General features: G+C 35.6%; 92 protein-coding genes, 4 tRNA genes and 2 riboswitches (2 of these 98 cut by a window edge). Of the genes, 45 read left to right on the top strand and 51 right to left on the bottom strand.

Going from position 1 to position 115,343, the window contains the following annotated elements; translation table 11 throughout:
* A protein-coding gene (locus EG339_RS07670) for a hypothetical protein (RefSeq protein ID WP_123869695.1) crosses the window boundary here: on the bottom strand, nt 1-828 show its 5' portion. 615 nt of this gene lie to the left of the window's left edge; 828 of the gene's 1,443 nt are visible here — the first part of the coding sequence; its start codon is at nt 826-828; its stop codon lies beyond the left edge, outside the window.
* A gap of 354 nt (nt 829-1,182) precedes the next feature.
* Here EG339_RS07670 and EG339_RS07665 point away from each other — a divergent pair, with 354 nt between their 5' ends.
* The 3 genes from EG339_RS07665 (at nt 1,183) to EG339_RS07655 (ending at nt 3,524) form a co-directional block, all read left to right on the top strand.
* Complete coding sequence (locus EG339_RS07665) at nt 1,183-1,659, top strand: Dps family protein (RefSeq protein WP_066695912.1); 477 nt, start codon at nt 1,183-1,185, stop codon at nt 1,657-1,659.
* Between the two features lie 93 nt (nt 1,660-1,752).
* The gene (gene pncB, locus EG339_RS07660; protein ID WP_123869694.1) at nt 1,753-2,931 is read left to right on the top strand and encodes a nicotinate phosphoribosyltransferase; all 1,179 of its coding nucleotides are present in this window, start codon (nt 1,753-1,755) and stop codon (nt 2,929-2,931) included.
* A gap of 122 nt (nt 2,932-3,053) precedes the next feature.
* Nucleotides 3,054-3,524, top strand: coding sequence for a YciI family protein (locus EG339_RS07655; RefSeq protein WP_123869693.1), 471 nt, complete (start codon nt 3,054-3,056; stop codon nt 3,522-3,524).
* Between the two features lie 315 nt (nt 3,525-3,839).
* Here the strand turns inward: EG339_RS07655 and EG339_RS07650 are convergent, their stop codons facing one another.
* Nucleotides 3,840-5,240: an MAC/perforin domain-containing protein gene (locus EG339_RS07650; RefSeq protein ID WP_123869692.1), complete on the bottom strand. Its 1,401-nt coding sequence runs from the start codon at nt 5,238-5,240 to the stop codon at nt 3,840-3,842.
* A gap of 146 nt (nt 5,241-5,386) precedes the next feature.
* Between EG339_RS07650 and EG339_RS07645 the strand changes: the two genes are divergently transcribed.
* A complete protein-coding gene (locus EG339_RS07645) occupies nt 5,387-6,142 on the top strand; it encodes a DUF5995 family protein (RefSeq protein WP_123869691.1) in 756 nt (251 codons plus the stop codon).
* A gap of 64 nt (nt 6,143-6,206) precedes the next feature.
* On the opposite strand, the gene EG339_RS07640 is transcribed toward EG339_RS07645, so the two are convergent.
* From EG339_RS07640 to EG339_RS07620, 5 genes are all read right to left on the bottom strand, one after another.
* Nucleotides 6,207-9,305 (bottom strand): efflux RND transporter permease subunit, encoded by a 3,099-nt coding sequence (locus EG339_RS07640; protein WP_123869690.1) that lies wholly within the window; start codon nt 9,303-9,305, stop codon nt 6,207-6,209.
* Nucleotides 9,305-10,420: an efflux RND transporter periplasmic adaptor subunit gene (locus EG339_RS07635; protein WP_123869689.1), complete on the bottom strand. Its 1,116-nt coding sequence runs from the start codon at nt 10,418-10,420 to the stop codon at nt 9,305-9,307. Before EG339_RS07635 ends, EG339_RS07640 begins: the two co-directional genes overlap by 1 nt.
* A gap of 43 nt (nt 10,421-10,463) precedes the next feature.
* On the bottom strand, nt 10,464-11,738 hold the full coding sequence (locus tag EG339_RS07630; RefSeq protein ID WP_123869688.1) for a TolC family protein: 1,275 nt from the start codon (nt 11,736-11,738) through the stop codon (nt 10,464-10,466).
* Between the two features lie 316 nt (nt 11,739-12,054).
* Complete coding sequence (locus EG339_RS07625; protein WP_123869687.1) at nt 12,055-13,416, bottom strand: HAMP domain-containing sensor histidine kinase; 1,362 nt, start codon at nt 13,414-13,416, stop codon at nt 12,055-12,057.
* Nucleotide 13,417: 1 nt separating this feature from the next.
* Nucleotides 13,418-14,092: a response regulator transcription factor gene (locus tag EG339_RS07620; RefSeq protein ID WP_123872634.1), complete on the bottom strand. Its 675-nt coding sequence runs from the start codon at nt 14,090-14,092 to the stop codon at nt 13,418-13,420.
* 269 nt (nt 14,093-14,361) lie between these two features.
* Between EG339_RS07620 and rmuC the strand changes: the two genes are divergently transcribed.
* The 5 genes from rmuC (at nt 14,362) to EG339_RS07595 (ending at nt 18,810) form a co-directional block, all read left to right on the top strand.
* On the top strand, nt 14,362-15,849 hold the full coding sequence (gene rmuC, locus EG339_RS07615) for a DNA recombination protein RmuC (RefSeq protein ID WP_123872633.1): 1,488 nt from the start codon (nt 14,362-14,364) through the stop codon (nt 15,847-15,849).
* Between the two features lie 13 nt (nt 15,850-15,862).
* A complete protein-coding gene (locus tag EG339_RS07610; protein ID WP_123869686.1) occupies nt 15,863-16,285 on the top strand; it encodes a hypothetical protein in 423 nt (140 codons plus the stop codon).
* 15 nt (nt 16,286-16,300) lie between these two features.
* Nucleotides 16,301-17,140: a LytTR family DNA-binding domain-containing protein gene (locus EG339_RS07605; RefSeq protein ID WP_123869685.1), complete on the top strand. Its 840-nt coding sequence runs from the start codon at nt 16,301-16,303 to the stop codon at nt 17,138-17,140.
* 90 nt (nt 17,141-17,230) lie between these two features.
* The gene (locus EG339_RS07600; RefSeq protein WP_123869684.1) at nt 17,231-18,022 is read left to right on the top strand and encodes a CPBP family intramembrane glutamic endopeptidase; all 792 of its coding nucleotides are present in this window, start codon (nt 17,231-17,233) and stop codon (nt 18,020-18,022) included.
* Nucleotides 18,023-18,042: 20 nt separating this feature from the next.
* Nucleotides 18,043-18,810: a TrmH family RNA methyltransferase gene (locus EG339_RS07595; RefSeq protein WP_123869683.1), complete on the top strand. Its 768-nt coding sequence runs from the start codon at nt 18,043-18,045 to the stop codon at nt 18,808-18,810.
* Between the two features lie 181 nt (nt 18,811-18,991).
* On the opposite strand, the gene EG339_RS07590 is transcribed toward EG339_RS07595, so the two are convergent.
* Nucleotides 18,992-19,333 carry a hypothetical protein gene (locus EG339_RS07590; protein ID WP_123869682.1) on the bottom strand — a complete coding sequence of 114 codons (342 nt, stop codon included), beginning with the start codon at nt 19,331-19,333 and terminating at the stop codon, nt 18,992-18,994.
* A gap of 183 nt (nt 19,334-19,516) precedes the next feature.
* Between EG339_RS07590 and EG339_RS07585 the strand changes: the two genes are divergently transcribed.
* Nucleotides 19,517-20,692, top strand: a complete 1,176-nt coding sequence (locus tag EG339_RS07585; RefSeq protein WP_123869681.1) for a hypothetical protein — start codon at nt 19,517-19,519, stop codon at nt 20,690-20,692.
* Entirely contained in the window at nt 20,676-21,254 is a 579-nt protein-coding gene (locus tag EG339_RS07580; protein WP_123869680.1) for a hypothetical protein, read from the top strand. Before EG339_RS07585 ends, EG339_RS07580 begins: the two co-directional genes overlap by 17 nt.
* Here the strand turns inward: EG339_RS07580 and EG339_RS07575 are convergent.
* Genes EG339_RS07575 through trhO form a run of 4 tightly spaced genes read right to left on the bottom strand, consistent with a single transcriptional unit; the run spans nt 21,203 to nt 24,678 of the window.
* Entirely contained in the window at nt 21,203-21,778 is a 576-nt protein-coding gene (locus EG339_RS07575; RefSeq protein WP_123869679.1) for a 5-formyltetrahydrofolate cyclo-ligase, read from the bottom strand. The genes EG339_RS07580 and EG339_RS07575 overlap by 52 nt on opposite strands.
* A 5-nt stretch (nt 21,779-21,783) precedes the next feature.
* Nucleotides 21,784-22,014 (bottom strand): ferredoxin, encoded by a 231-nt coding sequence (locus tag EG339_RS07570; protein ID WP_123869678.1) that lies wholly within the window; start codon nt 22,012-22,014, stop codon nt 21,784-21,786.
* Nucleotides 22,014-23,258 (bottom strand): peptidase U32 family protein, encoded by a 1,245-nt coding sequence (locus tag EG339_RS07565; protein ID WP_123869677.1) that lies wholly within the window; start codon nt 23,256-23,258, stop codon nt 22,014-22,016. Before EG339_RS07565 ends, EG339_RS07570 begins: the two co-directional genes overlap by 1 nt.
* Nucleotides 23,259-23,316: 58 nt before the next feature.
* Complete coding sequence (gene trhO, locus EG339_RS07560; protein ID WP_123869676.1) at nt 23,317-24,678, bottom strand: oxygen-dependent tRNA uridine(34) hydroxylase TrhO; 1,362 nt, start codon at nt 24,676-24,678, stop codon at nt 23,317-23,319.
* A 364-nt stretch (nt 24,679-25,042) separates the two neighbouring features.
* Between trhO and EG339_RS07555 the strand changes: the two genes are divergently transcribed.
* Nucleotides 25,043-26,572 carry a trypsin-like peptidase domain-containing protein gene (locus tag EG339_RS07555; RefSeq protein ID WP_123869675.1) on the top strand — a complete coding sequence of 510 codons (1,530 nt, stop codon included), beginning with the start codon at nt 25,043-25,045 and terminating at the stop codon, nt 26,570-26,572.
* Between the two features lie 74 nt (nt 26,573-26,646).
* On the opposite strand, the gene EG339_RS07550 is transcribed toward EG339_RS07555, so the two are convergent.
* From EG339_RS07550 to EG339_RS07540, 3 genes are all read right to left on the bottom strand, one after another.
* On the bottom strand, nt 26,647-27,102 hold the full coding sequence (locus EG339_RS07550) for a hypothetical protein (RefSeq protein WP_123869674.1): 456 nt from the start codon (nt 27,100-27,102) through the stop codon (nt 26,647-26,649).
* Nucleotides 27,102-27,482, bottom strand: a complete 381-nt coding sequence (locus tag EG339_RS07545; RefSeq protein ID WP_123869673.1) for a RidA family protein — start codon at nt 27,480-27,482, stop codon at nt 27,102-27,104. Before EG339_RS07545 ends, EG339_RS07550 begins: the two co-directional genes overlap by 1 nt.
* A gap of 131 nt (nt 27,483-27,613) precedes the next feature.
* A complete protein-coding gene (locus EG339_RS07540; protein WP_123869672.1) occupies nt 27,614-30,199 on the bottom strand; it encodes a putative LPS assembly protein LptD in 2,586 nt (861 codons plus the stop codon).
* A 53-nt stretch (nt 30,200-30,252) separates the two neighbouring features.
* On the opposite strand from EG339_RS07540, the gene EG339_RS07535 reads away from it, so the two are divergent.
* The 7 genes from EG339_RS07535 (at nt 30,253) to EG339_RS07505 (ending at nt 33,171) form a co-directional block, all read left to right on the top strand.
* Nucleotides 30,253-31,539, top strand: coding sequence for an N-acetylmuramoyl-L-alanine amidase family protein (locus EG339_RS07535; RefSeq protein ID WP_123869671.1), 1,287 nt, complete (start codon nt 30,253-30,255; stop codon nt 31,537-31,539).
* 57 nt (nt 31,540-31,596) lie between these two features.
* Nucleotides 31,597-31,668 (top strand) — tRNA-Glu (locus tag EG339_RS07530).
* Nucleotides 31,669-32,160: 492 nt separating this feature from the next.
* Nucleotides 32,161-32,481 (top strand): hypothetical protein, encoded by a 321-nt coding sequence (locus EG339_RS07525; RefSeq protein ID WP_123869670.1) that lies wholly within the window; start codon nt 32,161-32,163, stop codon nt 32,479-32,481.
* A 66-nt stretch (nt 32,482-32,547) separates the two neighbouring features.
* Nucleotides 32,548-32,802: a 30S ribosomal protein S20 gene (gene rpsT, locus EG339_RS07520; RefSeq protein WP_002983073.1), complete on the top strand. Its 255-nt coding sequence runs from the start codon at nt 32,548-32,550 to the stop codon at nt 32,800-32,802.
* Nucleotides 32,803-32,811: 9 nt separating this feature from the next.
* Nucleotides 32,812-32,883, top strand: a tRNA-Glu gene (locus tag EG339_RS07515).
* An 80-nt stretch (nt 32,884-32,963) separates the two neighbouring features.
* Nucleotides 32,964-33,035 (top strand) — tRNA-Glu (locus EG339_RS07510).
* A 61-nt stretch (nt 33,036-33,096) separates the two neighbouring features.
* Nucleotides 33,097-33,171 (top strand) — tRNA-Glu (locus EG339_RS07505).
* Nucleotides 33,172-33,315: 144 nt separating this feature from the next.
* Here EG339_RS07505 and EG339_RS07500 read toward each other — a convergent pair.
* Both EG339_RS07500 and EG339_RS07495 read right to left on the bottom strand, forming a co-directional pair.
* Nucleotides 33,316-34,236: an ISAon1 family transposase gene (locus EG339_RS07500; protein WP_228459750.1), complete on the bottom strand. Its 921-nt coding sequence runs from the start codon at nt 34,234-34,236 to the stop codon at nt 33,316-33,318.
* A gap of 37 nt (nt 34,237-34,273) precedes the next feature.
* Complete coding sequence (locus EG339_RS07495) at nt 34,274-34,627, bottom strand: ISAon1 family transposase N-terminal region protein (RefSeq protein ID WP_123869105.1); 354 nt, start codon at nt 34,625-34,627, stop codon at nt 34,274-34,276.
* Nucleotides 34,628-34,967: 340 nt separating this feature from the next.
* Between EG339_RS07495 and EG339_RS07490 the strand changes: the two genes are divergently transcribed.
* Together EG339_RS07490 and EG339_RS07485 are read left to right on the top strand one after the other, a co-directional pair.
* On the top strand, nt 34,968-35,738 hold the full coding sequence (locus EG339_RS07490; protein ID WP_123869669.1) for a T9SS type A sorting domain-containing protein: 771 nt from the start codon (nt 34,968-34,970) through the stop codon (nt 35,736-35,738).
* 189 nt (nt 35,739-35,927) lie between these two features.
* Nucleotides 35,928-36,707, top strand: coding sequence for a T9SS type A sorting domain-containing protein (locus tag EG339_RS07485; protein WP_123869668.1), 780 nt, complete (start codon nt 35,928-35,930; stop codon nt 36,705-36,707).
* Between the two features lie 306 nt (nt 36,708-37,013).
* Here EG339_RS07485 and EG339_RS07480 read toward each other — a convergent pair whose 3' ends face one another.
* From EG339_RS07480 to EG339_RS07380, 21 genes are all read right to left on the bottom strand, one after another.
* Nucleotides 37,014-38,375, bottom strand: a complete 1,362-nt coding sequence (locus EG339_RS07480; RefSeq protein ID WP_123869667.1) for a hypothetical protein — start codon at nt 38,373-38,375, stop codon at nt 37,014-37,016.
* A 307-nt stretch (nt 38,376-38,682) separates the two neighbouring features.
* The gene (locus EG339_RS07475) at nt 38,683-40,923 is read right to left on the bottom strand and encodes a DUF5074 domain-containing protein (RefSeq protein ID WP_123869666.1); all 2,241 of its coding nucleotides are present in this window, start codon (nt 40,921-40,923) and stop codon (nt 38,683-38,685) included.
* 25 nt (nt 40,924-40,948) lie between these two features.
* Nucleotides 40,949-42,166 (bottom strand): cell surface protein, encoded by a 1,218-nt coding sequence (locus EG339_RS07470; protein ID WP_123869665.1) that lies wholly within the window; start codon nt 42,164-42,166, stop codon nt 40,949-40,951.
* 15 nt (nt 42,167-42,181) lie between these two features.
* Nucleotides 42,182-43,318, bottom strand: coding sequence for a YncE family protein (locus tag EG339_RS07465; protein ID WP_123869664.1), 1,137 nt, complete (start codon nt 43,316-43,318; stop codon nt 42,182-42,184).
* A complete protein-coding gene (locus EG339_RS07460; RefSeq protein ID WP_123869663.1) occupies nt 43,315-45,357 on the bottom strand; it encodes a TonB-dependent receptor plug domain-containing protein in 2,043 nt (680 codons plus the stop codon). Before EG339_RS07460 ends, EG339_RS07465 begins: the two co-directional genes overlap by 4 nt.
* Nucleotides 45,358-45,469: 112 nt before the next feature.
* A riboswitch (cobalamin riboswitch) is annotated at nt 45,470-45,656 on the bottom strand.
* A 125-nt stretch (nt 45,657-45,781) separates the two neighbouring features.
* Nucleotides 45,782-46,801, bottom strand: coding sequence for a cytochrome-c peroxidase (locus EG339_RS07455; RefSeq protein WP_123869662.1), 1,020 nt, complete (start codon nt 46,799-46,801; stop codon nt 45,782-45,784).
* Nucleotides 46,802-46,817: 16 nt separating this feature from the next.
* The gene (locus tag EG339_RS07450; protein ID WP_123869661.1) at nt 46,818-47,684 is read right to left on the bottom strand and encodes an MbnP family protein; all 867 of its coding nucleotides are present in this window, start codon (nt 47,682-47,684) and stop codon (nt 46,818-46,820) included.
* Nucleotides 47,685-47,724: 40 nt separating this feature from the next.
* The gene (locus EG339_RS07445; RefSeq protein WP_123869660.1) at nt 47,725-49,704 is read right to left on the bottom strand and encodes a TonB-dependent receptor plug domain-containing protein; all 1,980 of its coding nucleotides are present in this window, start codon (nt 49,702-49,704) and stop codon (nt 47,725-47,727) included.
* A gap of 4 nt (nt 49,705-49,708) precedes the next feature.
* Nucleotides 49,709-50,632 carry a hypothetical protein gene (locus tag EG339_RS07440; RefSeq protein WP_123869659.1) on the bottom strand — a complete coding sequence of 308 codons (924 nt, stop codon included), beginning with the start codon at nt 50,630-50,632 and terminating at the stop codon, nt 49,709-49,711.
* Between the two features lie 251 nt (nt 50,633-50,883).
* The gene (locus EG339_RS07435) at nt 50,884-51,255 is read right to left on the bottom strand and encodes a hypothetical protein (protein ID WP_123869658.1); all 372 of its coding nucleotides are present in this window, start codon (nt 51,253-51,255) and stop codon (nt 50,884-50,886) included.
* Nucleotides 51,256-51,258: 3 nt separating this feature from the next.
* The gene (locus EG339_RS07430) at nt 51,259-51,933 is read right to left on the bottom strand and encodes a superoxide dismutase (RefSeq protein WP_123869657.1); all 675 of its coding nucleotides are present in this window, start codon (nt 51,931-51,933) and stop codon (nt 51,259-51,261) included.
* A gap of 123 nt (nt 51,934-52,056) precedes the next feature.
* Complete coding sequence (locus EG339_RS07425) at nt 52,057-52,734, bottom strand: SCO family protein (protein ID WP_123869656.1); 678 nt, start codon at nt 52,732-52,734, stop codon at nt 52,057-52,059.
* Nucleotides 52,721-52,993, bottom strand: coding sequence for a YHS domain-containing protein (locus EG339_RS07420; protein WP_123869655.1), 273 nt, complete (start codon nt 52,991-52,993; stop codon nt 52,721-52,723). The genes EG339_RS07425 and EG339_RS07420 overlap by 14 nt, the downstream gene beginning before the upstream one ends.
* A 182-nt stretch (nt 52,994-53,175) precedes the next feature.
* Complete coding sequence (locus tag EG339_RS07415) at nt 53,176-53,532, bottom strand: hypothetical protein (RefSeq protein WP_228459722.1); 357 nt, start codon at nt 53,530-53,532, stop codon at nt 53,176-53,178.
* Between the two features lie 505 nt (nt 53,533-54,037).
* Nucleotides 54,038-56,029 carry a heavy metal translocating P-type ATPase gene (locus tag EG339_RS07410; protein WP_123869653.1) on the bottom strand — a complete coding sequence of 664 codons (1,992 nt, stop codon included), beginning with the start codon at nt 56,027-56,029 and terminating at the stop codon, nt 54,038-54,040.
* A 44-nt stretch (nt 56,030-56,073) separates the two neighbouring features.
* Complete coding sequence (locus EG339_RS07405; protein ID WP_123869652.1) at nt 56,074-56,493, bottom strand: Fur family transcriptional regulator; 420 nt, start codon at nt 56,491-56,493, stop codon at nt 56,074-56,076.
* 17 nt (nt 56,494-56,510) lie between these two features.
* Complete coding sequence (locus EG339_RS07400; RefSeq protein WP_123869651.1) at nt 56,511-57,413, bottom strand: cation diffusion facilitator family transporter; 903 nt, start codon at nt 57,411-57,413, stop codon at nt 56,511-56,513.
* A 14-nt stretch (nt 57,414-57,427) separates the two neighbouring features.
* The gene (locus tag EG339_RS07395) at nt 57,428-58,306 is read right to left on the bottom strand and encodes a bestrophin family protein (protein ID WP_123869650.1); all 879 of its coding nucleotides are present in this window, start codon (nt 58,304-58,306) and stop codon (nt 57,428-57,430) included.
* Between the two features lie 137 nt (nt 58,307-58,443).
* Nucleotides 58,444-59,676 carry an efflux RND transporter periplasmic adaptor subunit gene (locus EG339_RS07390; protein ID WP_123872632.1) on the bottom strand — a complete coding sequence of 411 codons (1,233 nt, stop codon included), beginning with the start codon at nt 59,674-59,676 and terminating at the stop codon, nt 58,444-58,446.
* A gap of 46 nt (nt 59,677-59,722) precedes the next feature.
* A complete protein-coding gene (locus tag EG339_RS07385; protein ID WP_123869649.1) occupies nt 59,723-64,084 on the bottom strand; it encodes a CusA/CzcA family heavy metal efflux RND transporter in 4,362 nt (1,453 codons plus the stop codon).
* Between the two features lie 135 nt (nt 64,085-64,219).
* Entirely contained in the window at nt 64,220-64,543 is a 324-nt protein-coding gene (locus EG339_RS07380) for a DUF6660 family protein (RefSeq protein WP_123869648.1), read from the bottom strand.
* A gap of 442 nt (nt 64,544-64,985) precedes the next feature.
* On the opposite strand from EG339_RS07380, the gene EG339_RS07375 reads away from it, so the two are divergent.
* The 7 genes from EG339_RS07375 to EG339_RS07345 all read left to right on the top strand — a co-directional run bounded on the left by EG339_RS07375 (nt 64,986) and on the right by EG339_RS07345 (nt 75,325).
* A complete protein-coding gene (locus EG339_RS07375; protein WP_123869647.1) occupies nt 64,986-65,810 on the top strand; it encodes an FkbM family methyltransferase in 825 nt (274 codons plus the stop codon).
* A gap of 11 nt (nt 65,811-65,821) precedes the next feature.
* A complete protein-coding gene (locus tag EG339_RS24480) occupies nt 65,822-66,649 on the top strand; it encodes a hypothetical protein (protein ID WP_228459721.1) in 828 nt (275 codons plus the stop codon).
* A 2-nt stretch (nt 66,650-66,651) separates the two neighbouring features.
* Nucleotides 66,652-67,128: a hypothetical protein gene (locus EG339_RS07365; RefSeq protein ID WP_123869646.1), complete on the top strand. Its 477-nt coding sequence runs from the start codon at nt 66,652-66,654 to the stop codon at nt 67,126-67,128.
* Nucleotides 67,129-67,217: 89 nt separating this feature from the next.
* Nucleotides 67,218-73,988, top strand: coding sequence for an RHS repeat-associated core domain-containing protein (locus tag EG339_RS07355; RefSeq protein WP_228459720.1), 6,771 nt, complete (start codon nt 67,218-67,220; stop codon nt 73,986-73,988).
* The gene (locus EG339_RS07350; protein WP_123869645.1) at nt 73,978-74,538 is read left to right on the top strand and encodes a hypothetical protein; all 561 of its coding nucleotides are present in this window, start codon (nt 73,978-73,980) and stop codon (nt 74,536-74,538) included. Before EG339_RS07355 ends, EG339_RS07350 begins: the two co-directional genes overlap by 11 nt.
* A gap of 189 nt (nt 74,539-74,727) precedes the next feature.
* Nucleotides 74,728-74,859, top strand: a complete 132-nt coding sequence (locus tag EG339_RS24625; RefSeq protein ID WP_262706906.1) for a hypothetical protein — start codon at nt 74,728-74,730, stop codon at nt 74,857-74,859.
* Nucleotides 74,860-75,076: 217 nt separating this feature from the next.
* Nucleotides 75,077-75,325 (top strand): CPCC family cysteine-rich protein, encoded by a 249-nt coding sequence (locus EG339_RS07345; protein ID WP_228459719.1) that lies wholly within the window; start codon nt 75,077-75,079, stop codon nt 75,323-75,325.
* A 418-nt stretch (nt 75,326-75,743) separates the two neighbouring features.
* On the opposite strand, the gene EG339_RS07340 is transcribed toward EG339_RS07345, so the two are convergent.
* Both EG339_RS07340 and EG339_RS07335 read right to left on the bottom strand, forming a co-directional pair.
* Nucleotides 75,744-77,237 (bottom strand): RagB/SusD family nutrient uptake outer membrane protein, encoded by a 1,494-nt coding sequence (locus EG339_RS07340; protein WP_123869644.1) that lies wholly within the window; start codon nt 77,235-77,237, stop codon nt 75,744-75,746.
* Nucleotides 77,238-77,256: 19 nt separating this feature from the next.
* Nucleotides 77,257-80,193 carry a SusC/RagA family TonB-linked outer membrane protein gene (locus EG339_RS07335; RefSeq protein ID WP_123869643.1) on the bottom strand — a complete coding sequence of 979 codons (2,937 nt, stop codon included), beginning with the start codon at nt 80,191-80,193 and terminating at the stop codon, nt 77,257-77,259.
* 83 nt (nt 80,194-80,276) lie between these two features.
* A riboswitch (SAM riboswitch) is annotated at nt 80,277-80,373 on the bottom strand.
* Nucleotides 80,374-80,617: 244 nt separating this feature from the next.
* Here EG339_RS07335 and EG339_RS07330 point away from each other — a divergent pair.
* Nucleotides 80,618-81,025 (top strand): type II 3-dehydroquinate dehydratase, encoded by a 408-nt coding sequence (locus EG339_RS07330; protein ID WP_123869642.1) that lies wholly within the window; start codon nt 80,618-80,620, stop codon nt 81,023-81,025.
* Nucleotides 81,026-81,214: 189 nt separating this feature from the next.
* Here EG339_RS07330 and pckA read toward each other — a convergent pair whose 3' ends face one another.
* The 11 genes from pckA to rimP all read right to left on the bottom strand — a co-directional run bounded on the left by pckA (nt 81,215) and on the right by rimP (nt 100,349).
* Nucleotides 81,215-82,831 (bottom strand): phosphoenolpyruvate carboxykinase (ATP), encoded by a 1,617-nt coding sequence (pckA, locus tag EG339_RS07325; protein ID WP_123869641.1) that lies wholly within the window; start codon nt 82,829-82,831, stop codon nt 81,215-81,217.
* 127 nt (nt 82,832-82,958) lie between these two features.
* Nucleotides 82,959-83,864 carry a GYDIA family GHMP kinase gene (locus EG339_RS07320; RefSeq protein ID WP_123869640.1) on the bottom strand — a complete coding sequence of 302 codons (906 nt, stop codon included), beginning with the start codon at nt 83,862-83,864 and terminating at the stop codon, nt 82,959-82,961.
* Between the two features lie 10 nt (nt 83,865-83,874).
* On the bottom strand, nt 83,875-84,750 hold the full coding sequence (gene fabD / locus EG339_RS07315) for an ACP S-malonyltransferase (RefSeq protein ID WP_123869639.1): 876 nt from the start codon (nt 84,748-84,750) through the stop codon (nt 83,875-83,877).
* 70 nt (nt 84,751-84,820) lie between these two features.
* Nucleotides 84,821-86,761 carry a LysM peptidoglycan-binding domain-containing protein gene (locus EG339_RS07310; protein WP_228459718.1) on the bottom strand — a complete coding sequence of 647 codons (1,941 nt, stop codon included), beginning with the start codon at nt 86,759-86,761 and terminating at the stop codon, nt 84,821-84,823.
* A 38-nt stretch (nt 86,762-86,799) separates the two neighbouring features.
* Nucleotides 86,800-88,386, bottom strand: a complete 1,587-nt coding sequence (gene bshC, locus EG339_RS07305; protein ID WP_123869638.1) for a bacillithiol biosynthesis cysteine-adding enzyme BshC — start codon at nt 88,384-88,386, stop codon at nt 86,800-86,802.
* A 12-nt stretch (nt 88,387-88,398) separates the two neighbouring features.
* Nucleotides 88,399-90,336, bottom strand: coding sequence for a putative porin (locus EG339_RS07300; protein WP_123869637.1), 1,938 nt, complete (start codon nt 90,334-90,336; stop codon nt 88,399-88,401).
* A 358-nt stretch (nt 90,337-90,694) separates the two neighbouring features.
* The gene (locus EG339_RS07295) at nt 90,695-92,110 is read right to left on the bottom strand and encodes a RagB/SusD family nutrient uptake outer membrane protein (RefSeq protein ID WP_123869636.1); all 1,416 of its coding nucleotides are present in this window, start codon (nt 92,108-92,110) and stop codon (nt 90,695-90,697) included.
* Between the two features lie 21 nt (nt 92,111-92,131).
* Nucleotides 92,132-95,071 carry a SusC/RagA family TonB-linked outer membrane protein gene (locus tag EG339_RS07290; protein ID WP_123869635.1) on the bottom strand — a complete coding sequence of 980 codons (2,940 nt, stop codon included), beginning with the start codon at nt 95,069-95,071 and terminating at the stop codon, nt 92,132-92,134.
* A gap of 531 nt (nt 95,072-95,602) precedes the next feature.
* Nucleotides 95,603-98,551: a translation initiation factor IF-2 gene (gene infB, locus EG339_RS07285; RefSeq protein WP_123869634.1), complete on the bottom strand. Its 2,949-nt coding sequence runs from the start codon at nt 98,549-98,551 to the stop codon at nt 95,603-95,605.
* A 77-nt stretch (nt 98,552-98,628) separates the two neighbouring features.
* The gene (gene nusA / locus EG339_RS07280; RefSeq protein ID WP_002982960.1) at nt 98,629-99,864 is read right to left on the bottom strand and encodes a transcription termination factor NusA; all 1,236 of its coding nucleotides are present in this window, start codon (nt 99,862-99,864) and stop codon (nt 98,629-98,631) included.
* 17 nt (nt 99,865-99,881) lie between these two features.
* Nucleotides 99,882-100,349 carry a ribosome assembly cofactor RimP gene (gene rimP / locus EG339_RS07275; RefSeq protein WP_123869633.1) on the bottom strand — a complete coding sequence of 156 codons (468 nt, stop codon included), beginning with the start codon at nt 100,347-100,349 and terminating at the stop codon, nt 99,882-99,884.
* Between the two features lie 215 nt (nt 100,350-100,564).
* Between rimP and EG339_RS07270 the strand changes: the two genes are divergently transcribed.
* From EG339_RS07270 to EG339_RS07195, 16 genes are all read left to right on the top strand, one after another.
* On the top strand, nt 100,565-101,878 hold the full coding sequence (locus EG339_RS07270) for a UDP-glucose dehydrogenase family protein (RefSeq protein ID WP_123869632.1): 1,314 nt from the start codon (nt 100,565-100,567) through the stop codon (nt 101,876-101,878).
* A 9-nt stretch (nt 101,879-101,887) separates the two neighbouring features.
* Entirely contained in the window at nt 101,888-102,967 is a 1,080-nt protein-coding gene (gene rfbB, locus EG339_RS07265; RefSeq protein WP_123869631.1) for a dTDP-glucose 4,6-dehydratase, read from the top strand.
* Nucleotides 102,967-103,416: a hypothetical protein gene (locus tag EG339_RS07260; protein ID WP_123869630.1), complete on the top strand. Its 450-nt coding sequence runs from the start codon at nt 102,967-102,969 to the stop codon at nt 103,414-103,416. The genes rfbB and EG339_RS07260 overlap by 1 nt, the downstream gene beginning before the upstream one ends.
* An 8-nt stretch (nt 103,417-103,424) precedes the next feature.
* On the top strand, nt 103,425-104,288 hold the full coding sequence (gene rfbA, locus EG339_RS07255; RefSeq protein ID WP_123869629.1) for a glucose-1-phosphate thymidylyltransferase RfbA: 864 nt from the start codon (nt 103,425-103,427) through the stop codon (nt 104,286-104,288).
* Nucleotides 104,289-104,458: 170 nt separating this feature from the next.
* A complete protein-coding gene (locus EG339_RS07250; RefSeq protein ID WP_123869628.1) occupies nt 104,459-105,307 on the top strand; it encodes an ABC transporter permease in 849 nt (282 codons plus the stop codon).
* A gap of 42 nt (nt 105,308-105,349) precedes the next feature.
* Nucleotides 105,350-106,600, top strand: a complete 1,251-nt coding sequence (locus EG339_RS07245; RefSeq protein ID WP_123869627.1) for an ABC transporter ATP-binding protein — start codon at nt 105,350-105,352, stop codon at nt 106,598-106,600.
* A gap of 10 nt (nt 106,601-106,610) precedes the next feature.
* The gene (locus EG339_RS07240) at nt 106,611-107,387 is read left to right on the top strand and encodes an FkbM family methyltransferase (RefSeq protein WP_123869626.1); all 777 of its coding nucleotides are present in this window, start codon (nt 106,611-106,613) and stop codon (nt 107,385-107,387) included.
* Between the two features lie 2 nt (nt 107,388-107,389).
* Nucleotides 107,390-108,472 carry a DegT/DnrJ/EryC1/StrS family aminotransferase gene (locus EG339_RS07235; RefSeq protein ID WP_123869625.1) on the top strand — a complete coding sequence of 361 codons (1,083 nt, stop codon included), beginning with the start codon at nt 107,390-107,392 and terminating at the stop codon, nt 108,470-108,472.
* Nucleotide 108,473: 1 nt separating this feature from the next.
* Entirely contained in the window at nt 108,474-109,187 is a 714-nt protein-coding gene (locus tag EG339_RS07230) for a WbqC family protein (RefSeq protein WP_123869624.1), read from the top strand.
* Nucleotides 109,184-110,146, top strand: a complete 963-nt coding sequence (locus EG339_RS07225; protein WP_123869623.1) for a hypothetical protein — start codon at nt 109,184-109,186, stop codon at nt 110,144-110,146. The genes EG339_RS07230 and EG339_RS07225 overlap by 4 nt, the downstream gene beginning before the upstream one ends.
* Complete coding sequence (locus EG339_RS07220) at nt 110,131-111,462, top strand: GNAT family N-acetyltransferase (RefSeq protein ID WP_123869622.1); 1,332 nt, start codon at nt 110,131-110,133, stop codon at nt 111,460-111,462. The genes EG339_RS07225 and EG339_RS07220 overlap by 16 nt, the downstream gene beginning before the upstream one ends.
* Nucleotides 111,463-111,512: 50 nt before the next feature.
* Entirely contained in the window at nt 111,513-112,445 is a 933-nt protein-coding gene (locus tag EG339_RS07215; protein ID WP_123869621.1) for a glycosyltransferase family 2 protein, read from the top strand.
* A complete protein-coding gene (locus EG339_RS07210; RefSeq protein WP_123869620.1) occupies nt 112,421-113,236 on the top strand; it encodes a glycosyltransferase family 2 protein in 816 nt (271 codons plus the stop codon). The genes EG339_RS07215 and EG339_RS07210 overlap by 25 nt, the downstream gene beginning before the upstream one ends.
* A complete protein-coding gene (locus EG339_RS07205; RefSeq protein WP_123869619.1) occupies nt 113,236-114,117 on the top strand; it encodes a glycosyltransferase in 882 nt (293 codons plus the stop codon). The genes EG339_RS07210 and EG339_RS07205 overlap by 1 nt, the downstream gene beginning before the upstream one ends.
* A gap of 278 nt (nt 114,118-114,395) precedes the next feature.
* Nucleotides 114,396-115,064, top strand: coding sequence for a Rossmann-fold NAD(P)-binding domain-containing protein (locus tag EG339_RS07200; RefSeq protein WP_123869618.1), 669 nt, complete (start codon nt 114,396-114,398; stop codon nt 115,062-115,064).
* A 1-nt stretch (nt 115,065) separates the two neighbouring features.
* Nucleotides 115,066-115,343 carry the beginning of a glycosyltransferase family 2 protein gene (locus EG339_RS07195; RefSeq protein WP_123869617.1) on the top strand. 673 nt of this gene lie beyond the right edge of the window, so only the first 278 of its 951 coding nucleotides appear in the window; it begins with the start codon at nt 115,066-115,068; its stop codon lies beyond the right edge, outside the window.

The following is a 115,343-nucleotide window of genomic DNA, read 5'->3' as shown; positions in this document are numbered from 1 at the left end:
TTCATAACGTAAGGAACCTTTTAAATCAGCAAACATGGCGTGGCAGATCATCACCAGTGAGAATACAATTAATAAAAAGTCATCCTTTAATACTTCTTTTAACGTTTTCGTTTTAAAGTCTCTGTAAATAAATACTGCACATAAAAAAAGCGGAAAAAAACCAATTTTATAAAAACTGATATTCAGTAAAAGATTATCGAGTAAAATTACCTTAAGCTGTGCCAATATATTAGCATCAAAACTTAGTTTTGTTCCTTTAACCACAACTGAATTAGGGAAGAAATAACCGTCCTGCTGATAGTTGTAAGCACAAAATGCTATAATAGGAATGAAACCCAATAATAAAACCAATAGGGTTTCTTTCCACTTTCTGACAAGGGCAAACATAAAAGCCAGAATAACAAAATAAAACATACTTTCAAAACGGATTAACCCCATCAGCAACAGAGTGATATAAAAACCGGATATTGCGAGTTTACTCTGGTTATACCGATAAAAACAGAGAATGTTAACAACAAACAAAAATACCTGGAAAACATGTTCCATCCCTGAAAGAATATTTAAAGGAAGTACAATAAAGAAGGCCGTAAAAAGGACTGCTAAAACCGTTTTTTTAATTTCTTGAAAAATCCCGGCATAATATACTGTGAGAATGTAAAGAATTCCGATGCCAAAAAAAATATTAAAATACAGCGGGAGTTGGTCATTGTTTCCAAAAATTTTAATCAATACACTCAACAGGTAAGTAAACAAGGGAGAAGAGGAAGTAGAGGAAAACTGATATTTTGTCATTCCCCATACTTCGTACAATGCAAAGTTTTTTGCCATTGCAAGATGAATATACGCATCATCCAGCGGGTAAATATAATATCCATCAGTTTTCAGTACAGAATTGATGTAATACAGCAGACAAACTGAGAAAAAAAAGGTAAAAGACAGCAAAAAACTGCGTAAAACTATATTTCGGACTATTCCCATTTTAAATAATTATAAATATATATAACTGATACCTCAGCCTGTAAATCAGCTTTCCTTTTCATAATTTACCGGTAAGTCTCCTTCATTTGCAATATTAATACTTCCAAACTATTTTAAAAAATTTTCTTATAGTTATCATCTATTGATATCCGGGGCTATTCGGCACGATATTTCGTAACTTTGAGATATATAAAAGATAAACTTATGAAAAACGCAAGTATTATAGGACTTAAAGAAGCCGACTGCAAAAAAATAGCAGAAAAATTAAATGTACTTTTAGCCAATTACTCTGTATTCTATCAGAACACAAGAGGTTCCCACTGGAACATTAAAGGAGATCAGTTTTTCACACTTCACCCGAAATTTGAAGAACTTTACAATAGCTTAGTTTTAAAAATTGATGAAATTGCAGAAAGAATCCTGACATTGGGAGCCACTCCTGCGCACAACTACTCTGATTATTTAAAAGTAGCCACCATTAAAGAAAGCAAGGAGGTAACTGACGGAACTAAAAGTGTTGAGCAAATCCTTAGCTCGTTCAAAGTAGTAATTGATCTTCAGAGAGAGCTTTTAGATATTACAGACCAGGCTGGTGACGAAGGTACCAATTCTCAGATGAGCGACTATATTACTGAGCAGGAGAAAGAAGTTTGGATGTACAATTCTTATTTGGGGAAATAAACGGCAGGACCATCAAAATAATTCAAAAAAATCGCCTTACATTTAGGCGATTTTATTTTTAATTTTTATATTTGCGTTAAAATTACACATATTATGAATGACGTAAGACTCAACTCTATCCTGGATAACGATTTCTATAAAATAACCATGCAAAATGCAGTGGTAAAACTATTCCCAAGTTCTATTGTTAAATATGAATTTATTAACAGAGGAAAACACCATTTTCCTGAAGGTTTTGATGTGGCCTTAAGGGAAGCTGTTAATAAAATGGCTGAACTGAAACTTACTAAGGATGAAAAGAAATTCATGGCAAGAACATGTCCTTATATTGATCTTCCTTATCTGGATTTCCTGGAGGGCTACCATTATGATCCTTCTGAAGTGAAAATCCGCCAGGAAGGCGGAGACCTTTCCGTAATTGTTGAAGGGCTGTGGTACAGAACCATTCTTTGGGAAGTTCCATTACTGGCATTAATCAGTGAATTGCACTATGACATGAACCATATGGAAAGAGATTCCAATGAAGTGGTAATGAGCAAAACTATTGAGAAGGCAGATTCGTTAGGCAGGCTTGGAGTAACATTTGCTGAGTTCGGAACCAGAAGAAGACATTCCTATAAGGTACAGAATCTGGTAATGGAAGCCTTAACGCAGAAAAAGGACTCAACTTTTATCGGAAGCTCCAATGTTCATTTTGCGATGAAGTACGGGGTAAAACCTATCGGAACTCATGCTCATGAATGGTTTATGTTCCATGCTGCTGAATATGGTTTCAAAATGGCTAATGAACTGGCTTTGGAGCATTGGGTGGATGTATACAGAGGTGATCTGGGGGTAGCTCTTTCCGACACGTATACTACGGATGTTTTCTTCCAGCAGTTCGATAAAAAATTCGCAAAATTATTTGACGGTGTACGTCATGACAGTGGTGATGCGTTGGAGTTTGCTGATAAAACCATTGCCCACTATCAAAAAAACGGCATTAACCCTATGTTTAAATATATCATTTTCTCTGATGCATTAAATCTTGAAAAAGTAGAGGAAATCACTAACTACTGCAGAGGAAAAATAGGGATCTCCTTTGGAATAGGAACCAACCTAACAAATGATGTGGGATTAAAACCAATGAACATTGTAATGAAACTTATCGGAGTACAGGCTCCTAATAAGGAATGGATCCCTACTGTAAAACTTTCTGATGAACATGGAAAATATACAGGAGATCCAAAAATGATAGAGCTGGCTAAGGAGTTTTTGAGAATAAAAGATTAACATATCCACACAATTAGATATAACCTCGGTGCTATCGAGGTTTTTTTGTGTCACATGGTATTTGAAATTCCAATTCTCTGAAATCTGTAAGGTTTTTATTATATTTATATAAATAAACCAAGATGAAATCAAGAATATTATTACCCTCAGTCTTCCTTATAGCAGCACTATCTTCTGCCCAGGAAAAGAAAGCAGAAAAACCTGAATATAATCAGGAACTGGCCGCTTCATTAGGAGCAGACCAATATGGTATGAAGCCTTATACTATTGTTATGCTGACAACCGGTACTGCAAAAATTGAAGATAAAACCCAAATGAGTTCTTTAATGAAAGGACATATGGAAAACATAGGCAAACTGGCTAAAGAAGGAAAAATTGTGGTGGCAGGCCCTTTCCTGGAAAAGAATAAGGAAAACTACCGTGGAATGTTTATTTTCAACACCAAATCTAAAGAAGAAGCTGAGCAGTGGGTAAAAACAGATCCTGCAGTTCAGGCAGGAGTTTTCAGCTATGAAGTTTTCCCCTGGTATGGATCAGCAGCTCTGCCTCTTTATCTTAAACACCATGATGAAATTGCAAAGGAGAAGCCTTAATATTTTATCCCTTAAAAAAATACATATATAAGGTTTTCTTACCTGTACACAGCAATACGGGTTGCTGCAGAAAGTATACCCTGGCTTGCAAACTCATATTCTAATGAAACTTCACAATTGGTGTACTCACCACCATTGATAGACTTTACTATTTTCTGTTTAAAGCTTTTGCGTTCGAAATCCTGAAAAAACCGGATGAAATTATTATCTGGTGTAAAGGAAAACTAAAAGCCCTACAGGATATTTAGTCAATTAAATATAAACAGGGACTGTCTTTTGTGACAATCCCTGTTTTAACATTATTTCTTTAAAAAATTATTGAATATTGCTTCCTATTACATAGCCGCTTGTACCATATATCTTTTTAACAGCGCTATTATTAAATCTATATTTATTATATACAGCAAGATTTGGAATATATCTTAAAACATTGCCTTCTCTCATATATATCTTATTAGTATAGATATCCTGTTTAAGATCATTATCCGGCGTTAAATCAGCTCCGCGTTCTACTGTTGACAAATGACTAGGGCTAATTGTTGCAATTTCACCAGAAGTTATATTAAACAATCCGTAAAGAGTCATAGGACTTTGAATATATCTCAGCTTGTTTTCAAACATAAAAAAGATCTGATTAGTAACCGGATTTCTAACAAAGTTACCGTTAACAAGGTTTGCACTATTTGTATATGTTAATCTTACCTGATTATCAATTAAATATTTGTCTATATAAGCTTTCATTTCAGCCTTTTTCACTGGATCTTTAATGAATTCATAAAGAGGAATCAAACCATTACTCCCAAATTCTACCAATACTGCATTAGCTGGTGTTGAACTATTCTGCCAATTGGTAATATTAATCTTAGGATTGGCTATCTCAAGATCTAAAGTTCCTACCAGTCCCTTTGAAGGATCACCGCCTCTGGTTTTAAAAGTTAATTTTCTGGAATAATTTTTATCTGATTCTGACGTATCTACGTTGTTCTGAACATCTACATCAAGAATTTTCTTTACCCCAACTTTAACTCCAACTCTAGCTGCTTTTTCACGGTTTTCATTGGTTGTTTCGGATTGAAACATAACGTCTAACTTAGCTCCTGTAAATATATCTATTGCAACGTGAGTTCCATAATCGTTTACAATCTGCTCAGGTTTATTAGACTGTAAATCATTAATAAACTCCGGAGTCAAATAATCAGACAGTAAAGTAGGAGTAGCATTAAATCTAAATCTCCTTTGTTTAATTAATAAATTATAACTGCCATAAATGTATTTAGCATCAAATTTATTGCTGGTATTATTAACAACTGAAGAGCTAAAAGAAACTGAAATGAGTTTTTTAAATAAAGAGAATCCAGCCGTAGCTCCCACTTTAGTAGACACCATTTTTGAATAAGCTTCTGCATGTTCTCCATATTCTTCAAGAAATTCCTGAGAAAATACATTATCAGTAATCAATCTTCCAGCCTGTTCGTTCTTGAATCTTTCAATATCAATGACCTGATATCCGGCAGAGTTTGAATTAGCATATTCACCTGTTGCGTTATAACCATAGCCCAAGACATCATAAGCACCATCTCCGGCAAACTTTGCCGAGCTTCTTCCTGATCCATTGTTTAAATCTCCACCTGAAGCAGAATTCTCGAATTCTTCCATTGAACAGGAAGTTGCAAACAGTAAAATAATACTGCTGAAAAGTAAACTGAGTTTTTTCATGATTTTAATTTTAAGTTTATAAAACTAATTCTTTGTAGCCAAAATCAAAATGACATAAATCATTTTTTGGGGAATTAATAGCTACCAAACAAAATATTTTCTTAACCGATTATTTATGAATATCTTTAAAATAAATAAAAGTTATCATGAAAACCATTGAAGAAGTCCTGAAAAAATTGGATAAAATTATCATATGGTGTAAGGAAAACAAAAGTCCTGCAGGCTATTTCGCCTGTACTTACCGGATTATGACTGCCCAGGTTTTAAAAGGAATTGAACAAAAGAAGTTTGAAGATAATCCCCGAATGACCATACTTGATATTGCCTTTGCACAGCGATACCTTGAAGCATGGGAAAATTACAGCAATGGTAAAAAATGCACCAACTCCTGGTATATTGCTTTTGAAGCCACAAAAAATAAAGACCTTCTTATATTACAGCATATTTTTCTGGGCATGAATGCCCATATTAATCTGGATCTGGGAATTTCCGCGGCTTCCATTGTGCCTTACAGGAAAATCAATCCTTTAAAAAAGGATTTTGACAATATTAATAATGTGATTGCTTCCATTAATCAGAAAGTACAGGACTCTCTGAATAAAATATGCTATCCGGTACAACTCATTGACCAGCTTTCCAATGGAAAAGACAATGCCATACTGGATTTTGCCATTTCAAAAGCGAGAGATACTTCATGGACAACTGCTGTTATTGCATCCAATACCCCAAATTTTCTAAGACAACAGGTTATTAATATTGTAGATTATGCTGCAGCAAAGGTTGCTACACAGATCTTAAACCCTAAAATCATTACTCCTTCCCTACTTAAAGAATTTAAGAAATGTGAAAGCATTGATATTGTAAAGAATATTGAAATCCTGGAATCAACAAAAACCATTTAACTTAAAACAAAAGCCGGGATCTTCCTCACGGATCCCGGCAAAATAATGAACAAATAAAAAGAAACTATATGGTTTCCTTATACTTTTTACGATAGGCATAATAGAACACAATCGGCAATATGGTAAATGACAGCAGCATACAGATAATCAATCCGCCTACAATCATAATGGCCAGAGGTTTTTGAATTTCAGAACCCATTCCGTTAGACATGGCTGCCGGAAGAAGCCCCATAGATCCCATCAGTGCAATCATTACTACCGGACGGATCCTGCTTTTCACTCCTTCTGAAATAGCTTCTTTGAGTGATAGCCTGTTCTGAAGGTTTTCTTTCATGACCCCAATCAGAACAATACCGTCAATAGTAGCCACTCCGAACAGAATAATAAAACCGATTCCTGCTGAGATTCCGAAGATGGTTCCCGTAAACCAGAGGGATAAAAACCCGCCAATAAATGCAAAAGCCAATGTAATGGAAGAAATCAAAGTATCTTTTACATTCCCGAAGTTGAAATACAACAGCATCAGAATAAGCACAAGTGAAATAGGAACTACCATGGCCAACTGTTTTGCAGCTCTTTCTTTACTTTCAAATTCACCAGCCCAGGTCATTTTATGGTTTTTCGGCAGCTTCACCTCTTTATCAACTTTTTCTTTAGCTTCCTTAATTGTACTTCCAAGATCACGTCCCTCAATATTGAATCCTACTCCAATGTATCTGCTGTTTCCTTCGCGGTAAATAAATGAAGGCCCTGTATGATAATCAATGGTTGCTATTTCCTTTAACGGTACTTTTTTATTATCCTGGGTCGGAATGAGAATATTACCCATTTTTTCAGGAGTGTCCCGGTATTCTTTTTCGAATCTCAGCATCACATCAAACATCCTTTCTTCTTCATAGAATTTGGTAGCAGCCTGCCCGCCAATGGTCATTTCAATAACTGCCTGGGCATCTGCCGTGGAAACTCCATATTTAGCCATTTTGGAATCATGAAGCTGTATCCTGAGTTCCGGAAGCCCTATATTTTTAAAGACATTCACATCGGAAATTCCCGGAACAGTCCTGATGGAATTGGCAACCTGGTTAGCATAATTTTCAAGCTGAAATAAATCATTCCCGAATATTTTAATAACCAACGGTGCCTTTACTCCAGCTACATATTCTTCTACATTATCCTGAATCGGCTGGCTGAACCCGAAATTGATTCCCGGATATTTTTCAAGAGAACCCCTCATTTGGTCAAGAAGTTCTTCCTTAGAAATTTTCTTCTTCCATTCATTTTCCGGTTTCAGCTGGATATTAAATTCAATATTAAAGAATCCAGTAGGATCTGTTCCATCATTAGGACGTCCGGTTTGGGTCATTACGAATTTCACTTCATCATACTTCATCAAAATCTCCTTCATCTCTTTGGTTAACCGAACGGATTCATCCAGATTCACACTATTCGGGAGTGTGGCACGTACATAGATAGCCCCTTCATTCAGTTTAGGTAAAAATTCTGAACCGTAATTTGAAAACCTCCATCCGCATAAGGCAAGCAATGCTACAAAACCAATCATGAAACCTTTTTTATGACGAACACTGAATTCATAGACTCTATAGATGTTCACTCTGAAGAATCTTGAAATAAAGTTTTCTTTTTCTTCAATATTTTTGGTTAATAAAAGTTTACACATGGCCGGAACATAGGTCAAACTCAAGATCAAAGAACCAAGCAGGGCATATCCCAACGTAAAGGCCAAAGGTGAGAACATTTTTCCTTCTACTTTCTGGAAAGAGAAAATTGGCATTAAAGCTACAATCAGTATTAATAAAGCAAAGAAAATATAGCTTGCCACACTTCCTGCGCTTTTCTTGATAATCCCAAGCTTGGAAATTTTATTAAATCTTCGGAGTCCGATTTTCCTGGCCTTCAGTTCGAGGGCGACAAATACATGTTCTACGATGACGAGTGTTCCCTCCAGCAAAAGTCCAAAATCTAATGCTCCCATAGAAATCAGATTGGCCGGAAGCCCCTGGATTTTCAACATAATAATAGCAAAAAGAAAAGCCAACGGAATTACTGATGCCACAATAAATGTAGTTCTCCAGTTGTAAAGGAAGATGAATACAATAATGGAAACCAGGATCACTCCTTCAACAAGGTTTTTGGAAACGGTATGAACGGTTGTATTCACCAGTTCTGTACGGTCAATGATCGGAACAATCTGAACATCTCCCGGCAACTCTCCGCCATTCAATTCTTCTATTCTTTCTTTCAGTCTCGCAATAACCTCACTTGGATTTTCTCCACGGAGCATAATGACAATACCTTCTACTACATCATTTTCTTTATTGTACCCTACCTGCCCTAACCTCGGTTTTGCAGACACCTTAACTTCAGCAACGTGTTTTACCAGAATAGGCGTAGAGCCTTTTACTTCAATCTGAATATTTTCAATATCCTCTTTCTTTTCCAAAAGACCTATCCCTCGCACTACATAAGCCTGATCTCCTTTTGCCACTACATCTCCGCCTACATTAATATTACTCTTCGAAACTGCTTCATACACATCCAGGGGGGAAAGGTCGTAATTGTGTAATTCTGTAGGATTAATTTTTATTTCGTATGTTTTTTCTTCACCACCAAAGCTTACTACATCAGCAACTCCGGGAACAGCAAGCAATTCTCTTTCAACCACCCAGTCCTGGATAGCTGTTACTTCTTTAATTGGCAGCTTACTTTTAATAATATACCGGTAAATTTCTCCGGTGGCGCCTGATGGTGGCTCAATGCTGTATTCTGCTCCGGCAGGAAGATCTACATTGCCAAGTTTATTGGAAGCATACTGCTGTGCATAAAAGTCATTCACATGATCATCAAAGATCACTGTAACTACCGATAATCCAAACAGGGAAATAGACCTTACCGAAGTTTTATTCGGGATAGCATTCATCTCCTTGGAAATGGGCAGCGTAACAAACTTCTCTATCTCTTCTGCACTTCTTCCCGGCCATTGGGTAATAACTCTTACCCTAGTGTTGGTAACATCCGGAAATGCTTCAATTGGGGTGTGTATATAAGAATAGATTCCCCCTGCTAATAACAGGAAAGTTCCTAAAAGAACGATCAGCGAGTTCTTTAAAGAGAAGGAAACTATATTCTGTACAAATTTTCGCATTACTTCTTAGAATTATTTAATTGGTTTTTCAGGTTTTCATAGATCAGCAATCCATTGGAAGCAATTACATTTTCCCCTTGTTTTAAGTTTCCTTCTACATAAATATACCGGCTGTTTGATGCAATTTCCGTTACAGGTCTAATTTCCAGTTCGCAGTCTTTTTTATATACTACTACATAGCTCTGGTTATTATCGAAGATCATAGCTTTTGCAGGAATAGCTAAGGCAGATTTATTTTGCGGATTTACAGGCAGCACAACATCTGCAGACATTCCCGGTCTTAACTTCATACCGTTATTATCCATGATGATCTTAGCCTTCAATACTCTTTCGTTTTCATTAAAAACCTGGGAAATATTGTTGATCTTTCCTGAAAAGCTGTCATCCGGATATGCTAAAGTCTTTACCACTACGGGCTGATCTACGTATACATGTCTCATGTTGGTAGCATATACATTGGCCATTACCCAGACCTTATCCAGATTGGAAATGGTAAAAAGCTGATCTCCACCCGCCGTTACAGGCATCCCTTTGGAAATATTCTTGCTGATTACATAGCCATCTGCCGGGGCTTTAATCTGTAGTGTGCTCCCGCCCGCAGAATACAGCTGCATATTTTTTTGGGTTTTAGAAATATTAGACTGAAGGATCGTTACTTCAGCTCTTGCTTCCTGAAGGTCTTTCTGAGAGGCAATATCATCTTTGTACATCGCTTCTACAGAAGCCAGTTTTCTTTTAGCCACAGCAAGCTGAGCCTGCAACGTCTGGGTATCATCCTGCATTTCATTAACTGCCGTACTTTTTACTGAAGCCAAAACTTGTCCTTTTTTCACATAATCGCCCAAAGAAAAGTAAGTATCAGTAACCACTCCATCCACAAGACTTACAAAGGGAACCGTCTTATCTGAATTACTTTCCACTTCTCCGGTAAGGGTAATGGTTTCTTCAACAGGAAGTATTTCTGCCTTGGCCAGTTGAATGTCTTTCTTAAGTTCCTGGCTGATGCAATAGCTTTTTTCTGCATCATTAGCTGGCTTCTCTTCTTTACAGCCTGTAAGTACTACCAAGGCGGACAGATACATTACAGCAATATATTTAGTAGTATTCATGTTCATAAATAGATGTTCATATTTTTTTAAAGTGACGCTTAATAATTATTTACAAATCCTGCCCGACAACGTATTGCAGATTCTCATAATACTGATTAAGCTCTTTTTTGGTATCCAGAATAATCATTTTATTGCCAATGTAGGTATCAAGAAAATCCATGTATTCCAGCATGCTGATGTTTCTGAGTCTGAAGTTTTTTTCATGGCTTACCAATAATCCGTCTAATGTAGATTCATAGGCTTCATCCATTTCTTCTGAAACCTGTTGGGTACGGATATAATTTCTGAAAACGGAAACAATTTCATTCTCAGACTTCAGCTGATTTTTACGCGTTTCATTTTTACTTTTCTCTATTTCAAGCTTAGCTTCCTGAATATTTCCTTTATTCCTGTCGAAAATGGGAAGATCCACTGAAACTCCTAATCCGATGAAGTCTTTCATAATATTTCCGCCACGATCATAGCCGATGCTAACAGCAATATCAGGAGTCTTCAATGCGTTTTGAATTTCAAGATTTTTAGCAGCGTGTTTCTCTTTATTTTTAGCAATAAGGATATCAGGGCGGTTTTCTTTTGCCTTTTCCAGCCACTGTGTAAGTTCAATTTCTGAAAGCTGTTTTTCCGGCATGGTAAAAGAATCCGAAATCACAAGATAAGAATGGGATGGAATCATCAGTAAAGCTTTCAGTTCTGTCTGCTGATCTTCTATTTCCTGCTTTAATGACACAAGTTTTTTCTTGAATTCAATTTCCTGCGCTTTCAAGCGGATATACTCAGCTTTACTGATATTTCCAAGGTTTAATTGGTTGTTATAAGACTTTGTTAATTTCTCAATGGAGTCAATCTGACCCTGATAAATCTTTTGTTGCTCCTGATTGTACAGAATTTCAGTAATTGAATTTCTTAAAGTCTTTTTAAGTTCACGCAATACTTCCTGTAATTCATATTTTTCACCTTCTACTTCAATTTTCTGCAGTTCAATATTTTTCCTTCGCTTTCCTGCAGTCTGAATCACCTGCTCAATTTCCGCAGAGATCTGAGTATTCTTTCCCCAGTTTCCGATTAATGCCGGCTGCTCTTCAATACCATAAGTTCTCCAGAGGTTTACTTCACTGATGCTTAGCTTAGGATTAGGCCAGTATTTCGCCTGGAGGGCTCTTGCTTCTGCCTGGGAAATCTCCAGTTTTTGAGCAATAAGGTCAAGGTTATTGGCAAGGAAGATGGTTTCAGCCTCTTTTCTGCTGAGCTTCAAAGTATCTGAAACCTGCGCTGAAAAGAAACTGAAACAATGAATATAAAATAGTGTAAAAAAAATCTTCTTCAAGGTCTCTTATTTTAAGACCACAAAGCTATTCTCCAAATATTAGAGCCAATTTCGAATGAAATTAAAATTCAGTTAGGGCAACATTAGAGTTTGATTAGAACAGGTTGGGATTATTTTAAGGATCCCGAAGATCTTGAAGGTTAAGCAGATTCTCAACACAGCTATCACTATTGTACACCCCCGGAAAGTATCCACAATATCTGTGAAAATCCGTAAATCTGTGGGAAATAACATTAATAGAAATAGATTTTAATCCGTCTACCTATAAATAGAATCCCATTGGCTTTAGCCCAACCTGGAAATAAACATTATATTTTTAAAAATCAGAAGGAAAAATAAGCACAACATTCGTCCCAACATCCACTTGAGAATCAATTTTCATAATAACATGATGATGATCAAAAATACTTTTAGATAAAGATAACCCGATACCACTTCCTTTGATCTGTTCTACATTTTTTCCCCTGTAAAACGTATCGGTAATTTTAGCAAGATCTTCAGCAGGAATTCCTTTTCCCTGATCTTTTACTTCAATATTCAATTGATTATTGTTTTCAGATAAGATGATCTCTACAGGATAACCGTAAGAATACTTGATTGCATTTTCTACAATATTATATAATGCCAGATATAGAAGAGTTTCATTACCTGGGAACTCTAACAAGGATGGTTTTGTAACCTGCAGCTGAATTTTAATTCCTGATTTATTTTCTTTGGCTTTAGGATCCAGCTTTTCATAAATCTTCCAGACAAGTTCATCCACTCTTACCTGTTTATGGGAAGAGTCCAGCTTGGTCATTCCTGACATCAGAAGAAGATTGTTGAGTATATTCTCGATCTCATAAACATTATCCAGAGATTCTCTGGCCACTTTTTTATATTCCTCGGGAGTTCTGTCCTTCTGGGCAAATACTTCCAGGTTTCCTGAAATGGCGGCTAACGGAGTCTTAAATTCGTGAGAAACATAATTGATAAAATTCTGTTGCAGTAATACACTTTCAGAGATTCTTCCCAATAGTTTATTGTAAGATTTAATAAGGTCCTCAATTTCATCATTGGTATTGGTTGAAGTAATGGCCGTAGAAATATTATTATAATCCACCTTATTAATTCTTTCCACCACATTAGAGATAGGTTTATACACCACCTTTGAAAGATACCGGCTCAAGAAATAAATGGCCAATAACCCGATAATTAGCACAGAAAGCATAATAATAGCGAGCCTCCAGATCTGTGATTGAAAAGAATCATTCGGAGATTTTACAAAAACAACAAAATCTCCCTGATTATCCGGATAAAAGATTCCGTAGTAAAACTGATTATCAGACATAAACTGAGTTCCCTTGTTATTTCTGGCCGCCTGCAAATGAGAAAGTCTGATATTCTTATCATCCAGATTCTGGCCAAATGTCACTTCATTATTCTGATTATAAACGGCTACCTGATTATTCTGAATAAGGCGTTTATATTCCTGTTTAATCTGGGCATGTCTGTCTTTGGGCAATTCATCTTTTTCAAGATAATAAATGGCAGAAATCAGAGCTGTATTTCTAAGCTTTTCAAAATAAAAAATCTTTGTACTATCATAATAGGCAAAAAATATCACCGCAGATGTGATGATAGAAACAATACCGAATGAAAGGCTTGAAATAAGTGTAAATCTGCTCCTAAGCGTCATTTTAATCTTTAATTAAGTATCCTGTTCCCTTCACAGTATGAATAATTTTCTGCCCGGATTCATCAATTTTATTGCGGACATAGGAAATATACACATCCACCACATTCGTTGAACTGTCAAAATCAATTCCCCATACGTTATGCAGAATCTGGGTTCTGCTCAATACTTTATTTTTATTTTCCATCAGAAAAGTAAAAAGTTTGTATTCTGTAGGTGAAAACTCAATCTCTTTATCATTTTGGGTGACTTTATGAAGATCTGTATCAATTATAATGTTTCCACATGACAGATGATTATCTTCTTTTTTATAGCTCAATTTATTTCTCCTTGTCAGTGCTTTGATCCTTGAGATCAGTTCTTCAAAATGAAAAGGTTTGGATAAATAATCATCTGCGCCAAGATCCAGCATTTTAATTTTATCATCCGGACTGTTCAAAGCACTTAAAACCAGGATCGGAGTATAATTTCCTTTAAACCTTATGATTTGTGTGAGCTGCATCCCATCCAGTCCGGGAAGCATAATATCCATCAGTATAATATCAAAATCATAGGTATGAAGGATTTCTCTGGCTTTTTCACCAGAGTCTGCGAGCGTTATCATATAGCCGGCTTCAGAAAGTCCTTTCAACAGGAAGCTGCTAATTCTCTGATCGTCCTCTACCAATAAGATATTCATAATATTTCTGAAATTTCCCATAAATATAGGGATTCTGTCTGAAGAAAGGAGAAGGAAGCTTAAGTACTTTTAATAATATTGGTTGTTCATTACCCAGCAATCAAATACTTTAAAAAAAAGGAAAAACAGCTATAGTTTAACTTTTATCACCTCAAAACCAAATCAAACCAGAACTTTTTGCTAAGGCTATTTATGGGTTGAAATTCTAACTGCGAATTCAATATCCGGGATCAACTTCCAGCCTTTTTTCCTAATTTTGAAGAATGGAGATGACCTATTTAATTATTGGATGTATTGTTGGCGCAGCCCTGGGAGCCATTATTTCATATTTTGCCTTGAAATCGTCTACGGTTTCAAGAAGTATTTATGATGAGTTAAATTTCCTGCACATTAAAAACAAATCAGATCTTGAAAATTCAACTGCAAAAATTCAGGAACTGAACCAGCATCTCAATAAAGAAAAAGAACTCAATATACAACAGCAGGATCTTCTTAACGATCTGAAAAATGAATTTGCCAAACTCTCAGCTCAGCATTCTTCACTGAACATCCAGTTTCAGGAACAAAAACAATCAGCATTAAAGCAGGATTTCCAGATAGAAGCTCTGCTTACCGAAAAACAGGATCTTTTTGCTAAAAACGCTGAACTTTCTGCTCAGAATGAAAATCTGCAAAAATTATTAAATACCCAAAAAGAAGAAATCACCAAAATACAGGAAGAATCCAAACTCCAGTTTGAAAATCTTGCCAATAAAATCTTAGAAGAGAAAACCGAAAAGTTCACTACTTTAAATCAGAATAATCTGAAAAACATCCTTGAACCTTTCCAGGAGAAAATTACAGATTTGAAAAACAGGGTGAATGAAGCTTATGAAAAAGAGAATAAAGAACGTTTCTCTCTTGCAGAAAAAGTTAAAGAACTTGCAGAACTGAACCAGCAGATCTCTGAAGATGCCAAAAAATTAACCAGAGCGCTGAAGGGTGAAAGTAAAACCCAGGGAAACTGGGGCGAAATGATCCTTGAAAGTATTCTTGAAAAATCAGGATTGGTAAAAGGCAGAGAATATTTTCTTGAACATGAACTTCGTGATGAAGATAACAAAGCCCTTTTCTCTGAATTTTCAGGAAAAAAAATGCGTCCTGATGCCGTAGTTAAGTACCCTGATGAAAGAAATGTCATCATTGACTCCAAAGTTTCCCTTACAGCTTTTACAGAACTGGTGGATGAAACAGATCAGGATGTGTATATCATGAAACTTAACCAGCATTTGAGTTCCATCAAAAACCATATTATGCAGCTTAGCCAGAAAGCTTATGATGATTATGGTAAATCTTTGGATTTTGTCATGATGTTCATCCCAAGCGAACCTGCTTATATTGCAGCTATGCAGGCAGATCAGAATCTATGGAACTATGCCTATGAAAGAAGAATTCTGCTATTAAATCCGAGTAATCTTATCACTTCCTTAAAACTGATTGCTGATCTGTGGAAACGTGAATATCAGAATAGAAATTCTCTGGAAATTGCAGAAAGAGGAGCCAAACTCTATGATAAATTTGTGGGTTTTGTAGATAACCTTGAAAAAATAGGACGCAATATAGACCTGGCCAAAAACGTTTATAATGATGCCTATAAGCAGCTTTACACGGGAAATGACAATCTTGTTATCCAAACGCAAAAACTGAAATCATTAGGAATTAAAAATAAAAAAGATCTTCCTCAGAGCCTTATTGACAACAGTAATTTAACAGAATAAAAATAATAACGCCATGAAAAAATCAAATCTCATCCTATTAATATCTCTTCTTCTTTATTTGGCTTCACTTCCTTTCACGGCAGTATATACAAAGGATCATGAAATGAGCGGACTGGCTTGTGCCTTATTAGGCTGGGCAGAAATGGAAGGCGGCGGAATAGCATGGCTGGCCAATCCTCTGCTCTTTATAGGAGCTTTTTTTTTGTTATTAAAGCAGGTAAAAATATCAGCAGTGATAAGCCTTATTGCATTTGGACTTACTTTCTGCTATCTGTCTGTTGGAGAAATTACAGTAAATGAAGCCGGTCATAAATTTCCTATTACAGGATACGGGCCGGGATACTTTCTTTGGATGGCAAGTTGTTTTGCTCTGCTGCTCGGAAGTATTTTTCTTATGATTACCTCTAAGAAAGCCAAGGATCAAAATCCTGCATAAATTACAGACTAATACATGATAAAATCTTTAGGTATGCTTTCTTTTACTTCTTATTCATATCCTAAATCCCAATCGGTTAAAGAGATCATGTTGTCCTCTATGGCAGCAGGAACTCTGGTATACCTTTTCCTGATTGTCTTCCAGCCTTTTGGTACGGAAAATTTTCATCATCCTTATAAATACCTTATTCTCTTTCCTTACACTCTTATTTTCGGATCTGCATTTTTTGCATCCAGTCTTTGCACTACCCGATTCAAAGATTGGAATATTGCATCAGAGCTCTTAAAGGTATTTCTAATTCTCTTTCTGGGATCTGTTCTTTCTTATTTTTATAATTCACTCTTCATAAGTCACGTAACACTCAGTTTTGAAAATTATGGTTATATGTTTCTGTATTCTCTGGCTGTTGGCATTCCTACTTCGTCCATTTATATTTTATCAAGATATATCTATTTAAAAAAATATTATGGGAATAAGGCTGAAAATATGACTCTGCAAACCATTGAAGTTCCCATTCTTACTATTTCAGTAAATAATACTGAATTAATGATTCCTGAAAGTGATTTCCTATGTATTCAGTCTATGGAAAATTACTGTGCCTTATATTATTTAGATAAGGATGTTGTAAAAAAAATGTGGCTCAGAATAAGTTTATCCAATATATTGAAACAGGTACAGACACAAACAATCAAAAGATGCCACCGCTCCTATATTGTTAACCTTGATAAAGTAAGAAACCTGAAAGGCAATGCTCAGGGTTACAAGTTGATTCTTTCGGAAATAGATTTTGATATTGCTGTATCGAGAAGCTTTATACCCGTTATCATTCCAACATTAGAACATCTTAAAAAATAACAGCTTGTCATTGGTCACTATTTCTTGATGCTCATCACATTAAATTGATCCTTTTCCGTGAAAGCCACATTTTTGCTCAAAATAATTAACATGAGTAAAAATATCCGTTTCTTTTCAATCTTTATCTTAGGATTTGTAATCTATTATTTCTTTGATCTGTTTTACTTTAAAAGCATCCAGCATTTTACTGAAGAGTTGTTTCATAGTAAAGCTATAGCCCACGCATTAGCCTATACGGTTACCTTGATTCCTATAATTACGACCCTGAAAGTATTATTTCCCAAAAAGAAAATATTGGATCTGCTTTCTTTACATCAATCTGCTGCTAAAGGCTATATGATCCCTTTTATCGGAACCTTACCCATGTTAATTGGGTACGCAGTGCATTTCAAAACCATCAAAACAATTAATTTTGATTCATTATTCATCAATACCGTCTCATCTGCATTTTTTGAAGAACTGATATTCAGAGCCTTTCTCATTGGAACTTTATATAGATTCACCAGACTCGGGTTCTTTTCATCCATTTTATTGGGGTCATTATTATTTGCACAGGTTCATTTATATCAGAGCCAGAATACAATAGAACTTTTTGAGATATTTACCATTACATTTTTAGGCTCTATATTTTTCACCTGGGTATATTTTGAACAGGATTTTAATATCTGGACAGCTGTATTTCTTCATTTTTTTATGAATCTATATTGGGAGATATTCAATGTCTCAGAAAATGTTTCCGGGAATCTCTATGGAAATCTTTATAAAGTTTTGTCAATAATTCTGATAATAAGTCTCATTGTATATGATAAAAAGAAGAAGAAAAGACCATTTGTGATCACTGGGAAAAGCCTTTTTATAAAAAGCAAAGAAGTACACTCATAAATTTTGCATAATTTTGCGGAATGTTGATAGAAAGTTTTCAAAACGAAAAAATAAAAAATGTCACTAAGCTTCTTACTGACAACAGGTTCCGTAAAAAGTCAAAGGTTTTTGTTGTGGAAGGACAACAGGAAAATGCAAGAGCTATACAATATGATTTTGAACCTGTAGAATTCTTTATCTGTGAAGATATTTTTAAAGAACAGCTTCCTGAAGGACGAATTCACTATGTAAGTGATAAAGTTTACGAAAAGATAGCTTACAGAGGTAGCTCAGAGGGTATTATCGGAGTATACAAAGCAAAGGAAGTTCCTCTTTCTTCTTACATTCCAAAAGCTAATGCTACAGTTATTATTGTAGAGGGGGTAGAAAAGCCAGGTAATTTGGGAGCTATTCTGAGAAGCTGTGAAGCATTTGGTATTGATGCTCTTATTGTTGCTGACGGAAAAACTGATTTCTATAATCCAAATGTGATCAGATCCAGTGTTGGCTGTCTTTTCGGTATGGAATTTTACCAGGCTGAAAATGAGGAAACCCTGGAATTCCTTCAGAAAAACAGTTTCAATATCTATACAACATTGATGGATGAAACAGCTGAAGATCTTTACAAAAAAGATTTCACACAGCGTTCAGCCGTATTATTCGGGACAGAACATTCCGGATTAAGTGATTTCTGGATTGGGAAGGGTAAGAATACATTGATTCCTATGGCCGGAAGCATAGATTCGTTAAATTTAAGTAATGCTGTAGCAATTACCTGTTACGAATCATTAAGACAAAAGAAAGGATAAAGTAATACTTAATTTTGATTTGATTATTTTCTTACAGGTCAGAGTTCTTCTTATTGATCTGTAATGAGATTGCTTTTCACTTCTGCTTGCTATGACATATCTAAGGAGAACGTTTCAGGATAAACATAAAAAAACCGTTTCACTGGGTGAAACGGTTCCTTTATTGTAAGCTAAGCTAAAATTATTTTTTAGCAGCGTCTTTTGCAGCATCTTTAGCAGCATCAGCAGCACCTTTAGCAGCATCAGCAGCACCTTTAGCAGCGTCAGCAGCACCTTTAGCAGCATCTTTAGCAACTTCAGCTCCAGCAGCAGTAGTAGCAGCAGCAGCATCTTTAGTAGCATCTACAGCAGTAGTAGCAGCAGAATCAACAACTTTAGCAGCAGAATCAGTTACAGTAGCAGCAGAATCAGCTACAGTAGCAGCAGCAGAATCAGTTGTACCTTCAGTAGCTGTAGCGTCAGTTTTTTTACAAGCAACTAGAGAGATTGCAGCGATAGCAGCTACGAATAATGACTTTTTCATAATAAATTAAATTTAATTTTGTTAATATTGTTTTATAAAATTTTCTTCTGTTCTGTTATTTGAACAAGACAAAGGTATAGCAGTTAGAAAATTTGTCTATGAAAAATAATTGTAATACCTTTGTAAAATAGTTTTACAAAAAAACATAACTGATAATCAACAATTTAATTATTTTAAAAAAAATTGACAGATTTAGATCTATTACACTTTGAACAGCTTAAAAAGGATGTCCAGGGTCAATATTTAAAAGAATACACCCCTTCACAGGATGATATATCTAAGTGGAAGGGTATAGATATCATATATTTTCAGGAAGACCTGCGCAAAAAAGCAAAAGGAAACATCAGTGAAAAGTCATTTTATACCTACTTCAAAACTTCACCAGTTACTAAATTACCCAGAATAGACATGCTCAATTTATTGAGCATTTATGCGGGGTACGACTCATGGTATGAATTCAAGAAGCAGCATCTTTTTGCCGGAGAATTATTACAGGAGAATGAAAATCTGGAAGAAGAAGAGATCAATGAACTTGAAAAAACGGTTTCTGCAGCACTGGAACTTCCAAAAACTGAGATTCAGCCTAAAAAAATTGAAATTCAGCCAATAGAAAATACTGATTTACAAAAAACAATCACTGAAAATCAAAAAGTTAATAAAAAACAAAATACATCCGGTGAAGTTGAAATCTCTGCAGTTCCAGTTAAGAAAAACTTCTTCAAAAAGAATGCATGGGCACTTATCACTTCTGTTCTAATTGCCATAACAGGTTTACTGGGATTTAAAGACGTACTTTTTTCAAAAACTTATACTTATTGCTTTATTGATAAAGACAGAGGTGTTTCTGTGATTAACACCTTAGACATCATGGTTATGAAGGAAAACGAATCTCCTTTGATGTACAAGATAAAACCTGGAGAATGTTTTTCTTATTCAACGAAGGATAAAAACCTGAAAATGAAAATAAGTGCAGCATTCTATGAACCTCTGGAAGTAAACAGAAATCTTGAAAATGCCCCTGAAGAAGAAAAAATAGAGCTTAAGCCGGACGATTATAAAATGGCAGCTTATTATTTCTCAAGAAAAGATATTACAGGAAATTCAGAAGAGCAGGTAGCTCTTATTAAGCAGAAAAGAAACCAGCTTGAAAATCTCATCAGCAATAATGCTGTTATCTACCAGGTATATGACAATAACACCTATGGCATTGAAAGACTAGACAAACAAAAGTATATCACCCTCGTTACTACTCCTACTACATCTCTGAAAAATCTGAATGTAATAGAAATGAAAAAAGACAACGGTAAGATCGTATCCATTAAATTCAAAATTGCGACTACAGATGAAAAGAATAAATAATTTTTTAATCCTCACCATACTTCTGACTTTATTTGCTTCCTGTAATAAAAAAACAGAAGCCAGCGACCTTGATAAACTGAGAAACAGCAACAACACGAAAAGTTACCCGGCTGTACAAATGGACAGTATGCAGGCTATCAACTCCATTACCAAACAAAAAGTTCAGGAACTTCTTGATCTTTCTACACTTTATATTAGTGGTAACAGGAATACTGAAGTAGACAGTTTTATTTATTCACAGATGGAAAGTTATTTCCACAAACCGGATTCCCTGACCTTCAAAAGAATGTTTAAGGAACTTGACAGCCTCAAAGTAAAAACCGCTAAGGTAAATGAGCTGAACGTTTATAAAGAATTTTATAAGAAAGACACTTTAGACTTTGCTAAATTCAATGTAGAGTATTTTGATGATAAGAATAAGTCCTTGGGAAGCTTTGAAAAGAATGCCCAATATATTTTATTATCAACCTCCAAGATGAAAAAGGAGTTTAAATTTTACTTTTTAGATTTCTATTCCCAACCGCTAAAGAAAGACAGTACTTCGGTAGGCGTAACTAAATAGTCAAGGGAAATATCATTTTCCCAGACATCATCTATAATCTCATCGGGGGCAAAGTAATTGACCCCGATTTTTTTTGTCTCTGATGATATATTCCGGAAAAAGCCGTCATAAAACCCTTTTCCATATCCTACTCTATTCCCTTTCCCGTCACAATACAAAAGAGGGGTAATTACATAACTGAAATGGTCTTCTACTGAATCATTATTAGAAACCGGCTCAGAGATTCCCCAGTTATTAACTTTGAAAACAGTGTCCTCAAAGATCTCAATATTGATTAATTTATCTTCAGCAATCTTAGGCACAAAAACACGGATATTATGACTTAAAAAATAATGGATGAAGATTTGGGTATCAATTTCTTTTTTGACAGGAATCGGAATGAAAATATGCACTTTTTCCAATTCTTTTGGCTGAAAATAACTGATAAAATTTTCAAAAATCTTTTCGGATAACAGGAAAGCCTCATCAGAAGACAAGGCTTTTCTTTTCAGTGTATATTTTTTTCTAAGTTCAGCTTTCAGCATAATTATTAAGTTAATCTGACAGAAATAATTTTTACAGGGCAGGCTTTTGCTGCACGGTCCAGAGGCTCAAACGCTTCCGTATCAGTTGTTTTTAAGGTATAAAACCCTTTTTTATCCGTAGTCTTCAGCAATACTGACTTGCCGTCTTTTTTAGACATCCTGAAATATTCCGGAGCAAATTCAGCGCAGTAATTGCAGCCAATGCATTTCTCCCTTTGAAGTGTAACAATTACCATTAAGATTTAACAATTTTGTATAATTTATCACTGGGCCTTACCCTGAATTCTGTAGGAAAGGTAATTATATCAGATTTTGTCGCTTTATCAGCTCCAGCCTTCTCATCCACCATCATTGTTTCAATCACCATTTCCTGTGAACCTGTAGTAGGTCCCTGTATAAGGATACTGTCTCCTACAGAAATATCATAAGCTTCAACTAAGAATTCTGCAATATTGGATTTTGGATAGAAGTGTCGTCCTTTACCGATATATACTTTCTTTTGGGTTGCACTGGATCCTGAGTTCGAAGACCATTCTCCAAGCTCCTGGCCAAGATAATATCCGCTCCAGAACCCTCTGTTGTATACAGTTTCCAGCTGTTTCATCCATTCAGCAACCTTTTCCTGTGAAAATGTTCCTTCAGCAATTGAGTCGATAGCTTCCCTATAACATTTCGTAACCGTAGCTACATATTCAGGAGCCCTTCCACGGCCTTCAATCTTCAGTACTTTCACTCCTGCATCAACAATCTGATCCAGAAAACCAATTGTACAAAGATCTTTAGGAGACATCATATACTCATTATCAAGCTCTATTTCAAAGCCTGATTCCTGATCAATCACCGTATATTTTTTCCGGCAATTTTGCTTACAAGCCCCTCTGTTTGCTGAAGAATTGTGGGAATGCAGACTTAAATAGCACTTCCCTGAAACAGCCATGCATAAAGCACCATGCCCGAAAATTTCTACTTCAACAAGGTTCCCGGAAGGGCCCTTTATCTGCTCTTTTTCAATTTGTGCACAGATTTTTCTGATCTGAGTGATGCTTAATTCCCTGCTCATCACCATAGTATCCGCAAAAAGAGCATAAAATTTTACTGTTTCAATATTGGTTATGTTGATCTGGGTTGAAATATGTACCTCCATGCCAATTTGCCTTGCATAAGAGATAACAGCCTGATCCATGGCAATTACTGCTGTAAGACCGGCCTCTTTGGCCTTATCCAATAATGTTTTGATGATAGACAGATCATGATCGTATATAATGGTGTTAAGAGTAAGATAAGTCCTTACTCCTTTTTCATTACATCTTCTGGAAATTTCCGGCAGATCATCAATGGTAAAGTTCATTGTTGCTCTTGCACGCATGTTGAGCTGCTCAACTCCAAAATAAACGGAGTCTGCTCCGTTATCTATAGCTGCCTGAAGCGAAGTGAAATCGCCTGCAGGAGACATTAGTTCTATTTTTCCGCTTGTTGTCATTTCCTAAACAGGAATTATAAGGTATTAAATGAAATAATTTTTACTGAAAAGCTTTAAATTAAGCGTTTTCCAAAATTCTGTACAACTTATCAGATAAACGAACTCTAAACGGAACTTCAAAAGTAATCTGATCTCCCTGTTTTGCTGTCTCGCAAGGTCCTCCGTTAGCATAAATCTGAGTAATTGTAAATTCCTGCTCACCAGTAGTAGGGCCGGAAATCAGCACTTTATCTCCTACTGATACCTCATTATTTTCAACTAAAAACTGTCCTATTTTTGATTTTGAGAAATAGTGTTCTGCTTTTCCGATCAAAACCTTTTTAACAGCTATTTTCTGGCGGATATTTTTGGTTTCAGCTTTTGCCAGAGGAGCTTTAGGCATATCACCGGAGTTTTTAAACTTTAATGCATCTGATTTTCCTTTTCTGAAAACCTTATTTCCAACCTGCAATCCTTTTCTTAGCTTCACCTGTTCTTCCCAAGGTAAATGTATGGTATCAAGACATTCTGCAGAACAGCAGTTTTCCATTGCCGCTTTACAGTCATCACACTGAATAAATAACAGGTGGCAGGCATCGTTAGCGCAATTGGTATGATTATCACATGGTTTCCCACACTGGTGGCACTGTGCAATAATATCATCAGTAATTCTTTCTCCTAAACGGTGATCGAATACAAAGTTTTTACCAATAAATTTACTTTTTATTCCTTCCTCCTTGATCTGACGGGTATATTCAATAATTCCGCCTTCCAGTTGGAATACATTTTTAAACCCTTGATGTTTGAAGTATGCACTGGCTTTTTCACAACGGATACCTCCGGTACAATACATCAATAGGTTTTTATCTTCTTTAAAGTCCTGTAACTGCTCGTTGATGATCGGTAAACTTTCTCTGAAGTTTTCTACATCGGGAGTAATGGCGCCTTCAAAGTGCCCCACTTCACTTTCGTAGTGATTTCTAAAGTCAACTACAATTGTGTTAGGATCTTCAAGCATATTATTAAACTCCTGAGCTTTTAAGTGAATTCCTTTATTCGTTACATCAAAAGTATCATCATTAAGCCCGTCTGCAACAATTTTGTGCCTTACTTTAATGGTAAGCTTTAAAAAGGAATGATTGTCCTGTTCAACGGCTACATTCAAACGGATTCCTTTCATAAAGTCATATACTTCTAACGTATCGCGGAAAGCCTCAAACTGATCTGCAGGAACACTCATCTGAGCATTAATTCCCTCGTGGGCAACATAAATACGGCCAAGAGCATCAAGGGCATTCCAGGCTATGAATAAGTCGTCACGAAATTTTTTGGGATCTTCAATTTTAGCGTACGCATAGAAAGATAAAGTAAGACGTTCCTTACCAGCTTCATCAATAAGTTTAGCTCTTTCTTCTGCGCTTAAGGTGTTATACAGTTGCATGCTATAAACGTTTTAAGTGAGAAAAATATTTTTGCAAAGATAAATATTTTCTAATTAATGGTTTTTCATCAACTCAATAATAATTGACAGCTCAGAACTGACAACATATTCATGAGTAATGAAAAAAACTTTTTATATTGTATACTTATTATAAAAACATTTTGTCACATTTCAGTTAATTTTTTTTTAAGTTTTGTTAACTCAGGGCTTAACAATTATGACATAATGTATAAAATGATATAATAGCAGTTAAATTTTAGTTAAAATTGAAACATAGCATACTAATTGCTTACTTATTTAACATTAAATTTGTTTACTCAAAAACATAAATAAGAAATTAATTAATAAACAAGAAAGATATACAATGAAGAGTACTTTAAAAAAACTATTACCATTTGCAGTAGTTGGAGTCATTTCCGGAGCTACTACCGTTGGAGCTATACAATATTTCGGACACGGCTCCAATAATGGAGATCAATCATTTTTTACAACATCTGCCCCTAACACAACATTCGCAGGAATGAATACGGGTGCAGTGGGTGATGACTTTGTAAAGGCAGCTAAGACAACCGTTCCGGCTGTAGTAACCATTAAGAACTATCAAAGCAGAACGGCCAGCAGAGCTACTGAGCAGGATCTGTTTGATTATTTCTTCGGAGATCCGTTCGGAGGAAGGGGACAACAAAGACAAAAACAACAGCAGGCGCCGGATAATATGCCTTCAGGAATGGGTTCCGGTGTAATTATTTCTCCTGATGGTTATATCATCTCGAACAACCACGTAGTAGCAGGTGCCAACAAACTTGAAGTGGTACTAAGCAACAAAAAATCATATATCGCAACTTTAGTGGGTACGGACCCTAATACAGATATCTCTTTATTAAAAATAGAAGAGAAAGGGCTTCCTTACTTAAACTTTGCAAACTCTGACAATATTGATGTTGGGCAATGGGTATTGGCAGTAGGAAACCCACTGGGATTAAATTCTACTGTAACGGCAGGTATTGTTTCTGCAAAAGGAAGAGGAATCGGTATTTTAGGAAGCCAGGGAAAAGCAAGCAATCCAATTGAAAGTTTTATTCAGACAGATGCCGCAATCAACCCGGGTAACTCAGGGGGTGCCCTGGTAAATACTAACGGAGAACTTATCGGGATTAACTCTGCGATTCAGTCTACAACAGGATATTATCAGGGATACGGATTTGCCGTACCATCTAACCTTGCAAGAAAAATTGTTGAGGACATCAAGAAGTTTGGTATTGTACAGAGAGGATTCTTAGGAGTTTCATCACTAGACCTTTCCAATGACCAGCAGGTTCAGGCTTATAACAAGCAATTCAAAACCAATATTAAGGCTGGCAGCGGAGTGTATGTAACAGGATTCGGTGATAACAGCGGTGCAGAAGATGCAGGACTGAAAAAAGGAGATATCATTACAAAAGTTGATAATTACGATATCACTGATTTTGCTGACCTTTCTATGTCAATAGGAAGCAAGCGCCCTGGTGACAAGGTAGTGGTAACCTATTCAAGAAACGGTAAAGAAGCTACCGCAAATGTAACTTTAAGAGACCAGAAGGGAGGAACTTCTACCAGAACAAAAGCTGACCTTAGCGTAACTGAAAAGATCGGAGCTGAATTTGACCCTCTTAACGAAAGGTTCAAAACAGAATATGGACTGAATAGCGGTGTAGTTACTAAAAATGTATCTGAAGGAGGCGAAATGGCTAAAATCGGAATTGTAGACAACTATATCATCATTGAAGTAAATGGCAAACCGGTAAACTCACAAAAAGACATAGAAAACATCCTGAATAAATATCAGGGAAATGTACAGGTGAAATTTGTGGATGACTACGGAAGAATGTACACAAAAGGATTTAAAATGCCTTAATCAACAACTAAACAATAGTTATTTTCATATCAACAAAAAATCGCTGCAAAGATTTGCAGCGATTTTTTTATTGTTTACTTGGGTTTATTCATTTTCTCGGTAATCCTTTTCTTTTTATTCCGCTCATAAATAACTTCTACAATCTTACCTCCAATCCAGGAAAACGGGAAAAAGGTAAGGAAGATAGAAATCTTATAAAATGTAGGATGGTAAGGAAATATAATAACATCCAGCATTGCGATGAAAAGCATGATAAAACCTATCAGGATAGCATAGGCAACTTTAGCATATTTAACGATGATTGCTGTTGCTACTCCACCAATGGTAGTTCCTAGTCCGGAAATAAAAAGAAGAAAGCCAAAAAAGGCCTTATCATCTTTCATGCTGAAAAGAAATCTCTGCCAATGCTCAAACGGAGCAAAAGCTTCGAAAGTAACCCATTGCGGGAAAGCCCTTATACCAAGAGTAATTATAAGACCTGTAATACCAAGCCCTATCAATACCGCAAATGTATTTCTTATAAAGTTCATTAATCCTGATGTGCGATCATAGAAATTTCAATATCCACATTTTTAGGCAGACAAGAAACCTGTACTGTTTCACGTGCCGGATAGCTTCCAGCATCTAAATATGAAGCATAAATATCGTTCATTACGGCAAAATCATCCATGCTTTTAAGGAAGATTGTTGCTTTTACAACATTTTTAAAAGTCATTCCAGCTTCTGTAAGGATCGCTTCAAGGTTTTTCATTACCTGATGCGTTTCCTTTTCAATTCCTTCTACCAGTTTACCAGTTGCAGGATCTACAGGGATCTGTCCTGAGATATACAGAACTCCGTTAGTCATATTAGCTTGTGAATAAGGACCAATAGCTGCAGGTGCATTAACTGTGTTGATAATTTGTTTCATATACGGATATTTATTTTTTTGTAAAATCATCTTTCATTGCCAACCATTAAGTTAAGCAATTTCAGGATAATCTTGATAGATTTATTTTGGTTGCAAATATAAAATTTATATTGTCAAATGCCAATCTGATATTAGAAAGGTGCATTTGGCTGTGTAAAGCTTCTGTCTTTATACTTCAACGCATCACTTAAGATATTGGCTTTGATCCCGATAAAGAAATCATATACTTTATATTGTCCGAAGGGCACCCAGTTAAAATTAATGGTGAAACTTCGCTGATCTCTTGAAAAACCGATTCTTGTATAGGCCAGTTCCTTAGTCACCAAGTCATAATGGGTACTTCCGGTAACATTCCAGTAAGGAGTAAGCTTAATACTTCCGTCAAGACCTATGGATGCAATTTTACTTCCGAATCTGTTGGTTCCTTTAGAATAAGCATAATTAGCATTAATATTCAGGGTCCAGGCCTGATCAAAACGCGCATAATGATCATCATCAAAATAGTAATTTTCATTTCGGATTTCTCCTTTTGAACTATATTTCTTTGCGTAATCCGTTTTTTCACCAAAGATCTCGCTGCTTAAAGGATAAGATACCTGAATATTGAATCCCTGTACACTGAAGCCTCCAAATTTTTCTGTTCTGATCCCCTGATCCTGCCCTGGAATAAATTCGATTTTATAAGGATCAAGAGAAAGGCTGGTATTAACTGTAAGCTTATTGTTAAAGAAAGAAGACTGCCCGTTGATACTGAAGATAGACCAAGGGTGGTCTTTAGCTGCAAAGTTATAGCTTCCTGTAAGGTTTAAAGATTCAAAAATCTTTATTTTTTTCACTCCGGTAGAATCACTTTTAGATTTCACCTTCATTTCAATATTATTCCCTATACTGAAACCTAATGCTCCCACCAAACTGTTTGACGGGCTTCCTATAATTCCTTTTTCAAAGATAGAATAAGGAGTAAGAGCACCGGCTGCATTATAATAGTTTTTGTAATACCCGAAACCAGGGCTTGAGAAATCAGGAGAATAGGTAAATCCGATACTTGGAGTCATCATATGTCTCACAGCTTCTATAACAGATCCTTTTTTAAATTTCATCATTCCATACAAAGTAGTCTGAAGACTGGCAGTGGTAGAGAATGAAGAATATCCTGCAAACTTTTTATTGATCTCATCCACGGTCACATTATTTACAGGATCATAATACCTGTTTAAAGTTTTTGTCGTTAAAGCATTATCAATATTAGCACTTAAACTGAAAGTAAAATATTTAGCCAGAGTGGTATTGGTGGCTAAAGCGATATTGTTCTTAAGGCCTGTCTGCATTTTGTCCCACATTTCTTTTTTGAACAATTCATTTTCCTGCGTGTTCACAAAGTTGGTCAGGTTAAAACCAGTATTTACTGTAATATTTTCAAGAAGTCCCTGTCTTACTCCTGATTTCGACTTAAACAGGTAAAACTGATTGACCGCTACATTCATCTGTGGAAGACGAAGATCTGCCAAGCCTGTTGCAAAGTTCTGCGAGTAAGATGCCGTTCCCGTAATAGTCATAGGAAGTTTCAGAAATCTTTTGGTAAGCGTTACCGTTGAGTTCTGCTGGGTGTTCAATATATTCTGATTGAAAATATAATTATTGTTAAGTGTATTATTATAAAACTTAGTACTTACAATATCAACCGAAGCACTGAATGTAAGAAAAGGATTGGCTTTAGAATCCTGAGAATGCGTCCAGCTGATTCTATATGTACTGTTTTTATTATAATCATCCAATCCTTTGATCCCTCTTACCATAGTTCCGATGTCTGCATTGAAGCTTCCCGAATAACGGTACTTTTTCTGGTAATTCATCTGTGGACGCAGGTTCCAGCTTCCTTTGGTATAGATATCTGCGAGTACCTTAAGATCAAAGTGTTCCCCAATCGGCTGATAATATCCGATTCCGTTCAGGAAGAATCCAACATCTTCTCTTTCCCCGAAACTTGGGATCAAAATACCGGCAGCTCTTTTATCTGAGAACGGCAGTATTGCAAAAGGCATAACAAGAGGTGTAGGCACCTGTTCTATATACATTTGGATAGGTCCCGTAACAATTTGAGATTTACTTTTTGTTTTTATCAGTTTGATATTGGAAGCTCTCATAAAATAATCTGCTGCCGTATCTTTTTTCTTCACAAAATACTCATCGGTGGTATAATCTGCTTTTCTCATAGCGAACACCGAATCGTTATATTTTTTTGTTTTCTGGGCTATAATTACCCCCTCACTCTCCTCTGTTCTTGCATTGAAAGCAATAGCCTGTTTGGTTTTTGTATTATAGCTGAATTCGTTGGTTTCATATTTTTTCCCAGCCTGAGTAGTTACTACAGGCTCTATGATTTTTCCTAAAGAATCCAGTTTTCCTCTGGCGTAGATCAGATTTTTATTATCATCAATAGAAATATAATCTGCATCAATCTGCATATCCTGATACTTCACCTGGGCATTCTTGTTAAGGAATGTCATTTTTTTAGGAATATCCCTGCGCTGATCATCTGCCTTTGTTTGAAGTACATCATCTAAAGCTTCTTTTTTTGCAACAATGGTATCCTTTTTGGAAATAGTATCTTTAACCGTATTTTTAGGCAATTTTTCAGGGGTTTTCTGTGCTAAAAAATTGTTAAAAATTAGGATAATTAAAATTTGTAATATATTTTTGAGGACGGTTTTGGCCAATTTTATTCTATATAATTAAGGCCCAAAATTAATATAATTTTTATAACTGTAAGATGCACAAACAAAATTTTAAAATAATTTTATCATTTCTCCTTCTCCTAACCAGCAACTTTATTTTCTCCCAAAAGAAGTTCACACTAGTTCTTGATGCGGGACACGGAGGAAGTGATCATGGAGCCAACAGGACTTATTCAGACATTGGAAGAATTGCAGAAAAAGATATTACTCTTGCTATTACTTTAAAGGTTGGAGCCATGCTTGAAAAAAACAGAGACTTCAAAGTAATTTATACCAGAAAGATTGATGAATACCCTTCCTTGTCTGACAGAACGAACCTGGCTAACAGAAGTAAGGCAGATCTGTTTATATCCATCCACTGTAATTCTTCTGCAAGACCTACCGCTTATGGTACGGAAACTTATGTACAGGGGCCTAACCAGAACAATGAGAACCTGGAGGTTGCCAAAAGGGAAAATGATGTGATTTATCTGGATGAAAAAGATAAACAGATCTTTGGATCTTATAACCCTGATTCTCCTGAATCTTTAATTGCATTAAAGTTACAACAGAGTAAATACCTTGAATCCAGTCTTCTTTTAGGCGGATTGGTAGAAGACAACTTTGTAAATAAAGACAAAAGATCTTCAAGGGGTGTTTTCCAGAAAAACCTTCACGTTCTTCGTATGAATGCCATGCCTTCTGTACTGATAGAAACAGGCTTCATTAATCACCCCGAAGAAAGCCATTATATAGCCTCTGAAAAAGGTCAGACTGAAATTGCAGAAAGTATCTATAATGCCATCATTGATTACAAAAAAGCAATTGACAGAAAAGCAGGCGGGTCTTTCACCACTAAAAAACAGGAACCTGAAAAACCAGCAGAAACTCCGCTAAAGAATGATTTCAGAATACTACTGATGAGTTCTCCTACCAAATATAATGAGAATGATCCAGCACTGAAAGGCCTTAATTACATCCTTACCCTTAAAGAGAACGGACAGTACAAATACTATTACGCAGTAACCAATATGGCTTCTGTGAGAGATATAAATCTTAAAACCGCTAAGGATGCAGGATTCAGGAATGCATTTGCAGTAGGATTCATGCCTAACCAGAGAATTAGTATGGGCTATTATACACTTGAAGTATATACCGGAGAAAAACTGAACGGAAATTCATACATCCTTCAAAACCTTAAGGATGTGGAAAGAGAGAAGGAAAATGGCGTTTTCTATTATACTTACGGAAAGGCCTACACCCTGGAAGATGCTGTAAAACTTCAGAAAGAGGTTGAAGCCAAAGGCATTAAGAATACCGTGATTCAAAAAGTTTATAAATAACCAAAAAATAATTTTGAAGTTTAAAAAGGTTTTTCTACTTTTGCAACCTCAAAATTTGGCCTATTCGTCTAGTGGTCAGGACTCAAGATTTTCATTCTTGCAACAGGGGTTCGATTCCCCTATAGGCTACAAAAAAGAGAAACGATACGTATCGTTTCTCTTTTTTATTTTAATATACAGCCCAATTCATCTGAAACAGATTAAACCTGTAATTACATCTTTTCCCACTACAATAAGTCGTCAGGAAAATCAGCCTCAGGAACTATCATTCATTAACAACACTTTAATAAACTTTCTTCTTCATTCCATACTATAATCATCAGATAGTACTTCATGTCATTTATTATATGATATTTCTAATAAAGCTCTAAAACCGACATCAAAATATTCCAATCTCAGTTTACTGGGAATGAAACACTTATTCTCATTACAATAAAAAAATCACAACTTTTTGTCTAAAAAGCGTATCTATTGATGTTATATCTCACAAAAGCCTTATATTTGCAAAAATTTTTTAATAATTTTAACCATAATTGCTAAGACAAATATGGTTACACTGATGAAAAATGTTATTGATAACCCCCAGTTTGTAGACAACTACAAATTATCAAATTTTATATCATGCCGGATTTAAAAATACAAGAAGCGAAATTGCTTTTTAAGAAAATCCACTCTAACCCAAAAAGTTATGATTTACAAATCAATGAAGGCGGGATTACAGGCAAGGATGATAAAATAAGTTTCAGACTTTACAGGACAGGAGAAAGGGTTGCTTTTGAAGTAACAATAGACGGACTTACTTTCACCAATACGACTGGAGAATGGAACAATGCACTGATCATGTTAGGAAATACGATCAAAAAAATAGAGAAAGAACAGGAAAATTTAAAAATAGAACAGGCAATAGATAAGCTTAGAAAGTACCTTACAGAAGAAAATTAATTTTTTTCAAAATAAATTTGGTAGTTTAAAAAAAAGTTTATAGTTTTGCACTCACATTTGAACGATATGGCAAATCATAAATCAGCATTAAAAAGAATCAGACAGAACGAAACTAGAAGACTTCGTAATAGATATTACCACAAGACTGCTAGAACAGCATTGAAAGCCTTAAGAAATGAGGAAAATAAAGCTGCTGCAACAGAGCAACTGCCAAAAGTTATCGCTTTATTGGATAAATTAGCTAAGAAAAATATTATCCACAAAAACAAAGCGGCTAACTTAAAAAGCAAATTAACAAAACACGTTAATAAATTAGCGTAAAAGTATAGCGGCCCGTTCGTCTATCGGTTAGGACCTCAGATTTTCATTCTGGTAAGAGGGGTTCGATTCCCCTACGGGCTACTTAATTTTTAAAAACCACTGAAATCTTACAGTGGTTTTTAAAAACAAAGTAGGAAGCTAATACTTAAAATAATCTAACCGGCCCGTTCGTCTATCGGTTAGGACCTCAGATTTTCATTCTGGTAAGAGGGGTTCGATTCCCCTACGGGCTACATTAAGAGTTGATACTTACAAAAACAAAACTAACACATTACTTGGTAATGGAAGATAGAGGGCCCGTTCGTCTATCGGTTAGGACCTCAGATTTTCATTCTGGTAAGAGGGGTTCGATTCCCCTACGGGCTACCAAAAGGACTTTTTCGAAAGTCCTTTTTTTGTTTCTATACTTATATCTTTAATTCCACTTATCAGATAGTTTTAAAAGTCAGAAAATATTAAATTTTACGTAAAGATTTTACAAACAATTATGGGATCAAGCGCAAAAGTTGGGGACTAGGCAAAAAGTTTAGCTAATCTGAAGATAAAAAAGGTTCTGTCTTTTACTCCTCTGAGCTGCATTCTGAAGTTTTTTATTTTCGCATTGAAAGATTCAGCAGCAGCATTGGTGCTTCTTTGATCAAAGTAGTTGAGAATATTTCTATAATGATTCATTATTGTTTTTCTTAAGGTAGAAAAAGATTTAAACTCTGCTTCTTCCACATTTCTAAACCAATGGGCCAGTTTAGTCATGGCTACAGATTTCGAAATATTCTGGTTATAAATTTTTCTAAGTCCATCAGTCAATTCATATGCCTGTTCCAGATCAGGATACTGGGTAAAAAGGATCGAAGCTCTTTGTTTCTGGGACAGAGTCCATTTCTCACGGCTTTTATATAGTAAATACCTGCTTCTTACCAAGAGCTGTTTCCGGGTATCTCCATTTGCAAAAACTTCTGTTTCAGCTGAGTGACTGTTAAAAGGATTGTTTTCCATTTCAATGGCTTCCCAGCGATGCCTGATCCTGATCTCCTGAAGGGCCTCTATGGACAGCTTCTGAACATGAAAACGATCAATAACCTGTACTGCATCAGGAAAGCAGCGTTGGGCAATACGCTTCATGGAACCCGCCATATCCAATGTAATTTCGTTTACCTTCATCCGAAGTTTTCTGCTGATCTTCAAAAGATGTGTGATGACAAAATCACTCTGGGTACCTTTTATCATAGCAACAATACTTCCTTTTCTCCCTTTTGCTTTTTTGGAGGTAAGAACGGTATAAAGTTCTCCATCAGATAATGCTACTTCGTCTAAAGATAAGGAGGCTGAGACATTTTCAGGGTAAATGATCCAGTCCTCTGCGTGCGGTTTTTGTTCCCAGCTATGATATTCGCTGAGATTATTCTTGTATTGCCTCTGGAAGGTCTTGCCTTTGATCCCGAAAAATTCTGCTATAACTTTTAGGGGAAGAGCTTTAGTGTCTGCTAATTTTTTTTAAGAAGACTGCCAAATCCTTTGTCATCCGTGTGCCTTTCGCTACAAGCTGCCAGTCTCTCTGAAGGATCTCACCGGAGGATTTATCTGTCCATCTCCTTCTTTTAACATGGAGCTTTACGATTTTACCCCGTAATGGATAATCATCTACAATGATTTCAGGTAAAAAGCCCTTGGATTCAAGTCTCCTTTCTTTAAATTCATGGGGAATACTGTTTCTTTCTTCAAAATAAATATGAAGTTCTGCATCATGAGTTTCTGCTTTGAGGATATCAAAGTGCTCTACTAAAAATTCCGGAAGTAATAATTTAAGAAGGTCGTGATCGCTTAACATGATGCAAAGATAAAACTACTTAACATTCCCCCCAACTTTTGAGACTGAGCCCAATTATGCATATTCCAAGGAATCTGAATATATGAATAACAACATGTATTTATCAGCAATTCATTACAATTCCTACTTACTTTTATATGTTCAGCTTTTACCCACAATCTTATTTATTTCAATAGTTTTTAAATATCATTATTATTCTTATTGAAACAGGAGCATCTGTTATTATCATTTTGAGGAATATTAAATTTCATTAAAAATATCACCAAAAATGGAAATACTACTTTCTGCTTCCTCTTTTAATCCTTAAATTTGATAAAACATTCATCAAAAAAATAATAACATGAAATTTAATTTACTTCTGAGAGATAAATCCTCTTTTAAAGCAGCATTAGTTGCATTATGCTTATTTTCTACTCAGTTTCTATTTGGGCAGAACAGAATCTATGCTCATGCACAGAGCTCTGGCGTGTTTGGTGTAGCTTGTCTTGGTTGCCGTGTAGATAATCCATTAAATGCGGTGGGAGGCAATGAGGATGATTATTCTACAATGGTATTGGGAACAGCTTTATTAGGTGGCATTCAACAGACTTTAATTTTTCCAGATCTTAGAGCTGACACAAGACTTGTTGTAGGAATCGGAACAGATAATATCCCTTTATCTGTACAGTTATTAAGCGGTGTAACTCTTGAAACAATGAACGGTGGTACTTCTAATGAAGACCGCAGGACAATAGACATAAGTCTCTTAAAACTGGGAGCCACACCTAACAGGGGTACAGTAGAGTTTAAACCTACGAAACCATATGACGGAATAAGAATTGGATTAACCGGAGGTGTATTGAGCCTTGGAGGCGGATTCAGAATCTATTATGCTTATCAGGATCCGTTAATTCAACTGCTGGCCCACAGTCAAAATGGACAGGTAACCCTTAGTGGAAATGTGAGTGTAGAAGGTTCTGAAGTTTCATTAATGAATACTTTGGGGAAAGAGGTTTACCGCTCTAAGCTAAGAAGCAATACATTTACCCCTAACCAGCCTGGTGGAATTTACATTATGAACCTTCAGACTAAGGAAGGAAAAACATATTCCAAGAAAATCATTATTCAATAAATAGTACATCGCAAGCGGCAATCTTTATAAAGACTGCCGTTTTTTATAAATAAAAGCATTGATTAATAGTTAAAAATAATAATTTATTAAAGCGAATTTCAATTAAATCACAAAAAACTGAAATAAATTATTTAACATAATTATTTTATTTATAAATTTACAAAAAACTAAAAATCAAAATTTTTATATATGAAAACTAATTTATTATTGAGTTCACGCAGTATTAAGACGGCTGTTTTTGCTTCTTTATTATTTCTGGCAAGCAACATGTCATTTGCACAAATTGTAAAATATTATGCAAATGCTCAAGCGAATCAGGTTTATGGCGTATGTATAGGCTGCGGAGTGTTAAATCCAATGAACGCAGTTGGTCCTAACGAGAGTGATTACTCTGTTCTACAGGTATCCATCGGTTTACTGGCCCGTACTGAACAGACATTAATTTTCCCTAACAGTGCTTACACTAACAAATTGGTTATCGGGATTGGTTCTAACGGAACTCCTCTAAGTGCTCAGGTATTAGGAGGTGTGTCTATTGAGACCTTCAACGGAGATGTTTCCAACAACGATTACCAAAATCTAAACAATGACATTTTAAAGCTTGGGGCTGGTGATCCAAGCAAAGGTGAAATTGAGCTTACCATGAATAAACCTTACGACCGTATTAAAATTAATGTAAACGGTGGATTACTAAGTTTAGGAGGTGAGTTTAGAGTATATTACGGATACCAGTACAGAGATCCTTTCATCAGTTTTATGGCCTACGGTCAAAATGGTCAGGTTACTCTGGATAAAAATCTAAAGGTGGAAGGATCAGAGGTTACTCTTATCAACACTTCAGGAAAAGAGGTATTCCGTACCAAATTAAATTCCAATACATTTGAAACCAACCAGCCTGAAGGGCTTTACATTATAAAACTTCGGACGAAGGATGGGAAAACGCATTCAAGTAAGGTTTTACTTAAATAAATAATTAAACATGCCAGAGGGCGGCAGGCTTTTTAAGCCTGCCGCTTTTTTTTATCATTCTATTTAAAATAACCACCAAAGCTCAACACATGAAAACACATTGATTAGCAGGCCGAAGCTCTACATAAATATTTATATAGAGTTGTAAAAAGTCTATTGAAAAACAATACAAAAATAAGGCAGGTAATAAAACCCGCCTTATCTGCACTTGTATACAAATTTAAAATAGACTTGTAATGTTAAACCAAAACTGTTTTAAGATTTCCAGTGCTCCAAACAAATATTAATAGGAATGTTAATCTTTATTTACTGCATCATCCAAGCTATGGCATTGGCATATAAAATACTGTTGTACACAGCTGATGAAGATGATGTACCGATACCGAAATTAGTTTTTGGAATAGGTTTGCCGGAAGCATCTATCCCTGCCGGATAGGATACTGTAGAGGTATTATTTACTGCTCCAAGAGGAAATCCGCCATCACCCCAGAAGAATAGCTTATAGGTTTTATGGACAAAACCCACAACTTGCCCATTATTTGTAGATAAAATATCGACATTAGAACTGTTGATATTCGCATTGGTATAAGAGCTGGAATCATCATTATCATCTCCTACCAGCTTTCCTCTTGCATCTCCAAATGGACCATTAAGGACAGGATGGCTGAGATTGGCTATCGGCTTTACAAGGCCGGTTCCGGTAGCAGCATTATTGGTAGTGGTTCCCCCAAATATCTGATTCAATAATTGGTTAGGTTGTGCCTGCTGTAAGAAAATCATTGCTCTTCCACCTTTATCCAAATAATTTTTGAGAGCTACCGCATCTGCCGCATTAGAAGAATAATCCCATGTGAAAATAATTATGTATGGATTGTATGTGGCTATATTTGTAGCAAGATTTCCAGCTGCTGTGCCTACAGTTTTAATGTCAAATCCCTGTGATGGAACAGTTCCCGTAGGACCAAAATTTGCTGATGACTGTAATATTGTTGTAGGTGCTGTTGTATTTCCAGGATTAGGAGTATACATTCCACCTCCTAAAGATAAGATGACTCTTTTAGGAATCACGCCTGCATTTACATTGACAGAAAAACTACAGGACTGACCTGCGATATTGATTGTAAATGACGCAATCCCTGAAGAAGCTGGATTTCCTGAGATACTAAGAGAGATGCTTCCACTTCCGTTAGCCAGGATTCCCGCAGAAGATGAAGCTATAAGCCCTGAAACTCCTGAAGAGGCAACTGATATGGCAGAATAAGACTGTCCTGTTGCATTAGTATAATTAATGATTTTCGTACCGTTTGCTTGGGTTCCTGCGGTGAAAGTACCGCTAAGAGTCCCACTGGAACAGTCTAAAGTAAAAACAGGATTGGGTGTCGGGCCACATTGATCACAGAGACAATTGGACCATCCTGTAGGTTTGAACACTCTCACACAGCTTAATGTGGAATCATACATAATAGTTCCTATGGCAACATCGCCACCTTTGGGGTTAATCATGTTTTTAGGATCTGCATTGGTAGGAAGAACCAACCCCATATTGTTGATGGTTTCTTTATTGATGTCTAACGCACCTCTGGGGTTGGCCGTACCTATACCTACCTGAGAGAACAAAATATTCACAAAGAATATCAAGGGTAATAAATAATTTTTTCTGTATTTCATTTGGTTTGATTTTGTAGCAAAAGTATATTTTCAGCATCCCGAATTCCAAAAAAACAGGTACATCTTAGATACAACAGTTATAGTATTCATCGCCCTTCAGGCACTCTACATGCATTCTACAGCCTCAATACCGAAACGGGTTCAAGTCTTGATTTTTTATCACAAATACTCTATAAGCTTTTGAATAAAAGACATAAAATTTTTATCATTTTTTCTGATAGTACAAAAAAACGTTCGGTTTTGCCACAAAAAACCCGGCCAATTTCTGGGCCGGATCAGAGTGAAACAAAAATTAGCTATGCTAAAATTAATTTTTAATCAGTTTTTGCTGGTATACAGCTTTATCGGTTGTTGCTTTTAGAATGTACATTCCTTTTGGCAGCATACTTACATTTACCTGCCCGTTGTTGTACTGGATATTAAGAAGTTTACCTGAAACATCATAAAGAGCTACATTTACCACTTTTTCCTGTGTTTTGATATACAGAAGATCTGTAACAGGGTTTGGATAAATGCTGAATTCTATCTTTTTTACCTCTGCTGTTGCTAATGTAGAAGTAATACTGGTCACTTTAAGTGCTCTTTCCACCACTTTTCCATTTGAGTTGAAACTGATTACAATATCAGCTGTTCCAGAACCTACCGGAGTAAGTACCAGTTCTTCATTAACGTTGATATCAGCATAAACAACGGACGGGTTGCTATTTGATTTAATAGTCTTTACAATAGAAGATCCAAAACTGTCTTCGTCAGAAACCAATGTTTTCAGGTCAATAGCAGTAATACCGGATGCTGTAACCTGTGACGGGAATGTATTGCTTATTACCGGGGCTGTATTATCCGGGAAAACTGCTACTGAAGGAAACCAATAATAATCATTCAGGACCTTGGTATCAATAAGAGTACCGCTTGCATTAAAGGTGTGAATCCAGTTTTTCTGGAAATGAGCGCCAAATCCGCTTTCTGTAGTATTGGCAACAAGATTTCCATTAGCCGGATTTACACGTAATGCCGCGCCGTAAGGAATTTGTTTATAAGTTCCCGTCTGTCCCGGTAGTGTAATAAATGTTTCATTAAATACTTTTCCGGTAACATCAAATTTTGCGATCTGATTTCCTGCTTTCATCCAATACAATGTATTCTCTGTATTACTTGCTGTGAAGCTTCCTGCATTCCAGGCTCCCCATGAACCTGAATAGGTTGAAGTTGGAATGTTATAGTATTGAACTGCAAAAGTTGCAGGATCAATATTGGCCAGTTTCTGGCTCTGAATAGCCCAGATACTTCCGTCTTTAGCCTGAACAATAGAATGGAAAGAACCTGCAATAGTATTAATAATTGCATCCGTATTGGGATCTATAATCTGAATTCCTGCCGTTTGATTTACTGCAAAAACATATTTTGAAGTACGGATCATATTTCCAATCTGTGCTGTACCTGTTCCGTTGATCAATCCTCCTATCTGCAGATTATCAATATCAAATAAATAGATTCCTTTAGAGGTTCCGATATATCCTTTATGTTCATTAACCCCAAGGAATGATCTTCCGTCTGCAGTTCCAATAGTATTAAATGTTGCAATTTTCTGTAAAGTTTTTGCATTGGCCACTACCAATCTCCCACCTGGTGTATACTGGGTATCTCCACCATCAGCAGCCTGTTTGGAAACAAAATAGAATTTATCTCCATAAATTGTTCCGTGTGATGTAGTAGCCCCAAAGGCATGGTTATTATTTACACTGCTGTAAGCACGATAGTTAATCTGCCCATTGTTATCAATAAAATTAACAGAACCATTGCCATGCCCGAACCAGTCTTCATTGACCATAAAAAATCCATTGGTAAAATTGGTAGTACCAACATAAGGGGAAACTGGTGTTAAAGTAGCTATGGGAGGAGTTTGAAAAGCAGGGCTGTAATTCCATACATCCCATGATCCGTTTTGAAGAATACGTCCTGTAGATCCGGAACCTGAAGAAGAAAAATCAGGATCTGCCGGATCTTTCACCAAATAAGACCAGAACCCATCATTCCATCCTGATTTCCAGTGGTCATTTACATCTTTTGCGGTGTAATCATCAAAGTCATAAGCTGTAGTTGTTACAATACCATTTACAGGATACAACGGATATGTTGCATTACCATTCTTAATAAGTGCGTTGGAATCCTGCCCGTTCAGATCAAACCCAAGCCCACCTACAGCTGTTCCGTATGGAGTTCCCGGATACAGCAGGCTAAAGAATCTGTGGTCTGCTTTAGCAATTGCCTTTAGCATATCTTCTCCTGTAGCATTTCCGTCCCATCTGAATCCCCATACCAGAGCATCAGGATTCTTGCTGTCATTCCATTGTACTACAAATGCTGCCTGATTGGAACCGGTTCCTACCCAATACTGAATATCTGAAAAACTGATATTGGCAGTAGTATTGGTGATTGTTAAAGGAGTATTTACCGAAATATCATTCCGGGGCACTCCTTGTACTTTTATCTGGGCATTTGTGAAAAATGCGAACAGAAAAAGTATGGTAAAAAGATAAAACTTTTTCATTCTTACTTATTTTATATGTTACGTATTATTTTTTGAAATGTAAATCGTAAGCTCCTGCTACTTCTGTGGATACTTCACCCAGCCATCCTGCTTCCTGGTTTACACCAGTATAAACCTTCACGAAATCGATACCCGGAAGTCTTACATATTTTCCGTTTTGGTCAACAGCCCAGGAAATGTCAATATTGGATGCTTCATCATTATTCGGAGCATTATCTGCATAACCAAAGTCATAAGACTTTCCTACCCAATAGTTTCCTGTCCCGCTCTGATCGTAATAATTATCTTTAAGCCTGGTTCCTGAAAAGCTATAAGAAGCACCTGATAACCATAATGGATAATAGCTTTGTGTATGGAAGGCCATTTTTGTTTTAAATCCTGCATTCCCGATATTATCCTGCCATTTGATGTATTCTACATCGGTCTGCCAGCTATCATTTCCCGGAACAGGGGTTTTATTTTCATCAGGTTTGAAATAGGTAATATTGTAATTTTTCAGTGTTTCATTTTTAAAATATTCACTCCCTGCAATTTCATACCATTCGTCATCATCGGGTTTTCCATTTTTGTTTTTATCATAGGCTACCATTATAATTCCCGGTTCACAGTTTCCGGAGCGGGGGTCATTGGCAGAGTTTCCAAAGAATGCATTTCCTAACACCTTAAAGTCTCTCCCTTCAAGATTAGGGATGGTATGATCGAAACCAAATACAACATAACCTCCATATCCGCCAAGGCTTACCATTGATGGATTAGATCCTACAAGATATCCGTTCACTTTCTTAAGCATATCTGCTTCGGTATTGCCTAATTCATATTCAGGAATCTCATTTGTGAACTGGCCAACGGCCGGACGAAAATCAAATACTTTGGAGATATATTTACTAAAGGTTCCTGCTTCTTTAGTTACTACAATTTTGGATTGAAATACTTTATTAGCTCCCACCTTTAATGTCAAAGGATAAGTAGCGGCCTTTGTACTGATAAATTCCAGCTCAGCATTTTCGGAAATAATTGAGTCTTTAATGCTCCAGGTAACTTTTCCGGAAATATTGGTAGGAATACTCAATACTCTGAAACGTTCAATGGTATACGCGGTATCTAATTTAAATGAAGGAGGAATTACTTCCGGATCTGTAGGAACTGCTGCCACTTCATCATCATTTTGGCAAGAGGCTACCATACCCGCTAAAAAAAGGGATAAAAGCGCGGTTGTTACATACTTAATTGTTTTTTTATTCATGTCTATCAGTTTTGTTTAGTTGTATAAAAAAGCGAAGTGGGCAGGGATATTTCCTCCTTCTGTTTTCCATTTAAAATGTCCGCTTTTATCAAAGCAGTATACAAATCCCATGGATACATAGTTTCGGGCATCTGTAATATAAATGTCTTCTGTTACAGGGTTTACAGCAATCCCGTATGGTGTTTTAATAATATCTTCATATTCCTTATCAATAATCCTGTTGGAAATAACCTGCTCTGTCTTTACATCTATAATTCCATAAGTCTTTACGTAGGAATGGGTATTGTAGTTGAATTCGTTTCCGTAGTAATACAGTTTATCATTCACGATGGTCATTTCACTCACTGCAATATGAAAATCTTTTTTAATGGCTCCTGTAGCGGCATCCACCAGATATAAATTGGAAGGAACGTTATAGTAATCTCCTCTTGAGGTTACATACAAATCTCCGTAATTGTCCTTTTTAAGACGGTGAAGGTTGATGGCGACATCAATTTTTTTCTTTTCTGTAAAAGTGTTCAGATCAATTACTGAAACGGTTCTGTCATAATCCGGAACCATATAACCTCCGGAATTGGCTACAAACAGCTGATTTCCTACAACTTCCATTTCTTCAGGCTGATATCCTACGGTTACGTCTCTTTTGATAGACAGGGATAGGGTATCTATTTCCACTACTTTTCCTTTGGGAGCCAATGGATTGATGTCTACAGGGCCGGCATAGCTGCTGGCATAAGCATTTCCATCCTTAAAGGTTAAATATCTGCAGTTTTGTAAATAAATGGATTTGATATGCTTGGCTGTTTTCGCTTCCAGCACTTCAATAGTATTGGAAACATTCACTACAATGTACATTTTGCTTCCATAGATTTTGATATCGTTTCCAACATCTCCCAGCTCTTTCAAAACGTTCGGATTGATTTCGGAATAGATATTTCTGAAATAGGTTCCTTTGGTATAATCAAAGAAATCAAGGGTACATTTATTACTTCCCATATTCCCTTCATTCAGTACATAAAATCCTTTTATGGTTGTTTTTTCAACAGGGTTAAGCCCCTCCACTACTTCCATGGGAATAACCGTATCATCTGTACGGCAGGAAATAAGAAAAATAAATACAAAAAATAAAAAACACAGGTTTAGCTTCTTCATAGTGTAAAGTTTAAAGTGAGTCTGAAATTTCTTCCCGGCATGGGATAGTTGAGTACAACATCATAATATTGATTAAAAACGTTGTTCATTTCAAGGTTTATTTTAAAAGGATGCCCGGCAAGGCTTAGTTTTCTCTGAACAGAAAGGTCGTGGGTATACCAGGGTTGAATATAATTATAGCGGATATTATCCTGCTGTCCATCATATCTTTCACCCACATAGATTGTACTGTAATTAAAGCTCCAGTCTTTGTAATCTGCCATCAGGGTAAAAGATCCGCTGTGCTTTGGTGTATAAGGAATTTGCTCTCCATAATAGGTTTCTTTAAATCCTTTAGTGATTGTTTTATCTTGGGCACTCTGGTAAGTATAAGCCAATAATGGCCTAAGTTTCACCTTCCCAAGCATTAATTCTGTTTGAAGATTTACGTCTGCTCCCATAATTTCAACTTTCCCAAGATTAAGCATCATCCAGCGGAACATATTGGTTGTTGGGATGGCCACAATCTTATCTGTCACTTTGTTATAATACCCATCTACTTTTGCATAGATTCCTTTGATTAAAGACTTATCATATTTTTTCTGATAGGTAAAACCTACATCATACTGGTGGGTAAATTCCGGATTCAGAAAAGTATTGCCAACACTGGTATAATACAGGTCATTAAAAGTGGGTAACCTGAAAATGTTTTTATAGAAAGCTCTAAGGGTAAGTTCAGGGATTGAAGCCGGCTGATAGCTCATGAAGAAAGCGGGTGTCCATTCTCTTCTGTCATCAGGTTTGAAATTCATTTTGACCTTTTCTGAAGTAAATGTACCTAACAGGCTTCCTAAGAATTTAAATCTGTTCCACTGATAGGTAGTAGCCAATGCAACCAGGGTTGTGTAACGGGTAGGATAAGAAAAGTTTTTCAAGTCAGCATCCAGGTTATTGTACTGGAAATCTCCACTTACACTCACATCCCAATTGGAATTTACTGAATATATATTGGAAGAAGAAAGATAAACTTCCCTTTGGATATAAGTATTTTTTGCTTGATACTGGGCCTGAGACCTTACCGTATCATTAAAATAAGTGTAGTCATAAGCAAACTTAGCCTTCAGCTGTGTTTCAAACTTAGGAAACAGTTTTTTTCTGAAATTGACCTGTACAAAATAATTTTCATCCAGCATTCTCGCCCCTCTTGCTTTAAAACGGTTTTTCACAATAGGTGCCGGAATACCACGGTTTGAAATATAACCATAACCGCGGATGTTCCAGCTTCCGTTGTTCAGAGTTCCATTGACAGATGTTTCAAAACGTTTTGCTTTAATATCGGAATCATATCTTTTGGAAATGGTATCAGAAGCGGTTGCACCATTGGGATATTTTCTGCTATAACGAAATTTGTAAAGACCATCACTTTGGAGAAATTCTGCACTGACACTTGCTGCAATTCTTTTGGAAATCTTCTGTTCTAACCGGAAAGAAGGATTAAATAAATCAATGGAAGCACTTTTGGCTCTTATGGTAAGATTGGTTTTCCTGTTTCCTGCGAATACTGGTGTTTTGGGCTGTAAATAGATTGATCCTGATGATCCGAAGTCTTTCGCAGGTTGGAAAATCTCACTCTTCTGCCCGTTGTACAATGAAATTTCTTCCAGATCATCCAGAGAATATCTTCCCAGGTCTACCTGCCCGTTTTGGGCATTTCCCAATTGAATTCCGTCATAGAAAACGCCTACATGCTGACTGCCCATACTCCGGATATTGACAGTCTTCAAACCACCCATTCCGCCGTAATCCTTGATCTGAACTCCTGAAAAGTACCTCAACGCATCGGCAACGGAGTGGCTATTTAGCCTTTCAAGCTCTTCACCCTGTAAAGTTTGGGCTGGGAGGATTTCTTTAAAGCTCTTTTTGTAGATATTGACCGCCTTTATGGCCTCTCCCTTAATGCTGTCTTTTTTCCGGGTTTGAGAAAACAGGAGTTGTGATGTTAACACACATATTGTGAAAACAACTTTATGAAGTTGAGATGTAGTTAGTTTTGCCACCATTAGCTCATTCAGGGATAATGATGACGCTAATGGATATAAGAAAAGCAATGACTGAGCACAGCATTACTGCACAGAATCATTGTAGTCCTAAGCTTTATTCCACGAAAGCGTCAAACGTTTATATATTCTGGCAGGTCTTCTGACTTACTCCATTTTTGAAATCCTTCCCATTTTTAGAAACAGTGGATCTATTTTTCAAAAACTTTGGTGCGGAGCTTACAGCAGCGGGTCTGTTCCGGATTTCCACCGGATTCCCTTTTAAGAGCTTTTTACGGCTCACCAAATTCCGACAAAGATATAAAATTCCCGCCAGATACAATGTGATGCAGAATAAAATGATTATCAACCAGTAAACATGAAAAATCCCGTTAGAATGTAACGGGATTCAAACAGTCGGTTTTTAATATTCTGTTTTTTAAAGGGATTATTTTTTTACAAAATCCCGGTCACTTAGGGTTTTCATAAATAAGATAAGATTGATCTTTTCCTGCTCTGTGAGAGGAATTCTGTTTCCGTTGTTTTTAAGAACAGGATCAAGGTTATCTGCATCCAGAACACCTTTATCAAAATAATCAAGAACAGCTCTTAGAGAGGGAAACTGTCCGAAGCTTCCATAAGGAGCTGTATATTCTACATTTCTTAACGAGGGAACTCTAAAACTCATATAATCTTCCGGCAAGCCTGTCACTCTTCCGCGTCCGGCTTCATTGGTATTAGAATTTACAGGAAATCCAATATTTCTGAAACTCTGATCAGTAAAAAGCTCTGTACTGTGGCAGCCTGCACATTTCTGCTGAAAGGTCTGATATCCCTGGGCTTCATTCTCTGTAAAAATCACTCCTTCATTTCGCTTTACTTTATCATACTTACTATTGGCAGAAACTAAAGTATATTCATATTGTACAATACTTCTATAAATTCTTTCAGGAGTAATGGCTTCGTCCCCAAATGTTTTTCTGAATAAATCTTTATACATGAGATCATCCTTTATTTTACCAATTACCTCCAAAATAGAAGAACCCATTTCTTCATGAGTGATAATAGGGATCATCGGTTGGCTTTCCAACTGAAGAATATTCCCGTCCCAATTGTAAAACTTCATAAACATCATGTTCTGAACAGCCGGTACATTCCGTAGTCCTACTCTATTCTGAATACCCATTGCCTGAGTGTTATTATCAGCAAAGGCTTTCTCCTGAATATGACAGCTTGAACATGAGACGGTATTATCTGAACTCAACCTTTTGTCATTGAATAATTTTTCCCCCAGCTCTACTCCATATTTTGTAGGTCTATTGGAATTCACAGACTTATTAAGTTCCGGAAATCCCGAAGGAATAGTAAGTGATACTTGTGGATTATCAATTGCTGCAGGCTCATAATGATCGTTGTTACAAGATATCAACAGTATAAAAATCACTAAAATGCTTAGTCCCTTTTCCATTACAGTTGAGATGAATCTAGTTTTCAACACTACTTACAGAAAACATCCCTGAAATATCACTGGAACCGTTTCCGCCCAGGTTATCCACAAACTTTACCATTTGATTGGCTGTATGAATATTCGGAGTGGCATTACCATCTGATCCTGTGCCGGTAACCAATAGAATGGTATTGACCTTACCCGTCAGCAGTTTATCAAAATCTGCCTTAACAGTAATTTTAGGAGTTCTATTATCTACAATTGCATTTTTAGGCAGGTCTAAAGTAACATCCCTGTAGGCATCTACTCCCTGGGTGAAGTTTCCTTCAGATCCTTTGATGGTACTTCCTGTATGGATAGACATCTGTTTGTTATCCGTTCCGTAGAAACCTTCTATTTTGGTAAAACGGTACCCTGCTCCCCATTCCCACATCATTTGCGTATCATTAGCTCCTGCGGTTGCATAGAACTTTGGAAACCTCACCTGATCCAGCACATTCAGATCTCTTTTTACTCCCAATCCGAATTTGATCCTTTTATATTCTCCGGCTGGTATGTTGCTTAAAATATAACGAAGTGTTTCAGGTTTCGACTGGTCTATCACTGCTGCCCCTTGATCCAGATCATTAATTTTATAAGGAATTTCATTACCATCTGCTTTGATCAGACGAATGTTGCTGATTACATACTTCAATTCTGAAAAATGATGAACCTGTCCCTCTGCAGAAATATTTGTGGTGGCAGCAGCAGAACCAGAGCCTCCCAGAACAATGGTTGTATTTTTAAATGTATTATTGAATTCAAGGGTTACATTGTTCGCTACAGGGCTGTCATCACTATTCTGGCAGGAAATTACACCTAATGAAAAAGCGGATAATAGTAGATATTTTTTAAAGTTTTGCATTGTAAAAATTTTAGTATTGTTTTAATTAAAGTTGTTGTTCTTAAAAATTAAATTTTAAAGAAGTATAAATATTACGGCCCATTCTTGGGATATTTCCCCAATCTGCATAGGTGCTGTAATATGTGTTTAACAGGTTTTCTGCGCCTACCTGAAAAACGGTTTTAAGTTTTTTGATGTTGAAAGTATAATTCACAGAGAAATTCCATATTGCATACGCTGGTGTCTGGTCTTCTCCATATTCCGGACTGTAATTACGCTGGATAAAATCTCCGTTTACAGAGGTCTGAACCCCAAAATTCTGATGGGTAAAATGTAGAGAAGTCAAATAGCTCAGGGGACGGATAAAAGGCAGGTTTTTCCCTTTATCATCTCTTCCGCGGGCGTATGTTAAAGTACCTTTCCAATGTAATTCCGGTAAAATGCTGTACCCGGCATTCAAAGCCATATTAAAGAGTATTGCATGATCCAGCGAAGTATACGCCTTCACTCCTACCGATTGGTAATTCATGGGACTTCCCAGGCTTAAGATTTTCCCAATGATGTAATCCTGAATATAGAAATAATTTACTTTGGCTTCAATATTCATTTTTTCATTTTTAAAACCTGCACCGGCATTGGTTTCGTAGGAAATTTCATTTTTTAAATCAGGATTTCCGATGTAATCATATCTGTCAAAGCTGTTGTAGATATAATATCCGTATCCTTCCGAAACCGAAGGTGCCCTGTGCCCATACCCCGTACCTACAGAAAAACTAAAATTGTTCTCCGTAAACTGATATCCTGCATGTAAACCGGGAAGAATCCTTGTTTTTTGCTGAGGTGCTCCCGGATGAAAAATCCAGTTGAACTCTACATATTTGGACTCGTTATAATTTAGCCCTAAAGACACTCCAAAGCTCAACCTGCTTTTATCTGATATCTCCCAGCTATTATTCATTGAAATCCCTGCAAAACGGGTGGTTACCCAGGGCCAGCTGTAAGCAAACATTGTTCTGTTCTTTCTATCCTGTGGATACATCCGCATTTCTGCAATGGACGTGTTATTGTACATATTGAGTTCTATGGCTGAGGTATACTTTTCTTTTTTCAGACTCACTGATGAAACCAATCCATAAGTAGTGCTCCAGCCCGGCATATCCATGTGTACAAGATTTTCAGGACGTTTTGTATCATCCATATAATGCTCTATGGTATTGTAATAGATTTTGGTATCCCAGGATCTGATCAGACTTTCTTTAAACAATTGTCTGTAGGAAGCAGATGTAATCATCGCCCTTGAAAGCCATAAATCCATAGGTAATGCAGGAAACCCTACATTTTTTGCCATATCAAAAATGGCATCTATTCTTACTGAAGATAAAGGACTTGTTTTATAAGCTATTCCAATTCCGGTATTGAATTTATTATATTGTGAATGATTGACCTCTTTGTTATTTCCGTCATCATAATTTCCTGCCTTCCGAAAGGAAATACTTCCATCCACAACGAGTTTCTTCCCGGAATAGGAAATATTTCCAAGATTGAAAAACTGTTTATTGTTGAATTCAAAACCTGTCTGATAAGTGCCATTCCATTTTTTTTCAAGGCCAAAAGGGGTACTTTTTCTTTTCAGATCAATACTTCCGGCTATAGTTGCACCATGTGAGCTTCCTTCCTGGCCTGATTTTATATCAATTGATGAAAGAGTATTGCTCTCCAGATAAGAAGTCACAGGATCCATCTTATCCGTGCAGGCACCAAAAATACGCATTCCATCTATCGTAACAACTGAACGTTCCGTACTCATGTTATTGAGTAAGGGTTCCCATGCATATGCTCCCCGTTTTATAAAACTTATTTTGTCTGAAGAGGCCAGAAATTCGTCCACGGAAACTGACATTTTCATATCCGTTTCCATCTTCTTTTTACTGCCTTTTACTTCTACCTTATCTACAAACGTAATACTGTCTTTTGCTGTTTTCCTGTTTTGGGCATTCATGACAACTCCCCAAAACATCAATATCATTCCGAACTGTTTCATGAAACTAGAATAAGGTGTCAATAAACAATTCACTTTTAGCCCCCGGAACTCCTGGTGTAAAATCAGTAGAAACTTTAGTTCCTTTGATGATCTTTCCATTCTCATTGAGCATAATAAAGTTTAAGGTCCAGTTTCCTGTCATGGTATAGTTGACAATACCATGATATAATCCATCATTTTCCTGTATTAAATCTTTATTATTGGGTGATGAATGATTTCCCATGGATGGTTCCGGCATTCTTGGATCTAATTGCAGCGTATAGCCTTTCACTTCTGAATAGGAAAACTGTGAAGGATCAGGAAAATTTCCTGTAGAAACAGCAGGTTTGTTGTATTTATAAATTCCCGCGACCAGTTTATTTTCTGCTACTTTCGGCTTTTGAGGGGAAATAAGGGCAATGTAATATTGTTCTCCATCATTTCCTGTAAATGAAGTCATATTCAGGTTTTTATTACTCTGCTCATTTACGGTAATATCTTTGCTGAATGTATATGTCTTTTGATTCAACATGAAACTCAAATAAAGTTTCCAGTTCGTTGTAGTATTGCTTTTATCCGTAAATACAGAATACCCTGAATAATATTTCCCATCCGGTTTATAATCCGGAGTGTACTGATAGGGACATGAAGTTTTACTTCCATCAGCCTTCGTCATGACCGGCAAAAAGGTAACCCCGGAAGCATTGATATGTTCGTTTGTCTGGGTATTGGTAATCTTCAATCTGATTTCATTATACCCCTGATAAAATGTTCCGTTTAACGTTTCGATGCTTATTGTATAGCCATCTTTGTTTACAGCAGTGGCTTCTTTAAATTCGTAATTTTCCGGAACGGCTGTGTTGATTTCGCTTTCATAATCAGTTTTGTCCAGGGTGCAGGAAACAGCCATTAACAAGACACTCATTATGAAAATCTGATACATTTTCATTGTTGATTTTTTAGTTGGGTGAATACAATAGAAATACTTTGAATGCCTAAACATTCATTTTTCTACCACAAAAAGCACAAAAGCCCCCTATACCATTTAAGATATTTTAAAGTTATCCACAGAGTGTTGATAAGTACACAAAATATTTGTTTTCAAAGTTTTACAACCTTTCTACACAAGGTTTTTAAGCTTATTTAAACACTTTTAAATAACTTTTATGACTTTGTGGCTAACTTCTATGGGTAAATAGCTTAAAAAACCGGTGGTTTGAAAATGTGTTTCAGAAACAGAAAAGAATAAGCTGTTTCATCAATGGAGTTAGTATGGAAAACGATAATTTTCCCGTTATGAAAGACCTCTGTAATTTCAGGCAGGATATACATATCAAGAATTTTCTGACCTGAATTTTTTATTTTATTGAAAGGAGAAGATTCTGTATCAGCATTGGTTTTTGCCAACTCTTTACTCAGATAGCACTTTCCGTTACAGTGAAGTTCCGGTTTACTTTTGTTGACACAGAGTGTATTAACGATATAATTGTAATTTACAGCATACTCAGCCAGTGGTATCAGAGGTCTGAACACCATATAGCCAATAAAGAGTATGCTGTAAATTATTTTCATGAATTATTTTTTGCTTAAAGCATCATCATATCTTTTGCTCACTTCTTTCCAGTTCAGCACATTCCAGATTGCAGAAAGATAGTCTGCTCTTTTATTCTGGTATTTCAGATAATAGGCATGCTCCCAAACATCAATTCCCAGGATAGGAGTTCCTTTTTCTTCTGCAATGTCCATCAATGGGTTATCCTGATTAGGAGTAGAGGAAACAAAGAGTTTTCCGTTTTTATCCACAGAAAGCCACGCCCAACCTGATCCGAAACGGTCTGCACCAGCTTTACTCATCTTTTCTTTGAAAGCCTCCATACTTCCGAAAGTTTCAGTAATAGCCTTTGCCAGTTTTGCAGAAGGCTGGGTATTTTTCTCCGGAGTAAGGATTGTCCAGAACAACTCGTGGTTGTAATGCCCACCTGCATTATTTCTTACGGCAGGACTTAATTTTGAGGTCTCGGAAAGAATTTTAATCAACGTTTCTTTTTCCTGTGGAGTTCCGGCAATTGCTTTATTCAGGTTGGCTGCATAGGCTGCCCCATGTTTTGAATAATGGATCTCCATTGTCTGGGCATCTATTGAACCTTCCAATGCATTATAAGCATAGGGTAAGGGGGTCTGCTTAAACTGAGCCAGTGTAAACTGAGCCGCGAATACTGCTCCTAGAGCAGCTATTTTCATAATCTTCATAATGTTTTGTTATATGGTTAAACAATATTCTGTTAAAGGATGGAAGCCTGGGGCTGGAAGTAATTAGGTTTTTAACGACAACTATAGAATTACTTTTCAGTATTCCTCTTTTCCTCTTCCTTCCTAGTTTAATAACTTCCTAATATCCTCGATCAGGAGTTCTCTGTCCGGATGGTATTTCCCGTTCAATCTTGGTATTTTTCCTTCCGGATCTTCATAATTCAATCCTGAATAATAAAGAATGGGCATATTTTCTTTATTGTACCTGCAACGAATGTTCCCTTTTTCATCTACAAGGGCAATCATCCCGCTATGATTAAGGCTTTCTGCGTCATCTTCCTTATCTCCTACATAAATATTGAACTGATCCGCAAGTTTGCCGATATAGGACCTGTCACCTGTCAGGAAATGCCAATTGGGAGATTTGGCGCCAATCCTTTGAGCATGTTCCTTCAATGCTTCCGGAGTATCATTTTCAGGATCAATACTGATGGAAATAATACCAAAATCAGGGTTGTTGATCTGATTTTGAATTGCCTTCATATTGGTATTCATTACCGGACAAATGGTGGGACATTTACTGAAGAAAAATTCTACCAGGTACACTTTTCCCAACATATCTTTATTAGTGATTTTTTTACCATTCTGGTCTGTAAGTTCAAAATCAGGAACCTTCATCACTGTATAAAGGCTCTTTTTAAAATAACTCATCCCAATTCCTATCCCTAAGAACAGTAAAGCAAAAACCGCAATAGGAATAATGATCTTACTCTTGTTATTCTGCTGATTATTTTTGGGCATAACTTTCAGGATTTTTTTTGAATTCATCTTTACAATATGAACTGCAGAAGCCATATACCCTGGCTTTGTATACTGCCGTATCTTTTAAGGAACCTGCCGTTTTCATATGGCAGATGGGATCTTCTTCGTTCACTACCTGAACATTTTTTATAGTTTCTCCTGAAGAATCCATATGACTTTTATGTTTTACCTGAGGTTCTTTTGCACAGGAAAACAAGGCAATTGACAGCAAAGCCGTCAAAATAACTGGAGATTTCATCTAATAATAAATTGAAATTAATACTATTGAATACAATTATGGGGCTAAACAGTACATCATTATAACCAAACGATGAGTTGAAATTATATAAAATTCCAATTAACAGAGTTTTCAGGCTAATCTGCGATGCATTGCTTAAATGAATTTTAGCTAAAAACTAAAATTTTAGTTCATTATAAATATTAAACTAAAGGTGGATGGAATATCCTAGAAAAATAGTCTGATGAATGGGAATCGAAATAAGATGAATCCGGAGTTTTATCCCGTAATTCAGTATCTTTTTTATCAGAAAAAGAAAAGATCTCGTGAGAAAGAAAAACATCGAGTCCCGCAATCTTTACTGTCTGTGAACTGTTGGATTGCTTTTCTGTTTTTGCCAGTTCTTTCGCCACATAGCATTTTCCTTTACAGGTAGACTGAGGAATTTCTCTTTTTTCACAAAGGTTTTTCACAATATAATCATAATTTACTGCATAGTTTATCAATGGCAGAACAGGACGTACTGCAACTGTAAAAATGATCAATATGGAAATAAGCAACCTCAACTTTTCAGTTCTGTGTTACAAATATACTACTTCAGAATTGTTTTCTGTCCTATTTATGATGAATGTCATTAATGGTTTGGCTTAGGCGCTTAAGTTTAGCTGGAAATACCCAAAGGCACGAAGAATTTTTAAAAGGGTACGCTTTAGATCCGGGAGCTTTAATATCATTTGGTTTACATTCAACCAAAGATTGTACATATTTCCACAGATAATTGTGGATAACAATCTGTTACCTATAAAATAGCAAAAACTGTATCTGTTATCATCATAAGATTATAGCGAACTTTGATTTCAAGACTTGAATTGATGAAAAGTGAATTTTAATTTCACGGCCTTGTCAAAACAACAAAAATTTAGTTCTTTATAAAAGTTTAATCTTGTCAGGCTCTGTTGTTTTCTCCGACAGAGCTTTTTATTTATTGAGTATCCCAACAAAAAAGACTCCGCTGTAACCAGCAGAGCCTTCATTAATATAATATAGTTGTATGTTTTTCAGGGATTAAAATTTCATTCTCTGAATTCTCACTGCATTTAAAATTGCTAACAAAGCAACTCCTACATCTGCAAATACAGCTTCCCACATTGTTGCCAAGCCTCCTGCACCCAATACAAGAACTACAGCTTTTACAGCGAAAGCAAGGATAATATTCTGCCAAACGATCTTTTTAGTTTGTTTCCCGATATTAATAGCCATCGGGATTTTGCTTGGCTTATCATCCTGGATCACAACATCTGCGGTTTCAATGGTAGCATCACTTCCTAAACCTCCCATCGCTATTCCTACATCACTTAACGCCACTACAGGGGCGTCATTCACCCCATCTCCAACGAAAGCCACGGTCTGATTTCTGGATTTAATTTCTTTTACTTTATTCACTTTATCTTCCGGCAGCAGATCTCCGAATGCATTATCAATGCCCAACTGATCGGCTACATATTTTACTACAGTTCCTTTATCTCCACTCAACATGGTGGCTTTTACACCCATTTTATGGAGATTATCTACCGTTTCTTTGGCGTCTGTTTTGATACTGTCTGCAATGGTAATATAACCTGCGAACTTTTTATCGTACGCTACTGCAATGAGTGTGTATACAATATTGGCGTGGTTGATATCGTAGATTATATTGAATTTATCCATCAGCTTAAAGTTCCCTACCAGAAGCTCTTTTCCATTAACTGTTGCTTTCAGCCCATGGCCTGCAATTTCTTCTACATTTTCCATAGGAACGGAATAATTGATATCTCCTGCATAGTTATGAATGGCTGTGGCCACAGGGTGTGTGCTTTTACTCTCTAACAGGTTAACCAACTGCATGATTTCATCCTTATTAAATTCAGGATTAATGCTTACTTCCTGAACTTTAAAGACTCCTTCGGTCATTGTTCCGGTTTTATCCATCACAACATTATGAATCTCTGCAATACTATCCAGGAAATTACTTCCTTTGAATAAAATTCCGTTTCGGCTGGCAGCTCCAATTCCTCCAAAATATCCTAATGGAATGGAAATTACCAGGGCACAAGGACATGAAATCACAAGGAAGATCAAGGCTCTGTACAACCAATCTCTGAATATATAATCACTCACAAAGAAGTAAGGTAAGAAAGTAATTCCTATGGCCAGAAATACAACAATTGGAGTGTATACTTTTGCAAATTTTCTAATGAATAATTCAGTAGGTGCTTTCTGAGCCGTAGCATTCTGAACCAATTCTAATATTTTACTTAATTTACTGTCTTCATACGCTGTGGTTACTTTCACAAGAGCAATACTGTTCATATTAATCATTCCTGCCCATACTGCTTCGCCTTTATTTTTGGTATCGGGTTTACTTTCACCGGTTAAAGCGGCTGTATTGAATGATGCAGAATCTGAAAGCAGCTCTCCATCAAGGGCTAGTTTTTCACCTGGCTTCAGCTGGATTATATCTCCTATTTTAGTTTCTTTTGCCTTGATGGTTTTAGGCTGGTTATTTTCCATAACCGTTACCTCATCAGGCCGCTGATCTAATAAAGCTTTGATATTTCCTTTAGCTCTGGTTACCGCCATAGATTGGAAAACTTCGCCTACAGCATAAAAAAGCATTACCGCAACACCTTCAGGATATTCTCCGATAGCAAAAGCTCCAATGGTAGCAATACCCATCAGAAAGAATTCTGAAAATACATCGCCTTTGATGATACTTTTATAAGCGTCTTTCAGAACCGGGAAACCTACAGGAATATAAGCTGTCAGGAACCAAACTAAACGCACCCATCCTGTAAACCATGCTGGTTTTATATAATTATCAAAAGTAATTCCTATTAATAAAATAACAAAAGATATAATCGCCGGGAGAAACATCTGAAAGATGCTCTGATCTCCGGTATCATGAGAGTGGTCGTGGCCGTCATGATCGTGATCATGGTTATTCCCATCTCCTGCTGAATGATTATGTTGGTGTCCTTTTACTTCTTTTTCGGGGGTTGTACTACAGCATTTTTCCATAACTGATATTTTTATACAAATTTAGTAGTGAGGCTGATGCAATGCTATTGCAAACTTTCAAGACAGTTTTCACAGATTCCTTTGGCAAAGAGTCTTATTTCATCAATCCGGAAATTGGTTTGTATGTTTTCAGGGAAAGAAATATCTTCTTTACAGGTAGTCTGTTTGCATATTTTACAATAGAAATGGAGATGCCAGTCTTTATGGGTTTTCTCATCACAGTCATCATCACATAATTTGTATTTTGTAGTGGTATTCTCCTGTATACTGTGAACGATTCCTTTTTCTTCAAAGGTTTTTAAAGTTCTGTAAATGGTAATCCGGTCTGCATTTTCAAAGTGATTTTCAATCTCGGACAAAGATAATGCGGCATCCTGTGAGCTTAAAAAATCATACACCAGGATCCTCATGCTTGTAGGTTTGGTATTTTTATCGATGAGTTTGTTTTCTATATCTTTTTTCATTGTTACTTCTTTAAATATTACAGATGTACTTCATTTTCTTCATATCCTTCTTCTTCAATCTGAAAAGTGGTATGGCTTATTTTAAAATTCTCAACCGTTGTATCTTTCAATGTCTTTAATAATTGATTCTGAGAAACAGCATTATCTTTAACAATATGAGCGCTCATTGCATTCACACTGGAAGTCAGAGACCAGACGTGAAGATCATGAACATTCTTTACTCCCCGGATCTGTTCCAGAGATTTACGGAGTTCATGAATATCAACATCAGCCGGGGTTCCTTCCAGCAAAACATTGATGGCTTCTTTCAGCAATCTCCATGTTCTTGGGAATATTAATAATCCGATGGCTGCAGAAATCAATGGGTCTGCATAATACCAGCCGGTTGTAAGCATGATAACTCCGGCAATCATTACGCCAACAGAAGTCAGCATATCAGAAAGGACCTCAAAATAAGCACCTTTCATGTTCAGGCTTCCTTCTGAATCTTTTCTGAGGATCATCATTCCTGCAATATTGACTAATAACCCTATTCCGGCTACAATCAGCATAGATTTACTCTGTACTTCCGGCGGATTCTGAAACCGCTGATAGGCTTCAAACAATACATATATTGAAATTCCTAAAAGGACAACGGCATTAATAACAGCTGCCAGTATTTCAGTACGGTAATATCCATAGGTTCTTGAAGGATCCGCTTTTTTCTCTCCTATCTTTATAGCTATAAATGCCAGCAATAAGCCTACCACATCAGTTAACATATGTGCGGCATCAGCTAACAATGCAAGGCTGTTTGTTACAATTCCGCCTATGACCTCAGCAATAAGATAAGTTCCGCTCAGGCATAGTACAATCAGCAGATTTTTTTTATGCCTGCTTGCTGCTGAGGGAGTTTGTATTGGTGTTCTGGTGTTTTCCATAGCGAATGGCTTAATTACATTTCATAATAAGTTGTGTTTTCTTTTTTAGGAGGAACATTTTGTTCCCCAATCATTTGTCTGATATTGATTTCTATGGTTTGTGCCAAAGAGGTTACCGGAGTATCTACCGGTTTGTTTTCAAAAGGGTCCTGCATCATAATTGAAGTCTTTTCAATGGTAATGAATACAATCGGAATCAGAAAAGTAATGAGAATCTCTATGATCAACTGGGAATCATCCAATCCAAATGGAAGTATGATCGCAAATACATAGATTAACGTATGAACCAGAATGCTGTAAGATCTCGGAAATACTGTATTCTTCAATCTTTCGCATTTTCCCATGCTGTCGCAAAGTCTGGTTACCATATCATTTAACTGCATCTGCTGAAAATCCGTCAGTTTTGAAGTCCCTATCTCTTTCAGCTGTCTGGAATGAGCATCCAGAAGGGCATTGGGAACATTAACAGCACTGATCTGATTTTCATTCAAATAGTTCTGAACTTTATCTGAAAAAGGAAGCTTCCTCAATGACTCGCCTAAAGCATAGGTCCAGATGATCTGTCTCTCTGCAAATTCCCTGATGGTTTTATGATCTTCTGCAGGAAAAAACTGAATGACCAGTCTTACAAAGCTTCTGGAATCATTCACAATCGCTCCCCAAACGGTTCTGGCTTCCCACCATCTTTCATAAGACTGAGAAGTTCTGAAAGCCAGCAGCAATGATACTGCTGTTCCCAAAAGTGCAGGAATATTCAGGGGTAACGAAATTTTCCGGAACCATGGCAGCATATCCAAAAGGCCAATGGCTACTGCAAATATCCCGATGAACAGAATCTGAGATTTTATTTCACGGATGAAATACCAGACTGATATTTTTTTGTTTAATAGCATAATAAGTCATGTATTAAATGTTGTAAGATACTCTTTACTTTTCCCTCAGCCGGTTTTTACGCTTCACTATAATAAGCCCGTAAACAGCTCTAATTTACGCATAAAAATCGATATTTCGCTGATTCTTACCTCCTTCATTAATGTTCGTGTTCTCCTGAGTTCACTAATTTGGCATTCACAAAAAAGGCAGATTTTACTACAATTTTAGCATTATCCGGAATATTCCCCACAGGGGTAATAGCCGTATACCCCATATCCGAGGTCCCTTTCACCACTTCTACTTTTTCAAAATTTAAAGTCTTAGGGTGAAGTTTTCCTTTTTCATCAGGCTCTTCCTCTGCTTTTTTATCCGTCTGAATGAAAACATAGAACTTTCCGTCTGCTTCCACAATGGCTTCATTAGGGACAGCAGGAGTAACGCTTTTATCAAGACTTACAATCCCCGTAATATTCATTCCGTCAATTAATCCCGCTTTATTTCCAATTACTTCGCAATGCATTGAAATGGTTTTACTCTCATTTTCAAAGGAAGATCCTATGCTGTAAATCTTCGCATCGTATTCTGTTTCCGGATTATTGGTTAACTTGAAGTGAACAATCTGTCCTACTCTCATTTTCGGAAGATCTTTTTCAAATACCTGAAGATCTAAATGGATAGAGCCGTTATCAATCACCGTAGCTACAGGAGACGAAATATCTACATAGCTTCCTATCTGAGCGGTAATACTGCTGATGGTTCCACTGATGGGAGCGGTGATCACCAAACCTGACCTCATATTTCCGTTGTTTACATTTCCGGGATTGATGCCCATCATCTGAAGCTGTTTTAAAAGAGAAGCTCTTTTGGTTCTTAATGTTTTCAGCTCTGCATCAGCGCTTTGAAGGTTCTTCTTAGCTCCGGCATCGTTATCAAAAAGCTCTCTCTGTCTTCTGAACTCCTGTTCTGCATAAGTAATCCTACTGTTGGTCGTCAAATAATCTTCCTGCAGCTGGATATACTCAGGATTGGCAATGGTAGCAATTACCTGCCCTTTTTTCACAATGCTCCCAACCTGGATGTTGATTGTTTTGATAATCCCTCCGTACAAAGACGTGATGGTTGCTTTATTGCTGTTTGGCACACTCAATAGCCCATTGGCTTTGATGGTAGATGTAAGCTCTTTCATTTCTACAGTTCCCAGAGTTACTCCTACAGATTTCATTTGCTCTTCGGTTAAAGAGGCAATAGTTTGTGGTCCTTCTTCATGTGTATGTTCTTTCTGTTCTGTCTTTTCCGGAGCTTTTTCTTCTGTTGCAGCTTCTTTTTTTCCACAGCTTACGGCAAACAGGGAGACGAATACAAGGGCTATGATATTATATCTGAATTTCATATTTGAATTTTTATCTATACTAAGGTCTTTTACAATCGACTTCATATTATTTATTAATGATTGAGTTTATAGTTACTACAGCCTGATTCACCTGCTGGATGGATTCCAGGTATTTCAACTGAATATTGGTTGCCGTTTGTAGGGCAAAAAGATATTCCACATAGGAAATTTCACCTGTTTTATATCCTAACTGAGCTGCTTTTACAATTTTCTCCGCATTGGGCAGTGCCTGATTGGAATAATAATCATACTGCTGTATATCCTGCTGATATTGACTAAAAGCGTTTTCCAGCTGTGTTGTAAGCTGCTTTTTCTGCATTCTTGCATTGGTTTCTGCTACTTGCTTATCATATTCCAACGCCTGCATTCTTGCTTTAGTAGCTCCAAATGTCAGTGGAATGGACACTCCAACGGTTGCTGACTGAAAACGTTTCCCGGAATCATAAAAATTTTCCTGACCATTGATCGTATGAAAACCTATCAGAGACTGATTGGTATATCCTAGGCTAAAATCCGGTAATCCTGTAGCTTTTTCAACCTTTTTATTCTTTTCTGCAATTTCCATTTCATGATAAAAGGCCTTAACGGTAGGGTTATTGGCTACAACACTGCTATCCAAAACATTCTCTACTTTCAAAGGTTGATAATTGGTGTTGAACAGCACTTCCAGATTTTCTGAGGTATTTAAAAGTGTTTTTAAATTTTTATAGGCATTATTTAAGTACACTTCATTCTGTCTCAGCAACAGATCAATTTCTCCTTTCTGAGTTTCCGCAGTATTGATCTCAATTTTTTTGATATCTCCTGCTTTAAACCTTACGGTTGCAATCCTGATAAATTCATCATAAAAACCGGCAAGGCTGGTCAGTTTTTCCTTATTATACTGAAGATATTCAATCTGATAATAATAAGTCCGGACATCTTTTACCAGTTCATTGATTGTAATTTCTTTATCAATCTGCTTACTCTTGATCGTTTCATTAATGAGTTCTTTTCTTGCTTTAAATAAGGTTGGAAAAGGAATACTCTGAGAAATAGCAAATGACTGGTCAAACTTCGGACTGTTGTATTGTCCTAACTGAGCATCAAAACTTAATTTAGGTAGTTCTTTAGCTGTTGGTCTCAAAGCTTCCGCTGATTTAATGCTCAAATCCTTTGACTGTAGGGTTAAATTATTATCCATCGCCATTTGTACTGCTTCTTCCACAGATATTGGTTTGGACTGAGCTTTAAAGGTTTGGCTAAACATCATTAATCCAAAGATCAGAACGATGGTAAATGACTGCATATTGTTATTCTTTCTTTTCAAAATTTTTGTATTAAAAATGATATACAGCATTGGCAGCACAAATAGTGTAAGGAATGTAGCGGTTACCAAACCTCCGATAACTACGGTTGCCAAAGGCTTCTGTACTTCTGCCCCAGCTCCTGTAGAAATGGCCATTGGTAAAAATCCTAATGAAGCTACTGTTGCCGTCATCAGAACAGGCCTTAATCTGGTTTTGGTTCCTTCGAAAACACGTTTTAAAATATCGGTTTCCCCTTCTTTTTCAAGCTGATTAAAAGTTCCTATCAGTACAATCCCGTTAAGTACTGCGACCCCAAACAGTGCAATAAAGCCGATTCCGGCACTGATACTGAACGGCATATCTCTTACCAGAAGGGCGAAAACACCTCCAATAGCACTCATTGGAATGGCCGTAAAGATTAAAGCCGCCTGTTTAAATGATTTAAAAGTAAAATACAGCAGCATAAAAATGAGCAGTAATGATACTGGAACTGCAATCATCAGACGTTTACTGGCCTCCTGGAGGTTTTCAAACTGTCCGCCGTAAGTGAAGTAATATCCGGACGGTAATTTCACTTTATCCAGTTTGGTCTGAATGTCTTTTACCACACTTTCCACATCCCGTCCTTTAACGTTAAAACCTATTACAATTCTACGTTTACCCTGTTCACGGCTGATCTGTGCCGGGCCCAGTTTATAACTTACATTCGCAACCTGTGACAATGGGATCTGAGCTCCTGTAGCTGAAGTTATCATCAGATTATTCACATCTGAAATATCGGTTCTGTGAAGACTGTCTAAACGAACAACCAGGTCAAACCGTCTTTCATTTTCAAAAACCTGCCCTGCAGCTTTTCCTGCAAAGGCGGTACTCACCGCATTGTTAACATCTTCTATATTTAATCCGTAATTGGCAATTCTTGTTCTGTCATACTGTACGTTGATTTGTGGAAGTCCACTAACCCTTTCAATCTGAGGAGCAGTAGCACCATCAACGGTTTGAATGATCTTACCCACTTTATCAGCATACACAGCCAATGAATCCAGGTTTTCACCAAAGATCTTCACAGCAACATCCTGCCTGATCCCGGTCATCAATTCATTGAAACGCATCTGGATGGGCTGGTTCTTCTCGAAAAATACTCCCGGAATGGCTTCCAGCTTTTCACTGATCTCATCAGCCAGCTCATTATAAGATTTTTTGGTTTTCCATTCGCTTTGCGGCTTTAACACCACAATCATATCTGTAGCTTCCGGCGGCATCGGGTCTGTAGGAACTTCAGCTGATCCGGTCTTTCCAACTACCATTTTAACCTCATCAAACTGCTTGATGATCCTGGAGGCCTGCATGGAAGTTTCTATACTCTGGCTGAGAGAACTTCCCTGTGGCAGTATACAGTGGAATGCAAAATCTCCTTCCTGCAACTGAGGAATAAATTCGCCACCCATATTTTTAAAGACGAAAGCTGCCATCAGAAAGACAGCTACCGTTGCTGAAACAACAATATATTTTACTTTTATGGCCTTCTGTAATAATGGCTGGTAAATCTTCTGCAGCCGATTCATCATTTTATCTGAGAATGTTTCTTTGTGTGATACTTTTTTCGACAAAAACAGCGCACTCATCATCGGAATGTAGGTCAAAGATAAAATCAAAGCTCCGAGAATAGCAAAACCTACTGTTTTCGCCATTGGTGTAAACATTTTCCCTTCTACTCCTGCCAACGTAAGAATCGGAATATAGACAATCAGGATAATGATTTCACCAAACGCGGCACTGCTTCTGATCTTTGATGCAGAAAGAAATACTTCTTCATCCATTTCAGATTGTGTTAATGTCCGCATTGATTTCCTTACGCCTAGATGATGCAGCGTTGCTTCTACAATAATCACAGCACCATCCACAATTAATCCGAAGTCTATTGCCCCGAGGCTCATCAGGTTGGCGCTTACTCCAAAGACATTCATCATTCCCAGAGCAAACAGCAGAGAAAGCGGAATGGCAGAGGCTACAATAAGTCCGGCTCTAAGGTTCCCAAGGAAGACTACAAGAACGAAAATAACAATCAAAGCACCTTCTATCAGGTTCTTTTCAACGGTACTAATGGCTCTTCCTACTAAATCTGTCCTATCCAGGAAAGGCTCTATCACCACATCATCCGGTAAAGATTTCTGAATGGTGGGAATTTTTGCTTTAATATTGTTGACAACTTCATTACTGTTTGCTCCTTTAAGCATCATCACTACTCCACCTACCGCGTCTACTTTTCCGTCATAAGTTAGTGCTCCATAACGAACAGCACTTCCTAAACGAACATCAGCAACATCTTTGATGAAGATCGGAACACTTCCTGTCTCATTTTTAACGGCAATATTTTTAATATCTTCGAGTGAAGTTACCAGTCCGATTCCACGGATGAAATAAGCGTTAGGCTTTTTATCAATATAAGCGCCTCCTGTATTTTGATTATTTTTTTCAAGGGCTGTAAAGATTTCTGTAATACTGGTTCCCATTGCCTTTAACCGGTTAGGATCAATGGCCACTTCGTATTGTTTTAACTCACCTCCAAAACTGTTGATCTCAGCTACTCCCGGAGTTCCGTTGAGCTGTCTTCGAACAATCCAGTCCTGCATTGTTCTTAGTTCCTTGGCATTATACTTTTTCTCACTTCCTTTTTTAGGGTGAAGAATATATTGATATACTTCTCCAAGTCCTGTACTTACCGGAGCCAATTCAGGAGTTCCAACACCTTTGGGAATTTCTTCAACAGCATTTTTTAACTGTTCATTGATAAGCTGTCTGGCAAAGTAAACATCAACATTCTCTTTGAAAACTACTGTAATAACAGAAAGCCCGAATCTTGAAATACTTCTTGTTTCCTGAATATCCGGAACATTGGCAATACTCTGCTCAATGGGAAAAGTGACCAACTGCTCTACCTCCTGGCCTGCCAAGGTAGGACAAGCCGTAATGATCTGGACCTGATTGTTAGTAATATCCGGTACGGCATCTATGGGTAATCTGGTAGCACTCCATGTTCCCCAAATGACCAATAACAGCGTCATAATACCAATAACAACCTTGTTCTTGATACTGAATTTTATGATTTTATCTAGCACGATTTTTATTTAATTTTATTGAAAACAGGCGTACAGTATAGAATACTGCAGCAAAAATATCCTGAAAACCTCTGCAATGGTATTGCAAAGTTTCAAGTAGGACCAGAAAGCACAACTTTCTGATAATCAATAAAATTAAATCTTAGGAGGTTGCCATATAGGATCGTATACCTGATAGGCAAAGTCGTTTTTATGAAATAGGATTTTCTTTGAAAAATAAGCAGGAATCTGCTCTGGGGTTTCTAATAAAGCATCCATTTTAAAGGCCGAAACCGTCATCTGACAACAGCTGCAAGCGCACAATGGTGAGCAAATATCTCCTTTATCAGCAGAATGATTCTCAGAAATACTTAAAGAAATTCTTTTGTTTCCTGAATTTAATGGATGAGACACATCTTCACAGGGCATCAATGATAACGCCATGAAATAAATTGCCAATATCCATCTTAACAGGTTCATGTTACAAAGGTAAAGTTTTTTTCTAAAATGGGTAAGGTTTCAAAATAGGTGACAAAAATCAAGTTCTTTTCATACTTAGAATTTTTCCCAAAATCATATTTATCACTCTACTGTTATTTATTTCCAAAAAAAATGCCATACTTTTTATTGTATTCATTGGTATAATCAACAAAACAATAAATCAACCTAAAATACCGATTTATAAATAGTTAATCATATTTTCCAATTGGGATTTACTACCTTTGCAAAAAATTAAATAACTATTATTAAAGTGAAAAAACAATTCACACCTTCTCAGAAATATTTCCTTTTTCAAATTCAAAAAATCACTTTATTCACTAATATATGAAACGAACACTGCTAGTTTGCAGCACTACTACATTCAAAATTTTTGCGCAAAACTTAACTTTTATTATCAATCTGAACCATTAACATCTAAATTATGCTTATCAATAGACTAGGTACAATCATTTCTAAACTTATCTTTTGTTTTAAGATTAACTCTTCTTTTTCTCAAACTTTTCTTTTCATAAAAAACTCTAAAAAATACTCATCAAAATTTAAAAAAAATATTTTTTTAGGAAAAGAAAACAATGATATTGTAACGTATAATTTTATTTTATCACAAAAAAACGTTCCTGTTCACATAAGGACTTATTCAGGTGATTTTGATATATTTTATGAAGTCTTTTGGAAAAAAACATACAATATACCAGCAGGTCTTTTTTTATCTGATCCTCAAATTATAATGGACTTAGGGGCCAATGTAGGCTTAACATCTGTATTCTTTGCATTACAATATCCAAAAGCAAAAATATATGCTTTAGAAGCAGAAGCAGAAAATTATGAAAGTCTTAAAAAAAATGTTTCATTTTCCAATAATATCATTTCTGAACACGCTGCTATTGACACTAAAGATGGAGTTGTATTTCTTTCCTCCCCTGATTTATCATATAACTTTAAAATTTCAGATCAAATAGAAGAAAACAGCAATTCGGTAAAAGCATACAGTATGCAGACTTACATGAATGGACTTGGAATAGATCATATTGATCTGTTAAAAATAGATATTGAAGGTTTGGAACAACTTCTTTTAAAGAATAATAATACATGGCTTAAAAATGTGGATAATATTATTATAGAACTACATGATCCCTATACTATAGATCAGCTAAGAAACGATTTACTACCTTTTAAATTTAAAGTCTTTGCTCCTGATTCTTTTAAAGGACAAAAAATGATTTATGCAACAAAAAATAATATTTAAAATATATAATTATGAGAAAAAGTTTAATGACTGCAAGTTTTTTATTATCATTAACTATTTATGGACAGTCATGGAATTTAAATGGAAACTCAGGAATCAATTCAAATACTAATTTCTTAGGGACTATAGATAACCAAGATTTTATTATTAAAACAAATAATACTGAAAGGGTAAGAATAAATTCGGCTGGAAAAATTGCAATAGGAGGAGCAATACATCCAGATATTGCCTTCAAAGTATATGGGAGGGCTCAAATAATATCTAATGAGAATAGTGATATATTCTATGTTGGAAGTGAGGCTGAAAATGTTGGAAATGGAAATGATCTTATATTTCTTAGATATTCAAAATATCAACCCAATAATCCTAGTGTAATGACAGTTTCTGGATTCACTAGCCCTACAAAATATGAAGGTTTCTTCAATATAAGATCAAATGGAAATATTGGAATAGGTGTACATAATCCTCAATACAAACTTGATGTGGCAGGTAAATCTTCTTTTAGTGATAATATGAAAGTTGATGCAAAAATTGAAGCAAAAGAAGTAAAGGTGACCATAACTCCAACGGCAGATTTTGTTTTTGAAGAAAATTATAATTTGCCAAAACTAGAAGATATAGAGAAACAAATAAAAGAAAAAAAACATCTTCCAGAGATTGCTTCTGCAAAAGAAATGGAGAAAAACGGAGTAAATATAGGGGAATTTCAAATTAAACTTTTGCAAAAAATAGAAGAACTAACCCTTTATTCAATTGAACAAAACAAGCAATTAAAATCCCAATCAGAAGAAATCAAAGAACTTAAAAGGCAAGTACAACAGCTAATGACAAAAAAATAAATATGAAAAGAAAATTATTTTCTGCGTTTTCTCTATTGATTGGTTTTCTGGGATATTCTCAGACAGAAGTCTATTTTAAATATGATGAAGCCGGAAACCAAAGATACAGAGGGACAAATGCTGCCGCTAAAAAAGCCCCAGAAGAAATAGTAAAGCAAGAAGCTAAGACAATAGAAACTATTATTGCAAAACAGGAACCACAAATGGATGAAAAAACTTTTTTGAAGAACATCAGACTGTATCCGGTTCCTGTTAACGATTTTCTTACTATAGACTGGACTGAAGAAGTAGATGGTCTTATCGAATCTGTTTCATTGTATCAGCATAGTACTACTCACTGGAAATTTCAACAGCAAAACACTCCTGATCTAAACCGTCAGGTAAAAATCAATATGGCAGGTTATGACTGGGGAGTTTACATACTACGCTTTACGCTTAAAGATGGTAGAGTCTTTAGTAGAAATGTGACTAAAAGATAAGATTGAAAAAGGAAAATCTTCAATCTTAATTGAATTATTTCCAGTCAATCATCATTAATCATTATCATTTATAAAATAACTAAACAACAATGAAATTATTTTCATCATTGATATTATCCTTGTGTTCGGTATTGGGCTTTTCACAGACCATACTGTATCAGCCCGAAACCACATCCCGTACCGTTCAGGATCCACAGACGGTGATTATGTCACAAGGATTTCATGCTAAATCGGATGCTTCCAATTCGTTTTTGGCAAAGATTGGTCCGGCTACGGAGAATCCGGGAGGCGGACCTGTGGATTCAGGAGCAGGGGCAACTAACCCATCAGGAACAACAGCTCCGGTTGGAAAAAGTTTCCATGATACTAAAGGGAATATAGAAGTAAATGGAGCAGGACAATTGCAGTTTACTTTGCCTATTGCTTTACCGCCGGGAGTTAAAAGTGTAGCGCCTCAGGTTAATTTAGTGTATACCAGCGGTTCTTCTAATGGGATTGCAGGATATTCTTGGAATCTTTCCGGGGTTACGACAATCTCAAGGGTTGGCAAGAACATTGAAAAAGATGGAGAGGTAAAAGGAATACAATTGGACTATTCTGATTATTATAGCTTCAATGGCCAAAGATTAATTCTTAAATCTGGCGAATATGGGAAAGATGGAGCAGAATATGTTATAGAAAAGTACTCTAATATTAGAATAAAATCCGTAGGAACCTACAACATCAACGGGCAAGATGCTGGTCCTGCACATTTTGAAGTAACTTTTGAAGATGGATCACAAGCCTGGTATGGTAAAAACGAAGGTGGATTTAGAGGAAGTATTATAGTAACAACCCCTTTAGAATACAATATTGTAAAATGGAAAGACGCGCAAGGAAATTACATTAGCTATAATTATGAATCTGATCCTGATACAGGGGGATATGGGTTCAGAAGTCCAAGTCGTGTCATACGAATATCAAAAATAGAATGGGGAGGAAATGAAATATTAAATAAACCTCATTTTAACTTAATTGAGTTCATCTATAATGATAGAGGGTTAATAGAAGAATCCTATGTTCAGGGATTGAAACATACACAAAGTAAAATTTTATCGGAAATTAAAGTAAACTCAAATGGAAGTCAGTTTAAAAGATATATAATTGACTATGTTAATAATGATACAAAATATAAATTTGTTAATAAGGTAACAGAATATAATGCTAATAATGAAGCTGCTAATCCTATAGTCTTTGAAAATGAATCATCTCCTCAATCATCAAATACTTTCAATCAAAATTCCAGGTTTGACGAAATATATGGAGACAATGTTGTCTCAGGAGATTTTAATGGTGATGGAAAATTAGATTTTATTAAAGGAAATACATTAATGCTAGGCAGGCTTGATGGTTCAGGAAATTTTGTAAATATTAATTATACAGGAACGGTTGTAACTCGTGGCAATTATCCTAAAAGTAATGGAGTAATGCCGTCGAACGATACATTCTTTACTTATGAATGGGTTTTTGGACCAACCTATAAATTAAATCTTAGAGCCTATAATTTTAATGGATCCGGAGTTGACGAAATCATGTTAAAGCAATTTGATTTTTCTTCATTTGGGTTTTCAGATCTAACAGGCTATCAAGGAACTCAACATGGGCCAATAGGCTATATGCTTAGTGATTTAAAGTTTCTTGAAGGAGATTTCAATGGAGATGGTATTTCTGAATTTATTATTACTACATTAAAAGACGTATATGAAGAAATTTGGGGACAGGACTGGAACGGCTATCCCGAATTACAAGGAACTGCAAATCTTGGAAGTGAAGTGTTTGAATTTTATCTTGACCCATTACAAGGAACACTAAAAAAGAGAGACAATCCACTAACGGATTATACTACTAATATGGGGCAGTATACATTTATTTCGTCTTTTTACTATAAACCAATACCGTTAGGTGATTTTGATGGTGATGGAAAAACAGATTTATTTGGATTGAAAGACGGGACTAAAATCTACTCTCTAAATCCTGTCACAAAGGAATTTGATTTAAAAGCACAATCACCTGCTCAGATCTCTGTTAAAGGAGTAGCATTACTAGGAGATTTTAACGGTGATGGAAAAACTGATGTAATGTCTCCAGTAGCAGAAGACTCATCAGATTGGAAAATGTTTATTTCAACAGGTAAAGGTATTGTAGAATATTATTATTCAAATTTATCACTTTATAAACCAAAGCATGACGGAAAACCTACTAAACGAAGAAATACAATAAAAAATTACTTTGCTCCTGATTTTAATAAAGATGGGAAAAGTGATTTTCTTCAATTCCAATCTGAAGTATGGTTTAGAGAATGGGCAATTAACAATAAGGACTCTAGTTATGGATTTGTTTATTTCAGAAATGATGGTGTTGACACTACAGGTAAGCCTATATTTACAGTCGCTTATGATCTGGCCTCAAAAGAAGAAACGGCATGGGGAGATCAAAATGGGGAAGACATTAACTATTCTAATTATGGTGAACATTTTTTACCACTCATAGGGAACTTCCGACTACCTCAACTTAACACTGATTTTGCTATTATTCATAAAACCAAGCTTATCACATGGGACTTAGGAAATAAGTTAGATAAGATGGCAAGGATTAAATCTATAACACAAGGAGGTGTAAAAACAGATATAGAATATTCATCTTTGGTTAATGAAGGGAATATTTATAAATCTTATTTAGATATTAATACTGTAAGTTACCCTTATGTTAGTATTAAAGAAAATGTTAATCATTATGTAGTTTCGAAATTAATTCAAGATCAAAGAAGACAGGAGTTTAGGTACAGAGATTTGATAGGGAATTTACATGGAAAGGGAATTATAGGATTCAGACAAACAGCCAGATCAACATTCTATGCCAGTGGTTTTGAGAATACAAAAATCTGGAGTGGCTCCGAAATAAACCCTATTAACGAAGGATTACCCTATAAAAATTGGTCTATAAGAACTACGGACGAAACGAAAATATTTCCGAATGATATTTCTTTAGACAATACGCAGTTATTGTCATTTAAACAATATCAATACAAAATAGACAAGCTTCTCAACGGGAATGTAGTGACAACAGTTACAGATGCTGATAAACCTAAAATTGTTCTTGCAGTCAACCCTTATGTTACTATATCCAAAGACTTTCTGAAAAGTGTAAAGACAGTCCATATTGTTGAAGAATATGACAATTTATATCTTCCTAAAAAGTCTGTAACAAACATTAACGATGGCTTTTCTATTATTAGATCAGAGCTAGAATACTATCCACCTAATATTACTCCCGGAAATAACTACAGCATTGGAAAACCGAAAATCAAAACCGATATTGTACAGGCCTATGGGGATACCAAATCAGCCAAGGAAGAATACACTTATGAAAATAATCTTTTAAAAACGTTAAAAACATGGAACAGAGATAATACAGGCTATTTACAGGAAACCTACGAATATGATGGTTTTGGAAATATCACCCAAAAAGTAACCAGCAATAGTGTAGATTCCCAAACACAGACCTTAAAAACAGAATATGATCCAAAAGGAAGGTTTGCAGTCAAGAAAACGGATAATTTAGGACTGGAAACTAATATTAGCTATAATGATCAGGGCCAGATTGAGAAGCAGACAGATCCTTTGGGAAATACTCTTAGCAATACTTATGATCATTGGGGTAAACTCCTCACTTCTAAGACCAATCTGGCAGGGACAACCACCTACCAGTACGAAAGGGATAATGGCTCCAACATTATTGTTACCCAGTACGATCCAGATGGTGATATTTCCAAGAGATTCACCAACAGGTTTGAGCAGGAATATAGAACATCTACCAAAGCGTTTGGGCAAGGCCAGTTTGTTTCTCGGGATACTTGGTATGATATATTAGGTAGAAAAACATTCGAAAGTGAACCTTATTTTGATGGTCAATATCCAAGCCTGTGGAATGCATTGAGATATGATGATACGGTATTCCCTGCTAAAATAACATCTATATCACTTGTTAACTCGTTTGACTTGGGTGGGACAATACATTCCTTTCTAGGTAAAAAAATAGAAACTACCGTTACCGGCTTAATAACAACCATTAAGGAACTTAACGGCTATCAAAGGACAACTTCTAAAATAGCAGATGCATTAGGAAACATAGTATCAACTATAGATAAGGGAGGAACAATCCAGTTTTCCTATAATGCTGCCGGAGAACAAATCAAAGCACAATATGCCGAAAATATTGTTACCACCCAATATAATTCATGGGGAAGAAAATCAGAATTTAATGATCCTTCCAATGGTATTTATAAATATGAATATGATGGTTTTGGACAGCCTAAGAAGATCATCAGTCCGAAAGGAACGAAGGAATACACTTATAATAATCTGGGACAGCTGATCTCTCAAAAAGAACTTTCCACTACCGACGGTGGGCAGGCAACCAATAAGACGATTTCTTTTACTTATGATGATAAAGGGAGGGTTATTACCAAGTCAGGAACTTCTAAAGGACAGGCATATAGTAATAATGTTTTCTATGATCCACAAGGAAGACTACTATCTGCATCTGAAAGTAGCAATGGTAAGTATTTTATACAGAAAGGGATAACTTATGATGATAAAGCAAGGGTAATATCCTATGAAAAACAACTGTATTCTTCCGGTACTTTAACTAAAGTACAAATAGAAAATGTGTACAATGTCTGGAATGGTGAACTCAGCCAGGTGAAGGATAAAAATTCAGGGAAAGTTCTGTGGGAGCTAAAAGAGACCAATGCCAGAGGTCAGGCATTGAAAGCCAAATTAGGAGCAGCAGATATAAATAACACTTATGATACGAGTGGTTTCTTAATGAGTGTCAACCATTCATCAGCTACTAAGCCAGGTATTCTGCAACTTTTATATTCATTTGATGGGATTAAAAATGAACTAAAAAGCAGAACAACCGGAGGTGATTTCAATATTGCAGAATCATTTGATTATGATGATAATAATAGACTTGTTAACTGGACGAATCCTGTAACAGGTATTAAACCTTCTGCAAACCGAAACGTCTATGATGTTAAAGGCAGGATTATGGAGAATGACCAAGTGGGAACAATGAAGTATGAGAATTCCACCAAAATCTACCAACCAACGGGTATGACATTAAATGCTGCCGGAACACAAAATTATAACAATGATCTAATTCAAAGCATTGCTTACAATGAAAACAACGATCCTGTATTCATCGATGGAGAAAAAGGAGATGTAGCCTTCCAGTATGGCTTGACCAGCATGAGACAAAGAGTTACCTATGGAGGTATTTTCAGTACAGACGGAGAAGGAAAGTTTACCAAATATTATAGTGAAGACGGAAGCTATGAAATCGTAAAAGACAATACTACCGGAAAAGAAAAACATATCATTTATATAGGTGGAATACCATATGAATCAAATATTGTATATTTAAAGGACTTTACAGAGAACAGCGGTTCTTATAAATTCTTGCATAAAGATTATATAGGAAGTATCTTAGCCATCAGTGATGAAGTCGGAAATAAATTAGAACAGAGACATTTTGATGCATGGGGTAACTTCACGCATTTACAGATAGGGAATGGAGCTATTATTACGGATAAGAATATCATTAATAACTCTTCTTTATTAATAGATCGTGGGTATACCAGTCATGAATATTTTGCAGAAGTGGGGATTATTCATATGAACGGTAGATTATACGATCCGCTATTAAGAAGATTCTTAAATGCAGATGAGAATATTCAGGACATATTCAATACCCAGAACTACAATAAATATGGGTATGTATTTAACAATCCATTGATGTATAATGATCCGAATGGAGAGTTTGTCTGGTTTGTCCCTATCATAGCAGCTGTAGTCTCAGAGTTTTTTACTATGTATTATACACAGACTCCGTTTAACGGAGCACGTTTTGTAGGAGGTCTTGCCATGTCATATGCAAGTGCCGGAATAGCAGGAGCAATAGGGGATGTATTTAAAATAGCTTCTGTAGCAGAAACCCTTGGCAAATGGGGAACCATTGTAGCCAGAGCAGGAGCACATGCCCTTACGCAAGGTATTTTTTCCACTGTGCAAGGAGGGAACTTTTGGGGAGGAGCACTAAGTGGAGCTTTTGCCAGTATTTCGGGTGATTTGTTAGGTATGGCTACAGATAACTTAGGGGCCAATAATATATTAAGAAGTGATGGCTTTGCATTGTTTAATGGAGCCGTAAGCGGTGGCATAGGGTCTGTACTTGGAGGTGGAAACTTCTGGATGGGTGCTGGACAAGGGTTGATGGTTACTGCTTTTAATTATCTTGCTCATAAATCTCCAACTACAGATAATTTAGTGGATGACATGGAAAAAATTGGATTAAATCCTAATGCTGTTCCCGATTATTCTAATTTTGATGCTGAAGTAGCAACAATGAAAAAGTTAAGAACAATTAATAATTTAGCAAAAAAGACAGGAAATATTCCTATTAAGGATGGTGGTAGTTCTGGTGATGAAACTAAAGCCCAAATCGCATATAAAACAGATAAAACTAAATTTATACAAGCAGGGAAGCTTATCAAAACAGAAGTTAAAACAACAGTAACTCAAATTACCATATTTAAGGAAGCTTTTACGTCATATCTTAATCTGGCAGGAACTTTTGTTCACGAATTCACCCATGCTATTGATTATATGAGTGGCTATTTTAAGAGAAATCTTACAAAATTTGGTAAGCGCGAAACAACCCGTCTAATGGAAAAAAGAGCATATGAAAGTGGATATAGGGCCGGGGATATAATTCAACAACAACAATATCAAGATTGGCTTAAAAGAAATGGATACTAAAAAATTATTATTATTACTATTGTTTTTTCAGTTTGCTGTTATTTTCTCACAGTCAAATTGTGTTTACCTAACTATTAATAAGGATAAAACCGACAATATATATTTAAAATTTACAAGTAGATGCAAAGAAAAAGTTTTATTATACCAATATGATGAAACTACAAATACAACTTTTAATAATGTTTACGATATTGAAAACATTACCTTATTGAAGCAAAAAATGTACAAAATCAAAAATATTACTGTGGAACAAAATCATAATTATCCTATTGATTATGAAAAAGTAAAAAGTAATTTTATTATTCTAAACCCAAATGAGTCTTATAGCTTTACTTTTCCTTTGCTTATTTTTTTAGAAAAGGATAAATCTACTTATGACAAAAATCAGAATTATTATTTAGTTGATAATAAATATAAGGGAAAAGTCGCACAATTCAGAGTAACTTATAATGCTCAATTTATAAATGAGGGTATTATAAACTTTAAAAATAGTATTTCACTATACCCTCATTCTATTAAATCCAATTACATTAAAATAGTTTTACAGTAGATTAAAATTTAAAAGAAGACCTGCTCAATTTACATTATTAGGCAGGTCTGTTTATAAACTTGCAGCTCATTTATTTTTTATATAGAAGTAGTGAGATAAACCAATGAAGAAACCACTCTTGAGAATAAATATTTTTTCTTCTCTACGATTTTATTTTAACCCGTTCCGGATAAAGCTAGCTATTATAAGTTGGCAGTAGATGGAGAAACCGGATACAGATGTGGAAGATATGATTTTGAAATGAAGAATAATGAATGGGGTAGCGTAGAGGGATTCAAAAGAAATGTTGCAACATTCGGAGGAAAAATACTAAATGGATAAACATATACATTGCCCCAAAAGGTATATTAATGATTCCTACTGTAAGTATGCGGGAGGAACTCCATTTACCATAAGATACAATGGAGTTTTAAAATAGAAAAATGATGAAAAGAATTTATTATTATTTTTTATTCCTGTTATTTTTATAATTTATTCTTGTGATCGAGATAAATCAATGAGATTTAAAACAAGTACAATTATATGGACACTAACAAATATGGAAAATTCCCGTGCCCTTGTTGCGGATATTATACTTACTCTTAAATATAAGGCTGATAATACATTTCAAATATGTCCTGTGTGTTATTGGGAAGATGACGGTATTCAATTTCATGATATTGATTATGATTGCGGAGCAAATACTGTAAGTTTAAGAGAAGCAAAAATTAATTTTGAAAAATACGGAGTAATAGAAAGGCAATTTATAGAATTGGTTCGACCTCCTCTGCAAGATGAAAAAAAATGACATTAGAGCAGAAGAAGTCGGAGATATTAATTCAGAATATCTTTTACTTAGAAGTTTTCTGTAACGAAGATGCATCTCCTTTTTTAGAGATAGCAATTTATAATAAAGAATTATCATTTAAAATCTATACTCTTGAAAAAGATATTGTATTAAAAGTTAATAGCTGATGTACTATTGCCCGCTACGCAAAGTCTGGAGACTTTGCGCCAATAAACAAAAGTAATTTTGTAAACATTCTCCAAAGTCGGGAGATGTCGGAGAACAGGATTCTCTCAAAGCGCATAAAAGGTTTAATACAAATAGAATATTTTTATTAACACAATGATAAATGGCTGCCTTAAAAATAAGGCAGCCATTTTATATAAAAAACCACCGCAAAAGCGGTGGCTAAAAAATCAAATCTAATATGGACTATGTATTATAAATTGGGATTATTTTCAATCTCTTTCAGTGGAATACTGAATAAATAATAGGGGCTATTCGGTACAAACGGAGTCTTGTTCGGAAAATCAAACACGGTGTGACCTTTCCCATCAACGGTTTTTACAGTTCCGTTAGGGGTTGTTATCTGAACTTTGATTGGCTTTCCTTCCGCATCTGTAAACGGTTTTCTTTCTACTGTTCCCTGCGTTCTAATAATATCTGAAAGCGAGAATCCTTCTCCAAACAATTCTTTTCTTCTTTCAATTAAGATTTCCTTTACCACATCATTCTGTGCTAATGATCCTGTATAAGCATCTGCATTTCTGGCAGCTCTCAATTGATTCAAAACAGTTACCGCCTGGGTTACATTTCCATTTCTTGCTTCTGATTCTGCCTCAATCAGGTACATTTCAGCCGCTCTCATATACACAATATCTGCAATAAGAGTAGACTTAAATTTGAACTTAGCATATCTCAACAATCCTTCTCTTCCCGGAAGGCCATCCCATGAGAATAATTGAGATCTGATATCATTGGAATCAAACAGCTTTTTAAAATAAGGATCAGCCATAAAGCTGTAGTAATAACTTCCTGATGAAGATACATCCAGATAATGGAAAGCATAACTTGCATCTGACATTTCCTGGGTCTGTGCATGTCCCCAGATCCATTCACCGTTATTAATGTCATTGAATCCTTCTTTATACTTTTCCGGAGTCATCAATGCAAAACCTTCTCTTGCTGTTTTTGCAGCTGTTGCAGCTTTACTCCACTCCCCTGTATTCAGATATACTCTTGCTAAAATACCGTTCACTACGTTGCGGTTGATTTTATCTTTGTTATTTCTTGTATAGTTCTTTAACAAATTATCCGCATCTGCAAGATCACTTTTAATTAAAGTATAAACATCCTCCAGACTGGATTTTTTCTTTGTAGCAGAGCCTGTTGTTGAAGGTTCCGTATAAATTGGCGCAACTAATGCAGATTTATCTTTAAGATAGCTAAACTGATAAAAGCTGGCAATATTCAGATAACAGAAAGCACGTAATGCCTTTGCCTGCCCCTTTACCTGGTCCTTTTTTGCCTGGCTACCTTCCGAAGCATCAATTTTTGCAATAACATTATTCATATTATTGATGGTGGAATACAGCATTGTCCAGATAAATAACGGACGACCGACTGTGTTATTCACCATTTCCGTGAAATCATAAGTAGATGAGAAACCATATTTATTGGTTAATACAGCCACATCGCTTCCCATCGCATCACTTGCCCTTAAAACAGTTGAATATCCGATATTAGCATATGTAGTTCCATCATTATTGAATTTTGCCCAGGTTCCATTAATAACCGTTTCTGCACTTTCCGCGGTTTTGAAAACCTCAACACTGTTTGCCTGATCTGTAGGAGCAGTATCCATCTCACTTTCACAACTTGTGAGTGACCATAATCCTAGTAAAGCAAAAGATAAATATTTTAAATTTTTCATTGTTTCAAATTGTTAAGGGTTAAAACGTTGCCTGAAGACCAAAAGTGATTGTTCTCATTGCCGGATATCTGTAGTACGTTGTTCCGTCCAGCGCCTGTTCAGGATCCATTCCTTTATGTTTATAGAAGGTCAGAAGATTCTCTGCCTGCACATAAATTCTGAATTTCTTTAATCCGATCGTTTCAAAGTAATCAGAAGGTAACGTATATCCTAAACTCACATTTTTAAGTCTTGCATACGTTCCTGAATAAAGGAATCTTGTAGACTGTGAAGTCCAGTTATTCGTTTTTGTGCTTAAAGCAGGAACATCTGTATAAGGATTTTCCGGGGTCCATCTGTTCAGCATTTCTGTCCCCCATGCACGTCCGCCTAAGTTTCCGCTGTGAAGGATGGAAGCATAATCTGTATCCAGGATCTTTCCACCAATTTTAAATGTCAGTAACGCTGAAAAATCAAAGTTTTTATAATTGATGCTTGTACTCACTCCTCCAGTTAATTTAGGCAAGGCAGAACCTTGTAAAATCTTTGTAGCTTTAGCATATTCTGAAGTGGTTCCTTCCACCATATTTCCGTTAGCATCCTTAGTAATGGTTTTCCATAATGGTTTTCCGTTACTTGGGTCTACCCCGGCCCATTCCTGAAGGTAGAAATCGTATACAGAACCTCCCAGGTTCAGCTGTTTAGTTGTTCCTACCACAAGCGGTCCTCCAGGTAGTTTTGTAATTTTATTATTTAAAGTACTCAGGTTAATGTCAACATTCCACTGGAAATCACTGGTTTTTACAGGGGTGGTGAATAATGAGAATTCAAAACCTGTATTCTTGATTGTTCCAACGTTCGCCGGATAGTCGCTTATTCCTAAAGACGGAGCAACCGGTACATTAAACAGAAGATCTTTACTTTTTCTTTCAAAATACTCAACATTTCCCTTAATCCTGTTATTAAGGATTGCAAACTCTAACCCTACATTCAGGTTAAGATTAGTTTCCCATATCAGATTAGGAGTGCCTACTTTTTCCAATGTCTTCCCAGGTTCACCGGCAAGAGGGAAATCCTTATATAATTCCTGATAAGCATAATACAGCGCTGAACCATTTGGCTTCTGTAACTTATCATTCCCCTGACCTCCGTAACTAGCACGCAATGTTAAAAGATTGAAAAAATCCAGATTTCTGATAAACTCTTCACTTGAAAGCTTCCAGGATCCTCCTACAGACCAGAATGTACCCCATCTGTTTTCTTTTGCAAATCTTGAAGAACTGTCTGCTCTTGTTGAAGCAGATAAGAAATATTTATTGTCAAAATCATATTCAACTTTTCCAAGGAAACTTAATAGACTCAGTTTATCACTTTTACCGCCAAAACTTACTAACAGGGATGCTGCATCAGGCTCATAATAGTTAGGTAGTGAAAAGCCTTGTCTGCTGCCGGAAATGATCTGATAATCATATTTATAAAATTCCTGACCTCCCAATACATTAATATGGTGTTTCCCAAATCTTTTGTCGTAAGTTAAAATATTACTGGTTGTATAAGAAAGTGTTCTGCTGTTGGATTTGGAGACAGAACCTCCCGTTTCTTTTCCTTGCCCAAGAAGTGGATTTGTATAATAATGTTCATTATAGCTAACCACATCAATAGAAAAGCTTGACCTGAACTTCAATTCAGGAATGAACGTAAATTCCATAAAACCTTTTCCTGAAAAATTATCGATCTTATTTTCATTTTTATCCAAAGGTAGACTGGCTGCCTGATTCTGGTTCTGAAGCGCTGCAGTAGGTCTGTATTTTCCAAAATCATAAACCTTGTTTCCTTCAGCATCCAATACATAAGAACCATCAGGATTTCTTTCATAATAAGGATAGAAAGAAGGAATTGCTCTTGCAGCCTGAATAATATTACTGGATTTAGAATCCGAAGAAGTAGGAGCCTGCTGGATACTGTTGGTATAACTTAAATTTGCTCCGACATTCAGCCAGCTTTTAACCTCAGAATTGATCTTTAATCTGGTATTGTATCTTTTAAAGCCTGATTCAATAGCCATTCCTTTATCATCCAGATATCCTAATGAGAAGAAATAATTGCTTTTTTCACTTCCTCCGCTGATATCAAGATCTACCTGGTTTCTGGAAGCAACCCTCTGCAAAATATCTCTCCAGTCATCATTCCATAAAGCCTTTGCTCCTGGTAATAGTTTGCCGTCTGTTCCTACAGGTTTTGGGTAATTAACACCATAAGGATTAATTCCTAAGTTGGAAATAATATTATCTGTTGCCATCTGGGCTGCCTGCTGGGCATTGATCTGGCCGGACTGGTAACCATTCCTCATTGCTTCCCAGTACAATTGGAAATACTGATCCGTATTCACCTGCTCGTAATCTTTTACCGCTCTTCCAGAGAACCCCTGGCTGATATTCAGATTCACTCTGGCTTCTCCTTTTTTACCGGATTTTGTAGTAACAATTATAATTCCGTTTGCTCCTCTTGAACCATAAAGAGCACTTGCTGTAGCATCTTTTAAGACACTGATAGATTCTATATCGTTAGGACTTATCGCATTGATATTCCCATCAAAAGGAATTCCGTCCACAACATATAAAGGCTCACTGGAAGCACTTACCGATCCTACTCCTCTGATTCTGATTGTAGAAGTTGCTCCAGGCTGTCCTGAAGCCCCGGTAACCTGAATCCCGGGCACCTGTCCTTCCAATGCTTTTGTTACATTGGTTACAGGTCTATTATTAATTTTATCGCTGGAAATGGTTGCCACTGAACCGATATAGCTGTTTCTTTTTGCCTTTCCATAGGCTACCACAACTACTTCATCAATCTCCTTTTCTTTAAGGGTATCTTTTTTCGGTTTGGAATTCTGTGCGTTTACACTTACAATTCCCAGGAAAAACACTGCAACTGGTGGAATCCAGACTTTAGAACTAAATAGATTTTTACTAATCATAATCAATTTTGTTTACCATATACTAAAATTTTACCCTTTACTGAAAAGTCAGCAAAGGGCATCGATAAATACGATAAACCAAATGCTTATTTTTCCTTTAAAGGCTGAATGTAACACCTTACGTAATGCAGGTTGTCAAGATATCATTGGGTCAGTTCCCTCCATCTTTCTTTATAAGCCGATCGAAATATGGATGCAAAGCTATAAACTTTTAGTCTATAAAACAAGTAGACTTATTGATATTTTATAATAATTTTTCAAAAATTAGCATATATTTTTACTAAAAACCTTTATAAAAAGAAGTTACAGAGATTATCATTTTCTCAAACATGACAAATATCATTATTAATAATTCAATGAATAAAAACTCTTATTTGGCAGAACTTTTTGACTTTAAATCCAAAAAACTTTTTAATTTTATACAATGAAAGTTTTGATTATAAATGGGCCAAATCTGAACCTTTTAGGTACCCGCGAACCTGAGATCTATGGAACCGTTTCCATGGAAACTTATCTGGAGAACTTAAAATCTGAGTTTCAAACTCATGAATTAAGCTATTACCAGTCCAATATTGAAGGAGAGCTTATCAACAGGCTTCAGCAAGATGATTTTGATGCAGTGGTAATTAATCCGGGAGCTTTTACCCATTACTCCTATGCTATCGCTGACTGCCTGAAGAATATCAGAAAACCTAAAATAGAAGTTCACATCAGTAATATTTACAAAAGAGAAGAATTCAGACAAAAATCTGTTACTGCAGCCAATACCGATGCTGTTTTATCAGGATTCGGAATGGATGGATACCGATTGGCTATCCTTAGTTTAAAGTAAAGAAATGATAAATCAGCTGATTTATACTGGATATAATATTTAGCTCGCAGGTTTAGCAGATTAGGCAGATTTTAATTGTATTAGTTTGTATTTACCCCGCGACCATCTGCGAAATCTGCCTGATCCGCGAGAGATAAAAATAAAAAAGCCTCATCAATGATGAGGCTTTCTATTTGTATATATCTATGATTAAATAGCTTGTCCCTGTAATTGAGGTCCTGCCGCAATTAATCTCTTACCTTCTTCAGTATTACAATACTGCTCAAAGTTTTTAATATATCTTGACGCAAGATCTTTTGCTTTTTCTTCCCATTCTGAAGCGTTAGCATATGTATCTCTAGGATCTAAAATGCCTGCAGAAACGTTTGGCAATTCAGTAGGAATTTCAAGGTTCATGATTGGAACCTGAGTTTTAGGGGCATTATCGATAGAACCATCAATAATAGCATCAATAATAGCTCTTGTATCCTTTAAAGAAATTCTCTTACCAGTACCATTCCATCCAGTGTTTACCAAATATGCTTTAGCGCCGTGTTCTTTCATTTTACCAATTAATGTTTTAGAATACATTGTTGGGTGTAATGTAAGGAATGCTTCACCAAATGCCGGAGAGAAAGATGGCTGAGGTTCAGTAATTCCTCTTTCAGTTCCTGCTAATTTAGAGGTATATCCGCAAAGGAAGTGGTATTGAGCCTGGTCTTCATTCAGGATAGAAACCGGAGGTAGTACTCCGAATGCATCCGCTGAAAGATAAACGATCTTCTTAGCATGACCAGCCTTAGATGGCAATACAATTTTGTTAATATGATAAATTGGATAAGAAACCCTTGTATTTTCTGTGATAGATCCATCAGTATAATCTGCTACTCCATTCTTGATCACAACATTTTCAAGAAGTGCATCTCTCTTGATTGCAGCAAAAATATCCGGTTCTTTTTCTTCTGACAGGTCAATTACTTTAGCATAACATCCACCTTCGTAATTAAATACTCCATTGTTATCCCAACCGTGCTCATCATCACCAATAAGATATCTTTTCGGATCTGCAGACAAAGTAGTTTTTCCAGTTCCTGAAAGACCAAAGAATAAAGCTACATCACCTTTTTCGCCTACGTTAGCTGAACAGTGCATAGAAGCCATTCCTTTTAATGGAAGATAATAGTTCATCATCGCAAACATACCTTTCTTCATTTCACCTCCGTACCAGGTACCACCAATGATCTGTAGTTTTTCAGTAAGGTTAAACATGATGAAGTTCTCAGAATTCAATCCTTGAGCTTCCCAGTTAGGATTTGTTGTTTTAGAACCGTTGATTACTGTGAAATCTGGTTCTCCAAAGTTTTCAAGCTCATAGTGAGAAGGACGAATGAACATATTAGTAACAAAATGTGCCTGCCAAGCTACTTCAACGATAAATCTTACTTTAAGTCTAGTATCTGCATTCGTTCCGCAGAATGTATCTACTACATAAATCTTTTTAGATCCAGCAAGCTGGTTCAGCACTAGCTCTTTACAAGACCCGAAAATTTCCGGCGTTGTAGGCAAGTTTACTTTACCATCCCAGAAAATTGTGTCTCTTGTAACATCATCCTGAACAATATATCTGTCTTTAGGTGAACGACCTGTGAAAATTCCTGTTTTTACCGATACCGCGCCCGATTCCGTAAGTTCCGCTTTCTCAAACCCCTGATTTTCAGGAGAAACTTCAGCCTGATACAATTCTTCATAAGAAGGATTATACACTACTTCATAGTTTCCTTTAATCCCTAATTTCTCTAAATCCTGGATGATTTTAGTGTTTTTCATTTTACTTATATTTTCTATTTCTTTATTGTCCTCAACAAAAATAATATTAATTATTTGTTAAAGGTGGTTTAAATATACTGATATAAGTCAGAATGGCAAATAAAAAAACAACCTTGTAAAACACTGATTATAAGTCAATTAAATCTGACCATTCAAAAACGGTAGTAAATCCTTTCTCCCAAAAATAGTCTTTAAAGCCCCCAAATTTGGCACTCATCACGAAATCTCCGCCCCAAGCCCCTAGACTTTTTACAAATACGGGGCAGTCTGAAAATATCCTGTCCTTAACTGTAGGAATTTCAATAAAATCGGAAATTTTACGCTCATGAATCATCATTAGTCCTGAAAAGGTTTCCAATTCGTTGCATAATAAAATTTTCTTTGTGATATCTGAAAATTCATTTACCAATTCCTGAGACTTCTTTTTTGATTTATAAAGACTGATTCCTTCCCTGCTATCCTGTTTCTGATTTAAATGAATAAAGATCAACTCATTTTTAAAGGCAGGATTAAAATCTACCTTCTCATATCTGATCTCCGGTTTACTCTGAAAAAGGACCGCAGATTTTTCTTTTGCAACAGCAATATCATATCCGCTCCCACCCAAACTTATCCTATTTAGATAGAACGGATCAATTTCAGCCCATTCTGAAAGATTGTTCATTAATGTTGAACTGCTTCCAAGGCCAAAATCAGCAGGAAACTGAAGGTTTGTCTTTAAATGATAAGTAAAGTTGTTTTTGAATTTTGTAATGGAAAGCTGCTGAACATTCTTTAATGTTTTTAAAATGAATTCAGCGCTTGATGGAATATTGGTTTCCAGGATCTGCCAGTTCTGATAATCAATGACAGCTTTTAACCAGGGTTTGTTCTGATGGAATGCTTCCCAGAAAATCAAAGACTGGTGATCATCTTTTTCTTCAAAGAAAAACTCTTGTCCCAGCCTGGTAGGTACCGCTAGGACAAGAGCTCCATCAATTGCGAAATATTCTGAAGTAAGCATAAGCTTGCCCGGTGAAAATATCGCGTTCATATTTTTTTTATTAGATAGCAGAAGTAGATTCTACAGATGCATCAATTTTTTTGATTAATCCCTGAAGGGTTTTTCCTGGTCCAACCTCCACAAAGTTAGAGGCACCGTCTTTAATCATGTTCTGTACAGACTGAGTCCATTTTACAGGGCCTGTAAGCTGATCGATAAGATTTTGTTTGATCTCATCAGGATTAGTAACAGCTGTAGTGGTGATATTCTGATATACAGGAATAGTAGCTTTTCTGAATTTTGTATTTTCGATAGCAGCTGCCAGTCTTTCCTGAGCCGGCTGCATCAATGGTGAATGGAAAGCCCCGTTTACCGGTAATAGTAAAGCTCTTTTTGCTCCTGCTTCTTTTAGCTTCACACAAGCTTCTTCTACTGCAGGTGTTTCTCCTGAAATCACCAATTGCCCCGGACAATTGTAGTTTGCCGGAACCACGATTCCACTGATCTGTGCACAGATTTCTTCAACTTTGGCATCTTCAAGACCTAAAATAGCTGCCATTGAACTTGGATTGGCATCACAAGCTTCCTGCATCGCTTTAGCTCTTTCAGAAACTAATTTCAAACCATCATCAAAAGATAGAACCCCATTAGCAACCAATGCTGAGAATTCTCCTAAAGAATGTCCTGCCACCATTTCAGCTCCAAGACCATTTACAGCTTTTAAAGCTGCTACTGAATGTATAAAAATTGAAGGCTGGGTAACCTCTGTTTTCTTAAGATCTGCATCTGTTCCGTTAAACATAATGGAAAGAATGTCGAAACCTAAAATTTCATTGGCAGATTCCATCAGATCTTTAATATCTTTTCGAGAATCATACAATTCTTTTCCCATTCCTACGAACTGAGAACCCTGCCCTGGAAATACAAGTGCTTTCATGTATTGAATTAAATATTATGCAAATATAACTATAATGTTAACAATATCCTTTTAAACCAAGATAAATCATCTAAGGTACCAACCTGATTACTCTGTACCCTGTATTTACATAAGCACCGTTTGCCTTAGATTTTACAAACTCGAATTTGGTCGCAAGCTGAGTCTGCACTTTATTCATCTGTTTGAAGATTTCTCCTTTTCTGTTTTCTCTTGTCAGCATATCATTAACAACATCAAAACCTACGATAGCATATTTGGGTGGAGTCTTACAGTATTTACTTTTATAAGCTGCCAGAATTTCTTTTTCAAAACCGCCATCTGTATTGATCTTTCTGTCCATAAGATATACCAGACTTGCCTGGCTCAAATCATCTACTTTCTTTTCAAAGGCCGGAGAATAGAACATACTGAAAGCTTTTACTCCCTGCACTTCTTTAGAAAGAGCAATTACTTTATTAGCAAAGGCTTCTCCCATATCGTCATTAGCTAAAACAGCAATAACCGGAGCAGATTGCCCTGTCATCATATTTTGATCCAGCTGAATATCAGCAGGAGAATTGACAATAACAATATTAGGATTTTTCACTGCTTTTTCAAGCCCTGCTTTAATGTAGTTCGCATTTTCTTTTTTGGCATCTGCTACTACATATATTTTTTGATCTGAATATACTGCTTTAACTTCTTCTACAAGTTTATCTGCATAGGTTTGATTATTTGTTTCAACAATAATCAAATTGCTATAATTATATAATTCCGGTGTGTTGGCAAATGGTGCTACTACAGGAATTTTTTGATTTTTTGTAAAATCCAATACATCAATTACATTAGACTTAAAGAATGGTCCAATGATAAGATCTGTATTTTCAGGATTGATCTGTGTAAGAGAGTTTTTGAAAGAAGCTTCATTCCCTGAATCCACAATTTTCACATCCAGCTTCTGCCCTCCTCTTGCATTTCTTTCAATGGCAAGCTTAGCACCTGTTAAGAAATCAAGAGCCATTCCTCTGTATTGGGTTTCATTGGTACTGTATCCGAAAGGAAGCATCAATACTACACTTAAGGCATCACCGTTTTTCTTAACATAAGCAGGGTCCTGTTTTTTGATTTTCAAAACCATTCCGGATTTTAATCCTTTTGAAAGCTCAGGGTTAAGGGCGATTAATTCATCAATACTTACTCCAAACTTATTTACAATAGAGAATACTGTATCTCCCTGCTGAACAGTATAGGTAACATAGTCATCACCAACTGCAATATTATTGGAAACTGTTGAAGAATTCTCATTCTCCGAATCCACTTTAGCTTTTGAGCTGGTAGTTTCAGCTACGGGATCTGTATTAACCTTTTTTATTTTAATGGTTTCACCAGGTTTTAACCCTTTTTCTTCCAATCCTGGATTTAAGGTATAAAGATCCTGTTGACTGATTCCAAACTGTTTTGTAATTCTATAATAATTATCTTTAGGCTGAATCACATAAGACTCGCCTTCTAGAGCGGGTGTAGATGTTACTGGTTTTTCAACAGGAGTTTCTACAGTTTTAACAGAAGTAGCAGTTACTGTAGGCTGATCTCCGCCATATTTTTTGATACTGGTAAGAGGTAATGTGATCTCATCCCCAATCTTCATGTGAGAATCCAGTTCAGGATTCAGCTTTCTCAGGTCTGTTTCAGAGATTCTGTATTGTTTTGTAATACCATAGATAGTCTGCTTAGGCTGCAAAATAATTTTACCCACCGGAGTTCCCGCAATGGTACCTACTTTTTCAGGTACAGCTGTTTTAGGAGCAGCCGGAGCAGTTACTGTTTTTTCTGTTTTTATGGTTAAAACATCACCGATAGCCAGCTTGCCATCTTTATGCTTAGGGTTTAGTTTCAGCAATTCATCTACAGTCATTCCATACTTCTTTGCAATGTTGTAGGGGTTATCACCTTGTACAACGGTATGCGATTTCTGGGCTGAAACTCCCAAAACCATACATAAACTGGATAGAATAAAAAACCTCTTTATCATATTCGATAATTATAATTTACAAAAATACTTCTTTAAAATTAAATGGCAACAATTATTAATTTGGAATCTTGAACCACCATCTCTTCCAAACAATTTTCAAGCCATGGATAGCCTTCATCCGAAAAGAATACGCTAAAGTTGAAAACTCTTTCCTGCCACGTTTTGGAAGGATGTACATCTAAAAACAGATTTTCAAGCCTTTCCAATAATTCGTTCTGCTTTATTTTTTCTGCATGAAGAAGACGTTTTTTCATTCTTTTAAATGATTTCAGTTGTCTTACTTCTTCTGCTTTCACCATATTTCCAAAGGATTTTTCGGTAGTTTCTGCAGATACTTTTAATTCTGCAAAGTTGTTAACCAAAATTTCTTCTTTTGTATCGAGTAATTTTAAAATAGGATTATCCTTTAAAATCTTACGATTGGTAATCCCTGTAAAATTCTGGAAAAAATCTTCTATTTTAAGATCCAATTTTTCAATTTTCCCCAAGGTTTTCTCTTTCAGGAAAAGCATGGAGTTCCTTGGTATCAGGATAGGGAACGGAATATTTAATTTTGAGAAATAATCTTTAAGTTCCAGCCAATACATTATTTCAGCATTTCCTCCTATATAGGCAAGGTTTGGAAGCACTTTTTCCTGATAAACGGGACGCATCAAAGCATTGGGACTAAATTTTTCCGGATGATGATTGAGTTCAGCAATAATTTCCTCTTCTGTAAACCGGATATTTGTATCTACAACAGTATATTTTTGCCCGTTAAAATCAATTCTGTCTCTGGTTTCGGAAAGATAAAAAAGATTAATCTCCCTAGGGTTCACCTGAACTTTCCCATATTTTTCAGTCAGGAAATCTACTTTATTCTTTGACGTTTTTTGTAAACTGAAATGAAGCAGTTCATCTTTAAAAACATTTTTAATCTGCTCTTTCAGCTCTTTTGAATCTCCGTCCAGCATCAATAATCCGAATTCTGAAAAAAGACGGTTCACCAAAATCTGAATAGCCTGTGTTAAAGTATTTCCAATTTTATAGGCTTCTTTCAACATTAAGATCAATTCGGTTCCGAAAACAGAATCTTTGAATTCTTCTTCAAATTCAGAAATAAAATAAGTATCATTAATCTTAATTCTACCTACAGGACCTCCGGACTTTTCATTAATTTCATAATAGTTATTCTCCGTTTTAAAGTGATTGATCTCTGCAAAATCGTGATCTTCGGAAGCCATCCAGTATACAGGAACAAAATTAAAATCCGGAAAATATTCTTTAAGATAGGTACAGGTTTTTATGGTCTGTAAAATTTTATAAACAAAGAAAACAGGCCCTGAAAATAAGTTTAACTGATGTCCTGTTGTAATTGTGAAGGTATTTGCCAGTCTTAGATTTTCAATATTCTCTTGCTGCTTTGAGGAAAGTGTAAGGCCAGACAACTGTTTTGTAAACACATCAGATAATATATCCCTCTGCTCTGCAGAAAAGGAATCCTTTTTCAGATGGATCTGCTGTCTAAAATGCTCCACAGAAAATATTTTATCTTCAAAACCCTCAATATTCTGATTCAAAAAGTCTTTTACTAATTGAGGTATACTTTCTATATCATTAAATGATATTTTATTAATTGTTTTCAACCTGTATAATTTTTAGTTGAACAAATACCACACAATTCCGATATTCAATCTGAAATCATAAACCGGATAGTGTGGAAATGCATAAGCTTTGTTATTAGAAATCACGGTTCCTATCTGCTGCCCTTCTATGAAAAAGAACATTTTTTTCACTTTCATATTAATGTATACGTCAGCAATAGGCTGTCCTCCAATTGAGAATGAATTAGCGCCTGGAAGAATATATTCATTAAGAACCGGGAAATATTCTCTTGAATTAAATTTAGAGAAATAATATACTTTAAGTCCCGCTTGTATTTCTGCGGCCTTTTTAAAAGCCTGGGTCTGATAAAAGAAGTTGGCTCTTCCAATAAAACTAGGCATTGGCAGCAGATTTTTGTTTGTTAGGGCATTCTGAAAATGTAGTCTTGTATTCAAATGGAATTTTCCATAGCTGAAAGTAGCATCGCCTCCGATCTGAGAAATATTCAAAGAGTTTTCACTTTGCTTAGGCGCTGCATTACTGTCAAAATAGGTATAATTATCAATTCTGAAGTAATTGGCGAAAAGTTCTGTTTTAAACCATTTCAGGTTGATACTTCCTCCAAGTTCCATCACAGATTGGTTCTTCGCATTTTCAAGATAATAATTGAAGTTATTATAAATAGAGGTGTTGAGTAAGTAATTAAAAGAAGGATAAGCACTCTGGAAATTCACCTTTGCATTTACAAAATAATCTTTTATTGGTTCAAACTTCAAATTATTGGTAGTTTTTAAATAGCTCTTAAACTGGCTTCCGTTTGAAAACTCAAGGAACGAGTTTAATTGAATTTTATCCCAAAGTTTCACCTGAAGATTTCCCACAGCTCCAATTCTGTTTTCTTTAAGTTCATTAGGAAAAGGAACACCATTGACTGCCACAATATCATTAATTCCAAATTTAATCATCTGATAACGGACACCGGCATCTAACTTGAATTTCTCATTATCAAAAACCAAGCTTAAAGTATTACTCAGATTGCTGGAGTATTTTTTTGTTGTCAAAGGAAATCCATTTACTAAATCTGCAGTAGTTTTATACCAGTATTGTTCCAGGGCACCTTGATTATAATAATATTTATTTCCCTGATGAAAAATGGTATGCCTGATACGGAATGGAAATTTTTCAGCATTGAAAGGAGTAAACTGGTGGCTCAGATAATACCTTCTGTAAGCAAATTGTGAACTTGTTGATGCCAGATTAACCTGAGCATTCTGTCTGTTCTTATAATTGCTGTCGCCACTTTGAAACAGGTTGTCTTCGGTAATCCCGCCACTTTCCTGATTGTTAACATTCTGATGAAGGTAATGTGCAAATAATTCATAGTTTCCGTTTTTAGAAACATAATGCCCTGAAAATATGGTATTGTTATTCGCCGCCAGTGAATTTCTGTAAAGCCCTTGTGAACGAAGTCCCATATATTCAATCGCAAAATTGAATCTTTTACCTATATTTTGAGTATAGGTAGACCTTAATGCGGCACCATTTCTCATTGCATTATGATAGATAAAGGTTGCAGTAGGTGTTTTTACATCATAATATTTCACATCATTTGCTCCCAGAATCATATAAGATTTATTAGAAGGTAATAAGGATAAATTCTGCTCTGTATTCATTTCAAATACAAGAGGGTTAAACCCTGCTCCTATATTGGCAGGCTGCACTCTCCCGAAATTATCATTGTTGTTATATTGTGAAAAAATATAAGTTTTATCAAAAGTCATTACCGTATCAAAAACTTTCTTTTCTGAAAACTGGGTTTGATATTGATAATCATTGATGGTAGGTTTAAAAATTTTCAGGGAATCTTTCTTGCCGGAGTCTATGACCAGAGTATCTTCCGGTTTCTTAGATGTTTTGGCATCTTCTGTTTTAACAACCTGTGCACTGGCAGCGAAGCCAAAGAAAGTGATTATGAAAAGGATATACTTCATTATTCATTATTGTTCAGCAAAAATAAGAAATAATAGTAAATAAAAGAGATGGTCCTTAAATAGCAAGGATAATAATATTTTGTTCTAAAAAACAATTAAAACTGTATATGATCTACTTCTTTTAATTATTAGAAAAAACTATAGGCTGAATACTATATTTTTTATGAAGCTTTAAAATTGAAATTTTAATATTCAAATCATATTAAAATTGTAGAACATTTATCTTAATTAAGGAATAGTAACAAAAATTCAAATTCTTATAAAAAAATCAGAATAGGAACTTTCCTATTCTGATTTAAATTATTTAAGCAATAAAAAACAGTTATTTTTTTAGTAGTATTTACAATAACTATTCTCTTTATTTACCATTATTTACAGATTCGTCAATATTTGGATTAGCATCAATTTCTGCTTGAGGCACTTTCAATACAAATCTTTTATCGTCCGGTGCAAGATTTACAACAATTCTATGATTTGAAGATCTTGTAATTCCTCTTCTTAATCGCTTAGCATCAAACCATTCAACACCATTCTCTCCATACATTTCTTTTCTTCTCTCAATAAGAATTTCTTCTAGTAAAGCAGATCCCGTATTAGTTGATTTTACAGCTGCTGCATCACGGTTCTTTTGCAATGTAAATAATAAATCATGCGCAGCCGTAGTTTTTCCTTGATTATATAAAGCTTCTGCTTCGATTAAAATCATTTCAGGATATCTAATGATTGGCACATCAGAACCAAAATTAAATTTAAATTTAGTTGTAGTATATGATCTCCAGTCATTTTGAGGCATTTTTGTAAACAATTTTCTAACGTCTGTATTAGAGAATAAGTTAACAAAATTACTATTTACATAGGTTGTTCTATAACCAGTTGTTGTAAAGTCTGTGAAAGGGAAAATAGCAGTATAATAATATGCAGACTGATCATCACTTTGTGGGGATGCAAAAAGCCAATCAGTATTATTCATTTCATTGAATCCATTTCCATACTGAGAAGCATTAAGAACAGCTGCCGGATTACCTCCATAGGCATTATGAGCAGCTTGCTCAGCCTTTACCCAATTACCCATCACCTGATATACTTGTGCTTGAAGAGCATAAGCTACTTCTTTATTCATGTAAGATTTATCTATTCTATCATAAGAACCTAAAGCTACAGCTTTATCTAAATCAGATAAAATGAACTCATACATCTCTTTCATTGTAGACATTGGTCTACCTTCTAGAGAACCACCTTCTCTATATATTGGAGGTGCAGGTAAGTTAGGATCAAACGTATAAGTTTGTTGAAATTCTAAACTTAGTTGAAAATACAGAAATGCTCTATAGGCATAACCTTGTGCTAAGAATGCATTCCTTTCATCCTCTGTCATATCAGCTTTACTATTCTTTACTCCTTCAATAAATAGAGTAAATCTACTTGCTAATTCATAAGGAAACTGCCAGCTAAATAAAGTTCGTCTATAAGTTGGTTCTCTGTTAGTCTGCTCATAATCACTTCCAAACCAATTATTAGATTGAATAAGATCATTACCTTTTAAACTTCTTGTAAAGAAAATTGATCCTAAGTTTGCCGTATCTACACTTGTATATTGACCTCTTGACTGTCTGATAATACCTGCCATAACAGCGGTAATACCTTCCTTAGAACCAAATGCCACCTGCTCACTAACCAGATCTGTAGCTGTTGGATTATCCAAAAAGTCATTTGAACAACCTGTCATTCCCAAAGAAGAAGCTACAACACCTATTATTAATATTATTTTTTTCATTGTTAATTAAATTTAGAAAAATTAGAACCCAAGTTTAAATCCGAAAGAAATAGTTCTAAGGTTATATGATCTATTATTCACAGTACCAGCAAAAGACTGTTCTGGATCAATCCCTTTATGAGACTGCCATGTCCAAAGATTATCTGCTTGAACATATAATCTAAAATCACTTATTCCTAACTGTTCCACATGTTTACGAGGGAAATTATATCCTATCGTAAGAGCCTTTAATCTTATATAATCATTTTTAAATAACCATCTACTTGAGGTACTACTAAAATCATTTTGTGTAGAAGTAAGAACAGGAATATCAGTAATATCACCTGGGTTTTTCCACCTCCCATCAATATCTGCTGATATTTGTCTTCCTGGGCTATCTGCAACAAGTAAATTAGCGTATTGAGTATCTAAGATATATGATCCAAAACTAAAATTAAATAAGAAATTCAAATCAAATGATTTATATTTAAAATAGTTTGAGAAACCTCCTTGAATATCTGGTAATGCACTTTTTTCACTGAAGTATCTTGTTGCCTCTCCGTATACTTTAGTTGTTGTTTTTCCTGTTATATTTCCATTAGTATCCTTAACATCTTTATACCACATCATATATCCATCATTAGGGTCAACACCTGCATAGTCCTGAATCCAAAAATCATATAAGCTTCTTCCCACTTCCCATCTCTTTGTTCCACTTACGAAATTTCCTCCTTCCAATTCTTTGATTTTATTTTTATCAAATGAAAAGTTAAGATTAGTGGTCCAGGTAAAGTTTTCATTTCGAATGTTTGTTGAATTAATTCCAAATTCCCAACCATAGTTTTCAATTTTCCCAGTGTTAAGGAGAATAGATGAAAATCCTGTTGATGGTGAAAGTGGTTTAGGATATAACAAATCAATTGATTGCTTTTTATAATAATCAATTGTTACATTTACTCTTTTAAACAGTTCAAAATCAGTTCCAATATTTAATGAAGACGTCGTCTCCCATGTTAGTCTCGGATATCTAGTATTTACCATATATATTCCCGCCTGATCCAGGTTAGAATATCCTGTGTTATATCCATTTACATAAGGAAAGTATTCAGAAGAAATCGTACCCTCAGAGTTGGCGGCATTTTGGGCGTTTAGCGTACCATTATTTCCTAACTCACCATAAGAACCTCTGAATTTTAAATAACTAACAATATCATTCTTAAAGAAATTTTCTTTTGATACAACCCAAGAACCTCCAATTGAATAATAATCACCCCATCTTGTATCTGCGGAGAACCTTGAAGAACCATCTTTTCTATATGATGCTTCTAAGAAATATTTATTTTGATAGTTATAAGCAAATCTTCCTAAAACAGAAACAATTCTATCTTTGGATAAGTTTCCTGAAACACTTTCTGGTTTTGTTGAGCCGGAATGATAAAATACGTTTGGTAAAAATCCTGTGGATTGTGTACCAATTGGAGAATAGTCAAGCTGATAAGCTTCAAAAATACCATCTACATTGAAATTATGATCTCCAAATGATTTCTGATAATTTAAGATATTCGAAACGTTAATTGTCTGTGTAATATCTCTATTTGTACTTACCCTACCGCTTACATTAGCAGCAGCTCCATACAAACTGTTATTATATTGATAACCATCAAATGTATACATTTGATATCCAACCAATAATTTATTTTTTAATCCTTTAAAGATTTCAGCTTCAAGATACCCTGATAGGTTCAGATCATATCTCTTATTATTAATTTTATTATTGAAAAATACACCTGGTACATTTTCATTATTGAAAACAGGCCTATTTTCATTCAGCCCATTTCCATTTGCTCCATAATCATATATAGGCGCACCATTGCTATCAAGCATTAAATGTCCGGTCTGATCTCTTCTATAGACAGGATAAATCGGAGCTACGTTATAAATCCATTGGATAGCTGATGTAAATGAATTACCTGACTGTGTAGGATAATTTTGTGAAGATACAGCAAAAGATGTATTAACACCTGCTTTCAACCAACTCATCACTTGAGACTCTAAGTTAAGTCTTGTTGTAAATCTTTTAAAATATGAACTTACAACCGAGCCTTCTTGATCTAGATAATCTGTAGAAAAGAAATAAGTTGTGTTCTCACTACCTCCTTGTAATGTTAATTTGTAATCATTTCTCACAGATGACCTGTTCAAAATTTCTTTTTCCCAATCTGTATTCCATAACAATTGAGATCCAGGTACAATTTTTCCATCAAGTCCAACAGGATTCCCAGTACCATAAGGGTTATATCCTAGAGTTGGAATTAGGTTATTTGTAGCATAGGTAGCAGCTACATTAGGCGCATCACCGACTTTAATTCTAGAATTTCTTAAAGCTTCCCAATACAATTCAAGATAATTTCCTGCATCAACAAATTTATACATGTTTACAGCAGGAGAAGAAAATCCTGTTTGAGCTGAAAACTCTAGACGAGGAGCTTGATTCTTTCTACCTTTTTTTGTATTAATTAGAATAACTCCGTTTGCCCCTCTAGAACCATATAATGAAGTTGAAGAAGCATCTTTAAGCACGTTGATAGATTCTACTTGATCTTGGCTAATAGAGTTAATGTTTCCATTAAATGGAACTCCATCAAGAATAATTAAAGGGTTAGTAGAAGCGTTGATAGATGCTGTACCTCTAATTTTAATCAGTGGATTCTCTCCAGGCTGGCCGCCAGAACTAATCAACTGAACCCCAGGTACACTTCCTTGGATAGCTGAAGTAACAGATGTCAGCTGTTGAGTTTCAAGTACTTTTTTATCAACAACGGAAACAGACCCTACAAGAGCCTCTCTTTTTTGCTTACCAAAAGCTACAACAACAACCTCATCGATTTTAGTAGTGGCTGTATCTTTTGCTTTTTGTGCAAAAGAAGCCTGTCCCAAAAAGAACAATGCCCCTGCACTTAGTACACGTAGTTTAACATTCATATTAACAAATTTTAATATATTTTAGTGGCAAATATGTTAATAAATATTAACACTAGCAAATTTTAGATACATAAATAGCTCAATTCCATTCATAATACAACAAAAACACCCCCTTCAAAACAGAAAGATCCATAATATTTACTCAAATTAATTATTAAAAATAAAAAATAACAGTTTTAAAAAGGCGTTTAACAATTAATTATTCGATACAAAAAAAATTATTTATAATTAATCTAAATTATAATGATGCTAGTTTTCAGCTAAATACACATTCAAAAGCAAAAAAATATTAACCTATTTTAGCAAAACACAAATTTTTATATAACATCTAACTGCTTCTCATTTTTATCCAAAAGCACTATCTGACAGCTCTTTACATAAAAAGGAGATCTATTTCCAAAAAAGAATTATTTTAACATATCATCATATTAATTTTCATCCTTAGATCTACAACAGAAAAGATTTAAAAATGCATACAAACAAAATAAGCCGTCCCAATGAGACGGCTTATTATTTATATTTATCTGAATATTACTTCAGCTTTTTCTTAACAGCTACTTCTTCATAAACTTCAAGAATATCTCCGATTTCAATATCATTGTATCCTTTCAAGTTCAATCCACATTCGTAACCTTTTGTTACTTCTTTTACGTCATCTTTGAAACGCTTCAAGCTTTCCAGCTCTCCGTCAAATTTAACAATACCATCTCTTAACAAACGCACCTTAGACTGTCTTGTAACTTTTCCGGTAAGGACCATACAACCTGCAATTGAACCAACTTTAGAAATCTTGAATACTTCACGGATCTCTACGTTACCAATTACCTGCTCCTGAATTTCAGGAGAAAGCATTCCTTCCATTGCTTCTTTTACTTCGTCGATCGCTTTATAGATTACAGAATAAGTTCTGATTTCAATCTCCTCACGGTCCGCAAGCTCTTTTGCGTTAGCTCCAGCTCTCACATTGAATCCAATGATGATTGCATCTGATGCTGCAGCTAAGTTGATATCAGATTCTGTGATCTGTCCTACACCTGAATGAAGAATTTTCACACTGATCTCTTCTGTTGACAATCTTTGTAACTGATCAGAAAGTGCTTCTACTGAACCATCCACGTCACCTTTAAGGATAATATTCAATTCTTTGAATTCTCCTAAGGCAATACGTCTACCCAATTCTTCAAGTGTTGTATGTTTTTTCGTTCTGATAGAAAGTTCTCTCTGAAGCTGCTCTCTCTTATTCGCAATAGCTTTACCTTCACTTTCGTCAGTATAAACGCGGAATTTATCACCTGCTGTAGGTGCACCGTCTAAACCTAAGATTGTTGCTGGAATTGAAGGTCCTGCTTCCGCAAGATTTTTCCCTCTTTCATCAAGCAAAGCTTTTACTTTACCATGGTTTTTACCAGCTACTACATAGTCACCTACTCTTAAAGTTCCGGTTTGCACCAACATTGTTGCTACATATCCTCTTCCTTTATCAAGAGAGGCTTCAATCACAACTCCGTTTGCTGAACGATCTGGGTTAGCTTTCAACTCAAGCATTTCTGCCTGTAATAAAACTTTCTCCAATAACACATCTACATTATTACCGAATTTAGCAGAAATTTCCTGAGCCTGAACATTTCCTCCCCATTCTTCAACCAAAACCGGTGGATTTAGTCCGGAAAGTTGCTGACGGATATTATCAGGGTTTGCATTTGGCTTATCTACTTTGTTGATTGCGATAATCATTGGTACTCCAGCAGCCTGAGCGTGAGCAATCGCCTCTTTTGTTTGTGGCATTACATCATCATCGGCAGCAATTACGATAATTGCTATATCCGTGATTTGAGCACCTCTTGCTCTCATCGCTGTAAAAGCTTCGTGACCTGGTGTATCTAAGAACGTAATTCTCTGACCATTTTCCAGCTTCACATTATAAGCTCCGATGTGCTGGGTAATACCTCCTGACTCACCAGCAATTACGTTTGTTTTTCTAATGTAATCCAGCAATGAAGTTTTACCGTGGTCAACGTGCCCCATTACAGTAACTACCGGTGCTCTTGACACTAAGCTTTCTTCAGTATCGATTTCATCTTCTGCATCTGTATCTTCAAGATCTGCATCAGAGAATTCAATTTTATAACCGAATTCATCTGCTACTAATAATAAGGTATCAGCTTCCAGCCTTTGGTTCATGGTAACCATTACCCCAAGTGAGAAACAAGCAGAAATTACTTCTGTTGGAGACACGTTCATTAAGCTCGCTAATTCTCCCACTGTAATAAATTCTGTTACCTTAAGCGTTCTGTCTTGCGCTTCAAGCTCCTGCTGACGTTCGTCCTGTTCTCTACGGAAAGTTCTCTTATCTTTTCTATGTTTTGCAGATTTAGATTTTCCTCCTTTATTGGTAAGTTTTTCTAAGGTTTCCTTGATCTGGTTTTTAACTTGTTCGTCAGTTAATTCAACTGGCATAACTCTTTGACCAGGTCTGTTGTTTTGACCCCCTTTCTTAAATCCGCCACCTTGGCCACCTGGACGGTTTCCTCCCTGGTTATTTCCAAAACGGTTTCCTCCCTGGCCACCTTGACCCTGTGGACGGTTACCTTGTCCACCCTGTCCCTGGCGGTTTCCACCTTGGCCACCACCATTATTGTGTTGACGGTTTCCGCCTTGGCCGCCCTGATTATTTCCAGAGTTCTGATTGTTTCCGCCTTGGCCTTGGTTGTTCTGACCTCCACCCGGTTTTTCAATCCTCTTTCTTTTCTTTTTAGCACCAGCACCTGGTTTTGGTGCAAATTGAGTTAAGTCAATTTTTTCACCTACGATCTTAGGACCGTCCAGTTTCTGATAAACAGTTTCAATTTTTTGAGGTTCCTGATTCTCAGGTTCGGCTTCCACTTTTGGAGCTTCTATTTTTTTCTCTTCTACCACTGGTTTTGGAGTTTCTTTTACAGGTTCAACCGGTTTCTCTTCTTCTTTTTTCTCCTCCATTTTTGGTTTGTCTTTTTTCACAGGTCTATTTCTAGATTCTATCTGAGACAAATCAATTTTATCCAAAACTTTAAATTCCTGCTTTTCAGGAGCTGCTTTTACTTCCGGCTCTTCTTTCACAATTTCTTCTTTCTTTTCTTCCACCGGTGTCGCTACAGGAGCAGCAGGGGTTTCTTCAACTTCAGGTTTAGCAGGTTCCAAATCTATCTTACCTAAAATCTTAGTTTCTGGTTTATTTGCTTTAGCTCTTATCACTTCAGGGGTTTTCTTCTCTTCAATTTCCAGTTTTTCTTCCGGAACTTTAGTGATAACCACCTCATGGGAAGCCTTTCTTTGTTCGCCATCTTTAGCAAACTCAGCTTCCAATGCAGAATATGCCGATTCTTCCAATTGAGCGTTAGGATTGCTTTCAACCTCGAAACCCTTTGACTGTAAAAACTCTACTAATCTGGACATCGAAATGTTGAATTCCTTAACCGCTTTATTTAATCTAATTTTTGGCATCTATATTATTTACTGTTTTTTAATTTTTAAAATTAAAGTATTTCCTTTTTACTGTTTTATTAAGATTTATTTACATCTTAATCTTCAAATTCTTCTCTCAGAATACGCTTAACCTCTTCAATTGTTTCCTCTTCAAGGTCAACCATATTTAAAAGACTCTCAGTTTCTTTATCCAATACTGATTTTGCAGTTGTAAGTCCTACTTTCTTAAATTCATCCAAAATCCACTGCTCAATATCGTCATTGAATTCTTTCAATTCAACATCGTCATCCTCGCTGGACTCTCTGTAAACATCAATCTCATATCCTGTCAACCAAGAAGCCAGTCTGATATTCTGACCTTGCTTTCCGATCACTTTAGAAATCTCTTCAACCGGAGTATACACTAATGCATAATTAGTCTCCTCGTTGATTTCAATTTTGTTGATAGTAACATTACCTAAAGCTCTCTTCACCAAGATCTCAGGGTTTTTAGACCACTGAATAACATCGATGTTTTCATTTCTCAATTCTCTTACTACCCCATGAATTCTGGATCCTTTAACACCCACACAAGCTCCTACAGGATCAATTCTGTCATCATAAGCATCTACTGCGATCTTCGCCTTTTCTCCCGGGATTCTCACTACTTTTTTCAAAATAATAGTTCCATCCTGGATTTCAGGAATTTCCAGCTCTAATAATTTCTCAAGGAATTTAGGTGCAGTTCTGGAAATAATAATCTGCGGTTTTGAACCTTTAAAATCTACTGTCTCAACAATAGCTCTGATATTCTCACCCTTTTTAAAGAAATCGGATGGGATCTGGTTTTCTTTTGGTAAAATGAATTCGTTTCCTTCGTCATCTAACAGGATTACATGTTTGTGACGGATGTGGTGGATTTCTCCTACAACGATTTCACCAATTTTATCTCTAAACTGCTCATACAGCATCGCATTATTATGCTCCTGAAGTTTTGTAGCCAGGATCTGCTTTAAGGTAAGAATATTTCTTCTTCCTAGCTGAGCAACTGGAATTTCCATTGTAAAGTCTTCACCTACTTCGAAGGTAGGATCAATCTTCTTTGCTTCAGAAATTTCAATTTCCAGATCATCGTCTTCAGACATTTCGTCCTCTACAATTGTTTTATTTAAAAATATCTGAAAATCTCCTTTATCCGGGTTTACAATCACATCAAAGTGGTCATCTGAATCGAATCTCTTTCTCAAAAGAGTCTTCAGAGAATCTTCAATAATTGCCATAAGATCAATCTTACTGATCCCTTTTTCGTCTTTAAAATCACCAAAGGATTCAATCAACGCTATATTATCCATCTATTCTTTTTTCTTTTTTAAAATTTAATTACTACTAATGCCTTTTTGATCTCAGTGTAAGGAATTTCTTTTTCCTCTTCCACATCCACCTTCCCTTTACCGATATCTTTCGGTTTACGGTAACGTAAAATAAGAGTGATCTTCTCTTCATCTACTTTTGACAATTCCCCTTCAATTTTAGAAGAATCCTCCAGCATCACCTCAATCTCTCTTCCTATGTTTTTATTGAACTGTCTTGGTGTTACTAATGGTTCGCTTAATCCTGCAGACATCACCTGAAGGCTGAAATCATGTTCTTCCCGATCCATATTGAATTCTATAGCACGGCTTGCATCAAGGCAGTCCTGCAAAGAAACTCCATTATCACCATCTAAAATCACTGTAATATCATCCCCTGCAGAGATCTTAAGCTCAATAAGAAAAAGATCTTTTCTGGTCTCAAGGAATTCATTTAATAATTCTTCAATTCTTTTTTTAAACTCCATACATTCTTTTATCTTGATTTACAGTACGAAAAAAGGCTTTCTTGCGAAGCCTTCCCATTTTTTCCGTAAATCCATTGCAAATATACGCTTTTTTTCCAAAAATGCAAAATTATCTTATTATCAAGCAAATAGAACAGAATTCATTTACATTAAATTAAAGAAGCAGATGAAGGTATTTTTATTATTTTTGTCTTTGAATTTAAAAAACAAACATTTTGAATATAACGATTGTAGGAACAGGTTATGTGGGATTAGTTACAGGAACTACTCTGGCAGAGCTTGGCAATTCAGTATACTGTGTTGATATTGATGAAAAAAAAGTAGAAGGTATGAAAAACGGCATTGTTCCCATCTATGAGCCGAACCTTGAAGAAATGTTTCTTAGAAACATTCAGTCTGAAAGATTGTTTTTCACTACCAATTTAAAGGAAGCTTTAGACAAAAGTGAAGTAATTTATCTCGCATTGCCAACCCCTCCCGGAGAGGATGGTTCTGCAGATCTGTCATATGTACTAAAGGTAGCAAACGATATTGGAGAACTGATGACCGAATATAAGGTTATCGTTAATAAAAGCACAGTTCCTGTAGGTACTGCAGACAGAGTAAGAGAAACAATATCTTCTAAAACAAAGATTCCTTTTGATGTTGTTTCCAATCCTGAATTTTTAAGAGAAGGTTTTGCTGTTGAAGATTCTATGAATCCTTCAAGAGTAGTGGTTGGAGCCAGCTCTGATAAGGCTAAAGATATTATGGCTAAAATCTATCAGCCATTTACCAATACAGGGATTCCCATTATTTTCATGGATGAGAAATCTTCTGAGCTCACAAAATATGCTGCCAACTCATTCTTAGCAGTAAAGATTACTTTTATGAATGAAATTGCCAACTACTGTGAAAAAGTAGGGGCTGATGTAGATAAGGTAAGACTGGGAATGGGCAGTGATGACAGAATTGGCCACAGATTCTTATTTCCGGGAATAGGATATGGCGGAAGCTGCTTTCCTAAAGATGTAAAAGCCCTTATAAAATCAGGAAAACAGGAAGATTTCAACTTCCAGATCCTGGAAGCTACAGAAAGTGTAAATACTTCACAAAAAGTAATTCTTGTCTCTGAAATTGAAAAATACTTTGGTGGAAATATTGAAGGAAAAAAGATCGCAATGTGGGGACTTGCCTTCAAAGCCAACACAGATGATATCAGAGAAGCTTCTTCTTTAGATAATATTGCTCTTTTATTGAAAAAGGGCGCAATAATTGTAGCCTATGATGCTGTTGCTGAAACTAATGTTCAAAAAGTTCTGGGAGACAAAATTCAATATGCTAAAGGAATGTATGATGCATTGGACAATGTAGATGCCTTATTTATTGCTACAGAATGGCCTGAATTCAAAAACCCCAATTTTGAGCTTATGGCTAAAAAGATGAAAAATAAGGTAATTTTTGACGGAAGGAATATGTATCCTTTAGAAATTCCTGAACAAAACGGATTCTATTACAAAAGTATAGGCAGAAAAACAATTACAAAATAAAGAAAAGAAATGAAAAATATCATTATTACGGGAGGAGCGGGATTCATCGGATCCCATGTTGTGAGAGAATTTGTAAAAAACAATCCGGAAAGCAAGATCATCAACCTTGATGCATTAACCTATGCCGGAAATCTTGAAAACCTGAAGGACATTGAAAATGAACCTAATTATGTTTTCGAAAAAGCAGACATAACAAAACCTGAAGAATTAAGAAAAGTTTTTGAAAAATATAACCCGGATGCAGTTGTTCATTTAGCTGCAGAAAGCCACGTTGACAGAAGCATTACAGATCCGATGGCTTTCATCAATACTAATGTAAACGGAACGGCAAATCTACTTAACCTTTGCAAAGAATTCTGGACGTTAAATCCGGACCACACGCATGGAAGATTCCCGGATGAAAAAAGAACCAACCTTTTTTACCATGTTTCCACCGACGAAGTATATGGAAGTTTAGGAGAAACAGGATTTTTCCTTGAAACCACTTCTTATGATCCGCAATCTCCATACTCTGCATCAAAAGCAGCTTCAGATCATTTGGTAAGAGCCTATGGCAATACATACGGCATGCCGTTTATTGTTTCAAACTGTTCAAATAATTACGGACCGAATCACTTTCCGGAAAAATTAATTCCGCTTTGTATTTCTAACATCATTAATGAGAAACCTTTACCTATTTATGGTGATGGAAAATACACAAGAGACTGGTTATTTGTAATTGACCATGCAAGAGCAATTCACCAAATATTCAATGAAGCCAAAACCGGAGAAACCTATAACATCGGCGGATTCAATGAGTGGCAGAATATTGACCTGGTAAAAGAACTGATTAAGCAAATGGATGCTAAATTAGGAAGACCTGAAGGGTATTCTGAAAAACTGATCACTTTTGTAAAAGACAGACCAGGTCATGATAAACGTTATGCTATTGATGCCAATAAATTAAACAAGGATTTAGGCTGGAAACCATCCGTAACATTTGAAGAAGGATTAGGTAAAACGATCGACTGGTATCTTGAAAATAAGGAATGGCTGGAGAACGTAACCAGTGGAGATTATCAAAAGTATTACGAAAAACAGTATAACTAATGAGGTATATTGTTTCTTTTCTTTTTGTCATATTTTCTTCTTTTGCTACTGCTCAGGAGCTTCCCTCTCCGCCAGCTATGGCTGATTTATCTAAGCAAAGGTTGATAGACGAATTTATAGAAGCATCTCATTACAAAGAGGCATTGATCAATTATGCCAAGGAATACCTAGAGTTAAAAATGTTCGACTACAGTGTAGAACCTCCTAAACAAAATTTAACCAAAGAACAGATTTATACAATCGTCAAAAATTTCAATTTTGATGATTTTAAAATTTCATTATATAGTTCATTCTCATTGATATCAGAGGAAAATTTAAATGCGCTGATCAGGCTGCATAAAAGTATTGGCGGCCGGTTATCAAAAAACAATTCGGTATTTTTGATAACTCCTGCTATTGATTTAAATATTAAAAATCAGATGGACTATGCAATAGAGAATATCAAATAATAAGAACGATGAAAGGAATAATATTAGCCGGAGGATCCGGAACAAGACTCTACCCTCTAACCATTGCTGTAAGTAAGCAATTGATGCCTGTTTATGATAAACCGATGATTTACTATCCGTTATCCACCTTACTGTTAGCTGGAATTAAGGATATCCTGATTATCACTACCCCTCATGACCAGGCTGGATTTATTAAATTGCTAGGTGATGGCTCACAGATTGGCTGCAATATAGAATATGTAGTACAGCCTAGTCCGGATGGACTGGCACAAGCCTTTATTCTGGGCGATAAATTTATTGGTAATGATCCGGCCGCACTTGTTTTAGGAGACAATATCTTTTATGGCTCTGAAATGGGGACTTTATTGAAAAACAAAACCAATCCGGATGGAGGTGTTGTTTTCGCTTACCACGTTGCCGATCCGGAAAGATATGGCGTTGTAGAGTTTGATGACAACTTCAAAGCTGTTTCTATTGAAGAAAAACCTTTACAGCCGAAATCTAACTATGCCGTGCCAGGATTATACTTTTACGACAACAATGTAGTGGAAATCGCTAAAAATATAAAGCCATCTGAAAGAGGAGAACTGGAAATTACCGATATCAACAATGTTTATCTGAAAAATGAAAAACTTGAAGTGGGTGTTCTGGACAGAGGTACAGCATGGCTGGACACAGGGACTTTTGATTCCCTTCATGATGCTTCAGAATTCGTAAGTGTTATTGAAAAAAGACAAGGTTTCAAGATTGGATGTATTGAGGAAATTGCTTTCAGAAATAAATTCATCAACGAAGAAAAATTACTGGAAACAGCGGCTAAATACGGTAAAAGTGGCTACGGCCAGTATTTGAAACAACTTGTTGGTCAATAATCCTATCATTTATAATCTTACAAACTATTGGCTTTATAGCCAATAGTTTTTTGCTCATAATAACAAATATCAATATATTAGTTGTTATTTTTTAGTTTATGTAACCAATAAATTACAAACTAAGAAATCCGGTAAGAATAATTATTATAAATTTGTAAAAACTTACACAGATGAATGAACCACAGCAAAAGTGGACAGAAACCATTGAAGCAAATCATTCCTTATTTGATTTAAAACTCAAGGAAGTATGGCGATATAAAGATCTTATTTACATGTTTGTAAAGAGAGACTTTATATCCAGTTTCAAGCAAACCATTTTGGGACCAATTTGGTTTTTTATCAATCCTATCTTCACTACAATTACTTATCTGATTATTTTCGGAAGATTCGCTAAGCTTCCCACAGACGGAGCTCCCGGCATCATATTTTATCTTTCAGGAGTCACTTTATGGAACTATTTTTCCGGGGCACTGCTAGGCACTACTGCAACGTTTACAGGGAATGCCAGTATCTTTGGCAAGGTGTATTTTCCAAGACTGGTAACTCCCATCTCAATTGTCATTTCAAACCTGATGCGTTTAAGTGTTCAATTCCTTCTCTTTCTGATTGTTTGGGGATATTACCTCATCAACAATGAAATTTCACCCAACTGGTGGGTTTTAGCAACTCCTTTTTTACTAATCCTTATGGCCCTTTTTGCATTGGGGGTTGGAATGATATTTTCAGCACTTACTACAAAATATAAGGATTTAAGTATGCTTTTAGCATTTGGGGTAAGCTTATATATGTATGCTACACCGGTCATCTATCCTGTATCTATGCTTCCCGGATATTTTAAAAAGCTTGCAAAATTCAACCCATTAACGGGTATTTTTGAATGCTTTAAGTATGGCTGGCTAGGTGTGGGAGACTTTTCTCCGGTAATGCTGGTTGCCAGTACTGTTATCATACTGGTTCTTCTGGCAGTAGGTGTTATTACCTTCAATAAAGTGGAGAAGACCTTCATGGATACAGTATAATTGAAGACAAAACACTAGATTAAAAATTTAAAACACGAAAACATGTTAGCTTTAAAAGCGGAAAATATATCAAAACAATATCGTTTGGGTGAAGTGGGAACCGGAACTCTTTCCCATGATCTTAACAGATTTTGGCATAAGCTAAGGGGAAAGGAAGATCCTTACTTAAAGATTGGTGAAGCCAATGACAGAACAACAAAAGGCGATTCTGATTATGTATGGTCTCTTCGTGATGTTAATTTTGAGATTAACCAAGGAGATGCTGTTGGGATTATAGGTAGAAATGGTGCAGGAAAATCTACTCTTCTTAAACTTTTAAGTAAAGTAACCAAACCTACTACCGGAAAAATTTACACCAACGGAAGAATCGCTTCTTTACTAGAAGTGGGAACAGGATTCCATCCAGAAATGACTGGTCGTGAGAATGTATTCTTAAATGGAGCCATTCTAGGAATGACAAAAAAAGAAATTAAACGTAAATTTGATGAGATTGTTGATTTTTCAGGGGTTGAAAGATATATAGATACCCCTGTAAAAAGATATTCTTCAGGAATGTATGTACGTCTTGCTTTTGCTGTTGCCGCTCACCTGGAATCCGAAATATTAGTTGTAGATGAAGTTTTAGCGGTAGGAGATGCAGAGTTTCAGAAGAAATGTTTGGGAAAAATGGGAGATGTTACCAAAGGAGAAGGCCGAACTATTTTGTTTGTAAGTCATAATATGGCTGCTATAAAAACACTTTGCAACAATGGTATTCTATTGGAAAAAGGAATGGTGAAATATTCAGGAAATATAGATAAATGTGTAAGCTATTATCTCGGAAATTCCAAAGAAAATGAATATATAAAAACCTTTGACATTGGAAGTGAGAACGTTAGAATCCAACGAGTTACTGTGAAAAATTCTGACTCAGATGATTTTAAGAATCTATATGAAAATCAAGCAATAGAATTAATAACAGATATCAATGTTCTTTCAAATACGCCAGAAAGATATCATCTGACCTATGTTTTGAATAATGAACAAGGAGAACCTCTTTTTTCTCTTTCTCATTTTGAACAATTTGGATTAAAACCTGGACATAACAAAATAAAATGTACTTTCCCAGCAAAATATTTCCAATCTGGTAATTATTATTTGAGTTTATACATTATTGAAGATAGTTTGAGAGCAGATTTTATTGAATCTGATATATTTACATTTATAGTTGAAGATACTCCAAGGGAATTAGGCGACTGGATGGGACGTGAACCCGGATATATCCGCCCAACCTTCAACTGGACCTTAGATTAAAATTAAAAAGATGAAAGATTTATTACAAAAAATAGCCAACAAAGTAGGATATACAATCATTAAGAAAGACACTTATGATAATATGGTCCAAAAAAGTAAAAAAGCAACAGTTATAAATGAAAAAAACGACCTGCTAAATAAGTTTTATGCAACATTGAAAGCCTTAAACTTTCAACCTAATTTTATTGTTGATATTGGGGCTAATACCGGAACATGGACAAGAGAAGCATTAAAACAATTCCCAGACTCTTCTTATCTTCTTATAGAACCACAGGAAAAGCTTTCAGCCAATTTCCACGACTTGCTGCAAAATCCTAAAATAAAATATTTACCTGTGGGGGTTGGAAATAAAAATGATATCTTAAAATTCACAATAGTTGATAGAGACGACAGCTGCTCTTTTATTTATTCAGAAGAGGAAGCTGCCAGAATGGGATATGAGCAAATTGAAGTTCCCATAAAAACTCTGAGTTCAATTATCAAGGAAAATAATTTTGATTATCCTGATATTGTAAAAATTGACGCTGAAGGCTTAGATCTGGAGGTGATTGATGGTGCCTCCGATTTATTTGGAAAAACAGAAGTGTTTATGGTAGAGGCAGGCGTTCAGGTTAAGGTTTACAAAAACACTTTACTGAGATTAGTCAATAAAATGGACGAAGTAGGATATGAACTATATGACATTACAGATTTGAACAGACCGCTTGACATTCCTGTTTTATGGCTTGTAGAACTTGTCTTTGTAAAAAAAGGAGGTAAACTCACTCAATTTCCTATAAATCTATAGTCATGATTCCTGTAACACAACCTTTCCTCCCGCCCAAGGAAGAATATGAAAAGTATTTAGACGGTATTTGGAAAAGAAACTGGCTTACCAATATGGGACCATTGGCCAGCCAATTGGAGATGGAACTAAAGGAACATCTAAAAATACAACATCTTTTATTCGTCACAAATGGTACGGTAGCTATACAAATGGCGATTAAAGCATTAAACATTACAGGAGAGGTCATTACGACCCCATTCTCATTCATTGCAACCACAAGTTGTATAGTTTGGGAAGCTTGTACTCCTGTTTTTGTAGATATAGATCCTAAGAGCTTATGCATAGATGCCACCAAGATTGAAGATGCCATTACAGAAAAAACAACAGCGATCCTCGCCACTCATGTTTATGGTAATCCGTGCGATGTAGAAGCTATAGAAATCATTGCCAAGAAACATAATTTGAAGGTAATTTACGATGCAGCTCATTCTTTTGGAGTGGAGGTCAATGGAAAATCTATTTTTGAGTATGGAGATATTTCCACATGTTCATTACATGCTACAAAGCTCTACCATTCAGTTGAAGGTGGTTTATTGATTACCAAGGAGCCTGAGCTCCTGAAGAAACTAGCATATATCCGAAATTTTGGTATTTCGGGATATGATTCCTTTTCAGAACTTGGGATCAATGGAAAGAACTCCGAGTTTCATGCTGCCATGGGACTTGCCAATCTGAAATATATTTCTAAGATACACAATAAAAGAAAAGCTTTGGCAGAGCTGTATGATGAAAAGCTTAAAACCCTAAAGGCATTCAAACCCCTTTGGCATTCCAATTCCAAAGAAAACTATGCTTACTATCCTATCATTCTGGAAAGTGAGGAACTTCTTTTAAAATTGAAAAAGGAAATGGACAGCCAAGAAATATTTACCCGAAGGTATTTTTATCCAAGCCTGGCTTCTGCCTTGCCGTATTTACCTAAATTGGAGCTTCCAGTTACTGAGGACATTTCCAAAAGATCCCTATGTCTTCCATTCTATTATGATTTAACTTTTGAAGAAGTTGAGTTCATTGCCAGACTTATGTTAAGAATCCAAAATAATTAGTATGAAAGTAGCCATAATGCAGCCTTATTTCATGCCTTATATTGGCTACATAAGCCTTATAAAGCATTCTGATGTGTTTATATTATTCGATCCGGTACAGTTTATCCGGCATGGATGGATAGAAAGAAACCGGATTCTTAAGCAGAATGAGGGATGGTTATATATACAGGTTCCATTATTAAAAAGCGGAAGAGACACTCTGATTCAGGATTGTCTGATAGACAATTCAAAGGACTGGAAAAACAAAATTTTGTCTCAATTACAGATCTACAAAAAAAAAGCACCCTATTATTACAAGACCGTTCAATTAGTCAATGAAATATTTGAAGGTGAGTATGACACCATCACCTCTTTAAACAAGACCTGTCTTGAGAAAGTATGTACATATCTTGGATTCCCAAAAGAATTGCCCATATTCTCTCAAATGGGTATGGAAATAGAAACACCCAATGATCCTGATGAATGGGCTCTGAATATATGTAAAAAGCTGGAGGGTGATATTCACTATATCAATCCAATAGGCGGACTTGAATTTTTTGATACAGGAAAATATACCAATAACAATATTGAGATATCATTTCAAAAAATGATTCCCGTACATTATGATCAGCAAAGACAGCCTTTCGAATATGGCTTGTCCATCATTGATGTGATGATGTATAATTCTCCCGAAGAAATCAATAATATGTTGGACCAATTTGAACTGATTAAATGAACAATAAAGCAATAGGAGGATATTTTGAGCTTGAAATACCTTGTAAAAAGTCAAGCTATGAGAGTGATAATTTCATTGCTCTCAATTCTGCAAGGAATTGCCTTGAATATATTCTTCGTGCTAAAAAAGGATCAAAAATCTATCTTCCTTATTATACCTGTGATGTCATTTTAGAACCTATTGAAAAATTAAATCTTGATTATGAGTTCTATGATGTGGATTTTAACCTGGAACCTTTATTTGACTATTCAAATATAAAGCAAGATGAATTCTTCTTATATACTAATTATTTTGGTATCAAAGACAGCTTCATCAATACATTGATTCAAAGAATTCCAGAGAATATCATTATTGATAATGCCCAGGCTCTTTTTTCTCCTGTAGTAACGAGTATTAGTCAGTTCTATTCCCCCAGAAAATTTGTTGGCGTTGCTGATGGCGGTTTTTTATATACAGATAAAAAATTAGATCAGGAATTTGAAAAAGATGTAAGCTATCAAAGAATGAGTCATCTATTAAAGAGAATAGACTTATCTGCTGAGCAAGGCTATACTGATTTCAGTGAAAATGATAAATCCTTAGAAAATCAACCTATCAAAAGAATGTCTAACCTTACGGAGAGAATATTATCAGGCATTGATTATCAGAACATAAAGAAACAAAGAAAAGAGAATTTCCTGTTCCTACACGAGACACTTAAGAAGAAAAACCTTCTTTCAATTGAATTATCTGATGATTCGATTCCCATGGTGTATCCTTTCAGAACACATGACGAGAATCTTAGACAAAAACTTATCAATGAAAGAATTTACTGTGCAACTTATTGGCCCAATGTCTTTAATTGGTGTGATGCGGATAAGAATTCTTATATTATAGCAAAAGAAATCATAGCTCTACCAATAGATCAGAGATATTCAATTAATGACATGAAAAAAATATTGGAATGTATAATGTATTAATAAGACCTCTTGTTAAAGAAGATGCATTGACATCATATCAATGGAGGAATGATTCTGAAATATGGAAGTTTACAGGATCCAGACCCAACATAACCGTAACTCAGGAGGTAGAATCTGAATGGATTGAAAAGGTGCTTAAAGACGACAGCAGCAAAAGATTCGCTATTTTATGTGATGGAGAATACATTGGGAATGTACAGCTTACCAATATCAACAATGATTCCGCAGAGTTTCATATCTTCATCGGGAAAAAAGAGTTTTGGGGAAAAGGGATCTCTCAATTGGCCACTTATCAAATATTATATTATGCTAAAGAGGTTTTAAAGCTTAGTGAGGTTTACCTTTTTGTAAGGCCTGAAAACATAGCTGCCATAAAATCTTATCAAAATAACAATTTCACCATTACAGAACGGGATCATGAACACCTGAAAATGTCATTATCATTATCTGACCTTCCCAATACTACCCTAAGTGTTTTCATCATGGTATATAATCATGCTGAATATTTGAAAGAATGTATTGACAATATATTAAACCAAAAGACTGACTTCAATTATGACATCGTCGTAGGTGAAGATTGCTCAAAGGATAACTCCAGAGAAATTCTTCTTAATTATCAAAAATTATATCCCGGAAAGTTTAAACTTCTGCTCCATAATCAAAATATTGGTGCTATGAAGAATCAATATGAAACATTTAAAAACTGCACGGGTACATATATAGCTATTTGTGAAGGCGATGATTACTGGACAGATCCATTAAAACTTCAAAAACAAGTAGATTTCTTAGAAGAGAATAAAGATTTTATTCTCTGTTTTCACAAAGTAAAAATATTAAAACCAACCGGTGAACTCGTAGATGATTTCATAACTAAGGTTCCTGAAAACTTCGAACTTAGAGAAACATTAGCAATAAAACTAAATTATATACATACTCCATCAGTACTTTTCAGGAATGTAATACAAAACGAAATAGATAGCATAGAGTTTAAAAACTCACCTATCGGGGATTATTTCCTTTATATGATTTTGACAAAGTATGGTAAAATAGGCTATCTGGAGGATTCTATGGCTGTGTACAGATATGGGGTTGGTATATTTAGTTCTTTAAATAAGATTAAACATATCAGGGCCAATATATTATTATTTACCAATCTATACTCCTATGAAAAAGACCCTGTCATAAAAGAGTTTTTTTATAAACATCTTCAGTATGCACTTTCATTGATAGATGAAGAATTCCAGAAAAACGATAGAATTATCAATTCAAGAAGGCATAAATTAGTTGAAAAGATATACAAATTTTTGAAAAAGTAAAATCCTCACCCAACCTAATAAGCCTATATTTTACATAAAAAGAAACGGTAATGTTACAGGATATTCAACATAAACTTGCAATAATAATCCCCTACTATAAAATAGATTTTTTTGAGGAAACTATAAAATCTGTTGCAAAACAGAGCAACAAGAACTTTACTTTATATATAGGTAATGATGCAAGCCCAAATGATCCTCTGCCAATCATTCAAAAATATTTTAAATCAAATGATTATCACTATTTTGATTATAAAAAAAATATTGGTGGGCAAAATCTAGCTCTTCAATGGGAGCGGATATTAGAAAATGTTCAGGAAGAATGGTTCCAGATATTAGGTGATGATGATATGATTTCTGAAAATTTCACAGAAGAATTTTATAAAAATTTACCTTTGGTTGAGGACAAAGAAATCTCTGTCATTAAGTTCTCACATCAGTGGATTGATGAAAAAAATCAAGTAATAGAAAATTTTGATTATAATTTCTCAGAGCTAAAACCTTCAGAATTTTTCATCAAAAAATACACTCATGAAATACGGAGCAGTCTCTCTGAAAATATCTTTAAGCTTGATAGCTATCAAAGAATTAAATTTCAAAAAATAACGTTAGCTTGGGGAAGTGATGATTTGGCTATCTTGTTATTTTCTCAAGGAAATAACATTCTTTACATCAAGAACAGCAAAGTAAAGGTAAGAATTTCGGAGTCCAGCATTTCAGGATCAGATCACTTGGACGATCAAAAGCAGAAGGCTTATTTTGAATTAAGAGAAATTCTGGTCACCAAATATGCATCAATATTTGATTACCAATTTATATCCAAAGTGGTAGAAGAATATTTAACTTCCAGTTATTATAAAACATATAATGCTCATTATTCAGTAATATTATTTTATCTTAAACATTTCAAAATTAAAGCTTTTTTAAAAGCTCTTAAAAAAATTTATTATATCAAAAGAAAATGGCGCCTACAATCTCCATCATAGTCCCATGCTATAATCAAGAAAATTATCTTGATGAATGTCTGCAATCTGTCTTAGATCAAACTTATTTGGATTGGGAGTGCATTATAATTGATGACGGTTCTACAGATAATACAGAGAAAGTCGTTAGAAAATGGTTAAATAAGGACTCAAGATTCAAATATTTTAAAAAGATAAACGGAGGAGTATCTTCAGCTAGAAATTTTGGAATAGAAAAAGCTAATGCAGAATGGATATTACCATTAGATGGTGATGATAAAATTGCATCTCAATACTTAGAATTTGCCACTAATGAATTCTACAAAAATCCTGATATTATTTATTGTAAGGCATCCTTCTTTGGAAAAACTAATGAGGAATTTATTTTAGATAATTTTTCCTATGATCTTATACTTTTGAATAATCTTATTTTTTGTTCCGGATTTTTTAAGAAAGCTGCTTGGGAAAAAACAAGGGGATATGATACCAATCTTATTCACGGATTTGAAGACTGGGATTTTTGGATTGAACTCTTGAAAAATTCTAGTAAGAAAGTTATACGTATGAATTATTTAGGATTCTATTATAGAAGAAAAGATGTATCAAGGGATGTAAACATAAACAAAAATTTATCTCAAAAAGAAGAGGCTTTTAGGTATATATTCAACAAACACCAAGATGAATACTTTAAAATATACGGAACATATTTTGATATCGTACGTCAAAACAAAAAGTTATTATCCGACAATAAAAAATTAACTGAAGTTGTTAATGAACCTATTTTAAAAAAAATAGCAAGAAAATTTATTAAATAATGCTCTCCATCATAGTTTCATCATATCAGCAAAAATATTATGACCAACTTGTTAAAAATATTAACGAGACTATCGGCGATAATTTTCTCTATGAAATTATTCAAATATGGAATCCTGATTTAATGAGTATTACAAAAGCATACAATTTAGGAGCTGAAAAAGCTCAGTACGAAAACCTTTTGTTCCTTCATGAAGATGTTATTTTTCATACCAGGAATTGGGGCGGCAAACTCATAAATTACCTCAACCAAAAGAAAACAGGGATTGTTGGCATTGCAGGTTCCTCATACGTTCCTTCCGCTCCTTCAAGCTGGACTGTGGCAAAAAAATATAATTATATAAATATTTTACAAGGAAACAAAAAAGACACAAACTATGTGCACCTTCACACTATAACTGAAAATACAATGAAGGTACTGGCAGTAGATGGTGTTTTTTTAGCGATAAAAAAAGAGAAATATATTCAGATTAAATTTGATGAAAACCTAAAAGGATTTCACGGCTATGATTTAGATTTTAGCCTGAGGATTTCGCAAAAATTTCAAAATTATGTGATTGATGACATTCTTATTCAGCACTTTTCCGGAGGAAATCTGAGCAAAACATGGTTTGATACAAACGTTGCTATTAAATTAAAACTAGGATCAAATTTCAACACGCATACAGATTCTGAAGTTGAAAAAAACGTGTTTAATGACTTTCTTTATCGGTATTTTACATATTACTTGATTAACCGAAAAAACATTCTGTTTACCCTGAAATTTTATCCTAGAAAACTTAAATTTAAACATCATTTGGAAATAATGAAAAAATATTTTAGCTATATAAGACATTCCAAAAATATCAATAAAAAAATAAGTTTAACAAAAGTGAATAATTAAATAAATTTATACAATTAACATCTGAATTTAATAAGAATAACAATCAGGTATCTGAATCTAAAGAATACAATATAAGCTTTTTCAAAAAAAGTTATTTATATATCCGATAAATTCTAAACTACACTAAGCTGTATGCAAATTACTTTTTTGAACAGATAACAGCTAGGCTCAAAATGAAATACTATTTTCATATATTTGATTACCTGAAATAAATAACTCACATTTTTCAAAATGAAACAATGTTCCCTCTATAACACAATTAATGAAACAAGTAACATATGATTATTGGCAACGGTATTATAGCAAACGCTGTAAGATCTTATGACAGAGAAGACATCATTTTTTTTGCTTCAGGAGTCTCGAACTCTCTGGAAACAAGGGTATCGGAGTTTGAAAGAGAATTTTCTCTTTTAAAAACAGTCTACGAAAATAACAGAGAAAAGAAACTGATCTATTTTTCTACCCTAAGCATTCACGATCAATCCAAACAAAACAGCCCCTATGTCATTCATAAAAAACAAATTGAACATTATATAGAAAATAATATTGGTAATTATCTCATCCTGAGAATTGGGAATATTGTAGGAAAAGGCGGAAATCCCAATACTCTGTTCAATTTTCTTAAAACACAGATTACCAGCAATAATGAATTCACACTGCACCTTAAAGCCAGAAGACTTCTTTTAGACATTGATGATATCTGCAAATTTATAGAATCTCAGGGTTTGCAGGCTCATAATAAGGCAGTCAATTTTTCCTTTCCCTATTATTATGATTTAAAGGAGATCATTAATGCTATTGAAAAAGAAACCGATAAAAAGGGGCTTTATCATGAAACCCATGAAGGTGATTTTTACAAAGTAGATTTTGATGAAAATATCATGACTTTCTTTTCAGGAACAAGCCCTGAAGAATATTTAGAAACCTTAACCCGAAAGTATATTTAAGATGGCTAGTATTTATGTTATTATTGTTACGTACAATGCCATGAAATGGGCAGAAAGGTGTTTTACAAGCTTAAGGCACTCTTCTGTCCCCGTGAAATGCATAACGATAGATAATGGCTCTACAGATGGAACACAGGAATATATAAGCACCAATTTTCCTGAAGTGGATTTTATACAGTCTTCCGAGAACCTTGGATTCGGAAGAGCCAACAATTTAGGAATTGAGAAAGCCCATAAACAAGGTGCTGATTTCTTTTATCTGATGAATCAGGATGCCTG

It is taken from the genome of Chryseobacterium bernardetii, assembly GCF_003815975.1.
Lineage (GTDB): Bacteria > Bacteroidota > Bacteroidia > Flavobacteriales > Weeksellaceae > Chryseobacterium > Chryseobacterium bernardetii.
Note: the sequence above shows the minus strand (reverse complement) of the source record. Positions and strands in the feature narration are given on the sequence as shown.

Excerpts from the sequence above, each read along its gene's own strand:
- EG339_RS07665 (WP_066695912.1), top strand. The coding sequence starts at position 1,183 with ATGAAAAACGCAAGTATTATAGGACTTAAAGAAGCCGACTGCAAAAAA.
- pncB (WP_123869694.1), top strand. The coding sequence starts at position 1,753 with ATGAATGACGTAAGACTCAACTCTATCCTGGATAACGATTTCTATAAA.
- EG339_RS07655 (WP_123869693.1), top strand. The coding sequence starts at position 3,054 with ATGAAATCAAGAATATTATTACCCTCAGTCTTCCTTATAGCAGCACTA.
- EG339_RS07650 (WP_123869692.1), bottom strand. The coding sequence starts at position 5,240 with ATGAAAAAACTCAGTTTACTTTTCAGCAGTATTATTTTACTGTTTGCA.
- EG339_RS07645 (WP_123869691.1), top strand. The coding sequence starts at position 5,387 with ATGAAAACCATTGAAGAAGTCCTGAAAAAATTGGATAAAATTATCATA.
- EG339_RS07640 (WP_123869690.1), bottom strand. The coding sequence starts at position 9,305 with ATGCGAAAATTTGTACAGAATATAGTTTCCTTCTCTTTAAAGAACTCG.
- EG339_RS07635 (WP_123869689.1), bottom strand. The coding sequence starts at position 10,420 with ATGAACATGAATACTACTAAATATATTGCTGTAATGTATCTGTCCGCC.
- EG339_RS07625 (WP_123869687.1), bottom strand. The coding sequence starts at position 13,416 with ATGACGCTTAGGAGCAGATTTACACTTATTTCAAGCCTTTCATTCGGT.
- EG339_RS07620 (WP_123872634.1), bottom strand. The coding sequence starts at position 14,092 with ATGAATATCTTATTGGTAGAGGACGATCAGAGAATTAGCAGCTTCCTG.
- rmuC (WP_123872633.1), top strand. The coding sequence starts at position 14,362 with ATGACCTATTTAATTATTGGATGTATTGTTGGCGCAGCCCTGGGAGCC.
- EG339_RS07610 (WP_123869686.1), top strand. The coding sequence starts at position 15,863 with ATGAAAAAATCAAATCTCATCCTATTAATATCTCTTCTTCTTTATTTG.
- EG339_RS07605 (WP_123869685.1), top strand. The coding sequence starts at position 16,301 with ATGATAAAATCTTTAGGTATGCTTTCTTTTACTTCTTATTCATATCCT.
- EG339_RS07600 (WP_123869684.1), top strand. The coding sequence starts at position 17,231 with ATGAGTAAAAATATCCGTTTCTTTTCAATCTTTATCTTAGGATTTGTA.
- EG339_RS07595 (WP_123869683.1), top strand. The coding sequence starts at position 18,043 with ATGTTGATAGAAAGTTTTCAAAACGAAAAAATAAAAAATGTCACTAAG.
- EG339_RS07590 (WP_123869682.1), bottom strand. The coding sequence starts at position 19,333 with ATGAAAAAGTCATTATTCGTAGCTGCTATCGCTGCAATCTCTCTAGTT.
- EG339_RS07580 (WP_123869680.1), top strand. The coding sequence starts at position 20,676 with ATGAAAAGAATAAATAATTTTTTAATCCTCACCATACTTCTGACTTTA.
- EG339_RS07575 (WP_123869679.1), bottom strand. The coding sequence starts at position 21,778 with ATGCTGAAAGCTGAACTTAGAAAAAAATATACACTGAAAAGAAAAGCC.
- EG339_RS07570 (WP_123869678.1), bottom strand. The coding sequence starts at position 22,014 with ATGGTAATTGTTACACTTCAAAGGGAGAAATGCATTGGCTGCAATTAC.
- EG339_RS07565 (WP_123869677.1), bottom strand. The coding sequence starts at position 23,258 with ATGACAACAAGCGGAAAAATAGAACTAATGTCTCCTGCAGGCGATTTC.
- trhO (WP_123869676.1), bottom strand. The coding sequence starts at position 24,678 with ATGCAACTGTATAACACCTTAAGCGCAGAAGAAAGAGCTAAACTTATT.
- EG339_RS07555 (WP_123869675.1), top strand. The coding sequence starts at position 25,043 with ATGAAGAGTACTTTAAAAAAACTATTACCATTTGCAGTAGTTGGAGTC.
- EG339_RS07550 (WP_123869674.1), bottom strand. The coding sequence starts at position 27,102 with ATGAACTTTATAAGAAATACATTTGCGGTATTGATAGGGCTTGGTATT.
- EG339_RS07545 (WP_123869673.1), bottom strand. The coding sequence starts at position 27,482 with ATGAAACAAATTATCAACACAGTTAATGCACCTGCAGCTATTGGTCCT.
- EG339_RS07535 (WP_123869671.1), top strand. The coding sequence starts at position 30,253 with ATGCACAAACAAAATTTTAAAATAATTTTATCATTTCTCCTTCTCCTA.
- EG339_RS07525 (WP_123869670.1), top strand. The coding sequence starts at position 32,161 with ATGCCGGATTTAAAAATACAAGAAGCGAAATTGCTTTTTAAGAAAATC.
- rpsT (WP_002983073.1), top strand. The coding sequence starts at position 32,548 with ATGGCAAATCATAAATCAGCATTAAAAAGAATCAGACAGAACGAAACT.
- EG339_RS07495 (WP_123869105.1), bottom strand. The coding sequence starts at position 34,627 with ATGTTAAGCGATCACGACCTTCTTAAATTATTACTTCCGGAATTTTTA.
- EG339_RS07490 (WP_123869669.1), top strand. The coding sequence starts at position 34,968 with ATGAAATTTAATTTACTTCTGAGAGATAAATCCTCTTTTAAAGCAGCA.
- EG339_RS07485 (WP_123869668.1), top strand. The coding sequence starts at position 35,928 with ATGAAAACTAATTTATTATTGAGTTCACGCAGTATTAAGACGGCTGTT.
- EG339_RS07480 (WP_123869667.1), bottom strand. The coding sequence starts at position 38,375 with ATGAAATACAGAAAAAATTATTTATTACCCTTGATATTCTTTGTGAAT.
- EG339_RS07475 (WP_123869666.1), bottom strand. The coding sequence starts at position 40,923 with ATGAAAAAGTTTTATCTTTTTACCATACTTTTTCTGTTCGCATTTTTC.
- EG339_RS07470 (WP_123869665.1), bottom strand. The coding sequence starts at position 42,166 with ATGAATAAAAAAACAATTAAGTATGTAACAACCGCGCTTTTATCCCTT.
- EG339_RS07465 (WP_123869664.1), bottom strand. The coding sequence starts at position 43,318 with ATGAAGAAGCTAAACCTGTGTTTTTTATTTTTTGTATTTATTTTTCTT.
- EG339_RS07460 (WP_123869663.1), bottom strand. The coding sequence starts at position 45,357 with ATGGTGGCAAAACTAACTACATCTCAACTTCATAAAGTTGTTTTCACA.
- EG339_RS07455 (WP_123869662.1), bottom strand. The coding sequence starts at position 46,801 with ATGGAAAAGGGACTAAGCATTTTAGTGATTTTTATACTGTTGATATCT.
- EG339_RS07450 (WP_123869661.1), bottom strand. The coding sequence starts at position 47,684 with ATGCAAAACTTTAAAAAATATCTACTATTATCCGCTTTTTCATTAGGT.
- EG339_RS07445 (WP_123869660.1), bottom strand. The coding sequence starts at position 49,704 with ATGAAACAGTTCGGAATGATATTGATGTTTTGGGGAGTTGTCATGAAT.
- EG339_RS07440 (WP_123869659.1), bottom strand. The coding sequence starts at position 50,632 with ATGAAAATGTATCAGATTTTCATAATGAGTGTCTTGTTAATGGCTGTT.
- EG339_RS07435 (WP_123869658.1), bottom strand. The coding sequence starts at position 51,255 with ATGAAAATAATTTACAGCATACTCTTTATTGGCTATATGGTGTTCAGA.
- EG339_RS07430 (WP_123869657.1), bottom strand. The coding sequence starts at position 51,933 with ATGAAGATTATGAAAATAGCTGCTCTAGGAGCAGTATTCGCGGCTCAG.
- EG339_RS07425 (WP_123869656.1), bottom strand. The coding sequence starts at position 52,734 with ATGCCCAAAAATAATCAGCAGAATAACAAGAGTAAGATCATTATTCCT.
- EG339_RS07420 (WP_123869655.1), bottom strand. The coding sequence starts at position 52,993 with ATGAAATCTCCAGTTATTTTGACGGCTTTGCTGTCAATTGCCTTGTTT.
- EG339_RS07410 (WP_123869653.1), bottom strand. The coding sequence starts at position 56,029 with ATGGAAAAATGCTGTAGTACAACCCCCGAAAAAGAAGTAAAAGGACAC.
- EG339_RS07405 (WP_123869652.1), bottom strand. The coding sequence starts at position 56,493 with ATGAAAAAAGATATAGAAAACAAACTCATCGATAAAAATACCAAACCT.
- EG339_RS07400 (WP_123869651.1), bottom strand. The coding sequence starts at position 57,413 with ATGGAAAACACCAGAACACCAATACAAACTCCCTCAGCAGCAAGCAGG.
- EG339_RS07395 (WP_123869650.1), bottom strand. The coding sequence starts at position 58,306 with ATGCTATTAAACAAAAAAATATCAGTCTGGTATTTCATCCGTGAAATA.
- EG339_RS07390 (WP_123872632.1), bottom strand. The coding sequence starts at position 59,676 with ATGAAATTCAGATATAATATCATAGCCCTTGTATTCGTCTCCCTGTTT.
- EG339_RS07380 (WP_123869648.1), bottom strand. The coding sequence starts at position 64,543 with ATGAACCTGTTAAGATGGATATTGGCAATTTATTTCATGGCGTTATCA.
- EG339_RS07375 (WP_123869647.1), top strand. The coding sequence starts at position 64,986 with ATGCTTATCAATAGACTAGGTACAATCATTTCTAAACTTATCTTTTGT.
- EG339_RS24480 (WP_228459721.1), top strand. The coding sequence starts at position 65,822 with ATGAGAAAAAGTTTAATGACTGCAAGTTTTTTATTATCATTAACTATT.
- EG339_RS07365 (WP_123869646.1), top strand. The coding sequence starts at position 66,652 with ATGAAAAGAAAATTATTTTCTGCGTTTTCTCTATTGATTGGTTTTCTG.
- EG339_RS07355 (WP_228459720.1), top strand. The coding sequence starts at position 67,218 with ATGAAATTATTTTCATCATTGATATTATCCTTGTGTTCGGTATTGGGC.
- EG339_RS07350 (WP_123869645.1), top strand. The coding sequence starts at position 73,978 with ATGGATACTAAAAAATTATTATTATTACTATTGTTTTTTCAGTTTGCT.
- EG339_RS07345 (WP_228459719.1), top strand. The coding sequence starts at position 75,077 with ATGGAAAATTCCCGTGCCCTTGTTGCGGATATTATACTTACTCTTAAA.
- EG339_RS07340 (WP_123869644.1), bottom strand. The coding sequence starts at position 77,237 with ATGAAAAATTTAAAATATTTATCTTTTGCTTTACTAGGATTATGGTCA.
- EG339_RS07335 (WP_123869643.1), bottom strand. The coding sequence starts at position 80,193 with ATGATTAGTAAAAATCTATTTAGTTCTAAAGTCTGGATTCCACCAGTT.
- EG339_RS07330 (WP_123869642.1), top strand. The coding sequence starts at position 80,618 with ATGAAAGTTTTGATTATAAATGGGCCAAATCTGAACCTTTTAGGTACC.
- pckA (WP_123869641.1), bottom strand. The coding sequence starts at position 82,831 with ATGAAAAACACTAAAATCATCCAGGATTTAGAGAAATTAGGGATTAAA.
- EG339_RS07320 (WP_123869640.1), bottom strand. The coding sequence starts at position 83,864 with ATGAACGCGATATTTTCACCGGGCAAGCTTATGCTTACTTCAGAATAT.
- fabD (WP_123869639.1), bottom strand. The coding sequence starts at position 84,750 with ATGAAAGCACTTGTATTTCCAGGGCAGGGTTCTCAGTTCGTAGGAATG.
- EG339_RS07310 (WP_228459718.1), bottom strand. The coding sequence starts at position 86,761 with ATGATAAAGAGGTTTTTTATTCTATCCAGTTTATGTATGGTTTTGGGA.
- EG339_RS07300 (WP_123869637.1), bottom strand. The coding sequence starts at position 90,336 with ATGAAGTATATCCTTTTCATAATCACTTTCTTTGGCTTCGCTGCCAGT.
- EG339_RS07295 (WP_123869636.1), bottom strand. The coding sequence starts at position 92,110 with ATGAAAAAAATAATATTAATAATAGGTGTTGTAGCTTCTTCTTTGGGA.
- EG339_RS07290 (WP_123869635.1), bottom strand. The coding sequence starts at position 95,071 with ATGAATGTTAAACTACGTGTACTAAGTGCAGGGGCATTGTTCTTTTTG.
- infB (WP_123869634.1), bottom strand. The coding sequence starts at position 98,551 with ATGCCAAAAATTAGATTAAATAAAGCGGTTAAGGAATTCAACATTTCG.
- nusA (WP_002982960.1), bottom strand. The coding sequence starts at position 99,864 with ATGGATAATATAGCGTTGATTGAATCCTTTGGTGATTTTAAAGACGAA.
- rimP (WP_123869633.1), bottom strand. The coding sequence starts at position 100,349 with ATGGAGTTTAAAAAAAGAATTGAAGAATTATTAAATGAATTCCTTGAG.
- rfbB (WP_123869631.1), top strand. The coding sequence starts at position 101,888 with ATGAAAAATATCATTATTACGGGAGGAGCGGGATTCATCGGATCCCAT.
- EG339_RS07260 (WP_123869630.1), top strand. The coding sequence starts at position 102,967 with ATGAGGTATATTGTTTCTTTTCTTTTTGTCATATTTTCTTCTTTTGCT.
- rfbA (WP_123869629.1), top strand. The coding sequence starts at position 103,425 with ATGAAAGGAATAATATTAGCCGGAGGATCCGGAACAAGACTCTACCCT.
- EG339_RS07250 (WP_123869628.1), top strand. The coding sequence starts at position 104,459 with ATGAATGAACCACAGCAAAAGTGGACAGAAACCATTGAAGCAAATCAT.
- EG339_RS07245 (WP_123869627.1), top strand. The coding sequence starts at position 105,350 with ATGTTAGCTTTAAAAGCGGAAAATATATCAAAACAATATCGTTTGGGT.
- EG339_RS07240 (WP_123869626.1), top strand. The coding sequence starts at position 106,611 with ATGAAAGATTTATTACAAAAAATAGCCAACAAAGTAGGATATACAATC.
- EG339_RS07235 (WP_123869625.1), top strand. The coding sequence starts at position 107,390 with ATGATTCCTGTAACACAACCTTTCCTCCCGCCCAAGGAAGAATATGAA.
- EG339_RS07230 (WP_123869624.1), top strand. The coding sequence starts at position 108,474 with ATGAAAGTAGCCATAATGCAGCCTTATTTCATGCCTTATATTGGCTAC.
- EG339_RS07225 (WP_123869623.1), top strand. The coding sequence starts at position 109,184 with ATGAACAATAAAGCAATAGGAGGATATTTTGAGCTTGAAATACCTTGT.
- EG339_RS07220 (WP_123869622.1), top strand. The coding sequence starts at position 110,131 with ATGTATAATGTATTAATAAGACCTCTTGTTAAAGAAGATGCATTGACA.
- EG339_RS07215 (WP_123869621.1), top strand. The coding sequence starts at position 111,513 with ATGTTACAGGATATTCAACATAAACTTGCAATAATAATCCCCTACTAT.
- EG339_RS07210 (WP_123869620.1), top strand. The coding sequence starts at position 112,421 with ATGGCGCCTACAATCTCCATCATAGTCCCATGCTATAATCAAGAAAAT.
- EG339_RS07205 (WP_123869619.1), top strand. The coding sequence starts at position 113,236 with ATGCTCTCCATCATAGTTTCATCATATCAGCAAAAATATTATGACCAA.
- EG339_RS07200 (WP_123869618.1), top strand. The coding sequence starts at position 114,396 with ATGATTATTGGCAACGGTATTATAGCAAACGCTGTAAGATCTTATGAC.